This is a genomic window from Asticcacaulis sp. (assembly GCF_051954415.1).
Lineage (GTDB): Bacteria > Pseudomonadota > Alphaproteobacteria > Caulobacterales > Caulobacteraceae > Asticcacaulis.
Genome location: NZ_JBQCHT010000044.1, coordinates 1 through 92,460 on the forward strand (window position 1 = coordinate 1; position 92,460 = coordinate 92,460).

Sequence of the window (92,460 nt, forward strand, 5' to 3'; positions counted from 1 at the left end):
TGGTCGAACGCTTCTTCAATAAACTCAAGCAATTCAGAGGTATTGCCACTCGCTACGACAAAAACCCTCTGAATTTTCTGGCAGCCGTAAAGATCGTCGCCACCAGAATCTGGATCAAAGCGTTATGAGTCTACGGCCTAAACTGAGCTTCCGCGAGAGTGGTGGAAGCGGTATAAGGTACGGCGGCCAAGGTGAACCCACCCTTTGGCTTACGTCTTTCAACATGTGTTTTCAAATATTTATTTACAGACAATGCGGAAGCAAGTGTGTCATCCGTACCTGTCGATGCTGCTGACAAGGTGAGCTCTTGCCAAAATAAAGCCCCCTGATCATTCAGATAGCTACTGATATATAGTCCACCGTTACCAACGTCGAATTTGATTTCTTCAACCATTAAACGGCGAGTTTCAGCATCCAAATTTTCGTATAAAAGCCCCATTTGCGCCCCGCCTCATGTGAATGCGAATCATAGATTGCATACGACAATAACACACTTTTTGCGACTTGCGTCAGAGTTATGACTGCTTTTTAGATGCCAGTGAGGTCGACCACGATGCGCTTCGCTTCGAGGTCGACCTCCGGCACGTTTTCGTCGCTAAACAGCAGATAGAAGCTCGGCCCTTCCAGCGGCTTGATATCGAGCAGGTCACCGGCGCCGAAATTATCGACATTCATCACCCGGCCGACCTCATTGCCGCTGGCATCATAAGCCTTCATGCCGATCAGGTCGGTGATGTAATATTCGCCGTCTTCGGCTTCGGGCAGGTCGGCGCGATCGATATAGAGCTTCAGCCCCTTGATCTTGTCGGCGGCGGTACGATCAGGCACATCCTGGGCCTTTACCACCAGCGTGCCCTTATGCTCGCGCGCCTTGGTGATGACCAGGGCCGGTTCGCCCTTGTCGTTCAGAAGGGGACTGTATTCCAGCACGCTGAAGGGATCTTCCATAAAGCTCAGCAGCTTGAATTCGCCCTGCAGGCCGACAGCGGCGCTCACCTGCGCGACAAAGATCAGATCGGGTTTGGTCATAAGGCGTTCCTATACAGAAAAGGGCCGGGAGGCAAATCCCGGCCCTTTTCCAATTCCGGATAGCGGACGCTTATTCCGAAGCGGGGGCTTCTTCTTCAGCAGCCGGGGCGTCTTCGGCCGGAGCGGCGGCAGCGGCGGCCTTGGCTTCTTCAGCTTCGGCCTTGGCAGCGGCTTCGGCGTCCAGGCGGTCCTGTTCGCGCTGGGCGCGCTCGGCCAGACGCTCCTGCGCCTTCTTGCCCGGCTGGCCCTTGTTCGGGTTGTTGCCGTGTTCCCACTTCACCAGGCCCTCTTGCGACAGGAAGCGCGCGACACGATCGGTCGGCTGCGCGCCCTTCTTGAGCCACTCGGCGATGCGCTCGACCTTCAGGGTCACGCGCTGGGCGTCCTTCGGCAGCATCGGGTTGTAGGTGCCCACCTTTTCGATGAACTTACCGTCGCGCGGGGCGGCGGCGTCAGCGATGACGATGGTGTAGTAAGGGCGCTTCTTGGAGCCACCGCGGGACAGACGAATCTTCAGCATTTCAGTATCCTAACTTGTAAGGTGCTATTTCTTGGTTGGGTCGAATGGCTTTGCACCGGGGAGACCCGGCAGGCCGCCAAACAGGCCCGATGGTGGAGTGGCGCCGGGGAGTTTCCCGCCGCCCAAAGCTTTGAGTTTTTCGAGATCGAGCGCGGGATTGAGCCCTTCCAGTGGATTGCCGCCGGGGCCGGCCTGGGTATTGACGCCCATCTTCTTGGCGATATCGGCCATGTTGGGCTGGGCACCACCACCCATGCCGAACATCTTGGCCATCTGGCCCATGGCGCCGCGGCCATTGGAGCGCGACATCATCTTGAAGGTATCGGCCATCTGGCGGTGCTGCTTGAGCAGGCGGTTGATTTCGGCGACATCGACGCCGGCGCCGGCCGCGATGCGGCGCTTGCGCGAGGCATTAAGCAGGTCAGGCTTCTTGCGCTCCAGCTTGGTCATCGAGGAAATGATGGCCACCTGGCGGTCGAAGATCTTGTCCGAGAAGTTTGACTCTTCGATCTGCTTCTTGACCTTCTGCACGCCGGGCAACATGCCCATGATGCCGGTCATGCCGCCCATCTTCTTCATCTGCTGAAGCTGGGCGGAGAGATCGTCAAGGTCGAACTGGCCCTTGGCCATCTTACGCGCCATGGCCTCGGCCTTGGAGGCGTCCAGTTCCTGCGCCGCCTTTTCAACGAGGGCGACGATATCGCCCTGGCCAAGGATACGGCCGGCGATGCGGCGGGCATCGAAGACATCGAGCGCCTCGACCTTTTCGCCAGCGCCAAGATACTTGATCGGCAGGCCGGTGACGGCGCGCATGGAAAGCATGGCCCCGCCGCGGCCATCGCCGTCGGCGCGGGTCAGGATCAGGCCGGTCAGCGGCAGGCGCTCATGGAAGGCGGTGGCCGTGCGCACGGCATCCTGGCCGGTAAGGCTGTCGGCGACCAGGAAGGTTTCGGTCGGGTTCGAGATTTTGGCGATCTCGGCGGCCTCGGCCATCAGGGCTTCATCGAGCGTGGTGCGACCGGCGGTATCGAGGATCAGGACGTCATAGCCCTGGAGTCTGGCCGATTGCAGGGCGCGGCGCGTGATTTCAGCCGGGCTCTGGCCGGCCACGATCGGCAGCACGTCTACGCCGGTCTGTTCGCCCAGCAGCTTCAGTTGCTCCATGGCGGCCGGACGGCGTGTATCGAGCGACGCCATCATGACCTTCTTGCGGTCGAACTTGGTCAGGCGCAGGGCCAGCTTGGCCGAGGTGGTGGTCTTACCGGAGCCTTGCAGACCGGCCATCAGGATGACAACGGGCGGCACGGCGTTGAGGTTGACCGGCACCGGCTCCTCGCCACCCAGCATGTCGATCAGGCCGTCATAGACGATCTTGACCACCTGGTCGGCGGGCTTCACGGCCTTGATGATGGCTTCGCCAGTGGCCAGTTCCTTGGCGCGCGTCATGAACTGGCGCACGACCGGCAGGGCGACGTCGGCTTCCAGCAGAGCGACGCGCACCTCGCGCAGGGCTTCGTCGACGTCCTTTTCCGAAAGGACGCCGCGTCCGCTGAGGCGGTCAAACAAACCGGACAGACGGTCGTTCAAGCTGTCGAACATGGCCAAAAACCTTTAATCTGACGCCGCGTGTTTCCTGAACTTTACGCAAAAACAAAATCCCCGAGGGCGCAACGCGCTGTCGGGGCGCCTTCCCAATCCCCCGTTCGATCCGTGTCGAAGCTTGTATTGGCAAAGGGTTTTTGCATGAAGCGCAAGTCTTGCGCGGATGTGGCGGTGTCTTTGACGGATAAGTGGGCCAGAGTCAAGTCCGGCCTTTCGCCAGGCCACCGCCCTGCCTTAGATTGCCTGTCTCAAAACGTCCGGCTCAGTGATACAGCCAGGGAGACAGGCGTCCGTATCTCCCAGACCTCGCTGCCGTTCCACGCGCCGGTGCGGTTGGGCGTATACAGGTCGCGGTAATAGGTATTGCGAAGGCCGGAAAGCCCGTTGACCTCCACACGCAGCCGGGCCTGGAAAAAGCGGCTGGTTTCGAGGAAAAGACGCAGTTCGGCGGCATGGTCCTGCAGGCGCGTTTCATCGGCATACCACAGACGCGCCTGGTAACCGCCGATATAGTCTATGCCCCATGACAGCCTTACCCATGGCAGATCCTGGCGGAAAGACGCCGCGAATTCGTCCGGATGGGTAGCCGTAATGGCCCGCCGCACGCCGGTTAACGGATCTATGACCTCGGTATCAAGCCAGGCCCGGCGCAGTTTCAGCAATCCGCCGCGAATCCAGCGGTCCACCGGCAGTTCGAGACCGGCCGACAGGCTGCGGACGCGTGCGCTTTTCACATTGACGACGCTGATGCCGCCCGACGGCAGCACCGCGGCTTCCAGTACATTCTGCCGCCAATCAGAATAGGCATTGAGATTGAAAGCCCCACGTGTGCCGAAGCGCCGGTCATAATCGAAGGCGAGGGTCGTCCGGCTGTCGGGCCCCAGGTCAGTATTACCGGCGGAAACGGTGCCCTGGGCCAGGTCGGCGGAAGCGGCGAAATCACCAAAAGACAACTGCCCCACCGAGCGCCGGGCGGACAGGCGCAGGGTGCTGCGGGTATCAGGTGTCCAGGTAATCACCAGGTGCGGCTTTACAAAGGCGAAGCGATTGCTGGTAGCCGCGTCCACTTCGGCCTTGATCCTTGAAACCTCATAGGCTGCCCCGGCCACGACCGTCCATTTCGGCGCAGCCTGCCAGTTCAAGGTGCCAAAGGCTTCCATCCGTGCTTCGGAAACAAAGACACGACTTGCCGCGTGGCCGCTGAAAAGGGATCGGCTGTCCAGCGTGTTCCAGGCCATTTCCACGCCCGCTTCCGGCCGCCAGACCCCGTTCCCGCCCCTGATTACGGCGGCGCGCAAAATGCGTTCACCTGATGTTGACCGGCTTTCATATCGATCGATCGTTGAAAGGGCATCGCCTGTTTCACCGGCCTGGCTGAGGGATATCAGGTTCAGGTCGGTGCTTCTGGCCATACCCAGCAGTTTCAGGCTGTAGTCATTGCCGAGCCCACGCGTCCAGTCGAAACCGGCCTCGCCCCGCAATCGGTCGGTATGCTTGGGAAAGCCGTCGGTCAGGTCGTCAGTGTGGAAGGTGAAGGCTTCATCCAGGCGGGCGCGCGCCAGCATGAGGTTCATCGTCATCCGACCAGACGCCATCGGTCCGCTCAGTGTCAGCCGTTGCGACCATTCCGGATAGTTCGTCCGAAATGTCAGGCCGTCGTGGCGTGTCTGCATTCCGGTCGTATCGAACAGGTCACGGCGGCCGCGCGACTGTTCGCCCGTCGCCTCATAGGCGGTCGTCGACGCCAGATGAAAATCGCCCAGCGTCCGAATGACCGTCAGGCTGGCGCTGCCGTACAGGCCATCATCCATACGGCTAAGGCCGAGATTGCCGGACAGGGTCCGGGGCGCTTCGGCACGAACGATATTGGCCACCAGCGACTGGCCGGACTGGTCACCGGCGACGCCCCCGCCCCGGAAAATCTCGATACGCGCCACGGCCTTTGCCGGTATACCGGCAAGCGCCGCCGTCAGTCCACCGGTCTTGGTGGCCGAGCGCTTTCCATCGATCAGGACATTGCCGCCCGCCTCGCCATAGCCCCGCACGCCCTCATTACCCGGATCGAAGCTGAAGCCCGGCAGGCGCCCTACCATGTCGAGCGCGGTCTGCGGCGAGAAAGGCGCGAACCAGGCCGTCGGATAAGATTCAACGGCAGGTGCGGCGCCCTGAGCCGGCGTATCCTGAGCGGTTACGGACTTGCTTGAAAGACACACGCTCAGAAGGGCGGTAAACGCCGCCACACCCAGCCGCTTGCCGCGATCAGTGCGCTGTTGTAGAGAGAACATCGGTTTGAATCCTTTAGGGTTTTGGAATACCCCTGGATAACGGCCATCGAAATCCGCGCCAGCGGAGAGGGATATCTGGCGAGACGGCTGGGACGGATTGCCCGCCGTGGGGACGAAAGGTGGAAATCGCGTGACGAGTGACAGTGGCAGATTACGGCGTCTGGCCTTGCCCGCTGTCGTAGTGGGCCTGCTTGGCATCGCCATCATCGGAAACACGGCTGCCAGCCTCGATCAGGCGGCGCGTTCCGGCCATGCGGCCAATCTCCCGGCCATTCTCATCGATGAAATTTCCAGCGGCGCGATCTGGCTGATGCTCATGGCGGTCATAGTCCGGATATTCCGCTGGGCGTCGCCTCACCGCCTGCCCTGGGCGGCGATTCCCCTTGTCCATGCCATCGCCATTCCGGCTGTGTCCCTGATGCATTTCGTCCTGACGCGCGCCCTGAGGGTCGTCATCTATGCCACGATCGGCCAGAGCTATCTCTTCAGCTTCACCTGGCCGGATTTTTTCAGCGACCTGTACAAGGATGTGCTCAACTACCTGCTGTTCGGCCTGATCTGGCTGGGTCTGGAACGGCTGCTGGCCGGGCGTGAAAAGCGGGAGATTGCACGGCCTCCGGCGGCATCTGCGGTATTGGAGGTGCGCGATGGCGCCCACACCCGGTATGTGCCGATTGCGGAAATTCTGTGGGCCGAAGCGGCGGGAAACTATGTCGAACTGCACATGGCCTCGGGGCGCCCTCTTTTGATGCGCACGACCCTGGCGGCCCTGGCCGAACGGCTGGGCGCAGCGGGCTTCGTGCGTATCCACCGGTCGCGGCTCGTCAATCCAGCAGCTATCCAGGCTATTGAGAACCTGCCGGCGGGCGATGCGGTCCTGCGCCTGTCCAATGGCGCGGCGGTTTCGGTCAGCCGGACCTACCGGGCGGACATCGCCCGGGAACTGGCCGCCCGTGCGACAACCGCCTGACGCCGCTTGTCAGAGCCAGTTATTGAACGGCAGTTCGGCCAGTGCGTCATGCCGCCACGGCGCGTGGAGGTCGCGGATCGCCTGCACCCCGGCCGCGCCCAGGGCCTTGCGCAGGCCCGGCTGGTCGGTCAGTTGCCGGATATCAGTCACGGCCTCGAAGATATGTGGATCGGCCCAGACCTGCATCGGCTCGCGCTTCACCATGCTGTAGCCGCCCTCCGGATCGGAAACCGGAATGAGCGACGACTTGATCAGCCGCGAGTTTTGGGGTGTCATGAAGTCGATATTGCCCGACCAGTCCGTGGCGATCACCGCCACGCCGGCGGCCATGGCCTCGGCAAGCGTCAGGCCAAACCCTTCCGCACGATGCAGCGACACAAGGATATCAAACGCGCCGATATAGGCTTCCATATCGGCCTCGCTCAGGCGCTGATCCATTATGCGGATATCGCTGCGCCTGGCGGCAATGGCCAGCAGCCGGCGCTCGGTGGCGCGATCGTCGGAGAGGTCGCTGACCTTGACGGTCAGTCGTGCCACCGGATTTTCTTCCGGAAAGGCTTCCTGCCAGGCGACCAGCACGCCCCACGGATTCTTGCGCGCAGCCGACGATTTGGTATCGAACAGGCACAGCACCTCGCACAACTCATCGGACAGGCCGAAGCGGGTGCGGGACAAGGCGTGACGGGCCGGCGGCGGCAGGGGCACCGGATGCGGCATCAGGCGCAGGCGCGGGATCAGGTCGGCGCGCAGGGCATCATTGAAAGTGGCGACCAGGGCATCATAAACAAACCGGCTCGGCACCCATATTTCGTGCAGGTAATCGGCAACCAATATCCAGTCGCGCGGCGCCTTTGGGGTTTCCCACGCCCAGTAGGCGATGCGGTAGCGATCAGCCCACTGCGCCGGATCATGCGCCATCAGGGCCACCAGCCCCTCCGGGGCATTGGCGTGGATATACCAGACGCCGCCCTTGCCGGGCAGTTCGGCGCCTTCGCTGACATAGTGTTTGAAGCACGGACGGATATCATGGGCGATCAGGTCATAGCCCGCCGCCCGAAAGGCATTGGCGCTCAGGCGGCCGCCTTGCGCTACGCCGGTGCTTTCATTGAAAAAGGCGGAAACGACCAGCGGGCCTTTCGCCAGGCTATCCGTCGCGGCCTTGCTCCAGCCGCGCGCCTTCGCCCGGCCCAGCAGGTTGAGCGTGCCGTGGATCAGCGGCAGGCGATATTTCAGCGGAAGGTGTCGCAGGCCCAGCATGTCATAAACCGGCAGGAAAAGCCTGCCTATACAGGCTTAACCGATCAAAGGCCAAGCCATTTGCGGCGCTGAGACCAATAGGACTGGAATTGATCGGCCTGGTCCTTGTCCTCGAAGGTCACGACCTTGACCTGATGATCGCCGGCCGGATCGGAGCGCACGGAAATGGCATCGGCATCATTCACGGCAGCAGCTTCGACAAATTTGAAAAAAGCCCCAAAGAAGGCGTCGGCTTCAGAATCGGTATTCAGATCGAACTCTAAACTGACCACGCTGGCACCTCTGGCTTTGTCTCAACTGTAACAGCTAGGCTGTGACGCCTCCTGAACACCATGCGGAAACCGGGTGAAAATAATCAGGCTTCTGCAAAGACGGGTTCAAAAAACGGTGCCCAAACACTGTGCGCTGCACAATGAAGAGTGAAACCTATTCAAAGCGGCGAGTCAAAAAAATTAAGCAAAACTTAATGCACTCGCCTCCCGGCTGTGACCGTAAAGACGCTTAATGCAGGGATGACAGCCTTGTCACCCCTGCGATCAATTTATTTTGAGACAGTTTTGAAATTGTCCGTGCGCGGACAACGGGCAGAAAAAGTTATACTTTTTCTGCCGCCTTTACCGGCTTATCGTTCGGCAGAAGCAGCTTTTTCACGTTGCGGGCGGCTTGGCGGATGCGCGCCTCATTCTCGACCAGGCCGAGGCGGACATAACCTTCGCCATATTCGCCGAAGCCGAGACCGGGCGCCACGGCCACATGGGCCTCCTCGATCAGCATCTTGGCAAATTCCATCGAGCCCATATGCTCAAACTTCGGCGGTATCTTGGCCCAGGCGAACATAGAGGCCGGCGGAGCAGGAATATCCCAGCCGGCGCGCTTCATTGAGTCGATCAGCACGTCGCGGCGCGATTTGTAGGTGGCGCGGATCTCGGCGACATTGTCCTGAGGACCGTTGAGCGCGGCTGCGGCGGCCACCTGGATCGGGGCAAAGCCGCCGTAATCGAGATAGGATTTCACGCGGGCCAGGGCGGCGCAGATCTGCGCATTGCCGACCACCATGCCGACGCGCCAGCCGGCCATGGCATAGGTCTTGGACAGTGAATTGATCTCGACCGAGCGCTCGATGGCGCCTTCGACCTGAAGGATCGACGGCGGGGGGTTGTCCTCGAAATAGATTTCCGAATAGGCGATGTCCGACAGCACGATCAGGTCGTGCTTTTTGGCGATGCGGATGACTTCCTTGTAGAAATCGAGATCGACCCATTGCGCGGTTGGATTCGAAGGGTAGGACACAATCATCACCGACGGCGTCGGCACCGAGTGTTTGACCGCCTTTTCGATGCCGGAGAGATACTGCTCCGGCGATAAAGCCGGTACGTGACGGATCACCCCGCCGGCCATCAGGAAGCCGAAGGCATGGATCGGATAGGCCGGGTTGGGACAGATTACCGTATCGCCCGGCGCGGTGATCGCCATGGCCAGGTTGGCAAAGCCTTCCTTGGAGCCGAGCGTGGCAACGACTTCGGTATCTGGATTGAGCTTTACGCCGTAGCGTCGGTCATAATAGCCGGCCATCGCCTTGCGCAGACCCTGCACGCCCTTGGAGACCGAATAGCCGTGTGTCTTCGGCTTCTGGACCGTCTCGATCAGCTTGTCGACGATATGGGGAGCGGTCGCCATATCCGGATTGCCCATGCCGAAATCGATGACATCCGTACCGGCTGCGCGCAGACGTGCCTTCACCTTGTTGACTTCTTCGAAGACATAGGGAGGCAGGCGGCGGATACGGTAAAAGTCACGCATGACGGAAGAAGGATCCTTCTATGGGCTGAACGGGAGGGGTCATATGACGCATCCCGATTCGTTTGTCATCCCATCACGGCCATTTTTTTCGGAATATTTTGCACAAATGTCGGAAAATTTCCCAAAAAGAGCGCGTATTGCAAAACGAGCCCCATTCGGGCTCTCATGCCTCGACATGTCCGCGCAGGCGTTCCAGTGCGCCCTCCCATTGACGAGAGATAATGTCGAGGTAATGGCGGGCGTTATCGAATTTCGGTCGCTCCAGTTGCCAGACCGTCGTGCGACCGATGCGCAGGTGAGTTACCAGGCCGGCTTTTTCCAGCACATGAAGGTGTTTGGTGATGGCCTGGCGGCTCATATCCGCCTTGCCGGTCAGGGTGACGATAGAGGCCGGACCACTGCGCAGCTGCTCGACCAGGGCCAGCCGCGTCTCGTCGCCCAAGGCCGCAAAAACCGCGGCCTCAGAGGGCAAGATAAGCCTCGATCAGTCCGGCCTGTGCCGACCAGCCGCCGTCATTGGCGGTGAAGGCCTTGGCGCGGCGCTCCAGCGGAATGTTTTCAAAACCGGTTTCGGTAATGACCAGCCGCACCCCTTCCGGCACTTCGGCAAGCGAAAAGGTGCAAAGCGTCATCGGCTCCTGACTATAATCGTAGTCCTTCTCGACACCGTAGGGATGCCAGTAAAACGAAAAGCGCGTCTGCGGCGTAACCTCGCCGACCACAATCTCGAACGGCGTGCCCTCATAGGGTTTCTGCATGGCGGCGATCTCGTCATTAACGGTCGTCGGCACGATGACGCCCTTCAGCTTTTCACCCGCCTTGAAAGGCCCATCGAAACGCACCCCGAACCACTGGCCGAATTCCCTGGCATCGCTGATGGCCGCCCAGACCTTGCTGAGCGGCGCCTTAAGCGTAATCTCTTTGCGAATTTCATTCTGCATATGGCAACTCCCTGGCTGCCTTTTTACGCCCGACCACCCAAATAAGCAACCAAAAAGTTGCTATTCAATTTTAATGGGCGCAGGCTCCTGCTTGCGCAGGGAGAGCGAAATAACTGTGGCCAGGATGAGCGCCGTACCCAGCCAGTCATAAAGGCCAAAGCGTGTACCCAGCCAGATAATGCCGATCAGGGCCGCCGCCAGAGGTTCGGCGCAGGCCAGCAGGCTGGAGGTTTCCGGACCGACGATCCGCACCGCCGTCAGATAGGCGTAGAAGGGGATCAGGGTGCCGAAGACGATGACAAAGGCGAAGGCGCCAATAGCCGGCGCGTCCCAGGTGCCGGCCATCGCCCAGGGCGGATGAATGGCACTGAGCGCCAGCCCGCCGATCAGCATTCCCCAGCCGATGACGATGGGCGGCGAATAGCACGACATCAGCTTAAGCGGCTGGATGGAATAGAAGGCCAGTGCCACCGCCGAAGTCAGCCCCCAGACCAGCGCCATTTTCGAAATCGACAGGCTGTTGAGGCTGCCGTGCGTCACCATGAAGAAGGTGCCGGCCACGGCCATGGCGACGCACAGCAATTCAAACGGTGTCGGCCAGCGCTTTTTCTGCCAGGCGAACCAGCCGACGATCAGCACCGGTCCGGTATATTGCAGGACGGTCGCCGTAGCAGCATTCGAGGCATTGATGGCGGCAAAGTACGTATATTGCACGGCCAGCATACCAAACAGGCCAAAGACGGCCATGCGCAGGGCATCCGTCTTGTTGGTCCAGACAGTGAAAAGATCACGCGGCGCGCGCAGAGCCACAAAGCCAAGCATCAGCCCGCCCGCCATCAGCATCCGCACCGCCACCAGCCATTCGGTATTGATGCCGCGATGGGCAAAAAGGAACTGCCCAGCCGTGCCCGACACCCCCCAGAGCAGGGCCGCGCCAAATGCCAGTCCGCAGCCTTTGAGATAGTCGGGTTTCATGATTCACTTATTGTTTGATGAGCCACTCGGGCTTAAAATTTATTCCGGTGTATCTACCAGTTTGAGAGCCGCCCTATTCTCCCAATCGGATAAAAATCTCAATCCCATCCAATTGAATGCCTCAAAGCGTCCGTCATTCCATACACCGGCTGATACAAAATAAATAACAGACCATAATAAGACTATAAGCCCGCTTATTTTCAAAAGGGCGGTTGTTAAAAATGAAGACACAGGATGTCCGATTGCAAATCTGACAATCTGAAAGTGTTTTAACGGCAAACTGACTAGAGACCGACTGGTCGTGAGCAGGAGCATTCCCGCCAACGATAAGCCCAAAATCGAAATGACAAGATCAATTGGCAACTTTAGCCCCCCCCCTTAAAGGTCTGATGTCGAGAAGAGCTTACTCTACGGTTACCGACTTGGCCAGATTGCGCGGCTGGTCGACATCCGTGCCCTTGTGGACGGCGGTATGATAGGCCAGAAGCTGGATCGGCACCGAATAGACCAGGGCGGCGATGAACGGATCGCAATTCGGCGCCTGGATCACCTGCAGCGCCTTGGCCGCATCGCCGGAAAGTGTCGGCACCTTGTCTGGCGCATTGGTTATCATGATGACCCGGCCGCCGCGCGCCGCCACTTCCTGTACATTGGAGGCGGTTTTTTCGAACAGCTCATCATCCGGTGCGATGACCACCACCGGCGTGTTCTCGTCGATCAGGGCGATCGGGCCGTGCTTCAGTTCGCCGGCGGCATAGCCTTCGGCGTGAATATAGCTGATCTCCTTGAGCTTGAGCGCACCTTCCAGCGCCAGCGGATAGGTTTCGCCGCGCCCGAGATAGATGACATCACGCGCCTTCGACAGATCATGGGTGATGCGGACAATGTCGCCATCCATGCCGAGCGCTTCGGCGATCAGGCCGGGCGCGGCCAGCAGGGTCTGGACGAGGCGGGCCTCCTCGGCGGCATCGATCCGGCCGCGCTGGGCCGCAGCGGCCACGGCCAGCGACAGCAGGGCCGATAGCTGAGCCGTGAAAGCCTTGGTGGAGGCGACACCGATTTCCGGACCGGCATGGGTCGGCCACAGCAGGTCGGCTTCGCGCGCCATGGTCGAGGTATGGACATTGACCACAGCGGCGGTTTTCAGGCCCTGCTCCTTGCACCAGCGCAGGGCGGCCAGGGTGTCGGCCGTTTCTCCCGACTGCGAAACGGCGATGGCGACTGTGCCCGGCGTTACGGCGGGTGTACGATAACGGAATTCCGACGCCACCTCGACATCGACCGGCAAGCCGGCCAGTTTTTCAAAGGCATAGCGCGCGATCGAGCCGGCATAATAGGCGGTACCGCATGCGATGATTTGCAGGCGCGAAACGTTGGAGAAATCGACGCCGGCCTTGATATCGGCGCGCACCGCACCCGTCACCGGATCGATATAGGCGGCCAGGGTGCGTTGCGTGCTTTCCGGCTGCTCATGCACTTCCTTTTCCATGAAGTGACGATAGCTGCCCTTTTCGACCAGCGCCGCCGAGGCCGAAACGGTGACCGCCGGGCGATTGGCCAGATTCCCTGCGGCATCATGGACCTCGGCACTGTTCTGGCCGAGGATGACCCAGTCGCCTTCTTCCAGATAGCTGACGCGGTTGGTGAACGGACCAACGGCAAGGGCGTCGGAACCCAGATACATCTCATCGCCGCCCCAGCCGACCACGAGCGGTGAACCGCGGCGCGCGCCCAGTATGGTGCGGTCTTCGCCATCGATCAGAATGGCCAGGGCGTAGGCACCATGCAGCCGATCGAGCGTGGCCTTGAAAGCATCGCGCAGGGCCGCACCGGTGGCCAGTTCGGCATTTAGCAGATGGGCGATGACTTCGGTGTCGGTGTCGGAGTCGAATGCCTCGCCCTGGGCCATCAGGCCGGCCTTTAATTCGGCGAAGTTCTCGATGATGCCGTTATGCACAACAGTCACCTTGCCAAAACGGTGCGGGTGGGCGTTACGCACCGAGGGCGCGCCATGGGTGGCCCAGCGCGTATGGCCGATGCCGACCTCGCCCGTTAGGGGCTCGTCTTCGATAATGGCTTCCAGATTGCGAATTTTGCCCTCGGCGCGACGGCGCTGGGTGCCGGTTTCGGTCTGCACGGCGATACCGGCGGAATCGTAGCCGCGATATTCGAGCCTGCGCAGGGATTCAAGCAGACGCGGAGCGACAGGCGCGTTGCCGATAATACCGATAATTCCGCACATAGGCCGGGCTCCTTTTCGCCGATATCGCTAAAACGCGACGATCAAATAGCATATGAGAAATAAATTTGCTATAAATTCGTATTGCGAAAAATTGCTGCGCCCGGACTGTATTTTGCCGAAAACTGACCATTTATTCAACAAATTTGATGATTGCACGTAAATGTGTGCGATATTTACAATTCGTGACAAATCACACCGCTACTCAATGCAATAAATTAATTGCAAATTACCGCCACAGGCTTATCAAGCGAAGATATGGGCGCAAGGAGCCGGTCAAATGAGCGACAACAAGTGGGAAAAATTGCAAGGCGCCGTCAGCGCCTCCGGTATTTCCATCAAGGACGTGGCCGAAGCCGCCTCCATCGCCCAGAGCAGCATCTTCCGTGCCCTGAACGGTTCCACCAAGGCGCCGCGCCCGGAAACGGTCGACAAGCTCGAAGCCGCCTTTGTCTCGCTCCTGACTCAGAAAATGGCCGACTACCGTCAAGCGCTGTCAGTTTACGGCTACAATCCCATCCGCAACCGCAACGAAGAAATGGCCACCCATATGCCCGCCATGACCCAGACCCGCAAATATTTCGGCACCGACGGCATCCGCGGCCAGGCCAATACATTCCCTATGACGGCCGAGGTTGCCTATCGCGTCGGCATGGCCGCCGGCAAGATGTTCATGTCGGAAACGGATCGTCGTCACCTGGTCGTCATCGGCAAGGATACGCGCCTGTCGGGCTATATGATCGAGCCGGCCCTGGTGGCCGGCTTTACGAGCGTGGGCATGGATGTGCGCCTGTTCGGCCCCCTCCCCACCCCCGGCGTCGCCATGATGACCCGTTCGATGCGCGCCGATCTGGGCGTTATGATCTCCGCCTCGCACAATGCCTTCGCCGATAACGGCATCAAGCTCTTCGGCCCCGATGGCTACAAGCTTTCCGATGAGGTCGAACTGGCGATCGAAGCCCGCATGGATGGCAATATCCTCTTGGGCGTCGCTGATCCTGCCAAGCTCGGCCGCGTCGCCCGCGTCGATGACGCCCAGTGGCGCTATGTCGAAATCGCCAAGGCCACCTTCCCGCGCCACCTGACCCTGAACGGCCTGCGCATCGTGCTCGATTGCGCCAATGGCGCCGCCTATAAGGTGGCTCCGCTGGCACTTTATGAACTGGGCGCCGAGGTCTTCCCGCTCGGCGTAACGCCCGATGGCCTGAACATCAATGAAAAGTGCGGCTCCACCCAGCCGCAGGCCATGGCCCAGAAGGTCAAGGAACTGCGCGCCGATATCGGCATCGCGCTCGATGGCGACGCCGATCGCGTGGTGATCTGCGATGAACATGGCCAGATCGTCGATGGCGACCAGATCATGGCCATTGTCGCCGGCGCCCTGGCGCGCAAGGGGCTGCTTAAGGGCAATGGTCTGGTGGCCACGGTCATGTCGAACCTCGGCCTTGAGCGCCATATGCAGAAGCTCGGCCTGTCGCTGGAGCGCACCAAGGTCGGCGATCGCTACGTGATGGAGCGGATGCGCGAAGGTGGCTTCAATATCGGTGGTGAGCAGTCCGGCCATGTCATCCTGAGTGACTATGCCACCACCGGCGACGGCCTGATCGCCGCCCTTCAGGTGTTGGCCGAGCGCGTTGAATCCGGCAAGCCGATGAGCGAGCTTGGCCGCCAGTTCGAGACCGTGCCGCAACTGCTGAAGAACGTGAAATATACCGGCCAGAACCCGATGGAGCGCGAGACCGTCAAGCAGGCCATCCGCGAAGGCGAGGAAAAACTGAAGGGCACCGGCCGCGTACTGGTCCGTCCATCAGGCACCGAACCGCTGATCCGTGTCATGGCCGAAGGGGACGATGCGGAGCAGGTGAAAGCTGTGGTCAATTCGATTATCGAATCGATTAAAGGTTAAGTCGCAGGGGCACAGCCCCTGCACCCATAAGTTTTCAGAGATAGCTTAACCACCATTGGCGATGCTTTAGCCGGTAACGGGCAAAGGCGCGTGACACCGGATAGAGCAGACATAAAATCACCAGCCAGACGGCATAGACCTGCCACAAACTTATCCCCCAGCCATCCGGCGCCAGTTGGCCGGGATTGCCGAGGAAATTGGTGAAATGGCTCGCGGGAATCCCCTGTACCAGGCCGAGCAGCAGCGCCCCGCCATGCACAAGGTAGATGTGCAGCAGATAGGTCAGGAAGGGCGTCCGCCCGAAAGCCAGGAGCGGCGATTGCAAAACGCGCGGCAGGTGCGTCAATGTCAGGGCCAGACACATGGCCAGGCCCAACATCAACAATGTATAGTCTAGCGACGGCGGATATTTCGACACATTGAGGATATCCAGCACCATCAGGCCGGGATTGCTTTGCCATTCCCACGGGTTCTGGTCGCCATAGAGATTGGGCAGGCGCAAAATCAGAAACAGGGCGAGAAAGCCGGCCCCCAGCAGGGTGATGGCCCGCCGCCGCGACAAGTCTTCCAGTTGGAATATAAAACCCAGGCCGTACCCCAGACACATAATTCCCAACCATGGAATAATCGGATAAACGATCATACCTGGCAAGGTTCCCAGCCCCCCCGGCTCCATGGCCAGCCGCCAGATGACCTGATCCGTGCCCTGCAAGGTCTCCGCCCTGATGCCGCCCAGCAGGCCATGTCCGGCAACCAAGGCGATGCCGATGATCAAAACCGAACGGCCCGGCAGCCAGTGCAGCACCGCCATCAGGATCATGCCCATGCCGATGGCGAAGATGACCTGCAGGAAAAAGAACGGATAGCCGAAATTGAAGCCGAAGCTGATCAGCGTGACTTCAAACGCGATCAGCCACAGGCCCCGCCCGAGCAAATGGCCGGTGAGCCGCCACTCGGTCTTGCCGCGCGCCTGTTGCAGAAAGATCGAAACGCCTGACAGAAACACAAAGGTCGGGGCGCAGAGATGCGTGATCCAGCGGGTGAAGAAGAGGACCGGCGACGTCTTTGCGAGATCGAGCGGATCGAAGGCCAGGGCATCCTTGTGGAAATAATCGCGTGTGTGATCCAGCACCATCAGGATCAGCACCAGGCCGCGCAGCAGGTCGATGATCTCCAGCCGGCGCGGCGTGTCCGTCTGGATCGGCGGCGGATCGGACTCTGCCCCAGCTTCTGGCATCAACATTCCCCCAATTATGGATAACACTGTATCGCAAAGACCGGACTTGGCAAGCGGCTGCGGGCCTTGCTTGTGACATGCGCGCTCAGGTGGTATGGATTAACCAAAAAGAGGACGCGGCCCGATGAATATGCAAACGCTTACAGGACTTCTCACCGTGCTGTTCGTGGCCGGGACGGCATCGGCCCAAACGCCGCCGCCCGCAAATCCTGACGGCACAACGGTTATCGTCCAGGGGGAAAAGCCGGGCCGCCCGCATCCCTGGCTCAAGGCGGGGAGCCCCCATTTTACGGTCTACAGCGATACCAGCCGCGGCCATGTCCGCGAACTGCTCGAAAATCTGGAGCGCTTTCGCTACGTGCTGAATAACTTGTCCCATATCGATGAAGAACCGGCGGGCGCACCGAAATTTACCCTCTACTATCTCGCCGATGCCGAAGACCTCGCCATAATCAATCCGGAGAGACCCAATCGGGCAGCCGGTCTTTATGAAGCCTGCGAGGAAGGCGCCCAGGGCTTCGCGGTCGATCGACCGGGGCCGGCCTATGCGGAGCAAAATGCCGCCGAACAGCCCGAAAATGAAGGCCAGACCCTGATCTTCCAGGCCTATGCCCGCTATTTCTTCCGCAGCCATTTCCCGCAGCGCGCCCCGCTCTGGTACATCGAAGGCTATGCCCGCTACGTCTCGACCATGCGGTTCGAGGACAAGACGGCCATCCTGGGCCTGCCGCCCTATTCGACGGACGCCTATCTGCGCGGTCTCGACACGCGCTATCCCAGCCGCCTCGATTACAAGGATGTGCTGAACGACAATGACTGGTTCAGCAACCGGCGCGGCGAGACCGGCGCCCTGCAAAATGACGTGGCCGCCAAACGCAACCGGCAGCGCGTCACGGATCAGGGGCCGGCCGAGCTGGCGCGTTCGGAAAATGTGCGCCTGGCCGCTGAATTTACCTCCCGCTCATGGCTGCTGACCCACTGGATCCTCTCGTCACCGGAGCGGGCGCAAAAGCTGGCGGCGTATGATGCCGCGGTTCAGGCCGGGGAGCGCCGCGTCGATGCGTTCAGCCGTCTCTTTGGGAGCAGCGCGGTCAGCCTGGATGTGGTGTTGCGCAAATACCTGCTGAAAGAGCTGAAACCAGGCCGGATGGCCGTGCCTGGCCTGCCCTTGCCGGATGTAACTTTTGACGACCTGCCGGTGCCAGCGGATAATCTGATGCTGGAAAACGCCGCCTTGCAGGGGTGCCCGTCCGCGGCTTATGGCCGCCGTCTGCTGGGCGATGTCCGCAATGAGGCGGCCGGGCATCCGGATAATCCTGTCGCCCAAATGGTGCTCAGCCGCGCCGAAATTCTTTATGGCGATCCAGGCGCAGCCCTGCCCTGGCTGCAAAAAACGGCGCAGGCAAATCCTGCCGATTTTGAAGCCGGCTATCTACTGGGACGCGCCGAACTGAAACTGGCGGAAACAACGGACAATCCCGATGACTATGAGGCCGCCGAATCCGCCCTGACCCGCGCATCCGGACTGCAACCGAACTCGGCCACCAATGCCTTCTGGTACTATCGCGCCCGTGTATCCGGCAATGATCATATTGAGGCGGATGCCGCCGGCGCCGCCGTCATGGCCTGGCGGCTGGCGCCTGAGGTTGATGCCTATGTCTTCCATACCGCGCTTGTTGACGGGCAGGCCGGCGACACGGCAACAGCCACACGGCTTTTCAATCAGCTCGCCACTGATCCCCGACCCGGTCCGTGGGCGAAGCCGGCCAAGGCGTGGCTGGCGCGTCTGAAAGCGGGCGCGGGCAAGGCTGATTTCCTGGCGGCCATCGTCACCCCGGAGAAGCCCGATGCGGGCTGGCAGGGGCAGGTGGACTGGACCCTGAATACCACGGCCGTGCTCGGCGACGTGATCCGCCAGCAGGATGAGGATGACAAGCTGCGGATGCAGGCCAAGGCGTTCTGGTCACCGCCGGCTGACAATAGCACGCCACAGGGCGGGCAGACCCTGCCCAATGCCGCGCAAGAAAAAATCGGAGAGCAGGACGCTCTCCGATTTGATGCCTTGTAGCTCTGAGCCTTACAGGATCGACTGGCCGGTGCTCTTCCAGTCGGACAGGAAGGTTTCCAGGCCCTTGTCAGTCAGCGGATGCTTGAACATGTCGCGGAAGGTCTGCGGCGGCAGGGTGGCGCAATCGGCGCCGGCAATGGCCGCCTGGGCGACGTGGGTGTTGTTACGCAAGCTCGCCGCCAGGATTTCGGTATCGAAATCGTAATTGTCATAGACGGCGCGAATGTCGTGGATCAATTGCATCCCATCGGCGCCCTGGTCATCGAGACGGCCGACGAACGGCGAGATGTAGGTGGCGCCGGCCTTGGCGGCCAGCAGGGCCTGGGTGGCCGAGAAGCACAGGGTGACATTGGTCATCAGGCCTTGCGCAGAAAATTCCCGGGTAGCCTTCAGGCCATCGATGGTCAGCGGCACCTTGATGACCACATTGGTGGCGATCTTGGCCAGCTTCTCGCCTTCCAGGATCATGGTCCTGGCGTCAGTGGCAGCGACCTCGGCGGAGATCGGGCCCTCGCACATGTCGCAGATTTCCTTGATGACTTCGAGGATATTGCGGCCGGACTTGGCGATCAGGGTCGGGTTCGTGGTGACGCCGTCGATCAGGCCGGTTTCCAGCAGTTCGGCAAGAACCTTGGTGTCGGCGGTATCGGCAAAAAGCAGCATGAAGGGCTTCCTTGAAATGGGGGACTCGAATAGCCAGTTTCAGGAATGGCTTCCAACCGGCGCGATAATTCTGTATGGGGAGGCTTAATCCCTATTCCCTCCGAAAAAGCAAGTTTTATCTGTAATGAGTGATGCCGTTTTGAAATCGGATGCCCAGCCGAAAGTCGGTTTTGTCTCGCTCGGCTGCCCCAAGGCCCTGGTCGATTCCGAACGCATCCTGACGCGCCTGAAGGGCGAGGGCTACGACACCTCGGCCTCATATGCCGGCGCCGACGTCATTGTCGTCAATACCTGCGGCTTCCTCGATTCCGCCAAGGAAGAAAGCCTGAACGCCATCGGCGAAGCTCTGGCCGAAAACGGCAAGGTCATCGTGACCGGCTGCATGGGCGGTGAGGAAGACCTGATCCGCGCACGCTTCCCCAATGTTGCCGCCGTCACCGGCGCGCACCAGTATGACGCGGTGATGGACGCCGTGCATAATGTCGTGCCACCGAAACCCGATCCCTTCCGTCCGCTGGTGCCAGAAGACAGCCCCGGTGTGCGTCTGACACCGAAGCATTATTCCTACCTCAAGATTTCCGAAGGCTGCGACCACCGCTGCTCCTTCTGCATCATCCCATCCCTGCGTGGCGATCTCGCCTCGCGTCCGGTTGCTGAGGTGTTGCGCGAAGCTGAAATTCTGGCCAAATCCGGCGTCAAGGAACTGCTGGTCGTCAGCCAGGACACGTCGGCCTATGGGCTCGATATCAAGTACGCGCAAAGTGAGTGGCGCGGCCAGAACTGGGATGCCAGCTTTGAAGACCTGGCGCGTGGCTTAGGCGAACTCGGCATCTGGGTGCGTATGCACTATGTCTACCCCTATCCGCACGTCAACTCGGTCATTCCGTTGATGGCTGAGGGCAAGATCCTGCCCTATCTCGATATCCCGTTCCAGCACGCCAGCCCTAAGATTCTCAAGGCGATGAAGCGTCCCGGCAATCAGGAAAAGACGCTCGACCGCATCCTCTCCTGGCGCGAAATCTGCCCGGACCTGACCCTGCGCTCGACCTTCGTCGTCGGCTTTCCCGGCGAGACCGAAGCCGATTTCAACTTCCTGCTCGACTGGCTGGAAGCGGCGCAGATCGATCGTGTCGGCGCCTTCGCTTATGAAAACGTCGAAGGCGCGGCCGCCAAGCTGCTGCCTGACCATGTGCCGGAAGAGGTCAAGCAGGATCGCCTGGCGCGCTTCATGGCGGTCGCTTCGCGCATTTCGGCGCAAAAACTGGCCAGTAAGGTGGGTCGCATCGAGGAGTGTCTGGTCGATGACATCCGCAATGACGGCACCGCCATCGCCCGCACCCGCGGCGACGCGCCGGAAATCGACGGCCATATCTTCCTCAAGGGTTTCAACGGCCTGAAAGCCGGTGACCTGGTCAAGGCCAAGGTAACAAGAGCCGACGCCTATGACCTGTGGGGCGAACCCGAGGGCCTGATCAAGCTGAACCGGGTTCCTGGCGCCCGCCCAGCGGTCCGCCGACATACGCTGATTTCGCGGATTTAAGGTAGGTTAGCCACAGATGTCACAGATGGGCACAGATGGCGCTGCGCGCCTGTCTTGAAATATCTGTGCTCATCTGTGACATCTGTGGCTAAATCTTAGACTACTTTCAGTGCCACTATATCCGCACCTTCGATGGCGGCCAAATTGGCTTCGATCCTGTCAATCGGCCAGTCCCACCATTTAATTTCTAACAAATCAGAAATGACTTCATCGCTCAAGCGCTGGCGGATGACCTGCGCCGGATTGCCGCCGACAATGGTGTAGGGGGCGACATCCTTCGTCACCACGGCACCGGAGGCGATAATCGCGCCCGAACCGATGGTAACGCCCGGCATGATCGTGGCGTTATGGCCGATCCAGACATCGTTCCCTACCACCGTATCACGCGATGGCAGGTTGATATAGTCGATCATGGTTTCCGGCTTGAAGACGCGGAACGGATAGGTCGAAAACCCGCCCATCGGGTGATTGGCCGACGAGGTGATGAAAGTCGTGCCGTGGGCGAACTGGCAAAACATCCCGATCACCAGCTTTTCCTTGCTGATCGGGAAGAGATAGGGCGCCAGGGTCTGGGCCCAGTTGGTCTGCGGCGCAAAATTCGACGCATAGGAATAAGCGCCGACCGATATGCGCGGGTGGTCGATGACGTTTTGCAGGTAGACCGTGTTGGTGATCACCGTGCCATCGGGCGCGGTGATCGGATGGACGGCGTCCTTATTGAGAAGGGGCATTCAAAAGCCTTTATGATTGGAGTTAGATGTTTACGCCCCCTCTCCCTACGCAGTGGGGAGAGGACGACAAGCAAGGCGCAGCCGCAGATTGTCGGGTGAGGGGCTTTCTGTTGGATTTCGCCCCTCACCCGGTCGCCTTCGCTCCGCTCGTCTCCCGTCCTCTCCCCACTACGTAGGGAGAGGGGAAGAGGAAATCACCTTTTAAAATTTCGCGGTCAGGCGACGCGACAGGCGGGCCTTGATGCGCGCCAGAGCGGCTTCGGAGGCGGGGCGAATGAAGTCATAGCCGATATCGGCCCAGTCCGGATCATCCTTCTCGTAACCCAGGCGCGGCAAGATTTCGAGCGAGGTCACAAATGCCTGGATGCGGTAAGGCAACAGCACGCCGCCATTCGCCATCTGGTGTGCCTTGGCCTCCTCATAATTACGGAACCAGTGATTGATCGAATCTTTCAGGCCGGGGGCTGCGAAGATTTCGGAAAAATCGACCTCTTCGGCGGCGGATTTCAGGGCCGACCAGGTGGGGAAACCGGCTTCATGGGCGATCACGGTCAGGGCGTGCTTCAGTTGCAGGCCGGCCGGTGCATTTTCCAGACGGCTGAAACGCATACGCGCAGACGCGTCATCGGCGCGCACGGCTTTCAGCAGGTTCGCGGCGTCACGTTTATAGGCATCGATGGGTTTGAGATCATGCGCGGCGTTTTTGGCCATTTTGGGCATGGGAAGTCTCCTTTGTACAAAGGCTTTTCCCCATCCCGGAAAGCCACAAAAGAGCGGATTATATGTAGCAAATCTCTTGCAGCAGGAGGACGCAAACGTCTTTCGCGGGGCTGAGCCGTCCTGCCGGCTCAAGCGCTCAGATAACCGCAAAACCACTGAAAAGCAAGCGTGGGGGGAATGCGCTGTACTGTGTTTGCATTTTTTTCATGATTGGCGCGTGAAGTGATGTTAAGATTTTGCGACAGCGAACCCCAGGAAACCGGGCGGGCAGATTGATCAATCTCAAAGAGACGCTTCAGACCTTCAGTCACGGGCATGACGCCATGTCTCCGGTCTCCGGCGTGTTGAAGAAAGGTCCGCTCTATCACGATCGCTGGTGGCTGACCGAAGACGGTCTGCGTCTCTACGCCCGCGATTATCCCGCCGCCGCCGGACGGGTGCGCCTGCCGGTCATCTGCCTGCATGGTTTGACGCGCAATTCCAGCGATTTCGAAGAGGTGGCGCCCTATATCGCTGCGCTCGACCGCCGCGTCATCGTACCCGACCTGCGCGGCCGCGGCCTGTCGGAAAACGATCCCGATGTCGCCAACTATCATCTGTGGACCTATGCCAAGGACATTCTCGACCTGTGCGACGCCTTAGGTATAGGCCGGGCGGTATTTATCGGTAATTCCATGGGTGGCCTGGTGGCCATGGTGCTGTCGACCCTCAGGCCCAACCTGATCCAGGCGGCGGTGCTGAATGATATCGGCCCGACCCTGGCGCCAAAGGGGCAGGCGCGCATTTCGGCCCTGGCGGCCATGCAGCGACGCGCCATGCGCAACTGGCAGGACGCGAGCGCCTTTATCGCCGAACAATACCGGCTGGTCTTTCCCGATAATACAACAGCGGACTGGCTGAAATTCGCCCGGCGTGTGTTCAGGAAAGGCCGCGACGGTAATCTGCATCTGGCCTACGACCCGCGCATCACCGACGCCTTCAAGACCCTGACCATGGACTCACCGGCCTATGACCTGGCGCCCTGCTATGACAGTCTGGCGCATGGCCGCCGGATACTGCTGATCCGCGGCGCCTTGTCGGACGTGCTTGATGCCGCCGAGGCCAAAAAGATGATGGTCTCGAACGAGGTGTCGCGCGTCGATATCGACCGGGTCGGCCACGCGCCCCTGCTGACTGAACCGCAGGCGCGGCTGGCTATCACCGACTTCCTTGAATCGCAAGCCTAGAACGCCCATATCGCTACCATCAATGCGAGGGTGCTGATGACGCGGACCGTGATTTTTGACAGCCCGTTTTTGTTGGGTTTTGACGATATGCGGCTGCTGATCGACCGTGTCGGGCGCAGCCACGACAATTACCCGCCCTATAATGTCGAATCCTTAAGCCCGGACCATATCCGCATCAGCATTGCCGTGGCCGGCTTTACCGCTGATCAGTTACGTATAGAGGTACGCGGCGCCCACCTGACCGTTTCGGCGACACGTGATCGCGCGGGTGAAGCGCCTGAGCGCGACTATCTGCATCGCGGCATCGCCCTGCGTGGCTTCAATCGCGCCTTCGTGCTGAGCGACGGGCTCGAAATCACCGGGGCCAGCCTGGCCTATGGCCTGCTGCATATCGACCTTGCCCGGCCAAAGCCGAGCGATGAGGTCCGGATCATTCCGATAGAAGTCGTAGGATAGATTCCACGTTCCTCCCCTCTTGGAGGGGAGGTGTCGAGCAAGCGCAGCGCGTCGAGACGGAGGGGTAAAGCCGCACACGCTGTTGCCGGGTAATCGCCCCCCGCTGCATCCCCCCTTCGGGCAGTTAAACAGCGGATTAAGCCGCGTTGCTGTCGGCAATATCGGTCAGGATAGCGTAAATCGCGTCCGGATTTTCCATCTTGCGCAACTGCTCGCGCAGATCCTTCTGGCGAAGGAGACGCGACACCTTGGCCAGGGCGCGCAGATGCTCAGTGCCGGCATTTTCCGGCGCCAGCAGGGCGAAGATCAGGTCAACCGGTGTGTCGTCGATGGAATCGTAATCGACCGGCGCATCCAGGCGCACGAAGATCCCGTGCATTCGGTCGAGCCCCGGCAGGGCGGCGTGCGGTACAGCTACCCCCATGCCGACGCCTGTGGAGCCGAGCTTTTCACGTTCCAGCAGGGCCTGATGCACGTCGGCCGCTTCCAGACCCAACTGGCGCGCCGCCACGTCTGCCACCATCTGGAGGGCCTGACGCTTGGAATTGACACTGACATTGCCAAGAATGGCGTGCCGGTCCAGCAGGGTGGTCAAAAACATAGTGTATCCGTGGTCGACATAACTGGCTCCCCTCAGCCTGGGCCACTGCGGCCCGCATGGCGACGGGGCGCGCGATGCCCGCCTGCCATAGAGAAGAGACACCCGAAGGTCAACCCATCTCACCTGGCGGGCGCGCACCGGACACACGACCCCGTCCCCGATTTTCCCCGGATATATATACTTTACTGCGTGGTCACCTTCGCGCGGGTGCGCTCCGGATCGATCCAGCCGATATTACCATCCGGCCGTCGATATATGACGGACAAACCGCCATGAGCGGCATTGCGGAACATAATCGCCGGATAGTTGGAAAGTTCCATTTCCGCCACCGCCACCGAGACGGTCATGGTGCGCAGGGCGGTTTCCGTTTCGGCAATGATCATGGAATGCGGCGGCGATGAGTGATCCATGCCGTCATCCAGTTCGACCTCCGGCTCATCGTCGCCATCGAAGGCCCGCAGGACCGTCACATTGGCCGTCTCTTCCTTGACCGGCGTGCCGTTGTGATGCTGCTTCAATCGTCGCTTATAGCGCCGGACGCGTTTCTCCATATTGTCGAGCGTACCGTCAAAGGCCGAATGGGCATCGCCACCAAACGCGTGCGCTATAAGCGTCTGGCCCGATGCGAGCCTGACCCAGCAATCCGCCTTGAACAAATGACCCTGCTTCGAAATGGTCACTTCGGCGTCGCCGCCGCGTTCAAAATATTTGGCGATACCTGAGGTAAGCTCGGTTTCAATGCGCGCGCGCAAGGCGTCACCGACTTCGACCTGTTTTCCACTGACTTGGATTTGCATAGCGATATGTCGCTCCGTTCTTAAAACAAAAAGAACTTCGTCGCCGGCCAAGGACATAGCCTGGAGGGGCCGGCGGCAATGGGCACCCGGACGTATTTCACGAGTACAAGGACGACTGTACGCCGACTGGCGGGGATGCAAAATCAAGAATTTGTGTAGCGAATTAACCCGCATTCACCTTGATTATTATCAGCAAATTACAGGTCAGGGCGCATTATGCGGCTCGCCGATACACCTGTCGGGCGAAAGCGGATCAGCGAATTTGGCGCTTGCGTTCGACGCTCGACGGGATGCGCAGGGCCTCCCGATACTTGGCCACGGTGCGCCGGGCGATATCCACCCCGGCCTCTTTCAGAATTTCGACGATACGGTCATCGGACAGGATTTCGCCGGACGATTTTTCGCCATCGATCAGGGTCTTGATCTTGTGGCGTACCGCTTCGGCGGAGTGCGCCGAGGTGCCGTCATTCGAGGCGATCGAGGAGGTGAAGAAGAACTTCAGCTCGAAGACACCACGCGGCGTAGCGACGTACTTGTTGGAGGTAACGCGCGAAATGGTCGATTCGTGCATCCCCACCGCGTCGGCCACGGTTTTCAGGTTCAGCGGGCGCAGATATTCGACACCATAGACGAAGAAGGCATCTTGCTGGCGGACGATTTCGGCGGAAACCTTGAGGATGGTGCGCGCCCGCTGGTCCAGGCTCTTGATCAGCCAGTTGGCCTGGCTCAGGCAGTCATTCAGATAGGATTTTTCGGATTCGGAGCGGGCCGAGGTCGCCACCCTGGCATGATATTTCTGATCGACCAGCACGCGCGGCAGGGTGTCGGAATTGAGATCGATGCGCCAGCCACCATTGGTATCCGGCCGCACAAAGACATCCGGCACCACGGTCTGCGACGGTTCGGCGCCGTAGGCGGCCCCCGGACGCGGATTAAGCGATTTCAGCTCGGCGATCATCTCGCTGAGATCTTCCTCATCGACACCGCAGACCTTGCGCAGGGCCGAGAGATCACGGCGCGCCAGCAGTTCGAGATTATCAATCAGCGCCGCCATGGCCGGATCGAAACGATTGCGCTCGATCAGTTGCAGCTTCAGGCATTCCGGCACGCTGGTGGCCATGATGCCGGTCGGCTCGAAGCCCTGGCAGGCAGTCAGCACCTTTTCCACGAGGGCCAGTTCGCAGCCGAGGCGATCAGCGATTTCGGCCAGAGGCACCCGCATGTAGCCGGCATCATCTACGGCATCGATCAGGATCTGCGCAATGGCCATTTCCGGTGCGCTGAAATGGGCGATCAGTGCCTGGTCGGTCAGGTGTTCGGTGAGCGTTTTTTCGCGCGTCAGCGCCCGTTCCATGTCCTCGTCACCATCGAAGCCGCCCCCGCCCTTGCCAGCCTTGGACCAGTCGACCATCGGGCCTTCGCCGGTATCGGCCGTGGCCGATTCGCGCTCGCGCACCACCGGCTCATCGTCGCCATAGACATCGGAAGCCGAGGCATCGAGATCGGAATTGGCGGCGATCGTATCGCGGTCACCCAACTCCAGTTCGCGGGATTCGCCGCTGTCGGCCGCTGGCGCGGGGGCATCGGCGTCGTTGGCCTCACCCACTGGGTCGCTGTCATCACGCTGAAGCAGCGGATTGCGCTCCAGTTCGGTTTCGATCACCGCCTCAAGCTCAAGGTTCGACAATTGCAGCAGCTTGATCGCCTGCTGCAACTGAGGGGTGATGACCAGCCCCTGTCCCTGCTTGAGTTCTAATCTTTGACCGAGCGCCATTGATGACCTTTAGACCGTTTGCGTCATACTGACCGCAAATCGTCTATATTTCTTTAGCTTCGGCAATTTTTGCGGAAACCGGACGAAAACATGTCCGGCATTGTGCGTTAACAGTTACTGTCGAATGGTTAACGGATGGGGGCAATCGGCAGATTATGCCCAGCGAATCTAGGAATTGAAAGACTCGCCCAGATAGACACGCTTCACTTCCGGATCGTGGGTGATTTCATCCGCCGTGCCTTCAAAGAGCACCTCGCCCGAATGGATGATCGAGGCGCGATCGACCAGGTCGAGCGTTTCGCGGACATTGTGATCGGTGATCAGGATGCCGATCCCGCGGCTCTTGAGGTACATAACCACTTCGCGGATATCAGAAATGGCCAGCGGGTCGATGCCGGCGAAGGGCTCATCCAGCAGCATGAATGACGGCTTGCCGGCCAGCGCCCGGGCGATTTCGACGCGACGGCGCTCCCCGCCTGAAAGGGCGGTGGCCGGCGAATGGCGGATATGGGTAATGCGCAGCTCTTCGAGCAACCGGTTGACATCATCACGGACCTTGTTCGGATCCTTCTCGTTCAGTTCGAGCACGGCAAGGATATTCTGTTCCACAGACATGCCGCGGAAGATCGAGGCTTCCTGGGGCAGGTAACCCAGTCCCATGCGGGCGCGCTGGTACATGGGCTGGTAGGTGATGTCCTGGCCGTCGAGCCGGATCGTGCCGTAATCGGCCTCGATCAGCCCGGTGATCATGTAAAAGCAGGTGGTCTTGCCGGCACCGTTGGGGCCCAGCAGCCCCACGACCTCGCCGCGCCCCAGCCTGAGGCTGACGCTCTTGACGACAGCGCGCTCCTTGTAGGTCTTGCCGATTCCCTCGACGACGATACCTTCATTTGCAGTATCGACGCTGACGGCGGGATTGAGTTCTTCGACAGCCAGCATAAGACCTACTTCTTGTCCGGATAGATGATCGCCTTGACGCGGCCGGTGCCGGCATCGAAGGTGGTGGTCTTCTGTGTCAGGTTATAGACCAGCCGCGTACCGGTGGTGACGTTCTGGTTCTGCGTCAGGATGACATCGCCGGTCAGGACCATATCGTCGGTCGCCTTGGTATAGACGGCCTGATCGCCCTTCATGGTGCTGTCCGGCGTGACGTAATAGACATTGCCGGTGGCGACGATGGTGACCACCTCGCCGAAGCCCCGGCCATTGGCGCCGGGCTGGCGGGTGATGACCACCTTATCGGCGCGCAGGCGGGCATTGTCCTGAATGACCTCGACCCGGCCGACGAGCGTCTGGGTATGGGCCAGTTCATCCATGTGCATGGAATCGCCGCCGACCATGACGGGGCCGCCTTCACTCGACACCTGGGCCTGTGCACCGCTGGAGACTGCCAGGCCGCCCGCCGCCGCAATCATCCCGGCCGCGATCAGCGCCGTCACAACCGTTTGCTTTTTCATACCGTCTTTGTCCCTTTGAGAGCCGGTCCGTTTGAAGGGCTACTGTTCAGTTATCGTGGCCCAGGCCTTGGTGTCACCGCGTCCCTTGATGTCCAGTGAATGGCCATTGTCGGAAACCAGGAAGGATTCCCCCACTATATGCCCCGCCGAACCGTTTCCATCAACGTGTTTGTCGCCATAGACAATGGATTTATCCATATCCACCACGGCCTGTTCGGTCCTGAGCACAAAATCCGAACCGCCGGCCGCGATCACCACATGGCCGGTCAGGGTGAACTTGTTGGTGGTCTGGTCAAAGACACCATTGGCCGCCGAAACCCGGGTCGGGTTTTCGACATCGCTGCTCTTGAATTCCATGCTGGGCGCCTTCAGCGAAATCGTCGTGGCGTTCATGCCCTTGCGCACCGCTTCCAGACCGCTGATCGTATAGCGGTCGCCATTGCCGCCCTGGCCATAATAGCGCGGATTGGTGTAGCGGATTTCGTTCAGATTGCCGTTATAGACATTCATCGAATTAATGATGGTCTGCGCCACGATCCAGCCGACATTGAACAGGCCGAGCCCGATGATCAGCCCCGGCAGCAAGCGGCGCAGCAGATGGATCAGGCGCGAACGCCGGCGCACAGCCGCCACCTGCTGCGCCAGGCGGACCCGGCGATCGGCGGCTTCGGCCTCTGCATCTATCTGCACCGCCAGCCCCAGGGGCTGGAGCGGCTCATGAAGGTCCGTCAGGGTCATTAAAAACCTTGGTTCTTTGGCTGGTTACGCCCAGCTATGCGCGAAGATATCGCAATCTTCCCAGCCTGCCAAATCGAGTTTGACGCGGTGCGGTAAAAATTCCATTGCGGCCTTCGCCAACTGATCACGGCCTTCGCGCACCAGCATGGCGTCGAGCTTTTCCTTGAGCGCGTGCAGATGCAGCACATCGGAAGCCGCGTAGGCCAGTTGCTCGGCCGAAAGCGTGGCCTGGCCCCAATCGGAGCTTTGCTGCGCCTTGGAGAGATCAACCGCCAGCAGTTCGCGGGTCAGGTCTTTCAGGCCGTGGCGGTCGGTATAGGTGCGCGCCAGCTTCGAGGCGATCTTGGTACAGTAAACCGGCGCGGTGGTGACGCCGAGATGCAGTTCAAACATGCCGATATCGAAGCGGCCGAAATGAAACAGTTTGAGCACCTTCGGATCGGTCAGCAGACGCTTCAGGTTCGGGCAGTTGTAATCCGGGCGGCTCATACGCACGACATGGGCGTGGCCGTCGCCGGAAGACAATTGCACCACGCACAAAGGATCGCGGCGGAAACGCAGGCCCATGGTTTCGGAATCAATGGCGACGGACGATCCCAGATCGAGCCCGTCCGGCAAATCGCCTTCGTGGTAAAATACGGTCAAAATACACGCCTTCTCGATAGGGACGGTTAATGGCGCCCCTTTATGGGATTTGGCCTAATCCCAAAAAGCGCAAAGGTCAATTGCGGGCCGGTTTAAAGCTTGCCGCTTAAACCGCGCGCCAGTTTCGGGAGAAAGGCTTCTTGATGTTGCTCCAGCCGACAATCAAAAAGATTGAAGCTATGAGATAAAAGAGAGCCAAATGAGAATCTGCGATATAGACGCTGTTTCCAATCAAGGTCTGCTGAAATCCGAGGCAAGCTTTCAAAGCCAGCCATCCACCGATAAACCTCAAACCCGCTTCTTGCCAGTCTTCATAATCGGAAATTTGGATGAGGTCGGTTCCAGATGGCAGCATTTTTTTTGCCAGCCACTCAATGCGAACCCAGAGCACCAAAGACGCGACTACAATTATGCTGAGGAGTAGCAGCATCATCAAGACTATAGCGGCATCAGGCGAACCGAAATCAGGCCCTGTACCTTTCTGCCAAAAGGTAGTTGCCGATAATGCGCCCAAGGCAATTTTTGGCGGAAGATAAAGGCACAATATGCCGGTAATCAGCATACGCAATACAAGTTTGGTAAAACAAAAGGGCGTCACCGGTCACTCTCGCCAAAAGCCGGTTTGGCAAACCAGGTAATTAACGCCTTTAAACCCCCTGCAATCGAACGGGACCAGGCAATAAGCGAGACACCAGCAACAGCATACAATACGCCACTGATGAGCGTGAATGGTAAAATGCTGCTGAAATCTGGATCATGGCGAGCCATAAGATTGAGAGTCTGGCTGAAAAATTTTGCGGCCGTCAGAATGAATAGAGCACCAATAGCGGCCACGACGAGGCCCTTCCACTGATCGATATTTAGTCCCTCGCCATTGGTCTCCGGCGAAGCACTGACCATTCTGCCGGCGATCCAGCCAGCGCCAAACCAGAAAGCTGCCGCGATCAGCGCAGAAAAAATCGCTGCAAATGTCAATGAACCTGCATAGGCCATTGTATTCTTACCGACCTCAGTCTGATCAGCGATCAATGAAACAATAAGCACTAAGGCATAGTTCAGAACATAAACCAGCATCAGGTAGACAGCGAAAAGCCGGCTGGCGATAAAGGCTACAATACGCGCGTTCATTAAGATCCCCCCTTATTTCAGCTACAGCTTGGCGCGCAGGAACGCCATCATCCGTGTCCAGGCCTGTTCAGAGGCTTCGGCATCATAGACCTCCGGGCGGGTCTTGTTGAAGAAGGCGTGGTCGGCGTCGTAGCTGTAGATTTCCGGCGAATTGCCGGCCTTCGTCATGGAGGCCTCAATATCGGCCACCACGGCGGGCGTCACCCAGTCGTCCTTCCTGCCGAAATGGCCCTGGAAGGGGATTTTTATATCGGCCGGATCGGCAAAGGCTTTCGGTGGCACACCATAGAAGCAGACCGCCGCCTTGAAACCTTCCAGCCGCGCCGCAGCCCCTATGGTCAGTGCCCCACCCATGCAGAAGCCCATGACGGCAACCGAGGGATTGATGGTTTTCAGGTAATCGAGCGCCGCGGCGATATCCTGATGGACGGCACCGGGAAAATCGAGGCCATTCATCATATGGCTGGCCTCGTCGGCGTCTTTCGTGATGCGGCCATGATAAAGATCGGGCGCCAGGGCGTTGAAGCCCTCAAACTCGAAGCGATCTACGATCGATTTGATATGGTCGTTCAGGCCCCACCATTCCTGGATGACGATGACGCAGGGCCGTGATTTATCGATATCGGACAAATAAGCATCGAGATGGCCGCCATCGGCGCGATTGAGAGTGATCATGCGGCCCATCGGCGGCTCCTTTGCTGCTTGTCGGGTTCGTCTTACACCCGAAATACCGCCGTTGGAAAGCCAGGAGGTGCGGTGATCAGCGCAGGTTAAGCGGCTGGCGCGGGGTTTCGCTGTCGGCGCGATGACGCGGCGTCGCCATGGCCGAAACGAAGGCAGCGGCACATTGGGCCGGCGCACAGGCGCGGGCGGCGGAAATCCAGTTTACGGCGTCGATCTTCTGCATGATGCGTATCCTCAGGCGGCTCTGCGGCCGCCCTCAACTATGAACCTGTCTGTTGTTTATAGCGGATAATTGTCAAGATTCGATGATGAAGACCTGAATCGGGCGTTAACCCTGCCGGGCGCGGACAAGCCCCCCCCTGAAATATCTTAGAGCTGGACTCCGTTCGTCAAATATAACATAGGGGGGTATGTTATAGGAACTCAACATGCACACGGATAAAGAAAAGTCCAAGCTGCTTGCCCGTGTCCGCCGCATTAAAGGACAGGTCGAAGCACTGGAACGCGCCCTAGAAAGCGAGTCTGAAAGCGAGAAAATCATGCATCTGATCGCCGCGGCCAGGGGCAGTATTTCAGGGCTGATGGGCGAAGTGCTGGAGCACCATATCCGTCACCATCTGGCTGATGACCCAACCCGCCCCGGCGTGTTGAAGCCGGATGCTCAGCAAACGCTCATCGACATTATCCACTCGTATGTGAAGTAATCCAACATGAATGATTTCGCCTCTTTCTTACAGCAAGGCGCCGGTAATGCCTGGCTGTTTATTCCTTCGGCTATTCTTCTGGGCGCCCTCCACGGACTGGAGCCCGGCCATTCGAAGACAATGATGGCGGCCTTCATTGTGGCCGTGCGCGGAACAATCGGTCAGGCGATATTGCTTGGCTTATCGGCAACGGTTTCACATACCTTGATCGTGTGGCTGATCGCACTTGGCGGTCTTTACCTGGGGCAAAGCTGGGATAGCGAAGCCATTGAGCCTTATTTTCAGGTCGCTTCAGCCGTCATTATGCTGGGCGTGGCCCTTTGGATAATCTGGCGGACATGGTCTTATCAGCGCGGGGAGCATGGGCACGATCATCATCATCATCATCACGCCCATGACGAAACCAGACACATTGATACCGGCCATGGCAAGGTCCTCCTGGAAATTTTTGAACAAGGCCAGCCACCGCGCTTCCGACTATTTACGGAAAGGGGACAAGCGTGGGGCGCTGAAGATGTATTGGTGAAGACCATTCGTAAAGACGACAGCCAACAGGCTTTCACCTTTACACAGAAGAAAGGCTTTCTTGAATCGGCAGATGAAATTCCGGAACCGCACGAATTCAGGGCAAAATTGATTTTAGGACATGCCGGCCACAGCCACAGCTATTCGCTGACTTATGAAGAACATCACCAGGATCATAGCGACCATGCGGGCGTAGCGGCCGGATTTGCGGGGGCAGAGCCATATGCCGACGATCATGAACGGGAACATGCCGAAGAGATTGAGCGCCGTTTTGCCGGCCAAAAAGTGACCACACCGCAAATCATTATGTTCGGATTAACCGGCGGCCTCATTCCCTGCCCCGCTTCTATCACTGTCTTGCTTTTGTGCCTGCAATTGAAACGCATTGCACTGGGTGCCACTCTGGTCTTGTGTTTCAGTATCGGCCTCGCCCTGACTATGGTCGCGTCTGGCGTACTGGCTGCGTGGAGTGTGAAACACGTATCGAAGCGCTTTAAAGGATTCGGCAGGATTGCAAACCGTGCGCCCTATCTCTCAAGCGGCCTTATCGTTCTTGTGGCCCTGTATATTGGTTATGCGGGTATAAAAGCCCTGGTTCACTAGCGGGAAAATTTCATCCGGTTGGCTCTTTGCCGGTTTAAGCCCTCGCCGAACCGCGCGGTTCGACCCAATCCACCAATAAAAAACCCGCCGCACTGTAATTGTGGGGGCGGGTGTTTTATTGGTGGAGCATAGCGGAGTCGAACCGCTGACCTCTTGCATGCCATGCAAGCGCTCTACCAGCTGAGCTAATGCCCCATCTCTGAGATGGCCCCGGACCGGGTGGCCCCGTCCGAGGCGGCGACTTCTAGTTCAGGGTTTGCGGCGACGCAAGCCCTTTTGCGAACTTTTTTGAACTTTTTCACAGGTCTCGCGCGACACAAGAAAAAAGCCGCCGGAACATACCGGCGGCTTAATCTTAGCGGTCGTCTTCGTCTTCGCCCGGAAGGCCGTCGATCTCTTCGTCGAAATCGGCATCCTCGTCGTCTTCGAGGAAGGGCACATCGTCGCCATCGTCATCGCCCAGGTCGGCGTCTTCGATATCCATGTCGACGTTTTCACCGGGCGCGCCGACGCGGGCCGGATCGGCCGGATCGAGGTCTTCGTCCTCATCGATCAGCAGGGCGTCGTCGGTGACCACTTCGTCGATTTCCGGCGTAACGGTTTCCGGTTCTTCGTCTTCGTCGTCCTCGCCGCCGGTCTTGCCCTTGACCTGATCTTCGGATTCCTCATCGGTATCTTCATAATCAGGGGCCGTGGTGCGGACGCGCGACCGGCGCGTGCGGACGACTTCTTCCTGGTCGAATTCAGTGTCGCAGCGCGGGCAGTGCGCCGGATGTTTGTTCAGGTCGTAGAATTTTGCCGTGCAGTTGGGGCAAACTTGTTTGGTACCTAAGGCAGGATCAGCCACGAGACGTCCTTCTTTCAGTCTTTAGAAAATTTCGATTGCGTCGGCCCCCTTGCCACTAGATAAGCCTCCTGTCAAAGCCCCTTTTGCGGGCAGAGTTCATTTTTTCGTTTAAACCGAGACTTTCCCGTGTCCAGCCAGCCGAATGCCGTCAGACTTTTATCGCCGAAAGGCAGCTTGACCGGAAAGATCGCCCTGCCCGGCTCGAAATCGATCACCAACCGGGTGCTGCTGATCGCCGCCCTGGCAAAGGGCCGGAGCCATGTCAGCGGCGCGCTCAAGAGCGACGACACCAAATATATGGCGCAGGCCCTGCGTCAGCTTGGCGTGACGGTGGAAGAAACCGGCGACACCGATTTCGTCATCACCAGCACCGGCACATTGACCCCTTCGGCCGAGCCGCTATTCCTCGGCAATGCCGGCACGGCGGTGCGGTTTCTTACGGCCGCCGCGGCCAATATTGCCGGTACGACGGTGCTGACCGGTGACGAACACATGCAAAAGCGGCCCATCGCCCCGCTGGTCGAGGCCCTCAATGCCGCTGGCATCGCGGCCACGGCCCCGACTGGCTGCCCGCCGGTAACAGTGACCAGTGAGGGCGGTTTCGCCAATCGGTCTGTCGAGGTCGATGCCAGCCTGTCGAGCCAGTATGTCTCGGCCCTGATGATGGCCGGCACAAAAGGCGACGCGCCGTTCTCCTTGAAAGTTAAGGACGGCGATATCGGCGCGCGCGGCTATATCGATATCACGCTGGAGTGCATGAAGGCTTTCGGTGCCGAAATCACGCAATCCAGTTCTTTGGCCGGCCCCTTAGGCTGGGACATCGCCAACACGCCTTACGAAGCCCGCGACTACTGGGTGGAACCCGACGCCAGCGCCGCCACCTATATCTGGGGCATCAATGCGCTGCTGGGCGCGCAAATCGATATCGGCATCGCACCCGAAGCGATGATGCAGCCCGACGCCCGCGCCTATGACTATATAAGGCAGTTCCCCAATCTGCCGGCCGAAATCGACGGCAGCCAGATGCAGGACGCCATCCCGACCATCGCCGTGCTGGCCGCGCTCAATAATCATCCGGTGCGCTTTGTTAGCATCGCCAATCTGCGCGTCAAGGAATGCGACCGCATCAATGCCGTCGCCACCGAACTGAACCGCATCCAGCCCGGTCTGGCGGAGGAAATCGGCGACGACCTGCTGGTGACGCCGGACCGCAGCCTGATCGGCAAGCGGGTAGCAGCGGATATCCATACCTATGCCGACCACCGCATCGCCATGGCTTTCGCGCAAGCCGCTTTGGTGATCGACGGCCTGCGCATCCTCGACCCCGGCTGCACCGCCAAGACCTATCCCGGCTATTGGCGCGACCTGCAGAGCGTCGGGGTCGGGATGACGTTCGAGTAGCATTTAAAAAATGGGGGAAAGCGTATATGGTTTGGATTGTTGTTGATATAGAGTCAGACGGCCCCTGTCCGGGGCTTTATTCCATGGTCAGTTTTGCGGCCGTAGCTTTAACCCCTACACTCAGCCACACCTTCGAGGGGAAAGTCGCTCCAATATCTGAAAATTGGCAAGCTGAAGCTCTCGCCATAAGCGGAATTTCAAGGGCAGAACATGAGGCACATCCGTCTGCTTCGGAAACCATGAAGCAATTTTTGGCGTGGTTAGAGAGCATAAACCCAGGCGGAAAATTTACATTCGTGTCGGACAACCCGGCATTCGACTGGCAGTTCATAAACTACTATTTTTACAGCTTTGTCGGTCACAATCCGTTTGGCTTTTCGGCTCGGCGCATTGGCGATATATATTCCGGCTGGAAAGGAAATGTACAGTTGTCTGGTGAATGGCGGCAGTTCAGGAAAACGGCACACACGCATGACCCGCTTGACGATGCCAAAGGTAATGCTGAGGCTCTGCTGGCACTCAATGATCTGGGCCTCAAGATGCCAATCATAGCTTTATAAGCGACTGGTTTTTCTTGCCGAAATGGTATATTTGCCAAAATTCGAAGCAATTATTCTTAAGACGATTAAGCTTTAAGGTCAGGTCTTCGAGATTAGGGTTGTGTGACGAAATCTCTATCAAGAATTGCCACTGCTGCAGGTCGTCTTCGTCCGACTTCCAGATTGAAAACCGCAGACCATCCTTACTTCCACGGAAGTAAATTTCGTCGAGGCAGTTGGCGCTTTGTCTTTCTTCAAAATCGGTTCCGACCGTCTCAAAAAAAGCTTCTGAAAAGGATCGTAAATCCGTTGCATCGGAGCTTGCAAATAGGATCACGGTTTGCGCTTAAGGCTTCTCTTCATTCATAATTTCAATATTCTAACGAATATATCTGTCAATGACCAACCCTCTTCTGATCGCCTTTGACGGCCCGGCCGCGTCCGGCAAGGGCACGCTCGCCTCAGTGATTGCCGCCGATTACGGTCTGCCGTTTCTCGATACCGGCCTGCTGTATCGCGCCGCCGGTCACCTGGCGCATGTGCGTGATATCGACCCCGCCCTCGCCGCCCGCCTGATCGACACCGACACCCTGGCCGATGAGGCTCTGCGTGGCCGTGAAGCCGGCGAACGCGCCTCCCGCGTCGCGGCTATTCCGGAAGTGCGGGCGGCCCTCTTCAAATATCAGCAGGATTTCGCCAACCAGGCGTCCGGCGCCGTGCTCGATGGCCGCGATATTGGCACCGTCATTGCCCCGCACGCGCCGGTCAAGCTGTTCATTACCGCCCGTCCGGAAGTACGCGCTCATCGCCGCTGGCTGCAACTGGTGAAACTCGATCCCGCCCTCACCGAAGCCGAGGTTCTGGACGATATCCGCATCCGTGATGAACGCGATTCGTCGCGGTCAAGCGCGCCGTTGGAAATGGCTGAAGATGCGCTCTTGCTAGATACCTCCGACTTGGGTATAGACGCTGCCATCGCAACTGCGCGATCCCTTGTGAAAAGCCGTCTGTGACATTCTTTCGAGTGTTAAATCCACCAGCGGCTTTATAGAGGCAGCACATGGGACGTCTTCGGGGCTGAAAAGCCTGTGGTTCACACCTTGGGGCCCGCTTCGGCTGCCTCCCAAACCCAGCTTCACAAAATCCAAAGCCGCACCCCCGCGCCCTTTCACCGTCAGACGCCACGGCCTCACCGGCGTTTCCGGAACCTGAAAGACGGGACACGCGCCAACACACAAAAGAGACTCTATGAGCGATTACAATCCGTCGCGCGACGATTTCGCCGCCCTGCTTGACGAATCCATGCACGGCCGCGACATGCTTGAAGGCCAGGTCATTCACGGCCTCGTCGTCGGCGTCGAAAAAGAATATGTCATGGTCGATGTCGGTCTGAAGACCGAAGGCCGTATCTCCCTGAAGGAATTCGGCCTCACAGACGGCCAGTCCTTGAAGGTCGGCGACACCGTCGAAGTTTACCTGGAACGCGTTGAAAACGCCATGGGCGAAGCGGTCATCAGCCGCGAGAAGGCCCGCCGCGAAGAAGCCTGGACCCGCCTGGAAGTGATCTTCAACAAGGGCGAACCGGTCATGGGTACGATCGTCGGTCGCGTCAAGGGCGGCTTCACGGTCGATATGGACGGCGCATCGGGCTTCCTGCCCGGCTCCCAGGTCGATATCCGCCCCGTGCGCGATGTCGCCCCGCTGATGGGCAAGGAACAGCCCTTCGCCATTCTGAAGATGGACCGTCCGCGCGGCAATATCGTCGTGTCGCGTCGCGCCATCCTCGAAGAAGCCCGTGCCGAACAGCGCACCGAGCTGGTCGGCCAACTGGCCGAAGGCGAAATCCGTGACGGCGTCGTCAAAAACATCACCGATTACGGTGCGTTCGTTGACCTCGGCGGCATCGACGGCCTGCTGCACGTTACCGACATGTCGTGGAAGCGCGTTTCGCATCCGTCGCAGGTTCTCAACGTCGGCGATGCTGTCAAGGTTCAGATCATCAAGATCAACCCGGATACGCAGCGCATCAGCCTCGGCATGAAGCAACTGCAGTCCGATCCGTGGGATGGTGTCGACTCCAAGTATCCGGTCGGCGGCAAGTTTTCCGGCCGCATCACCAACATCACTGACTACGGCGCCTTCGTGGAGCTGGAATCGGGCGTTGAAGGCCTGGTTCACGTTTCGGAAATGTCGTGGACCAAGAAGAACGTCCATCCGGGCAAGATCGTTTCGACCTCTCAGGAAGTTGAAGTCGTCGTGCTCGAAGTCGATGCCTCCAAGCGCCGCGTTTCGCTTGGCCTGAAGCAGGCCCAGAATAACCCCTGGGATGACTTCCTGGCTCAGCATCCGGTCGGTTCGACGATCGAAGGCGAAGTCAAGAACGCCACCGAGTTCGGCCTGTTCATCGGCTTCGAAAACGACATCGACGGCATGGTCCACCTGTCGGATCTCGACTGGAACGTGGCCGGCGAAGAAGCCATCGCCAAGTACAAGAAGGGCGATGTCGTCAAGTCCAAGGTTCTGGACGTCGACGTCGAAAAGGAACGCATCAGCCTGGGCATCAAGCAGCTCGGCAGCGATCCGATGACCGGCGACACCTACCGCAAGGGCCAGAACATCACCGTCACCGTTACCGAAGTCACTTCGGGCGGTATCGAAGTGAAGTTCGGTGAAGACGACGCCCCGATGACGGCCTTCATCCGCAAGTCCGACCTGTCGCGCGATCGCAACGAGCAACGCGTTGAGCGTTTTGCCGTCGGCGACCGCATCGACGCCCAGGTGACCAATGTCGACAAGGCGGCCCGCAAGGTCTCCGTTTCGATCAAGGCCCTGGAAATGGCTTCGGAAAAGGAAGCCATCGAGCAATACGGTTCGCAGGATTCCGGCGCTTCGCTGGGCGATATCCTGGGTGCCGCCCTGCGCGACAAGGCCGGTTCGTAAGTACGGGCCTCTTAAATCGCTATGGTGCGAATGCGCCTGAGCGGTTTAGGCAAAGCTAAAAATCAGGCCGGAGCCTCTCACGGGGCTCCGGCTTTTTTTACGCCGCCAAACCGGGCGCATACCGCTTGGTACTCATAAGCCCCCGTGATGTAAGGTTTTTTTGTGAACCTTGTCATTGCGGGGGTTTTTAATATGATGAACGTCCGTCTTGCGCTTCCCAGGCAGGAAAATATCCTGATCCCGACGAAAAATCTTAATATGTTAGCGCTACCAGTACGTTAATCTATCAACAAGCCCTTGAACTCATTTTAATTTTCGGACATGCTTGCCTTCTCAGATTTACCGCGTGAGGGAGATCAATGCTCAAGTCTGAACTTATTGAACGTTTGGCTTCCGAATACCCGCATTTGACGCAGAAGGATGTCGAGCGCGCGGTAAACCTCATTCTGGAATCCATGATCAGCACGCTGGAAAAAGGCGGCCGCGTCGAGCTTCGCGGCTTTGGCGCCCTGTCGGTGCGTTCCCGCCCGGCCCGTGCCGGCCGCAATCCGCGCACCGGGGAATCGGTCAAGGTGCCCGCCAAGCATGTGCCGTTCTTCAAGAGCGGCAAGGAACTACGCGAACGCCTGAATCTTTCCGGCGACGACAACGCCTAACCAGGAGCGCCCGACATGAGCATTGCCTCCGAATTCAAGACCTTCCTGATGCGCGGCAATGTCATCGACCTGGCGGTCGGTGTCGTGATCGGCGGCGCCTTCGGCAAGATCGTCACCTCGCTCGTTGATAATATCATCATGCCGCCGATCGGCTATCTGACCGGCGGCGTCGATTTCTCCAATCTCAAGCTGATCTTGAAGCCGGCCGATATGGCCACCCAGACGGCCGAGGTCGCCATCTCCTATGGCGTCTTCATCAATACGGTCATCCAGTTCCTGATCATCGGCGCAGCCATCTTCCTGGTGGTCAAGGCGATCAACAGGCTGATGCCGCCACCGCCGGCGCCACCGCCGCCCGGCCCTTCGCAGGAAGAACTGCTGGCCGATATCCTGGCTGAGTTGAAGAAGAAATAAGCACTTTCCAAAAAGTGTAACGCACCTTTTTGGATTAAAAAGTGCGCAAAACAAAGCAAGAAGGCCGGGGTTCTGCTCCGGCCTTTTGGCTGTCCGGCGCAGAAAAAAGCCCCCGATGCATAAGCACCGGGGGCCGAGTTGGGTCAAAGGGGTTGAGACTAATCTTTGACCTTGTCTGAAAAGCGCGCATAGGTGGCCGGGTTGCGGTCCCACACCTGGCGGTCACGCACACTGCGCAGAAGCTTGACATATTCGGCGTGCGACCAGGCCAGGGGCGTGGCGCTGTCCGTGCCTTCGCCGACCGTATAGTCGTGTGCGGTCTTCGAACCGACGCCATCGAATACCTGTTCGGGGATCATCAGGCCCTCATTGGCGAACAGTTCCATGCCCTTCACATAGGTGCCGCGGATGGCCGCGATATCGCCGTCCGTCGCGCCACCGGGTTTCAGGCTGTCGAGCGCCAGTTCGTAATGACCGCGTTCACCGGTGAAGATTGGCCAGACGCGCCCGCGCTGGTCGGGCGACATCGGGCCGTAATTGCCGCCTTCCGTGCCTTCGCCATAACCGTCATTGCCGTAGCGACGGAAGCCGGGAACGGTCACATCCGTGCCGGGGAAGTGGAAATCGTAGCGCACGCGCAGATTTTCCGGCAGGGTCTGGTCATCGATCACAGCCAGCGAGGCGGTGATCTCCTTGTCATCGGCCGGGCGCACGCCATAGCGCACCAGTTCGAGGAAGCCGGCATCGACCATCAGGTCAGAGGACAAAGCCGGACGGCCATTGCGGCTGTCCTGGCTGCCCGGCGCATTGGCATCTTCCGAGCGCGAGATGCGCAGGAAGTAACTGGCGGGCTTGTCCTCGCCGCGCACCTTGCCCGACGTGGTGAAAAGTCTCTGTTCCAGTTTTTCGGAATAATCGCCAGCCTTTTCGGAGTAAAGCTTTGCGCTCTCCTTATCGCCCGCCTGGGTGGCAATATCGGCCGCCGCTGTCAGGCCCGCGATCACGGCCGCGGTGGTGGAGGGCGAGTGGCCTTCCTGCTCCTCCCAGCGTTCCTGCTGGCTATAGGGCGGGGTGATGGTGGCGTGGTTCCAGTCCAGCCCCACCGTGCCGCCTTCCTTAAGGAAATCGGCGGCGGGCTTCAGCATGGTCTGGTAGGAGGACAGCAGTTCGGCCTTCGAGATCAGGCCCAGTTGCTCCAGCCGTTCACCGAGCAGGATCGGCATGGCGGTCTGGTCGAGCTGGACCCCGACCCATTCCGGCGTCCCGTCGACATGGGCCTTCTGCATGAACCAGCCGGTGGCGCCGGTATTGCCGGGGGTTGTCGCCTTGACCTGGACGGTCGGCAGATAACGGAAGGCGGCGACCGGCGTTTCGCGGTCGCCCAGGGCGGCCAGCGCCATGGAGACCTGGTAGAAATCGCGCGGCCAAACCGCCTTGTAGCCGGTCGAGGACACATCCGTGGTCACTGTATCGCCCCACGGATTGGAAAGCGAGGCGATCATGGCGCCGGCGGAGGTATGGTCCTCCTGCACCTTCAGCGCCAGGGCCGAGGCATAGAGCAGCTTGCCGTTGTCTTCCGATACCGGGATCAGGCTTTTGAGTTCGGAGAGCGAGGCGAGGTAGTCTTCCCAGCCGACCTTGGCGCCTTCACCGTTATAATTGGCCAGCACCTTTGCATAGCCGGTTTTCAGCGTGGCGGCGGATTCGGCACTGGCCGCCTCGGTGGTGGCGCCGAAGCCGACCGCCAGATCGAAGGTGGCCGCTTTGCTGACCGTCGACAATTGCCCCACCAGCACGATATTGCCCTTCTGATCGGCGGAGCTGTGCAGTTCGCCCAAAGACTGGCTGGCGGTCAGTTCCTTGATGCCGTCGCTGACGCCGGTATAGCCGACCGTGGCCTTTTTAAACGGCACACTGGCCGAGAGATTGAGCGCCACGTTTCCCTGCCAGGCTTGCAGGTTCGTCACATTGGCATGGCCTTCGTCATCGCCCGATGTATTGGCCATGGATGGATCGAGAATAACGTAAGGCGTCACCGGACCTTTGAGCGCCTTGACCGTGACACGCACCATCAGGCTCTGGTGATCTGGATCGGTGAAGACATCCTTGATGATGACGAAACGGCCCTGCTTGTCGGTATTGGTCAGGCGATAGGCGGGCGAAAGCGGCCGGCCGGCAGCATCGGTATGGATATATTCGACATGGCTGGTCGTATCGGTGCGCTCGAAGGCGGTCCATCCGGCACCCGTGACAGCGATCTGCAATTCGCGGATCTGCGCCTCGTGGATGCGGCCATACATGGTTTCGGTCACCACGCCCTCGGCCAGCGAGAACCACACCTTCGAGACGGTGCCGGTCGCGGCCTTATCTGAGAACTGGTAGTCCTTATAGGCCTCAAAGGCGCTGCCGATACCCTGCTTGCCGGAATAGGCCCAGGGGGAAGCCTGCCCCGGACCATTGGTGGCCGGGGCCGCGGCAATAACGGTCGGGTTATGATTGGGGGCCTCTTCCTGCGCCAGGGCCGCGCTGCCCGCCAGAGCCAGCACGCTTGCGCAACCGGCCAGTACATATTTACGCATACGCAATTCCATTACCCTCTCCTGCCGCCGCGCGGCCATTCCCGGCGCGCGAACCTTATTGATTTTGACTGGCTAAATCGTTCCAGACCCGCCTTTTCATCACTATGGCAAAGAGAAGCGGCTTCGTCGCGCTGCATACGTATTCACGCTGGCAAAATCGGCATGAATACGAATGCGCGATCAAGTAGTGGTAGACATTATTTCCAAAATCGATGAATCATAATCGATTTTGGCAAGGGCGACTGCCCGCCGCGCACGTTTGCGCGTAGTCCGTCCGGCTTAAGGACAAAAAAAGCTCTTTGGCCTTTTGGCCAAAGAGCAGTTTATGTTGAGAAGATACCACTTACAAAGCAAGACCCTGTAATTGGCGTATTCCGGCCGCGTCACAACAGCCGAAATAGGAGCGCCGGTTTTCGGCCCAGGCGCCAGCGACGCTTACGGCAGATGACCGGAAACCAATGTGTAAACGTTTGCATGGCCGCAGTGCAATAGAAAAAGCGCAACAGGCGAAATTTTGCGTCAGTTTTGAAAGTCAGACGGTCACAGGCAAGGTTTACCGAAGTTGCTGTCAGCCTATGCGTGCTTTTTAAGGTGCGCAATCCTGAATACGTATTCAGTTATTTTCGAGGCCCCTGAATACGTATGCATGTCTTTTACCCGCAGATAAGGTCTTTTGCGCGCCGGCCATTTGGCATAAGCCTGGGATAGAAAACGATTACAGGAACAAGGAAACTCTCCATGCATACCGGGCCGAGCCTGCTGGCGCTTGCTTTTTCACTCCTGGCGGTAACAGTCGCCAGTCCTGCCCTGGCGCAAGACGCAACACCGGCCGCCGATGTCTCGCAATCTTCACAGGCGGCGCCGAAATACCAGACCGTCGCCAGCGCGGATTCGCCCGACAAGGTGTTGCACGTCGATGTCATGCTGAGCGGTGACGGCAACCTGTCCTACCAGGTGTCGCGCAACGGTCAGGTCATCGTCAATCCGTCGCGGCTCGGCCTGATCCTGGCCAATGCGCCGAAGTTCGACCGCTATTTCGCGCTCGACAAGACCGAGACGACCTCGCACGACGACACCTGGGAGCAGCCGTGGGGCGAGCGCCGCTATGTGCGCAACCACTATAACGAACTGCGGGTCGATGTGGTGCAGAAGACCTGGGATAATCGCAAGATGACCGTGGTTTTCCGCATCTATGATGACGGCCTGGGCTTCCGCTATGAGTTCCCCGACCAGCCGCAACTCCACAAGCTGGAGATCATGGATGAACTGACCGAGTTCGCCATCGCCGATCCGGCCACCGCCTGGTGGGATGTCGCCGGCGAATGGAACCGCGAGGAATATCTCTACAACAAGACGCCGCTGGATGAGGTCAGCGAAGCCCAGACGCCCATGACCATCAAGACGGACAAGGGGCTCTATATCTCGTTCCACGAAGCGGCCCTGGTCGATTACGCGGCCTATTGGCTGCGCCGGGTCGATGGCCAGCGCCTGAAGACCCGCCTGGCGCCTTCGGCCATGGGCGCGCCAGTCGTGCGTGATGCCCCCTTCCCGACACCGTGGCGGACCATGGAGATCACCGACAGCGCCGCCGGGCTTTATAATAGCTCCGACCTGATCCTGAACCTGAACGAGCCCAACAAGCTGGGTGATGTCTCCTGGGTCAAGCCGTATAAATATGTCGGCATCTGGTGGGGGATGCACCTCAACAAGTGGACCTGGGAAGCCGGTCCGCGCCACGGCGCCACCACCAAAAACACCGAGGACTATATCGACTTCGCGGCGAAGAATGGTTTCCGCGGCGTGCTGGTCGAGGGCTGGAACAAGGGCTGGGAAGACTGGTTCGGCAAGGGCTGGAACTTCTCCTTCACCGAAAGCTACCCGGATTTCGATCTCCCCGCGATCTCCGCCTACGGCCTGAAGAAGGGCGTACACCTGGTCGGCCACAACGAGACCTCCGGCAATGTCGCCAACTATGAGCCGCAGATGGCGGCCGGCTTCGCGCAATACGAAAAATACGGCGTCGATTCGGTCAAGACCGGCTATGTCGCCGATGCCGGCGGCGCGCGCGTCAAGGCGGCCGATGGCGAAATACGCTATACCTTCAACGACAGCCAGGAAATGGTCCGCCACTACCTGCTGAACGTGACGACCGCGGCCAAATACCATATCGCCATCGATACCCACGAGCCGATCAAGGATACCGGCCTGCGCCGCACCTATCCGAACTGGGTGTCGCGCGAAGGCCAGCGCGGCATGGAATATAACGCCTGGGGTGATCCGCAGAATCCGCCGGAGCACGAGGCCAATCTGGTCTTCACCCGTATGCTTTCCGGCCCGATGGATTTCACACCGGGCATCCTGTCGCTGCAGGGCCAGGGCAAGCCGATCCCCTCGACCCAGGCCAAACAACTGGCGCTCTATGTCGTGCTCTATTCGCCCATCCAGATGGCAGCCGACCTGCCGGAAAACTATGCCAAATACCCGAAGCCCTTCCAGTTCATCAAGGATGTGCCGGTGGACTGGGATCAGTCGATCGCGCTCAATGGCGAACCGGGTGATTTCGCCACCATCGTGCGCAAGGACCGCCATTCGGATAACTGGTATCTCGGTAGTGTGACCGATGAAAACGAACGCAGTCTCGATGTGCCGCTGACCTTCCTCGAACCCGGCCGTACCTATACGGCGCAGATCTACCGCGATGGGCCCAAGGCCGGCATGACCGGTGATGCGCGCTTCGATATCGTCATTGAGGAAAAGACGGTGACGGCTGGCGATACGCTCACCCTGCGAATGGCGCCGGGCGGCGGCGAGGCCATTCGCTTCGTGGCTCAGAAGAAGAAGTAAGATGTGGCGCGGGATACTGATCGGCCTGGCCGTTCTCTTCGCCCTTCCCTCATGGGCGGACGGGCGGCTGGATCGCTATCCCGCCTTCGCCTCAAAATTCGTCGCCCCGCGCCAGGTCACGGTCTGGCTGCCGGAAGGTTATGATCCGGTCAAGCCCCTGCCCGTGCTCTATATGCAGGACGGCCAGAATGTCTTCGAGGCCAGCCGGGCCTATGGCGGCCACACCTGGGGCATTATTGAAATGCTCAGCACACGGATCAAATCCGGCGACCTGCCGCCGGTGATCGTGGTGGCCATCGATAATGGCAGGAATTTGCGTGGCCGCGAATACCTGCCACAGAAAATCTACGACCATATGCCGCCGAAAGCGCGTACCCGTCTGGCGAAAAACTGGGGCGGTCCGCCGCTTTCCGATCAGTACCTGCACTTTCTCGTCACCGAACTGAAGCCCTTTATCGACAAGACCTATGCCACGCAAAACGACGCGGCCCATACCTTTATCATGGGGTCATCCATGGGCGGACTGATCTCGTTTTACGCGCAAGCCGAATATCCGCAGGTCTTCGGCGGTTCGGCCTCGCTTTCCATGCACTGGGTGCTCGACAATCCGTGGATCAGCACACCGGACGATGCCACAAATGCGCCGCTGGTGATCAAGGCGTTCGATGACTATCTCGCCATATCGCCCCTGAATCCCACAACCAGCCATGTCTATATGGACCAGGGCACGGAAACACTCGACACCCATTACCGGCCCTACAGCCTGGGGGTAGCGGCGGCGATGAAGGCCCGCGGCTGGCAGGACGGCCCGCATTTTTCCTCGCAGATATTTCCCGGCGCCGACCACAGCGAAACCGCCTGGGCGAAGCGTCTGGAGATCCCGCTGAATTTCCTTTTGAAGCAGAAGGTCGTCGCCAGCGGCACATTGATCACCCTGCCGCAGGTGACTTCGGCCTATGTCATCCCGCGCGATATCCATGTCTGGCTGCCGGATGATTACGACCCGGCGAAAACCTACAAGACCCTCTATATGATGGACGGCCAGAACCTGTTTTTACCCAGTGAGTACAGTGGCGCGGACTGGGGCGTGGCCGAGGTGCTGCCGAAACTGACCAGTGAAGGCAAGGTGCCGCCGGCGATCATTGTCGGCATCGACAACATCCCAGACCGGACGCGCGAATACATGCCGCAAAAGGTCTATGACCATATGCCGGCGGCGTATCAGGCCCGCATCCGCGCCTTCGAGGATGGAAAGGTGCCGAACGCTGACAATTTCCTGAAATTCGTCGTCACCGAACTAAAGCCGATGATCGACACAACCTATAATGCCGCGGCCGGTCCGGAAAATACCGCGATCATGGGCTCTTCGATGGGGGCGCATATCGCCCTTTATGCGCAAGGTGAATATCCGGAGGTTTTCGGCGCCTCGGCCTCCCTCTCAATGCCGTGGCTGATGGCCGACCCGGCCAAAGACGCCGCCGCGATCGAAGCCGACGCCGCAACCGTCGCCGCCGGCTGGCAGGCCTGGCTGAAGACAACGAAACTGGTTCCTGGCCGCAACCGCATCTACAGCGATCAGGGCACGGTGGGGCTCGATGGACTGTTCACGCCCTATGAGGAAAAGGCCGTGGCGGCTTTCCGCGCCAATGGCTGGAGCGGGACCGATTTCCACGCCCCCGTTTATGAAGGGGCCGAGCACAGCGAAAAGGATTGGCGCCGGCGCGTGGATATACCGCTTGTCTTCCTGCTGAACCGTTGAAAAGACAGCATCGTTTCGCGTAAATTCAGTTTCTGTTAGGGTTTGTTAACCGTGATCCGTCACACTCCGAACTATCGTATGCCAGTTCAGACGGACCCCGTTCGCCAAGCCCCATGTTTGCCAAGCCAAAGCCCTCGTCAGACCTGCCCGGCCGCCCGCGCTTCGATCCACCGCGCGGCGCGCGTCCGCGGTTAAGCGAACTGCCGAAGATCTGGGCCGGACGGATCGTCGAGACCTTCAAAAAGCCCTATGTTGCGCCGGTTTCGGCACTGGCTGTCTTCGCCATTGCTGCCTTCGCCTTCCTGAACCTGGCGGGTGACCCCGATGCGGCTTCGCCCTCGGTCCGCATCAACCTCGCCAAGGACAAGGCCCCGGCCGCCAGCGCGCACGCTGCCACAGGCGACAGCCAGGCCGGTATGCAGTCCTTCACGCTCGACAGCCTGGGCCTCTTCGGTGATGCCAGCGCCGATACCTTCACCGATCCAGATGCGCCGCCGGTCCAGGGCACGGCTGTGATCACCCTGCCGGGAGATGACGGCAACGGCGCCATGCCCGCCCCGAAATTCACCGTCTCTCCTCTGCCCCCGGCGCCGATCGGCGGACTGACCCAGACGACGGACAGCGGTCCGCTGCCGATCATCGCGCCCAATGGCCAGACCCCGGCCTCGGCCTATGCCCGTCCGTTCAAAGGCGATGGCCGGCCGATGGTGGCGCTCGTCGTCGGTGGGCTGGGCCTCAATCCGGCCACCACGAAGCAAGCCATCGAGCAACTGCCGCCTCAGGTCACCCTGTCCTTCGTGCCTTATGTTTCCGGGCTCCAGGGCTGGATCGATCAGGCGCGCGCCGCGGGCCATGAGGTCATGATCGAAGTGCCGATGCAACCGACCAACTATCCGGACAATGACCCTGGCCCGCAGACCCTGCTGGCCAATGCCCGTACAGATGATCTGATCGGCCACCTGAACTGGGCGCTGTCGCGCGCCACGGGCTATTTCGCCGTCTCCAATTATCAGGGTGGCGCCTTCTTCAAGGACAAGGCCGGCACCACGGTCTTTCTGCAAAACCTCAAGAACCGCGGCGTCAGCTTCATCGATGACGGGCAGGCGCGCGGCCTGGCTGGCGCCTGGGGTCGAGCCTCGGCCGACCGCATCATCGACAACCAGATCAATTCGACCGCCATTTTTGCCCAGTTGGGCGGGCTGGAAGCCACCGCCAAAAGCCGCGGTTCCGCGCTTGGCACCGGCTTCGCCTACCCGGTAACCCTGGCCGTGGTGCTCAAATGGACGCAAGGCCTGGACGCGAAGGGTATACAGCTCGCACCCGCCTCGGCAATGACCCACCAATGACCACTCTCGATAAAGGCCCGGAAGGGTATCGCCCCAATGTCGGGCTTGTCGTTTTCAATGCCGCCGGAAAGGTGTGGATCGGGCATCGCTTCGGCGTGAGCGGCGACCACGCCTGGCAATTCCCGCAGGGCGGGGTGGATGAGGGCGAGGAGCTGGAAGCCGCTTCTTTGCGCGAACTCTATGAGGAAACCGGCATTCGCTCCGTAGAGCTGATCGGCCGCACAAAGGACTGGATCGTCTATGATTTTCCGCCCGAAGTGCTGGCCAACAAGCGGATCGGTAAGAATTTCAAAGGCCAGAAGCAGATCTGGTTCGCTTATCGCTTCACCGGCCAGGACTCTGAAGTCAACCTGACGACCCACGGCGAGCAGGAGTTTTCGCGCTGGGAATGGTGTGATCTCGACGCCGTCATCGACCGTGTGGTCCATTTCAAGCGCGACAGCTACCGCAAGGTCATCGCCGAACTGCGCACCCTGGTCTGACATCACACCATCGTGTTGTCGCTGCTGCCTCTTCCTGACAAATGCGGGGTGATAGGATGGGCTCACAAGAGGAGCGCATCATGAGTGAAACCCCCTATATCGACGGCTTTGTCATACCCGTCCGCAAGGCCGATAAAGACGCCTATCTGGCCATGGCGAAGAAGGCCGCCGCGGTTTGGCGCGACCACGGCGCGCTGGAAGTGATCGAATGCTGGGGCGATGACGTGCCCGATGGCAAGGTCACCTCATTCCCGATGGCCGTGAAGCTGCAACCGGATGAAGTGGTCGTCTTCTCATGGGTCACCTGGCCTTCCAAAGCAGCCCGCGATGCCGGCAACGAAAAGGTCATGGCCGATCCGCGCATGAGTCCGGAAAAAATGGAGATGGTCTTCGACGGCAAGCGCCTGATCTTCGGCGGCTTTACGCTGCTTAACCGAGGCTGATCAGCGCGCAATCTCAATAATCACCGGATAATCAGGCACATCGACCGTCAGTGCGGATTCACCGCTGAACTGATAGATGGCATCTGATTGCTGCATGGGATCGTACAGCGCCCTGGCGTGGGCGCCGGACGGCAGGGTCAGCCTTACCGGCACCGGCGCATTCTGGATAGATTTTCCATGCTGGCGGTCCCAGAAAGCAATCTCATTCCACAGCAGTATCTGAGTTTCGCCCGACGCCTTCTGGATCGTCAGCATACGGAGCGTTTCTGGCTCACCCTGTAGCTGCATATCCAGCGGTTGAGGCGTAAAGGTCAGGGCCGCCGGATCCGGATCGCCGATGATCCGCAGCAGATTGCGCAGGGCCTTCGCCGCCGGCTTTGGTTTAATAGCGGTTGTGAACAGGCCAAAGTGCATCTCATTGGATTTGCTTTTGGGATCCGGTTTTTCGTCAAGCAATTCATAAAGATAGATGCGCGAAGCCCCATTTTGCACGGCGTCGAGGATACCGTTCAGCAATCCCTTCGCCTGCCCCGCTTCATCGACGCCGATCACCTGCCAGCCGCTCTGCGGATTGGTGGCGTAGCCGAATTCGGTAATGGCCCACGGCTTGCCATCCGCCCAATGACCATCCTGATCCATCCACTTGCCCGGTTGATGGCCGTTCTGCGCATAGACGTGCGTATTGTGGTAATCGCCCCGGTCTCCGAGCGCCTCCGGGACATCGTTACCCGTCAGGTCAAGGATGGGAATATGGCTTAAGGTCGGGTGTGCCCTCAGCAACCTGACGGTGTCTGATTGCGCCGTAAGGGCGGCTTCGAGGCTTGTCTTGCCCATATAGGTCACCGGCTCGTTATGAACCTCGTTGAACCCCTCGATAAGCTCTATCGCCCCCGGTCGGGCCGCTTCCAGCTTTTCAAGTCCTCCGATCGTATTGGGCGGATCATAGTCCCCGCCCCGAAGCATCAGGTTGAAACGCACATTGGCCTTGTTCAGCCAGATATATTCGGCCAGCGGCAGCGGACGGTCAGGACGGGCGCGCGGCGCGCTGTCGCGGATATGGCGGATATCGAGATAATCCAGCGCACTGATCACATCTTCCATGCGCCTGTAGGCGCCATCCTTATAGAGGATATGGGTGTTGATGCCAACGGACTGCCGCACGACCTCCGCCCGCAGAGGCACACAGGTTTCAGCCATGGCCATGCTGGCGGACATGACAGCCGCCCCGCACAGTGCCCCTATGATGATGTCCCGCCATTTGCCCATGCCCCACCATAACAAAAAAGCCCGCCGAGTAAACTCAGCGGGCTTCTTATCTCTCACCACTCAACTCAATCAGTGAATATTCTCACCATATTCGTTGGCGTGTTCGGCCAGGATGGTCATGCCGTCCTCGTTGACGTCGGCAAAGCCGCCGCGCACCTGGAAGACGCGCTTTGTCACGCCGTCGAGAATGGTGACATCCCCTTCGGCCAGCGTGGTCATGAAGGGCGCGTGGTGCGCCAGGACGCCGAATTCACCTTCGACACCCGGCGCCACGACCTGATCGACCTCGCCCGCGAACAGTTCGCGTTCGGGCGTCACCAGCGAAACATGCAGCTTGTCGCTCATGATTACTTACCTTCGCCGGCCAGCTTTTCAGCCTTGGCGATGGCTTCCTCGATGGTGCCGACCATGTAGAAGGCGGCTTCCGGCAGGTGATCGTAGTCACCGTTGCAGATGCCCTTGAAGCCCTTGATGGTGTCTTCGATCGACATCAGCACGCCCGGCGTACCGGTGAAGATTTCGGCGACGTGGAAGGGCTGCGACATGAAGCGCTGGATCTTGCGGGCGCGGGCGACGGTCGCCTTGTCTTCTTCCGACAGTTCGTCCATGCCGAGGATGGCGATGATGTCCTTCAGCGCCTTGTACTGCTGGAGGATTTCCTGAACGCGCGTGGCGGTTTCGTAGTGTTCCTGGCCAACGACGCGCGGATCGAGAATACGCGAGGTCGAGTCGAGCGGATCGACGGCCGGATAGATGCCCTGTTCGGCGATCGAGCGCGACAGAACGGTCGTGGCATCCAGGTGGGCGAACGAAGCGGCCGGGGCCGGGTCGGTCAGGTCGTCGGCGGGAACGTAAACCGCCTGAACAGACGTGATCGAGCCTTTGTTGGTCGAGGTGATGCGTTCCTGCAGACGGCCCATTTCGGTGGCCAGGGTCGGCTGATAACCAACGGCCGACGGAATACGGCCCAGCAGGGCGGACACTTCGGAACCGGCCTGGGTGAAGCGGAAGATGTTGTCGACGAAGAACAGCACGTCCTTGCCTTCGACGTCGCGGAAATATTCGGCCTGGGCCAGGCCGGTCAGGGCGACGCGGGCGCGGGCGCCGGGAGGTTCGTTCATCTGACCGTAGACCAGGGTGCAGCGCGAAGTGCCGCCACCGCCATGCTCGTTCACCTTCGACTCGATCATTTCGTGATAGAGGTCGTTGCCTTCGCGGGTACGCTCGCCGACGCCGGCGAACACCGAGTAGCCGCCGTAAGCCTTGGCGATGTTGTTGATCAGTTCCTGGATGGTGACGGTCTTGCCGACGCCGGCGCCGCCGAACAGGCCGATCTTGCCGCCCTTGGCGTACGGGCAGATCAGGTCGATGACCTTGATGCCGGTGACGAGCAGCTCCGCTGCGGTCGCCTGGTCGGCGAAGGCCGGGGCATCAGCGTGGATCGGGTTGAAGAACTTGGTCTCGATCGGACCGGCTTCGTCGATCGGCTCGCCGATGACGTTCATGATGCGGCCGAGCGTGGCGGGGCCGACCGGAACGGTGATCGGGGTGCCGAGGTCGGTAACGTCCTGGCCGCGGACCAGACCTTCGGTGGCGTCCATGGCGATGGTGCGGACGGTGTTTTCACCGAGGTGCTGGGCGACTTCCAGAACCAGACGCGCGCCGGTGGCGGTGTTGGTCGTTTCCAGGGCGTTCAGGATGGCGGGCATACCGCCGTCGAAGGCGACGTCAACAACGGCGCCGATGATCTGGGTGACACGGCCTTTGGCGGCAGTAATCTTTTGGGGTGCGGACATGGGTCTGTTCCTACAGGGCTTCGGCGCCGGCGATGATCTCGATCAGTTCGGTCGTGATCTGGGCCTGGCGTTTACGGTTATATTTCAGGGTCATGGCGTTGATCATTTCGCCGGCATTGCGCGTGGCGTTATCCATGGCGCTCATCTGCGAGGCGTAGAAGCCGGCATTATTCTCCAGCAGGCTGGCCAGAAGCTGCACCGACAGGTTACGCGGCAGGAGCGTTTCGAGAAGCTCTTCCTCGGACGGCTCGTATTCGTAAACCGCGCCATGTGTATCTTCCACGGCGGAGAGATCGACATCGGCCGGGATCAGGCGCTTGGCGGAAGGCACCTGGGCGATGACCGACTGGAAGCGCGAATAGAAGAGGGTCACGACATCGGCGCGGCCTTCGGAAAATTCACGGGCGATCAGATCGGCGATCGGGGCCACCACATCGATGGTCAGCACCTTGGTGCCCGACAGATCGAAGCTTTCGACGATCTTGTCACCGAACTGGCGCTTCAACTGGTCACGGCCCTTGCGGCCGATCGTGATGAGGCGGACCTTGTTGCCGGCGGCGGTTTGCTGGGAGATGAATTCGCGGGCGGCGCGGACGATGTTCGAGTTGAACCCGCCGGCCAGGCCACGGTCAGCGGTCGCCACGACGACCAGTTGATGGGTCGTCGAACCGTTGCCGACCAGCATCTGCGGGGCAGAATCGCCCGTAATGCCCTTGGCCAGATTGGCGATGACCGCAGCCATGCGCTTGGCGTAGGGACGGGCATTTTCAGCCGAATCCTGCGCGCGCTTGAGCTTGGCGGCCGCCACCATCTGCATCGCTTTCGTGATCTTCTGCGTCGCCTTGACGCTTCCGATCTGCGTGCGCATGTCCTTTAAGCTTGCCATTTTTTGTGACTAACTCTCTGGATCTTAAGCGAAGTTGGAAGTGAAGTCGGCGACAACCGTCTTCAGTTGCTCTTCGAGTTCCGGCGACAGGGCCTTCTTGTCGCGGATCGCGTTCAGCAGGTCGGCATGACGGGTGCGCAGGCTCGAAAGCAGGTCCTTTTCGTAACGGCCGACATCAGAGACGGCAACGTTATCGAGGTAACCCCGCGTACCGGCATAGATCACGGCGACTTGTTCTTCGACCTTCAGCGGCGAATATTGCGGCTGCTTCAGCAGTTCCGTCAGACGGGCGCCACGGGCCAGCAGGCGCTGGGTCGCGGCGTCAAGGTCGGAGCCGAACTTGGCGAAGGCGGCCATTTCACGATACTGGGCCAGGTCGCCCTTGATGGCGCCGGCAACCTGCTTCATCGCCTTGATCTGGGCCGACGAACCGACGCGCGACACCGACAGACCGACGTTCACGGCCGGACGGATGCCCTGGTAGAACAGGTCGGTTTCGAGGAAGATCTGGCCGTCGGTGATCGAGATCACGTTGGTCGGGATATAGGCCGAGACGTCATTGGCCTGCGTTTCGATAACCGGCAGGGCGGTCATGGAGCCGGCGCCGTTTTCTTCATTGAGCTTGGCGGCGCGTTCGAGCAGGCGGGAGTGCAGGTAGAAGACGTCGCCCGGATAGGCTTCGCGGCCGGGCGGGCGGCGCAGCAGCAGGGACATCTGGCGGTAGGCGACGGCCTGCTTCGACAGATCGTCATAGATGATCAGCGAGTGCATACCGTTGTCGCGGAAATATTCGCCCATGGCGCAACCGGCGAACGGGGCCAGGTATTGCAGCGGGGCCGGCTCCGAAGCCGAGGCGACGACGACAGTCGTGTATTCCAGGGCGCCGTTTTCTTCCAGGGCCTTGACGATCTGGGCGACGGTCGAGCGCTTCTGGCCGATGGCGACGTAGATGCAGTACAGCTTGGCCGACTCGTCGGTGCCGGCATTGACGGCCTTCTGGTTCAGGATGGCGTCGATGGCGACGGCGGTCTTGCCGGTCTGACGGTCACCGATGATCAGTTCGCGCTGGCCGCGACCGACCGGGATCAGGGTGTCGATAGCCTTGATGCCCGTCTGGACAGGCTCGTGGACCGACTTGCGCGGGATGATGCCCGGTGCCTTCAGGTCGGTACGGCGGCGCTCGGTGGCGACGATCGGGCCCTTGCCGTCGATCGGTTCACCCAGCGGGTTGACGACGCGACCCAGCAGGCCCTTGCCGACCGGCACGTCGACGATTTCGCCGAGGCGGCGGCACTCGTCGCCTTCAGCGATTTCACGGTCTTCGCCGAAGATAACGACGCCGACATTGTCCTTTTCCAGGTTCAGGGCCATGCCCTTGACGCCGGCCTTGGGGAACACGACCATTTCACCGGCCTGCACCTTGTCGAGGCCGTAGACGCGGGCGATACCATCGCCGACGCTGAGTACGGAACCTACGTCGGAGACGTCGGCTTCTTCACCGAAACCGGCGATTTGGGCTTTGAGGATGGCCGAGATTTCGGCTGCGCGAATGTCCATTTTTCGTCTCTTGGGGTCTTACGCTCTTTTAAGGGCGAATTTAAGGGAATCGAGTTTTGTCTTGAGGGAGGCGTCGAAGAGACGCGAGCCTACGCGGACCTTGAGCCCGCCCAGGAGCGCCGGATCAACACGGGTGCTGATTTCGGCAGATTGCCCCAGCGTCTTGGCCAGGGTCTTTTTGAGGTCTTCCAACTGCGCATCCGACAGAGGCACAGCCGAGGTCACTTCCGCGCTGACAATGCCCTTTTCGGCATCGTACAGCTTGTTGAAAGCGGTGATGAAGGGAAACAGGTGATCCATGCGGCCATTGGCGGCCAGGACGCCCAAAGCCTTTTGCGTCAGGGCATTGAGCTTGAGGCTTTTGGCGACGGCCAGCAGGCCGTTCAGCTTGACGTCCGACTTGTAGACCTGGCTGGCGACGAAAATACGCAGTTCGGCGCTGGAGAGCAGGAGCGTCTTCAGGTTCGCCAGATCGCCATGCACCTTGTCGAGAACCTTGCCATCCTGGGCGAGGTCAAAGGCGGCACGGGCATAGCGCTCGCCGGCTTCCGTTTCTCGGTATTGATCGTTTCCAATAGATTCAGGCACGCCGCATTCCCAAAGTGTGTCCAACAGAAAAGGTCCGCGAAGCCAAGGAAAACAAGGCTTCGACTTATGGGCATAAGCGCACGGGCGCTGATACACAGCACCATTACTGGCTATAGCCGCGGGCTCCTTAGCATAGGGTTTTTGCCATCGCAACCAAACAGGCAGAGATTCTTGAGCCTTAAGTCCACTTATGAGATCAAAGTTACGCGACCCACCGAATTGTTGACCCGCGCGCCTTGAGATTTGGCTTAATTCTTTTATTTATAATGGATATTACCGCCGCCTCCATTCCAAGAGACCAGATACCATGGCCGACCTGACCGCCCTTGCGACCAATCCTGCTGCCTGGGCAGCCCTCCTGACCCTGATCGTCATGGAGGTGGTGCTGGGGATCGACAACCTGATCTTCATTTCCATTCTGACCAACAAGCTGCCCGAATCGATGCGGGCGCGGGCGCGGGCCGTCGGCCTCTCCGGCGCACTGCTGATGCGGATCGCCCTGCTCTTCACCCTGTCGCATCTGGCCGGCATGAAGGAGCCCGTGATCTGGCCGTTCGGCCACGGCTTCTCATGGCGCGACATAATCCTGCTGGGCGGCGGCCTGTTCCTGGTTTACAAGGCGACCAGCGAGATCAATCACTCCACCGAGCACAAGGGCGAGGATGGCGACAAAAAGCCGCAGGGCAAGTCACTGGGTTTTGCCGCCGCCATCGCCCAGATCCTGATGCTCGATCTCGTCTTCTCCATCGATTCCATCCTGACCGCGGTCGGCATGACCGATCACCTGCCGATCATGATCATCTCAGTCCTGGTCGCCGTCTTCCTGATGTTCGTAGCCTCGGGTCCGATCTCGGCCTTTATCAACCGCCATCCGTCCATCGTCATGCTGGCGCTCGGCTTCCTGCTGATGATCGGTACGGTGCTCATCGCCGAAGGCTTCGGCTTCCATATCGAAAAAGGCTATATCTACGCCGCCATGGCCTTCGCCGCCTTTATCGAGGCCCTGCAGATGTTCGCGCGCGGCCGGGCCAAAAAGAGCGGCGATCACCACTAATTTTACTGCTCCGGTAGCTTTACGCGGGCGCTGAAATGGGCAAACAATCGGCCTGACGCGATTTTGGAGTCAGAATGACCGAGCCTACGCCCCGCGCCCTGTTGATGCGCCGTGACGTCCTGACGGGTATTGGCACCGGTTTGACTGGTGGCGCGCTCACCCTGTGGGCCGGCGCGACCCTGTTGCCGAAAGCGGCCGTTCATGCCCCCGACCTGTCGCCGCCCCATGCCGAACCGGTGGCGCCCCCACCGCCGCCGCCCTTGCTGAACTGGCCGTCGCTTGATACCCTGGCCGGGCAGATGATCGAACGCCACGTCACACCCGGCCTGTCCCTGAGCGTCATGAAGGCCGGCGTGATGCTCTATTCGGCCGGATTCGGCAATGCGCAACTGGCGCCGAAACATCCGGTCGATACCGGGACCGGCTTCCGCATTGCCTCGATCAGCAAACAATTCACCGCCGCGGCCATCCTGCTTTTGAGGGAGGCGGGAAAGCTCAGTCTGGGCGATCCGCTCGCGCGTTTCCTGCCCGATTTTCCGCGCGCCGATGTCATGACCCTGCGCGAACTGTTAAGCCATACGTCCGGCCTTGATGACTATCTCAGCGGCCGCCATGCCGAAATGCTGACGACAGCGCAAAGTCACGACTACACGCAACAAGGTTTGCTGGAAGCCATCAAGGGCGCCGATCCCCTGTTCCGCTGCCCGCCGGGGATGAAGTGGGTCTACAGTAATACCGGGTTTGCGCTTTTGGGTATCGTTGTCGAGCGCCTGAGCGGCCTGCCCCTGGCTGAATTCTGCCGCCAGCGCCTCTTTGGACCTGCCGGCATGACGCGCACAGCCATTGACCCGCTGACTACAGGCGATCCGGATATCTGCGAAGGCCACCGCGCCAACCGCCGCTTGCGCGATGGTTTCGGGCAGGTCTGGCCCGTCTCGGCCAGTTTTGCCGGCGGTTCGGGGGGCTTGCGTTCGACTTCAGCGGATCTCTGCCGCTGGCATTCCGCCCTGATGACCGGCAAGATTTTGAATACGGAAAGCCTGACCGAAATGTTGACCCCGGTGCGGCTGAAGGACGGCGCCTTCGCCCTGGATCGGGAAAATACCCGCTCGCCGGGCTATGGACTGGGGATGCGGTTGGGATTTATCGATGGCCAGCCCTTCTTTACGCATAGCGGCCGCATCAATGGCTTCACCGGCCAGTTGCTGAGCCTGCCGTTTGAACAACTGACCGTGGCGATGCTGTATAATTGCGACGGCGCCAATGACGGCGGTTTTTTCCCGTCTCACGCCGCCATGCGCGAAGAGGCGGTCAGGCTAGGGCGGAAAGCCTGATCACAGAAAACTATACGGGTCGATATCGACCACCAACCGGATGGCATTGGGCCGCTTGATTGCCGCCAGCCAGTGACTGACGAAAGCCTGCAAATCGCGGTTGCGGTCGGCCCGCACCAGGAATCGCTTGCGCCACTGCCCGCGCACAAGGGCCAGCGGCGCATCCGCCGGACCATAGACATCAACGCCTTCGGTATTCGGGATAAACAGCGCCAGCTCGCGCGAGAATTTATTGAGCAGAGTCTGATCCTTGGCGGTCAGGATCAACGCCGCCAGACGACCATAGGGCGGGAATTTCGCCACCTCGCGCGCCATCGATTCATAGGCGTAAAAGGCATCACGGTCCTGATGTTGCAGTGCCTGCATGACCGGATGCTCCGGCGTATAGGTTTGCAGCACGGCCTTGCCTGGCTTGAGCTTACGACCCGCCCGCCCGGTGGCCTGGGCCAATAGCTGGAAGGTGCGCTCCGCGGCGCGCAGGTCGCCGCCTTTCAGGCCGAGATCGGCATCGACAATCCCCACCAGGGTCAGGTTGGGGAAGTTGTGCCCCTTGGCCGCCGCTTGTGTGGCGATAACGATATCGACCTCGTTATCCTCAATCCGCTTGATCAGCGAGGCGGAAGACGCCGCATCAGGCGTGGTATCCGAAGAGAAGACCTCGGCCCGCGCATCGGGGAAGCGACTGTGGACCTCCTCCAGAATACGCTCCACGCCTGGCCCGACGGAAATCAGGCTATCCAGCGCCCCGCAATGCGGACAGGTCTTCGGCTTGCGCATGGAAAAACCGGTCAGGTGACAGACCAGCCGGCCTGAGGCGCGGTGCTCGACCAGCCAGGAATCGGTCTTGGGCGAGGTCATCTTCTCACCACACGCCTTGCACAGCACGAGCGGCGCATATCCCCGACGATTGAGAAACAGCAGGCTCTGTTCGCCCCGCTTCAATGTGGCCAGTATTTCACCAATCAGCGGATCACTCAGCCAGCGGGTTTCCCCATTCGGGCCTTTTTCTGGCGGATGCGCCTTCATGTCGATCAGCGAAATATCAGGCAGGACCGCCGTGCCGTGGCGCTGCTCCAGCCGGATCCAGGCATAGCGTCCCTTTTCGGCATTGGTCAGGCTTTCCAGCGACGGCGTGGCCGAGGCGAGGATAACCATGGCGCCATCAAGACGCGCCCGGAACACCGCCAGATCGCGGGCATGGTAACGCGCCCCCTCCTCCTGCTTGTAGGAGCCGTCATGTTCTTCATCAACCACGATCAGGCCCAGCCGCCGGTAGGGCAGAAACAGCGCCGACCGCGCCCCCACCACCAGCCGCACATGGCCCTTCGCCACGCCTTCCCATATGCGCCGGCGATTGCCGTTGGAAATATTGGCGTGCCATTGCGCCACCTCCACGCCGAACCGCGCTTCCAGCCGGCCGAGCACGGCCTGGGTCAGGGCAATTTCCGGCAGCAGGATCAGCACCTGGGCTTCCGGATCGGCGCGCAGGATATCGGCGACGGATTCGAGATAGACTTCGGTCTTGCCGGAACCGGTAACGCCATCGAGCAGGACCGGCGCGAAGGCGCCCTTGGCCTGCTCGATTTGCAGAAGCTGATGCGCGGCCGCCTGGTTGTCATTCAAACGGGCAGGCGCGAAGTCCGGATTTGGCTGCGGATACACCTCTTCCCGCGCCAAATCGACCTTTTGCAGCACACCTTCCTTTTCCAGCGCCGTCACCACGCCAGTGGAGACGCCCGCCGCCATGGCCAGGTCACCGAGCCCCATCGGCACCAGGGCGGTATCGAGCACCGCCTGCCGCGCCTTCGTCAGGCGACTGGGCTGCGCGCCGGTCAGTACATAGCCCTGTTTCGGCGCGGCGCGCGGGATTTTCAGCGCCCGGATGCAGCCATTGAGGAAAACGCCCGGCGGGGTCAGGGTCCAGCCGGCGGCCCAGAGCCAGAAATTGAGGCTGGCTTCCGGCACGATCGGATCGTCCAGCCTGGCCATCACCGCCTTGACGCGCGACAGATCTTCGTCCGCATCCGGCCTCTCGAAACCGATCACCAGGCCGCGCACCTTGGCATGACCCAGCGGCACAATGACATGTTCGCCAGCCTGCAAAACCAGGCCCGCCGGCACGGCATAATCCAGCGCCTCGGCCATCGGCGCGAGCACGACGACCTTGGCGATTAAGGTTACTTTTCCTGAGGATTCAAACAAATCGGAGGCGGCCGGACTCATGGTTTTAGCCTCTAACACGAAATCCCCCGCTTTGTCATAGCCGGAAGCGGAAACCGCTTCACAGACGCCCAAAGCCACACTATGGTGATGGCATGAGCACCGAAGGCGGCATAACCTTTCCTGATCTCGATAGCTGGCAGGCCATGCGCCGCTATCTGATCGAACACGCCGATGACATCAGGCGCGACACCGCCCTGCTGGAAACGCTGGGCCTGCAAAGCAAGACGAAACATCTGATCGATTTCGGCCCGGCCGCCTTGTCGCGCTTAGAGGCCCGCGCGCTCAAGGATTTTGACATCCGGCGCCAGCTTGAAATGACCGCCCGCGCCAATTTCGACGCCCAGAGCCAGACGCACGGCCTGGTCTTAAGCCTGATGGAAGCGCGCAATCATTCCGACCTGGCGCGCCGGCTGAATGAAGAGGTGCGGCATCGTTTCGGGCTGGTGGCCGCCACCATTGCGCTGGAAGATACCGCGCCGGTGCCGCTCGGCTGGAAAACCCTCGATTACGGCGGCGTTGACTACATCATCGGCGAAACGGGCCTGAGCCTGCTGGGGCCAGATGGCGTGTGCCGCGTGCTGTTTGACGACGACGTGAAGCGTGTCAAGTCGGCCGCCGTGTTGCGCATCGCCCTGTGGCGCGAAGGCCGGCCGGGCCTCGTGGCCTTCGGCTCCAATGATTTTGACGGCTTTTCGCCGGACATGGGCGCCGAACTGGTGGCCTTTGTCGCCCGCGTGGTGGAACGCGTCGCCGACCGCTGGCCGGTCCTCAGCTAGAGCGTTTTCCAATCTGATTGGTTCAGATCGGCGCTCTAATTTTATGTTTGAACGCACTTTTTAGCCCGAAAAGTGCGTCACACTTTTCGGAAAGTGCTCTAGGTTTTACCGTAATTTTTTCCAACCCGATCAAGCGGGTAAAGGATTCCTTACGGTTTGACCTTAAAATTGTCCACATGCCTTCCTATATTCAAAATTCAAGGATGCTCCCCTGCGTCTATGAGGCTTCCTTCCCCGACGCCCCCCTGAGGTTCGGCCAGGAGAAAGCCCTCTCACCACTCCTCACCATCCGTAAGGACGGGGAGGGAAGCCGCCCCGGCGCAGGGGAGTATTTCCTTTGACCCTTTTTGACGCCCAGATCGCATGGGTGAACTGGCTGAAAGACCAGAAACGGTGCTCGGCCCATACGCTGGAAGCCTATGGTCATGCCCTGCGCGGCTATCTCGACCATCTCGGCCAGTCCCTGCGCACCGATCTGACCCTGGAAGACGTAGTAGCGGTATCTTCCGGCGATATCCGGAGCTGGATGGCGCATCTGCGCGCAAAGGATAAGCCACTTTCGGCACGATCAATGGCCCAGCATCTTTCGGCCATAAAATCCTTTCACAGTTTCCTCGACCTGCACTTCGACCGGTCCAATGCCCAGGTGGCGCTGATGCGGGGCCCGCGCCTGAAAACCACCCTGCCGCGCCCACTCAATATCGACCAGATGCAGGGACTGCTCAACGAAACCCGGATGGATTCCGATCGGGACGATTGGGAAAATGCCCGCGACGAAGCCGTCTATATGCTGCTCTATGGTCTTGGCCTGCGGATTTCCGAAGCCCTGTCGCTGCGCGTAAAAGATACACCGCTCGGCGACAGCTTGCGCATCGTCGGCAAGGGCAACAAGATGCGCGCCCTGCCGGTCATCACGGCGGTACGCGAGGCGGTGGAGACCTATCGCCGCCAGCAGCCTTTTGCGCTCCAGCCGGAAGACAGGTTGTTCCGCGCCAAACGCGGCGGCGAGCTCTCACCGCGCCATGTCCAGGCCAGTATCCAGCACCTGCGTTCGCGCCTGGGCCTTTCCGACCGCGCCACGCCGCACGCCCTGCGCCATTCGTTCGCCACCCACCTGCTCGGATCCGGGGCCGACCTGCGCTCGATCCAGGAACTGCTCGGCCATGTGTCGCTGTCCACCACGCAGAAATATACCCAGGTCGATACCGAACGCCTGCTCTCCGCCTATGCCGCCGCGCATCCTAAAGGCTGATCTTGCGTGAACGCTAACATGGGGCTAAGCTCCCGATAAACCGGGGTTTTTACGTAATCATGTCAACCATCTACGATGTCGCCGAACTGGCCGGTGTTTCGGCGAAGACCGTGTCGCGCGTGGTCAATGAGGACAAGGCCGTCAAGGCCAGCACGCGTGAAAAGGTGCTGGCCGCCATGGCCCAGCTCGAATACCGCCCGAATGCCCAGGCGCGCAGCCTTCGCATGGGCGGCAAGACCTCCATCGGCCTGCTGCTTGAAGACCCGACCAGCGGCTATCAGGGCCGTTTTCACCAGGCCATGCTGGCCGCCTGCATGGAATCGCGCAAATACCTGGCCGTTGAGCTCTACGAGCAGGGAATGCCGGACTGGCAAGCCTATCTCGACCGCTTCATCACCGATGCGCAGATCAGGGACATGCTCCTGCTGCCAACCCTGTGCGATTTCGGTCCACTTAAAAGCTTCCTGAAAAGTCGAAATATCAATTGCGTGCTGATCTCGCCCTCCACGCCGGACAGCCATTACGCCTCCGTGGCCATGGATGACCGGCTGGCGGCACGCGATGTCGTCGAATACCTTTTCAGCCTGGGCCATACGAAGATCGCGCATATCGGCGGACATCCGGATCACGCCGCCTCTATCCTGCGCCGCAATGGTTTTTACGAAGCCTTCGATGCCGCCGGCATTCCGCGGCCACCGGCGGCCTATATGGAATCCGGATATTTTTCGTTCAAATCCGGCTTCGAGGCCGCCGAACGCCTGCTCGCCCTGCCCGACCGGCCCACCGCCATCTTCGCCTGCAATGACGAAATGGCGGCCGCCACCTGCTCGGTGGCGCACAAGGCCGGCCTGCGCATTCCCGATGACCTGGCCGTGGTCGGCTTCGACGATGCGCCGATCTCCTCGGCGGTCTGGCCTGCCCTGACAACAGTGCGTCAGCCCTATCTCGAAATGGCCCGCCGCTGCATCCAGATTCTCGATGATTCCCCGGACAAGGTCACAGCCAGCGATCGCCAGATCCGTCATATCATTCCGCATGAACTGATCGTGCGCGAAACCACGATCACATCTTGACCCCGCGCATACGGGGCGGTGGCGCCTGGCGCTCAACAAAGCCTTCCCTGTAGACGGCATCGACCAGATCGCGATGGCTGATCAGATCCTTTGAAGCCTGTTCGCCGAAGGCGGCGATCCGGGCGAAAAGCTGATCAGCCAGCTCGGTCTGATGCAGGGAAGGGCGGGCGGCCTCATAGTCGGTTTCGAAATTCATGCCGTACAGAATATACTGGTAGCTGAAGAAGGCGAAACTCTCATGATCCAGTACGAAATCAAAGCGTGACGGCGGACGAAATTTCCACAGGGCCAGCAGATCGCGCAGATGCGGCGGTATCGTCTCAGGCTTCGTATTGTCGACCCAGAAGGGCTCCGGGCGCTTGCTCAGACAGTAGTGCAGCTTGATGAAACCGATGATGGTCTCATAACGCCGCATCATGGACTCATTGAAAATCGTCGCCGACGCATCCGCCGGACCACTGAACGGGAAAAACTCGACGATCTTGTTGACGGCCGATTCGATCAGCACCATGCCCGTCGATTCCAGCGGCTCCAGGAAGCCGGCGGACAGGCCCACCGCGACGCAATTCTTCACCCACTGCTGCTCACGATACCCCGCGGCAAAGCTGATGTGTCGCGGAGAAATTTCGGCTTTGCTGGTCCGGCCGATATATTCGCGCAAAACTTCTTCGGCACGCTCGTCCGTCGTATAGTCAGACGCATAGACATAGCCTATCCCCCGGCGGTCGCTGAGGGCGATATCCCATGTCCAGCCGGCTTCATGGGCCGATGAGACCGTGTAACTTTCGAGCTGGCAATCCGAACAGTCATGCGGCACCTGGGCGGTGACCGCGCGGTCAGTAAACAGGATATCGCGGATCGGCCTGAAAGGGGCCTGGAGCGCCTTGCCGATCAGTTCGGCACGAAAGCCCGAGCAATCGACATAAAGCCCGGCTTTAAGGTCGCCATGCTCCGCCGTGGCCACATGGTCGATAGCGCCATCGGCCGCAAGGCCAACACCGGTCAGATTGCCGGAGAGATGATGAACGCCCAACCCCTTGGCAAATTTCGCCAGCACACCGGCAAACCGGTAGGCATCGAAATGGTAGGCGTAGTTCAAAGGCCCTTGATAGTGCCCCTGATGGATAGCCTTCGGCGCCAGGCCGGCATCGGCCACTTTTTTCTGGAAGGTGACCGCCTGGGCGAAGGGCGGGCGCTTGTCTCGGTCTTTCAGGAGCCAGTACGGCACCAGATTCAGTTCTTCGCGCGACCAGTAAGGCGCTTCGAAAGGATGAAAGTAATGGCTGTGTTTCAACTGGCCGTTGGGTTCGCGCTGCGGCGGCGTTTCCCAGTCATCAAAGCGGATACCCTGTTTGAAAGTGGCATGGCTTTCACGCATGAATTCCGCTTCATCTATACCAAGCGAACGCAGGATATTGCGGATCGTCGGAAACGTGCCCTCGCCTACCCCTATGATGCTGATGTCCGGCGATTCCAAGACGGTGATCCTTGGACCACCCATCCGGTCCGTACCGAGATTTTTAGCCAGATAAGCGGCCGTCATCCAGCCCGCCGCCCCGCCGCCGACGATCAGAACCTCGCGCGCTTTTCTTTCAGAGGCGGACGTATCAGTGTGGCTCATCTCGATTGTTTCGCTGTTTTGTTATTGGGCGCATCGGCACCATTCTCTTATATGATACGGTTTTGTATAAGTTTTCAAGCACGTTCAGGGCTTTCGACCGCTTCGTAACCGGAAGTAGTCCCATCGCATCAATCCGCTTGCGTGATCTGCGCGCGCGGGCTTAATCTGGCCGTAACAAAAGGGAGAAACCGCATGATCACCCTGACCGTCAACGGAAAACGTCGTGAGGTCGATGCGCCGGAGGAAATGCCGCTTCTGTGGGCCCTGCGCGATGAACTCGATCTCAAGGGCACCAAGTTCGGCTGCGGCGTGGCGCAGTGCGGCGCCTGCACCGTCCATATCGATGGCGAGGCGACCCGCGCCTGCGTGACAGCGATCGGTTCGCTCGACGGTGCAAAGATCACCACTATCGAAGGCATTGGCGACACCCGCGAAGGGCAGGCACTGCAAACGGCCTGGCTGGAACTGGATGTCATGCAGTGCGGCTATTGCCAGGCCGGCCAGATCATGACCGCCGCCGCCCTGCTGGCTAAAACGCCGAAACCGGATGACGCGGCGATCGATGAAGCCATGGAAGGTAATCTCTGCCGCTGCGCCACCTACAAGCGCATCCGCGCCGCCATCAAGTCGGCTTCGGGCCAGCCGGTTGATGACCTGAGGAGCGCCTGACATGAAAACAACGCGCAGACTGTTCCTCCAGGCGGGCGCCGGTATCGGCGGCGGGCTTATGCTGGGCTTTGGCCTTGCCAGGGCGGAAGGCGCACAGGCGCTCACCGACTATGTCAGCATCGCGCCGGACGGCCTGATCACCATCATGGCCAAGAATCCGGAAATCGGCCAGGGTGCGAAGACCCTGCTGCCCATCCTGATCGCCGAGGAACTGGACGCCGACTGGACGAAAGTCCGAATCGAGACCGCGCCTTCGGACGAAGCGCGTTACGGGGCGCAGTTCGCCGGCGGCAGCATGACCACGACGATGAACTGGGAACCGATGCGCCAGGTCGGGGCGGCCGCGCGCTGGCTGCTGATCGAGGCGGCGGCGCGGAAGCTGTCAGCCCCGCATGATGCCTTCACCACCGCCAAGGGCCAGGTGATCCATGAAAGCGGCAAGTTCTTCACCTATGGTGAACTGGCTGGCGATGCGGCAAAACTGACGCCCCCGGCGGTGGAAAACCTGAAGCTGAAAGACCCAAAGGATTTCAAGCTGATCGGCCAGTCGCAGAATGGCTATGACAGCCCGAAAATCGTCAGAGGCGAACCGATCTTCGGCATCGACATGACCCTGCCGGGAATGGTCTACGCCGTCTATGTCAAATCGCCAGTCTATGGCGCGCGGCTGCAAACCTGCGACCTGACGGCGGCGAAGGCCATGCCGGGCGTGACCGATGTCTTCATCCTGAAAGGCACGGACTGGCACGGCTTGCAGGATGGTATCGCCATCCTGGCCAAAAGCTGGTGGTATGCGCAAAATGCCCGTACCGCACTGGAACCGGTGTGGGACGACGCCATCGGCGCGCCCCACGACAGCGCCCTCTACCTCGAACAAGCGAAAACGCTGGTCAAGGGCAAGGGAGACATCAAGCAGCAAAGCGGTGATATCGATGCGGCATTGAAAAGCGCGGCGAAGACTGTCGACGCCTTTTACGACGTGCCCTTCCTGGCGCATGTGCCGATGGAACCGCAGAACTGCACGGCCCGCTTCACCGCCGCAGGCGTTGAAATCTGGGCGCCGACCCAGGTGCCAAACAGCGGCAAGGAACTGGTCGGCAAGACGCTCGGCGTGCCCCCCGATACCGTCACCGTCCACATGCGGCGCGCCGGCGGCGGTTTCGGCCGGCGGCTGGAAAACGACTACATGGCCGAGGTGGCCGCCATCGCCCAAAAGGCCGGCAAACCGGTCAAACTGGTCTGGTCACGCGAGGACGATGTCGCGCACGATTTCTTCCGGCCCGGCTGCTATCACAGCTTACGCGCCGGTGTGGATGCGGCGGGCAGGCTCACCGCCTATGCCTGCCACAGCGTTACCTTTAGCCGCGACGGCCAGGTGGCCCAAGGGGCCGGTATCGACGGCAACGCCTTCGCGCCGCTGGTGACGCCCAATTTCCGGCTGGAGCAATCGCTGATCGAGACCACCATCCCGACCGGCTACCTGCGCGCGCCGTCGTCCAATGCCCTGGCCTTCGTCCATGAAAGCTTCTGGGACGAGATCGCCCATGCGGCGGGCCAGGATCCGGTCGCCTTCCGGCTGGCGCAGCTCGACGCTCACCTGAACGACAAGGCCAATTACAATCCGGCGCGGATGCGGGCCGTGCTGCAAACCGTCGCCGAGCGCTCGAACTGGGGCAAGGCGTCACTTCCCAAGGGAGAAGGTTTGGGCATCGCTACCTATTTCAGCCATCGCGGCTATTTCGCCGAAGTGGCCCATGTCCGCGTGGCGGATGACGGCCAGTGGCGCGTGCTCAAGGTCTGGGCGGTCGGCGATGTCGGCTCGCACATCATCAATCCGACCGGCGCGTTCAATCAGGTCGAGGGTTCGGTCATGGACGGCATCGGCTCGATGGAGGCCGAAATCACCTTTGAAAAAGGCCGCGCCGTCCAGAGCAATTTCCACGATATTCCGATGATGCGGATGCCCAAGGCGCCGCAGGTCGATGTCCATTTCGTCACCAGCGACTTTCCACCGACCGGCCTGGGTGAACCCGCCCTGCCGCCGGTCATTCCCGCCGTCGCCAACGCTATTTTCGCCGCCACTGGCATCCGGATCCGCAAACTGCCGATCCTGCCGGAAACCCTGGCCATCAAGCAAACGGCCAGCGCTTGATCCTGCCGACGCCTGCCTATCGTGACTTCGTGCTGCCGGCGCTGAGGAACTGGCGCAAGGCCGGCCGAAAGACCGCCCTGCTCACCCTGATCAGCACCACCGGCCAGTCACCGCGCCCGGTCGGTAGCCAGTTGGCCGTCTGCGAGACTGGGGAGTCGTGCGGCCTGATCACAGGCGGCTGCGCCGAGGGCACCCTGGTGCTCGATGCGCTGGAGGCCATGCGCCTGGGTGAAAACCGGGTCGAACTTTATGGCGAAGGCTCGCGCTTCAAGGACATCACCCTGCCGTGCGGATCGGGCCTGAAGGTCTTTTTCGATGTTGGGGTCAGCGATGCTGAAATCGAACGCATCATCGCCGGCCGGGAAGCACGCCAGCCGGCTTCGATGACCATGTCCGCGCGCGGTGAACCTGGGTACGCGCGTCATTACCTGCCCGCCTGCCGGCTGGTCACCATCGGACAGGGACCGATTTTGGAGGCCCTGGCGCAGATGGCGCCGACTCTGGAAATCGAACTTGATATCTGGTCGCCCGATCAGGCGCTGGCGACGCGGCTGCATGGTCGTCACCTGACCGCGCCGGAGGACTTTGACGCCGCCCTTGATCGCTATTGCGGCGTGGTAACGGTTTTCCACGACCACAGCTACGAGCCGCCAGTTTTGCTGAAAGCCCTGCAAAGCGAGGTCTTTTTCATCGGCGCGCTCGGCAGCCGCAAGGCCCATAACCGGCGGCTGGAAATTCTGGAAGACATGGGCGCGGAACCCCACATGCTCAGGCGCATCCACGGCCCGGTCGGGCTCGATATCGCCGCCGCCTCACCGCCGGAAATTGCCCTGTCGATCCTGGCGCAGGTGGTCGAGCACTGGCGCCGGAGGGTGGCGGCATGAAGCGGTTTTCCGCGGTCGTGCTGGCGGCGGGCGCATCACGCCGTTTCGGACAGGATGACAAGCTGTGTGCCGAATTTGACGGCAAACCGATCCTCAGTCATGTGCTTGGCGGCCTTGCCACCCTCGGACTTGGCGAAGTGCTCGTGGTCGCCCGCGCACCGTTGGAGAACGTGCCTCATATCGTCAATCCGCACCCGGAAGCGGGCATGGGCCATTCGCTGGCCCTGGGCGTGGCGGCGCTGAAACCCTGTGACGCCGCCTTTATCGTGCTGGCCGACATGCCCCTGATCGTGCCTGATCTCTACTGCGACATGGCCGTCGCCCTGCCCGGTTATGATATCGTTGTCCCCGTCCATAACGGCCAAAACGGCCACCCTGTTCTTTTTTCATCCACCTGTTTCGATGACCTGCGTCGTCTTTCCGGAGACCATGGCGCCCGCGACCTGCTGCGATCAGGTCGTTATAATGTCCACCGCATCGAAGCCGGCGGCTTTATCCTCGCCGATATCGACGCACCCGAAGACCTCAACCGGCTAAAAACGTCTTGACTACCGAATGATAAAATTTCATTCCGCCCCGTTGACATCGATGTCAGTTTCAAGCACCTGTTGAGCAAATACGGACAAAAACACTGCGCTCACAGGAAACCCTCATGAATCGCCGCGAACTCCTGACCTCCGCCCTGGCCTTGGGTGCCGCCACCCTGGCCCCCGCCGCCCAAGCTAAGAAACCCGGAAAGTTCGTCGAAGGCACCTTCCCCGAAGGGTTCATCTGGGGCGCCGCCACAGCCGCCTATCAGGTGGAAGGGGCGTGGAATGAAGACGGCAAGGGCGAATCCATCTGGGACCGCTTCACCCTGGTGCCTGGCAAGATCCTGAACGGTGATACGGGCCGCGTGGCCTGCGACAGCTATCACAAATACCTGGAAGACGTGGCCCTGCTGAAGGCGATGAACCTGAAATCCTACCGCTTCTCCACCGCCTGGACGCGCATCCAGCCCGATGGTACCGGCCCGGCCAATCAGAAGGGCCTCGACTACTATTCCCGTCTGACCGATGCCCTGCTCGAAGCCGGCATCCGCCCCCTGCCGACCCTCTATCACTGGGACTTGCCGCAGGAACTGGAAGACCGTGGCGGCTGGCCCAACCGCGACACCGCCCAGCGCTTCGCCGACTATGCCGATATCATGGCGCGTGCGCTTGGCGATCGCATCGAAAACTGGTCGCTGTTCAACGAATCCAAGGCTTTCACCCAGATCGGTTACTGGCAGGGCGCCTGGGCACCTGGCCGCAAGGATCCGCTGGCCTTCTTCAAGGCCACACACACCGTCAACCTGGCGCACGGCATGGGCTTCAAGGCTATGAAGGCGGTCAATCCGGGCTTGAAAATCGGCTCGGTGTTCGATGTGTCGCCGCAGATTGCCTCGACCGAGTCAGACGCCGACAAGGCCGCCGCCGTCTTCATGGACAAGCTGTCGAACCTGTGGTTCGTCCAGTCCGTCCTGACCGGCGCCTATCCCGAAGGCGTCCTGCCGGCGGACAGGCAAAATGAACTGCTGGGCTTCCTGCCGGGCGACGACAAGCAGATGCAGGCGGACCTCGATTTCATCGGCATCAACTACTATTCGCGCACCCGAGTCTGGGATGCACAAAAGCCCTCCGGCGTGCCCGGCCTGCTGTTGCCCGATACCGAATGGGCCTTCGGCGACCACGAAAAGACTGATTTCGGCTGGGACATCTATCCGCAGGGCTTCTACGACATCCTCAAGCGGATGCAGGCCGTCACCGGCAGCCGTCCGATCGAGATCACCGAAAACGGCGCCGCCTATAATGTCGGGCCCGATGCCACCGGCGCGATCCACGACCCCAAACGCATCGCCTATTACAAGGGCCACCTCGATACCTTGTCGCGCGCCATCCATGACGGCGTGCCGGTACGCGGCTATCATGCCTGGAGCCTGATGGACAATTTCGAATGGGCGGCAGGTTACAGCCAGCGTTTCGGCTTGACCTATGTCGATTTCGCCAATGATCAGAAGCGGACAATCAAGGATTCCGGCAAGTGGTACGCCCAGGTCGCCACGGCCAACCGCACGATTTAAAATGCGCGCCACTTGCACATCGGCGCCGGATTAAATTTATGACATCGATGACAATAACGCTTGACGGCCGGCACGGACTACGGGAAAACTCCCCGCCATAGCCGCGAGGCTATGCTTGAAGGGTGCCGAATCTGCTGTTTCGCGCGGATGAGGCCCGTTCTTCCCCAACTGGCTGTTTCGGTCTCAACCCCCGAACACAATATTCCCGTGAAGCCCCTGGTCTTCACGGGCTTTTTTTTAAATCGCATCCAGTTGCACAGTCTCGATGACATAATGGATAGGCTTGAAAGCATAGTTGTTGGATTGCAGGGCCGAGCAGGCGGTCAGGGCGACGATCAGGTCCATATGGGCCTCAAAGAGGATGTGATCCCCGGCTTTGCTCTTAGGCGCGTCAACCGTGAATGAGCCATCTGGCGCGATATTGACGTTCATGAAAATATTGAACGCGGTTGGGATCTGGTCAGGGGTCACGCGATAGGGTTCAAGCGCATGAGCCAGATTGCCGTAGCAGCCCTGGTGCGGATGTTCATCGCCATAGATGATGCGGAACGTATCCTTCGAGCAGGGTGTCAGCAGGAAATCATGCCGCCCGACCGTATCCTCTATAATCTTCAGCATGATGTTGGAGCGGTTGGAATAGAGCGGATCGCCGGTCGTCAGGAACAGCTTCGAGGCATAGTCAAGCGAGCGACCGGACGAGATGACTTCGTTGATATCGTGGGCATTGAAAGCCAGCATGTCCGATACCTGCTCGCCCTGGGGGTCAATCACCCGCAGGCGCTGGCCGCGGTTCAGCCGGAAGGCGGTGCCGTGACGAGCGGGAATTTCAATACGACGGCCCTCGGTGGTCATATCATCAGCAATCATCATGCAACTCCTCATGATGCGGTTCGAAGGGGCACCGCCAGTTTTCGGAAACGGCGCGGCCGCTATATTGGCGCGCGGCGGATATATCGCCATGCACGGCCAGCATCGGATTGGGTGTGCCGGCCAAGGCGATATCGCGGCTGATAATCGCCTGACTCAAGGTTTCATAACGTCCCTGGGCGCGCAGGCGCTCGAACTGGTCGTGCGGATTGAAGACCAGGGCCGGCGTGATGAAGCGCCGCGCTGGCCGGCTGCTTTGCGGGTGCAGGCCAATGAGAAAGAAGGCTTCGCCGCCGAAGCTGAGCGAAAAATGCGGATCGCCGGCATCGGGGCTGACGCGCGGGTCGTAGGGTTGGTGCTTCGCTGCATCGATATCAGACAGAGCCTGCACCCTTCGCCACAGGGCCTGCTCGAACCCCTTTTCCGATAAATCTTCCGGGCCACGAAACAGCACCGCCAGACTTTGAAACGGTTGCGGATCAGCCTTGTAGCGCGCGGCGAACCCGGCCAGGGCGGCATGGATGCGGGCATCGTCCGCCGGGCAGCGGATATCCGCAGCCACGACAATATCGATATGATCGTGATTGAGCGCCGACTTGGCACCGACACAAGGGTATTTTGCTTCACGGATCATGGCACGGAACTGCGCGGTCAGGTCGTCAGCCTTGATATCAGTCATGAACATGGGAATACTCGCTATGCAATTAGTCTTTTCAGGGCCGCGGACAGGCGGTTCATGGAAATGATCTTGTCTCGCCACGACAGGGCGATCACCGGGCCGACATCGGTCTTGTTGACGTCGACGATATAGAGGCGGCCATCCCGGTCGCGCAGGATATCCAACCCGCCCCAATCAAGGCCCATGCGTGCGTTGAAGGCCGTAATCAGCGCCAGTTCCTCAGGTGAATAGACCTCGGCCGGATCGCGAAGAACAGCCTTGCGGTTATGGATGGCGAAGCGGCCACCTTGAGGTTTGAGCTTAACCCAAACCACCACAGGTCGCCCGCCGACGCAGGGCGTGCGCAGGTCGCGGCAATAGCCATCCGGCCCGGCCGTATCGATCAGGCGCTGATAGCACCAGCCGTCACGACGCTCTGTTGGCGCGGCAACAATACGCCCGTCATGGACGCCATTCCGTTCGGATTTGGCGACTATCGCGCCTTGGGCCGTTTCCGGGTCGACCAGCAGCGGGTAGCCGAAAACCTGTTCAAAAACCCTGGCAACATGACCCTTGCTGATATCAGTGCAGGCAAAATTCAGCCGGCGTGCATTCAGGCTGGCCGGCGGTTGACCCGTCGTAACATCATCAAAATACACCACCGCGTCGGCCTCGGATTGGCGCCCCCCGCATTCGATACCGGCCCATCGCGCCGCGCCGCCGAGCAGATACCACGGGCGCGGCCGATCCGGCACGAAGGCCAGGCGCTTCACGGTCCGGCGCTTCAACTGCGCCCAAGTGGCCACCGTCATCAGGATGGCCAGCCACACCACCCAACTGGCGATTTCGGCCACCAGATGGCGATCGATCTGCAACCGTATGGCGGTCTTGCGGATTTCCAGACATCCGTCACGCCAGGCAAAATCCCGGTACCATGGCGGGACGGGTGCAGGCGCGTGACTTACGGACGCGCCAGGCGGATGTCTTGCGTCTGACACAAGGCCCATTGAATCAGCTCCGGTTTCGCACGATGCGCGCCGTCAAAATCTGAAAATCTAGTTGGTTTTCTTTTCGAGGGCGTCGCCGGCTTTTTCGACCGGATTGCGGTCCTTGAGCTGATCGCCGGCCTTATCGACGCCCTGGGGCAGGGCTTCCACCGCGTCACCGACACGTTCGGGGCCGCTGCGCCTATCCGGCATGTTGAGCAGGAAGATGACGACGATGGCCAGGAGGGCTGCGCCACAGAGGATATAGATACCGTTCTTGCCCATCACAGTCGCCCCGTCAGGACGAGGATGATGACGATAACTGCCACCAGGCCGAGGCCACCGCTCGGCCCATATCCCCAGCTCCGGCTGTGATTCCACGACGGCAGGGCGCCGATCAAGAGCAGGATCAGGACGACAATCAGTATGGTGCCCAGCATGGCGCAAACTCCCTCAAATCTGTGTGTGAGGTCGAGCATACTGACGCGCACGTAAGGATTACATGCGCAGCCCCGCCGCGAATTGTAAGTGCGGGATGGCCGGCTATGGCTCGCCGACGCGCGCGATAACCGCCAGATCAAACGCGACTAAGCTCGGCCACCACGTCATAGGCGTCGCCGCGATACCAGCTCTGAGTAAATTCGGCGGCGCGGCCATCAGCGAGGAAGCCGCGACGTTCGATGAACAGGCCGGCATCTCCCGGGCGGATGCCGAGGATTTCCGCCTGGTCGGCGCTAAAGGATATGGCGCGCAGGCGTTGCAGGGCGCGTACCGGTCGGTTTCCGGCGGCATCCAGCGCGGCATAGAGCGAATCCTCGACCACACCGGGCGCCGGCAGGCAATAGCCGGGAATGGTCGAATTTTCGAGCGCCATGGTCTGGCCGTCGGCATAGCGCAGGCGCTGGAAACGATAGACGAGCGTACCGGGCGAGAGGCCCAGCGACAGCGATTCCTCAGGTGTCACGGCTCCGGCCGATTTAGACAGCCATTCCGAATGCGGCACGCGACCGCGCGAGATCATGTCCTCGGAAAAGGACGACAGCTTGGAAAAGCTTTTTTCCACCCGGCTGGCGACGAAAGTGCCGGCGCCCCGGCGGCGCGTGATCAGGCCCTCGCTGACCAGACCATCGACCGCCTTGCGTACGGTCAGGCGCGAGACGCCGAACTCCTCCGCCAGGTCGCGCTCCGGCGGAATGGCCGCCTCGGGGCTGAGCACACGCGACAGGATGGCATCCCGCAGCACCTTCTGAAGCTGCATGTACAAGGGTGCCGGATCGTCGCTGACCAGCCTGCCGACGGTTTCGATAAATGACATCTGTTCTTCCCAATTGTTTTAGGTCTGTTTTTGGTCGGCCATCCATCAAAAATCGTATGCGGATCACCACTCGAAAAACGCCGTTTTGAATGTGCAATCTATTGCACTGGTATTGTCGCGTCAATCCTTGGCAAGGCGAATTGACCTGATAGCCGGACTAAAACGACCAAGATAAACGACGGCAATACCGAAATTTCTCCCTTAAAAAACAGATATATATTAAAAGCAAATTTTGCGTTTAATTACCAGTTGCAGGATGGCACCTTTGGCGGAGGCGAAGGATTAAAAAATTGGTATTATCTGATCACCCCATCAAATTAAGCAATAAAATCAATTTGAAATAAGATCGCAATCCCCACATTGGTTCTATATTGGATATTCAAATACCCGATACCGGTCCTGTCAAAGAATTGACAAGCCGCAGGGAGTGCGCCAACCTGCCTCACGAAAAAAGAGATTGGGGAGAGGCATGGATATGCCGCACACATCATATAACCTTAAGGGGCTGCTTGCCGCCGCCCTGCTGTCTGCCACGGCCCTTATGCCGGTCGGGACCGCCGTCGCGGCGCCGGCTGCAGCCAGTTTCGCCGATCAGCTTGGCTACAAACTGACCGTCGTGCCCAATGGCACGCAGGACGGCTTCAATACCCGCCTCGACCTGACCCTGCCAAAAAGCGGCGCTCCCGTCGGCGACTGGGCGCTTTATTTCGGCTCGGTCAGTCCGGTGGAGCCCGTCGGCGGCAGCGTGTTCGACCTCACTCATATCAATGGCGACAATTACAAGCTGACACCCAAGGCCGGCATCACCTTCACGCCTGGCGAGACCTATTCGTTCACCTGGGCCGGCCACGCGCCTTCCGAATACCTGGCCATGCCCAATGCCTATATAGTAGTAGATGGCGCTCCCCCTGCCACCATCGCCGCCTCGCGCACCAAATTTGACCCGGCGACCGGGCTCGAATCCCTGCCTTTTGTGACGCCGATAACCGACGAGGCCACCACTCGCAAAGGCCCGAACGACGCCACACAATGGCTGACGCCGGAACGCGCCTTCGTGCAGAACGCCTCCCGCAAGGTAGCACAGGCCAAGCCCGACATCATCATCCTGCCGACTCCGGTTTCAGCGAAGCACCTGGGAGGCCAGGCCCTCAATCTGACCACTGGCATTGCGGTCAAGCTCAATGGCCTCGCCATTTCGGATATCAAGGCGGCCCTCGATGCCTCCCGCCTGAAATTGTCGTCGCATGGTGTGCCGGTCGAGATCAGCATCGCTGCCGGCCAGCCAGAGTCCTATCACCTGCTGGCGCAGAGCGGGAAAATAACCATCACCGCCGCCGATGCCGCCGGCGCCGCCTACGCTATCGAGAGCCTCAGCCAGCAGGCGGCTTTCGAGCATAACCGCCTGAAGCCGATCGAGATCAGCGATGCGCCGCGCTTCGGTTTCCGCGGCCTGCATATCGACCTGGCGCGCAACTTCCATTCCAAGGCTTTCATCCTCAACACCATCGACCAGATGGCCGAGTACAAACTCAACCGTCTGCACCTGCATCTTGGCGATGACGAAGGCTGGCGGCTGGCCATCGGTGCCCTTCCCGAACTGACCGAAATCGGCAGTCATCGCTGCCATGACCTGAAGGAAGACACCTGCCTGCTGCCGCAGTTAGGCGCCGGTCCGCAGGGCTCGAAGATCGTTGATGGCTACTTAAGCCGCGCCGACTATATCGAGATAGTCAAGGCCGCCGCTGCCCGTCATATCGAGGTCATTCCCTCGTTCGACATGCCGGGGCATTCGCGCGCCGCCGTGCGTTCGATGGAGGCGCGTTATCGCCGCCTGATGGCCGATGGCAAGCCGGACGCCGCCAATGAATTCCGCCTGCAGGATCCGGAAGACAAAACGGTCTACGACTCGATCCAGCACTATAACGACAACACGCTGAACGTCTGTATCCCCTCGACTTACCACTTCATTGAAACGGTGATCGACGATATCAAGGCGATGCACGACGAGGCCGGCGTGCCGCTGAAGATCTACCATATCGGCGCCGATGAAACCGCCGGTGCCTGGACCAACTCCCCTGCCTGTCAGGCCCTGGTGAAGGCAAAGGGCCTCGACCCGGCGCACATGACGCCCTATTTCATCACCCAGGTATCGCAGATGCTGGGCAAGAAAGGCATCGAGCCCGCCGGCTGGAGCGACGGCATGGGCCATGTGAAGCCCGATGAGATGCCGAAGCAGGTGCAATCCAATAGCTGGGGCGGCCTGTTCAGCGGCGGCGTGGCCGAAGCCTACGCCCAAGCCAATCGCGGCTGGGATATCGTGATGTCGACGCCCGAAGTCCTCTATCTCGACATGCCCTATGCGCCCGATCCAAAAGAGCGCGGCATGGACTGGGCCTCGCGCGGCACCGATCTCTTCAAGGTCTTCGCCTTCATGCCGGAAAACCTGGCGGCCAATGCCAGCGTGATGACCGACATCCAGGCCCACGGCCAGACCATCGCCGATACCGAACCGCTGGAGGCCGGCCGTAAGATCACCGGTATGCAGGGCCAATTGTGGAGCGAGGGCGTGCGCGCCGACAGCATCGCCGACTACATGTTCTATCCGCGCGTGCTGGCGCTCGCTGAGCGCGCCTGGCATACCGGCGCCTGGGAGCCCGCCTATGTCGCCGGCAAGTCCTACAGCTATGGCGATCGCCAGGTCGATGGGAAGGCGCTGCTGGCCGACTGGCAGACTTTCAATGACCGCCTGACGCCGCGCCTGGCCGAACTGGATCGGGAACAGGTCGCCTACCGTCTGCCGCCGCCCGGCGCCCGCATCACCGGAGGTATTTTCGAGGCCAACCTGGCCTATGGCGACCTCAAGATTCAGTATCGCCTCAAAGGCGGCAAATGGCGGACCTATCGTGACGCCGTGGCAGTGAAGGGGCCGGTCGAGGTACGGTCGGTGGCGCCGAATGGCCGGCGGTTCAGCCGGATCGTTAAAGTAAAATAGGGGGAAACACATGCACAGACAAAGGCTCATCGGTGCGGCCGCTTTTATAGTCCTGACCGCCAGCGCGCTTTCGGCCTGCGGCGGTGGCGGTGGTGGCGGGATCAGCACCGGCGGCGGCGGTTCATCTTCATCCTCGTCATCATCATCGTCTTCTTCGAGCAGTTCATCCTCATCGAGTTCGATCGGCGCGCCGGCAGGATACAGTCTCGTTTGGGAAGACGATTTCTCGACCGACGGCCTGCCGGATTCCACCGTCTGGTCATATGACACCCAGGCCAACGCCACCGGCTGGTACAATAATGAAAAGCAGTACTACGCCTCCGGACGTCTGGAAAATTCCAGCATCACCGGCGGCATTCTGTCAATCACCGCGCGCAAGGAAGACCTGACTTCGGCCGCCGATTATGGCGGTCAGCACTATACCTCGGCCCGCCTGATCACCCAGGGCACGAAGAGCTGGACCTATGGCTATTTCGAAGCCCGCGCCAAGCTGCCCTGCGGCCAGGGCACCTGGCCGGCCATCTGGATGCTGGGGGAAAATGGTTCCTGGCCCGGCGCCGGCGAAATCGACATCATGGAACAGGTCAATTCCGACACCACCATCTACGGCACGATCCATAACCAGCAGACGGTCAATACCGGCGTCACCGGCGGTACGCATATTTCCGTGCCCACCGCCTGCACAGATTTCCACATTTACCAGATGACCTGGACGGCGGAAAAGATCGAGATCGGCGTCGACGGCACGGTCTACCAGACCTATACCAACGCCCATACCGGCCATGACCAATGGCCCTTCGATGAGCCGCAATTCCTGCTGCTCAATCTGGCGATTGGCGGCGACTGGCCGGGCGCGGTCGATGACACCATCTTCCCGAAAACCTTCCAGATCGACTACGTCAAAGTTTATCAGAAGCCTTAGGTTCGCTGATCGCATCCTTATGCCCCGAAGCCTATGCTGAGCCTCTTTCTAAGGAGCTTTACATGGACACGCTGCATGGCGCCGAGGCGCGCGAAAAAATCTGGTCGTTGATCAAGGATATCCGCGTGGCGCAACTGGCCACGACCGATGACTCAGGCCGCATCTTCCACGCCCGGCCGATGATCGCCCAGAACCTGCAGGATTCGCAGGATGAGTTTGACGGCACACTGTGGTTTTTCACCTCCGACGACAGCCGCAAAGCCCACGAGATCGCGCACAATTCTCACGCTCTGCTGACCTATGCCGATAACGGCAAACAAGCCTATGTGTCGGTTTCCGGCCAGGCCTATCTGGAACGCGATCGCGCCGTCATCGATGAATACTGGAATGACGCCAACAAGGCGTGGTTCCCTGAAGGCAAGGACGATCCGCATCTGGTCCTGATACGCTTTGAAGCCGAGGATGCCGAATTCTGGCATGGCCCCGGCCCGGTCATTATGGGCCTGGCCTATTTGAAGACGCTGGTGACCGGGGACCAGCCGGATGTTGGCAAGTTCGGCAAGGCAAACCTCCAGCATTAAACTTATGGGGTTTGGGGCCTGCGGCCCCAAGTCTTCTATTTTCCAAGAAAAAACCCGGCCTTTTGGGGCCGGGTTTTTTCTTGGAACAACGCAAGGTTTGTGGGGCCGCAGACCCCACGCCCCATAAGCTATTACATCTGCATGGTCCAGTTTTCGACGCCCATGGCCGCCTGGCGCACCGCTTCCGACCGTGTCGGGTGCGGGTGGCAGGTGCGGGCCAGGTCTTCCGACGCGCCGCCAAAGGCCATCAATACGCAGGCTTCACCGATCATTTCACCGACCTGCGGCCCCATCATGTGAACCCCCAGCACCTTGTCGGTCTTGGCATCGGCGATGAACTTCACAAAGCCCTCGATCTCGTGGTTGATCTTGGCGCGGCTGTTGGCCATGAACGGGAACTTGCCGGTCTTGTAGGCCACGCCCGACGCCTTGACCTGCTCTTCGGTCTGACCGACCCAGGCCACTTCCGGCGAGGTATAGACGACCGAAGGCACCAGGTTGTAATCAACGTGACCGGCCTTGCCGGCGATCAGTTCGATACAGGCAACCGCGTCTTCTTCCGCCTTGTGCGCCAGCATTGGCCCAAGGATCACGTCTCCAATGGCCCAGACGCCCGGCGCAGAGGTCTTGAAGTGGTTGGTCGGGATAAAGCCGCGCTGATCCGGCGTAACGCCCACCGATTCCAGGCCGAGGCCCTTGGTGAACGGACGGCGGCCAATGGCGACCAGCACCACGTCGGCATTCAGCTTTTCCTGCGCGCCGCCGGCGGCGGGTTCGAGCGTCAGTTCCACGCCCTTCGCGCTGGTCTTCGCCGAGGTGACCTTGGTGCCGAGCTTGAAGGCGAAGCCCTGCTTGGTCAGCGTCTTCTGGAAGGCGGTGGCGGTTTCGGTATCCATGCCCGGCGTGATGCGATCGAGGAACTCGACCACGGTCACCTGCGCGCCGAGGCGGCGCCAGACCGAGCCCAGTTCGAGGCCGATAATGCCGGCGCCGACGACAACCAGCGACTTCGGCACGGCGGACAGCGACAGGGCGCCGGTGGAATCCACAATCTGCTTCTGGTCGACATCGACGCCCGGCAGCGGGGTCGGCTCGGAGCCGGTGGCGATGACGATGTTCTTCGTGGTCAGGTTCGAGGTGGTGCCGTCATTACCCGCGACCACGACCTTTCCAGGGCCGGTGATCTTACCGAAGCCGGCATAATAGGTGACCTTGTTCTTCTTCATCAGGAACTCGACGCCCTTGGTAAGCGCCGTGACGCTGTCCTGCTTGGCCTTCATCATCTGGACGAGGTTGAGCTTCGGCGCCGGCACCTCGATACCGATGGTGCTGAACTCATGACCGGCCGCCTCGAACAGTTCCGAAGCGTGCAGCAGGGCCTTCGAGGGCATACAGCCGACATTCAGGCAGGTGCCGCCCAGCACGCCGCGCGACTCAACGATCGCGGTTTTCAGGCCAAGCTGGCCGGCGCGCACCGCCGCATTATAGCCGCCGGGACCACCGCCGATGATCACTACGTCGAAATTGTCGTCAGCCATGCGAAAGCCCTCTCACATAAGGAAATCTGTTGAGCGTTAGCTAGGAGCCTCACCCCTTCGGGTCAAGTCAATTACGCAAGGCTTGAGGACTTTTTTGCGCCCTGGGTCAGGACAGCGCGGCGCGCCCGACCTTCGGTATCGGCCGGAACCGTGACATGTAGATGAAAAAGCCCAGAACCAGGGCTACCAGGGTCAGGGTATAGCGCGGATCCCAGCCGGACAGCACGTTGAAAAGCTTGTCGGCCAGGCCCAAGCTGCGGTCGCCATTGGTCAGGTAGGTCAGGATCAGGTCGGCGGCGAAACCCAGCATATAGATGAAGGCGGCGCGGAAATTGCCATTGGCATGAAGAAAGGCCGCCAGCAGGTACAGCGTAATAACCGCGCCCCACAGCCAGACCACAGGCTGGTTGTCGGTGACGATCGCCGTCACCGCCGTATCGCCCTGGATGGAATCAGTTATCGGCGCGGCCTGTTCGCCAGGCATAGGCGCATTGAAACCGCCGGAATAATCGGTGGAATCCATCGAGCGCGCCGTGATCGTCGGGCCGTTATCGACCGGCGGAAACAGGAAGGCTTTGACAACCGGGAAAGCGATCCAGGCGACATAGACAATCACCACCAGAACCAGGAAGCCCCTTACATACTTCATCCTGTCACCTGCCCATCAGTTATGGTTAAGACGAGCTTAACCCAAAGGACGGGCATTGGCCAGTCCCGCAACTGTAGCTTATTTATCGGTCCAGTTCTGCGGTGACAGGCCGATAGCGTAGCCTTTGTCAAAGACCTTGTTCATGCTCTCGGTATCGAAGGCCAGCATCCCGCCATCGATAAAGTCATCCGGCATGGCCGTGACCGACATGCTGAGATCATTGCGCTCAGCAAAGGCTTTCAGCGCCACCAGGGTAACGCGCGCCTGCGCCTTGGTGATGGTTTCCAGGCTGCGGGCGGCGATGGTGACGGCATTGTTCTTGGTCACCGCATAGGCCGGATTGATCTTGCCATTGACCAGTACATAGACATGGCCGCCATGGCGCAGGTCAGCCGGCACGGTCCAGTCGAGCATCGATTCCGGCAGGATGAAGAACGGCAGGGTGACGCTGCCGTCGACGTGCATTTCCTGCAGCGGATGTCCCTTCGGCCCCAAGGCGTCGGGATTCTGGTCGCCGACCGTATCGGTCTCGATCATCACCGGCGCGAAGGCCCCCGGCACGCTGGCCGAGGCGACCAGCACCTTGCAGAATAACTCGCGCGCCGCCACCCGCTTATAGGGATGGGTCTGCGCTTCCAGGGCGATGGCGCCCAGATCCCAGACCACGCCTTCCTGGCTGTCGAGATTGGTGGTGGCGACGAATAGCCGCCGGCCCTTCAGATGTTCGCGGGCAATGGCAGCCAGCAGGTCGTCATCGATATAGCGCGCCACCAGGTCACGCAGCTCCCCGGCCTGGAAAATGCCCGGCGTGAAGGCGGCGTAAAGCCCGCGCTTGTACGTCAGCCTGGCTGCGGCACCGCTGGTATAGGCATCGCGCAGCCGGGCGTCATACTCCGGGCCGAGAAAAGCAAACGGCGCGATCAGGGCGCCGGTCGAAACACCGGTGACGACATTAAATTGCGGCCGGTCACCGCGCTTGGTCCAGCCGATCAGCACCCCGGCGCCAAAAGCGCCATCTGCCCCGCCGCCGGAAAGTGCCAGTATCTGATAAGGGCCGGCGGCAGGCGTCCTGGCGGCCGTAGCGCGCATATCTGTTTCGAGCCGGCCGGCCAGGGTCGGGTCATCGGCGTTGAAGCGGGCATTGGGGAATTCCGGCACACTGGCCGCCGCGGCTTCATTCAATACGGTGGCATCGCGCGGGACGGTCAGGCAACCGGTGAGACAGCCGAACAGCAATACAACGAACAGACGCTTCATACGCATCATTCCATAACGAAAACCCGCCGTCACGGATTACCATGACGGCGGGCCAAACGCACTCAAAACTGTGACGACTAGACGTCGAGGATAAAGCGCTGCGGGTCTTCCAGACCTTCCTTGATGCGGACCAGGAAGGTGACCGCTTCCTTGCCATCGACGATACGGTGATCGTAGGAGAGCGCCAGGTACATCATCGGGCGGGCGACGATCTGGCCATTCACCACCATCGGACGCTGCACGATGTTGTGCATCCCCAGGATACCGACCTGCGGCATGTTGAGGATCGGGGTCGACATCAGCGAACCGTAGATACCGCCATTGGTGATGGTGAAGGTGCCGCCCTGCAACTGATCGATCGTCAGCGTGCCGTCACGGGCCTGCTTGCCGAGGGCGGCAATGCCCTTTTCGATGCCGGCCAGCGACAGGGTATCGACATCGCGCAGGACCGGCACGACCAGGCCCTTTTCGGTGCCGACGGCGATACCCAGGTCATAGTGGTTCTTGTAGATGATATCGGTGCCGTCGATCTCGGCATTGACCGCCGGGATGTCTTTCAGGGCGGCGACAACGGCCTTGGCGAAGAACGACATGAAGCCGAGCTTGACACCGTGACGCTTCTCAAAAGCGTCCTTGTAGGTGTTGCGCAGGGCCATGACCGTCGTCATGTCGACCTCGTTGAAGGTCGTCAACTGGGCGGCCGTATTCTGCGATTCCTTCAGACGGCGGGCGATGGTCTGGCGCAGGCGGGTCATCTTCACGCGCTCTTCACGCGGACCGGTGGCGCGCGGCGCGGCCGGGGCGGCAGCGACAGGCGCCGGAACCGGGGCCGTAGCGGCAGGTGCCGGAGTCGAGAGGGCAGCCAGCGCGTCACCCTTGGTGATGCGGCCATCCTTGCCGGTGCCCGAAACACTGTTCGGATCGAGGCCGGTTTCGGAAACAATGCGCTGAACGGCGGGCGACAGCGGCTTGTCAGTAGAAGCGGCAGCAGCCACCGGGACGGCGGGTGCAGCCGCGGCCGGGGCCGAGGCAACAACGGCGGCCTTGCCGTCGATGGAGATGCGGGCGATGGTCTGGCCCGGCGTCACCGTGGCACCATTGGCGGCAATGATCTCGACCAGAACGCCGTCGGCGGGGGCGGAGACTTCGACCGCGACCTTGTCGGTCTCGATCTCGACCAGGACTTCATCCTTCTTCACGGCGTCACCGGCCTTCTTCGACCAGGTGCTGATCGTGCCTTCGGCCACCGATTCCCCCATGACCGGGGTCTTGACCTCAATCAGAGCCGCACCGGAAGCAGCGGGTGCCGCAGCGACCGGAGCCGGGGCAGCAGCGAGAGCCGCGGCCGCTTTCGGGGCGGCAGCCGAAGCGCCAGCGCCACCGACCGTACCAAGCACGATGCCCGGCGTGACGGTTTCGCCTTCACCGACGAGGATTTGCAGGACGCCATCCGAAGGCGAGGCCACTTCGAGCGAAACCTTGTCGGTTTCCAGCTCGACGAGGATTTCGTCCTTCTTGACGGTGTCGCCGGACTTTTTCGTCCACTTGGCGATGGTGGCTTCGGTTACGGATTCTCCCAGGACGGGAACGAGGATGTCAGCCATAGGTCAGGCTCCAGTTTTGAATTTTTGTGTGCTGTTCAGCGAATGGAATGAGAAACGTGAAAGGAAACCTCCGCCCTTAGGCGAAGGCTTCATTCAAGAAGGTTTCGAGTTCTTTGAGGTGGCGGCTCATCGTGCCGGCGGCGGTCGAGGCCGAGGCCGGACGACCGACATAACGGGCGCGCTTGGCCTTGATGTTCAGGCGGTCGAGCGTCAGTTCCAGCCACGGCTCGACAAACGTCCAGCCGCCCATGTTCTTCGGCTCTTCCTGGCACCAGACCAGCTCGGCGTTCTTGAAGCGGCCCAGTTCGGTCATCAGCGACTTCATCGGCCACGGATAGAACTGCTCAAGGCGCATCAGGTAGACGTCCTTGATCTGCTTCTTTTCGCGGTCTTCGAGCAGGTCGTAATAGACCTTGCCGGAGCACAGCACCACGCGGCGAATCTTGTCGTCCGCGGCGATCTTGATGCCGGAAACCTCTGGCCTGCGCTCGGCGTCATCGTGCAGCACGCGGTGGAAGCTTGAACCCTCGGCGATTTCCGACAGCGACGATACGGCCTTCTTGTGACGCAGAAGCGACTTCGGCGTCATCAGGATCAGCGGCTTGCGGAACGGCCGGTGGATCTGGCGGCGCAGGATGTGGAAGTAGTTCGATGGCGTCGTGCAGTTGGCGACCTGCATATTGTCTTCGGCGCACATTTGCAGGAAGCGTTCCAGGCGGGCCGAGGAGTGTTCCGGCCCCTGGCCTTCGTAACCGTGTGGCAGCAGCATGACGAGACCCGACATACGCAGCCACTTGCGCTCACCCGAAGAGATGAACTGGTCGATGACGACCTGGGCGCCGTTGACGAAGTCGCCGAACTGGCCTTCCCACAGGGTCAGCGTATTCGGATCGGCCAGGGAATAGCCGTATTCGTAACCGAGCACCGCCTCTTCCGACAGGGCCGAATCGATGCCTTCATAGAGGGCCTGGCCGTCACGGATGTGGTTGAACGGGAAGTAGCGGTTTTCCGTGCGCTGGTCGACAAAGGCTGAATGGCGCTGCGAGAAGGTGCCGCGGATCGAATCCTGACCCGACAGACGGACCGGGAAGCCTTCATCCAGCAGAGAGGTGAAAGCCAGCGACTCGGCGGTGGCCCAGTCGAGGTTCTCGCCGGTCTCGATCATCTGGCGGCGCGCTTCCATGACGCGGCGCAGGGTCTTGTGAGCGTCGACATCGTTCGGGATCGTGGTGATCTTGGTGCCGAGTTCTACAAGCTTGGCGCGCGGTACGGAGGTAGAGCCCCGACGCTCGTCTTCTTCCGGCAGGCCGAGGCCCGACCACTTGCCATCCAGCCAGTCGGCCTTGGTGGCCTTGTAGGTCTTGCCGGCTTCGAATTCGGCATCGAGGAAGGCATCAAACTCGGCGATGAAGCCATCGACCTCACCTTGAGTCAGGACGCCCTCGGCGATCAGGCGCGACGAATAGAGTTCGCGCGTCGACGGATGGTCCTTGATCTTGGCGTACATCAGCGGCTGGGTGAATGTGGGGTCATCGCCTTCGTTATGGCCGAAGCGACGATAGCAGAACATGTCGATGACCACGTCCTTGGCGAACTTCTGGCGGAACTCTGTCGCCATCTTGGCGGCGAAGACCACGGCTTCCGGATCGTCACCATTACAGTGCAGGATCGGCGCCTGGGCCATCAGGGCCACGTCCGACGGATAGGGTGACGAGCGCGAATAGCGCGGCGCCGTGGTGAAACCGATCTGGTTGTTGATGACGAAGTGCAGGGTACCGCCGGTGCGGTAGCCCTTCAGGTCCATCAGGGCCAGACATTCCATGCCGACGCCCTGGCCGGCGAAGGCCGCGTCGCCGTGGATCAGCAGGCCCATGGCCATGCCGCGATCCGGACCCTTTTCAGAAGCCAGGGTGGCGGCATCGGTCTGGCCGCGCAGATGGAAGGCTTGTTTGGCGCGCGTCTTGCCGAGCACGACCGGATTGACGATTTCAAGGTGCGACGGGTTGGCCGTCAGCGACAGGTGGACAGTGTTGCCGTCAAAGGCGCGGTCCGAAGAGGCGCCCATGTGGTATTTCACGTCCGACGAACCTTCGATATCGGCCGGCAGGGAAGACCCGCCCTGGAATTCGTGGAACATGGCGCGATAGGACTTGCCCATGACCGCCGTCAGGGTGTTCAGGCGGCCGCGGTGGGCCATGCCGAAGATGATGTCCTTGACGCCGAGCGCGCCGCCGCGCTTGATGATCTGCTCCAGCGCCGGGATCATGGCCTCACCGCCATCGAGACCGAAGCGCTTGGTACCGGGGAAGCGGCGGTGACAGAAGCGCTCGAAGCCCTCGGCCTCGATCAGCTTCTTGAGGATGGCGATCTTGCCTTCCTTCGTGAAGGAGATTTCCTTGTCGCGGCCCTCGATGCGCTCCTGGACCCAGGCCTTTTCGGCCGGGTCGGCGATGTGCATGTACTGGACGCCGACATTGCCGCAATAGGTGCGGCGCACGATGGTGAGAATTTCCTTGAGGGTCGCCGATTCCAGCCCCAGCACGCCATCGATGAAGATGCTGCGGTCCATGTCGGCGGCGGTGAAGCCCCAGTATTCCGGCGTCAGTTCCGGATTCTGATGCACTGGCTCCAGGCCGAGCGGATCGAGGTTCGATTGCAGGTGACCGCGGATACGGAAGGCGCGGATCAGCATCAGGGCGCGGATCGAATCGCGCGAGGCGGCCTGCAGGTCAGCCGGCGAAACGCCCGGCGTCTTGGCGGCGATGGCCTTTTCGACCTTGGCCTGAACCGCCGGCCAGACGCCATCCATCGCTGACATCAGCTCGTCGCGCGGCGTGTTGACCGGGTTCGCCCAGCCGCCGACCGCGGCATTGGCGGCAACGTTTTCCGGCCGGTCCATGAGGGAATCGAAGAAGGCGCGCCATTCGGGAGAGACCGAATTGGGGTCCTGCGCCCAGCGTTCCTGCATCATCTCGATGAAGATCGCGTTTGTGCCGTAGAGAAACGAGGTCTCGGCAAAGACCTGATTGAGCCGACTGGAATCGTCCGCCATGTGTGCAACCATCGAGACGGCCAATTACGACACCGTCTCCCTTTCGCAATATGTAGTGTCCAACCACCCTTGGGGCTTGAGGACGATGTGGACCGTGGCCAATAACGACACCACGCTCCGGTTTTTTGGCCGGTTTTGGGCCGGTTCTTTATATGCTGCCTGGCGAGCCACGCAGCAATAACCCTATTACACGAAAATATGCCCCAGGGCCATAAGGCTCTGGGGCATAAATCAGACTATTTAAAGACCCTTTAAAACGCTCAAAAGCGTTTCACCGAGCGCTGCCGGAGACGGGGCCACCTTGATGCCCGCCGCTTCCATCGCCGCGATCTTGTCTTCCGCGCCGCCCTTGCCACCGGAGATGATGGCGCCGGCATGGCCCATGCGGCGGCCCGGAGGCGCCGTGCGGCCAGCGATGAAGCCGGCCATCGGTTTCTTGCGGCCGCGTTTGGCCTCGTCACGCAGGAACTGCGCGGCGTCTTCTTCGGCCGAGCCACCGATTTCGCCGATCATGATGATCGACTTGGTGGCTTCGTCGGCCAGGAACATTTCCAGGACGTCGATGAACTCGGTGCCCTTGACCGGGTCGCCGCCGATGCCGACAGCGGTGGTCTGGCCAAGGCCGGCATTCGTGGTCTGGAACACGGCTTCATAGGTCAGGGTGCCCGAGCGCGAGACTACGCCGACCGAACCGGCCGAGAAGATGTTGCCCGGCATGATGCCGATCTTGCACTGGTTTGGGGTCAGAACGCCGGGGCAGTTCGGCCCGATCAGGCGCGACTTGGAGCCTTGCAGCGCCTTCTTGACCTTGACCATGTCCAGCACCGGAATGCCTTCGGTGATACAGACGATCAGTTCCATCTCGGCTTCGATCGCTTCCAGGATCGAGTCGGCGGCGAAGGGGGGCGGCACGTAGATGGCGGTGGCGGTGGCGCCGGTGCGATCCTTTGCTTCGGCAACCGTGTCGAAGACCGGCAGACCGATGTGGGTCTGGCCGCCCTTGCCTGGCGTGACGCCGCCCATGACCTGGGTGCCATAGGCGATGGCCTGTTCGGAGTGGAAGGTGCCTTGCGCGCCGGTGAAGCCCTGCGTGATGACCTTGGTGTTTTTATCGATAAGAACGGACATTGTGACTTAACCCTTCACAGCCTTGACGATCTTGGCAGCCGCATCGGCCAGATCGTTGGCGGCGATGACATTGAGGCCGCTCTCGTTGATGATCTTTTTGCCGAGTTCGACATTGGTGCCTTCGAGACGAACCACGAGCGGCACCTTGAGGCCCACTTCCTTGACGGCGGCGATGACGCCCTGCGCGATGATATCGCACTTCATGATGCCGCCGAAGATGTTGACCAGGATGCCCTTCACCTTCGGATCGGAGGTGATGATCTTGAAGGCCGCGGTGACCTTCTCGGTGGTGGCGCCGCCGCCGACATCGAGGAAGTTGGCGGGCTCTGAACCATAGAGCTTGATGATGTCGAGCGTGGCCATGGCCAAACCGGCGCCATTGACCATGCAGCCGATTTCGCCGTCGAGGGCGATGTAGCTGAGGTCGAATTTCGAGGCTTCGATTTCCTTCTGGTCCTCTTCCGTTTCGTCGCGCAGGGCAACGATATCCGGATGGCGGAACAGGGCGTTGGAATCGAACGATACCTTGGCGTCAAGCACGATCAGCTTTTCATCACCCGTGATGATCAGCGGGTTGATTTCCAGCATGTCCATGTCCTTGGCATTGAACGCCGCGTACAGTTGCTGGAGAAGCTTGGCGCCCTGCTTGGCGACATCGCCCTTCAGGTTCAGCGCCTTGGCGAGCGCACGGGTGTGGGTCGGCCAGACGCCGGTGGCGGGATCGATGGTGAAGGTGTGGATCTTCTCGGGCGTCGAGTGCGCCACGTCTTCGATGTCCATGCCGCCTTCGGTCGAGGCCACGACCGAGACCTTGGAGGACACGCGATCGACCAGGAGCGACAGGTACAGTTCCTTGGCGATGTCGGCGCCTTCTTCGATATAGAGGCGGTTGACCTGCTTGCCGGCAGCGCCGGTCTGGTGGGTCACCAGCACGCGGCCGAGCATTTCGTCGGCATTGGCCTTGACGTCTTCCGGCGACTTGACGACGCGGACGCCGCCCTTGGCATCCGGGCCCAGGCCCTCGAAGCGGCCCTTGCCGCGCCCGCCGGCGTGAATTTGCGATTTGACGACGAAAACCTTGGAGCCGGCTTCCGAAGCCAGGGTCTTGGCGGCCTTCAGGGCCTCGTCGGGGGAGAAGGCGGCATATCCGCGCGGAACGGCAACGCCGAACTCTTTGAGGACGGCCTTGGCTTGATGCTCGTGAATGTTCATGGAACCGATCTTGGCAATTTGCAGAACTTAGGGAAGTGCCCGCCAGACCAACCGAAATTGGCGCGACCGGCCCTGATGAGAGGGCGAACTCCGTTGTCCGTCCTAAGTGATCGGGCCGCTTTATAGAGAGCCGCGCGTCTGTGTGCAACTGCTCACACACATAAAATTGATGATCAGCGTGATTTTGATTGCGTGATCTTTTGCTTGCCGCACAAACAATGGTAGCGCTACCGCAATGCCAGCTACAGCGACAGCGTTGTCAGGCCGCTATCACCGCATCGCTGAAAACGTATACGATTTAACCCTTAGCCAAAAACCATCTGCCACATCAGGCGCCCTGGCAGGAAGGTGAAGAGCCCGGCCACCAGCAGGGCGCCGACATAGAGGTTGATCGCCTGCTTGCGATGGGTGCGGATATCCTTTTTCCGCGCGGCATAGACCAGCAGCGGCACCACCACCAGGGTGATGCCCGACAGGATATGGATAAAGCTGAACTGGCCGTGATTGATGATCTTGATAAAGAGCGATGACACCGCCACCGTCATCATGAAGATCACCCACGTCCAGCCGAGGATGCGATGCAGGCCGGTGCCCTTGGGGCCGAATATCTGGATGGTGCCGATGACAAAGGCCGCCAGCGCCGCCAGAAGGTGGATCTGGATCACCGGCGGCACATGGCCGATCAGGGCCAGGTTCGGCAGGTGCGGATGGGCGTAGTGGTCAAGGAATGTCATGCGAGGTCCGTGAAAATGGGATGGTCTTTGAAAACCGGATGCCCCATAAGACAGCGTTCAGTTCTGGATGCCCGGCCCCATGCGTGAATCGCCCGACCTAATTCGTGAAATGCCGCCCCGCGCCGCTGGCGCTTCGTCAATGACACGCCTGATCATGACCGTCATCGGGCCGCACTGGCTGCGCACCTATGGCATCGCGCTCGGCATGGCCCTGCTGCTCACCTTCACCGCCGCCAACGGCACGGGCAGTGTGCCGCTGCTGATCCGCTTCCCCTACTGGCTGATCTTGATGGTTTTCGGCACGCTGATCGCGCAGGTGACCGGCCGGATGCTCGACCGCTTTGCCAGCCTGAACCTGTGGCAGACCATAGCGGCCATGATCGCCATCACCACGCCGCTGATCTGCGTCATGGTCTGGCTGGTGACAGCGGCCTTCAATAGCGATCATGCGCTCGATCCGGCACGCCTCGTGCGTCTGGTGGAGCCCGTCCTGGTGATCACGGTGGCCATGGCGGCCCTGCACGTCCTGGTCAACGGCACGCCCGCCCAGAGCCACGCCTTTGCGCCGGATGTGCAGACTGAACCTGGTGCGGTTTTCCGCGAACGCCTGCCGTTCAAATTCCGCCACGCGGAAATCCACGCCCTGGAGGCCGAGGACCATTACCTGCGCGTCCATACCTCCGCTGGCGACACCCTGATCCTGATGCGGCTTTATGATGCCATCCGCGAACTGGATGGCATCGAAGGCTCGCAGACGCATCGGTCCTGGTGGGTGGCCAAGGCTGCCGTCACCGATACGGTCCGCACCAGCGGGCGGATCAGCTTTACGCTTAAAGGTGGCTTCAATGCCCCGGTCAGCCGAGGCTTTGCCAAGGCCTTGAAAACCGACGGCTGGATATGATGTGTTTAGCTGGTTTCAGTGAGGCTCGCTGAAAAGCCTCTCACTATCCCGCCCTCTGAATAAATATAGACATCCCCGTCAACATCGTAGGTAATTGCATTTTTGATGCGCGTTGTTTGATAGCGATAAGCGATCATGTGTCCGCTCTGTTTTGATGGCATCCCAAACATCTGAATAACATCATCTTTGCGCATACCGACCGAAAGACCATTGTCCAACGTAACACGCCAGGAATAGAGATCGAGAACGGGGCAAGTTTCCGTGCCATATGACGGTGAACCGGCAAGGGTAAGTACGCTTAGACCCTCAACGTATTCGCCGCCACCAAGCTCAGTAGACGTCAACCATAAACGCACAGATTTGCCGGAACTATTCAGGGTGTAACACAAATAGCTGAAACTTTCTCCCCCATCGCCTTGATGGTGAACACTGCCCGAACCAACTGTACGAGCAACATCCGTAAGCTTAGTCTGCCCAAAAGCGATAGGCATAACGCCAAAATGAGCGCCGAGCGGCCCCATTTCATTCCGAACGGTCTCAATCTTACCTGTCGTTGTATGAAACCAGATGTCTGGTGGTGCAACCGTTCCCGCCGGCAGCATACGTGTTGCAATTGCCAAGCTAGGCCGTAGACTCATAACGCTTTGATCCAGATTCTGGTGGCGACGATCTTTACGGCTGCCAGAAAATTCAGAGGGTTTTTGTCGTAGCGAGTGGCAATACCTCTGAATTGCTTGAGTTTATTGAAGAAGCGTTCGACC

86 protein-coding genes, 1 tRNA gene and 2 pseudogenes are annotated in these 92,460 nt (G+C 60.2%); 34 read left to right on the top strand and 55 right to left on the bottom strand.

What is annotated here, in order from left to right; genetic code table 11:
* Window positions 1-128 (top strand): annotated as a pseudogene (locus ACTHND_RS16465) (IS5/IS1182 family transposase); the annotation flags it as partial.
* Window positions 129-130: 2 nt separating this feature from the next.
* Here the strand turns inward: ACTHND_RS16465 and ACTHND_RS16470 are convergent.
* The 5 genes from ACTHND_RS16470 to ACTHND_RS16490 form a co-directional block, all read right to left on the bottom strand.
* Window positions 131-439 (bottom strand): hypothetical protein, encoded by a 309-nt coding sequence (locus ACTHND_RS16470; RefSeq protein WP_440179057.1) that lies wholly within the window; start codon window positions 437-439, stop codon window positions 131-133.
* An 89-nt stretch (window positions 440-528) separates the two neighbouring features.
* Entirely contained in the window at window positions 529-1,029 is a 501-nt protein-coding gene (gene rimM, locus ACTHND_RS16475; RefSeq protein WP_440179058.1) for a ribosome maturation factor RimM, read from the bottom strand.
* A 70-nt stretch (window positions 1,030-1,099) separates the two neighbouring features.
* Entirely contained in the window at window positions 1,100-1,549 is a 450-nt protein-coding gene (gene rpsP / locus ACTHND_RS16480) for a 30S ribosomal protein S16 (RefSeq protein WP_440179059.1), read from the bottom strand.
* A 24-nt stretch (window positions 1,550-1,573) separates the two neighbouring features.
* Window positions 1,574-3,148, bottom strand: a complete 1,575-nt coding sequence (gene ffh, locus ACTHND_RS16485; protein ID WP_440179060.1) for a signal recognition particle protein — start codon at window positions 3,146-3,148, stop codon at window positions 1,574-1,576.
* A gap of 251 nt (window positions 3,149-3,399) precedes the next feature.
* Window positions 3,400-5,436: a TonB-dependent receptor plug domain-containing protein gene (locus ACTHND_RS16490; RefSeq protein ID WP_440179061.1), complete on the bottom strand. Its 2,037-nt coding sequence runs from the start codon at window positions 5,434-5,436 to the stop codon at window positions 3,400-3,402.
* 166 nt (window positions 5,437-5,602) lie between these two features.
* On the opposite strand from ACTHND_RS16490, the gene ACTHND_RS16495 reads away from it, so the two are divergent.
* A complete protein-coding gene (locus tag ACTHND_RS16495; RefSeq protein ID WP_440179062.1) occupies window positions 5,603-6,406 on the top strand; it encodes a LytTR family DNA-binding domain-containing protein in 804 nt (267 codons plus the stop codon).
* Window positions 6,407-6,415: 9 nt separating this feature from the next.
* Here the strand turns inward: ACTHND_RS16495 and ACTHND_RS16500 are convergent, their stop codons facing one another.
* The 7 genes from ACTHND_RS16500 to glmS form a co-directional block, all read right to left on the bottom strand.
* Window positions 6,416-7,663: a glycosyltransferase gene (locus ACTHND_RS16500; protein ID WP_440179063.1), complete on the bottom strand. Its 1,248-nt coding sequence runs from the start codon at window positions 7,661-7,663 to the stop codon at window positions 6,416-6,418.
* Between the two features lie 44 nt (window positions 7,664-7,707).
* Window positions 7,708-7,935, bottom strand: coding sequence for a hypothetical protein (locus tag ACTHND_RS16505; RefSeq protein ID WP_440179064.1), 228 nt, complete (start codon window positions 7,933-7,935; stop codon window positions 7,708-7,710).
* Window positions 7,936-8,257: 322 nt separating this feature from the next.
* Window positions 8,258-9,463 (bottom strand): LL-diaminopimelate aminotransferase, encoded by a 1,206-nt coding sequence (locus ACTHND_RS16510; RefSeq protein ID WP_303830700.1) that lies wholly within the window; start codon window positions 9,461-9,463, stop codon window positions 8,258-8,260.
* A gap of 163 nt (window positions 9,464-9,626) precedes the next feature.
* The gene (locus tag ACTHND_RS16515) at window positions 9,627-9,935 is read right to left on the bottom strand and encodes an ArsR/SmtB family transcription factor (RefSeq protein WP_440179065.1); all 309 of its coding nucleotides are present in this window, start codon (window positions 9,933-9,935) and stop codon (window positions 9,627-9,629) included.
* On the bottom strand, window positions 9,925-10,404 hold the full coding sequence (locus tag ACTHND_RS16520; RefSeq protein ID WP_440179066.1) for an SRPBCC family protein: 480 nt from the start codon (window positions 10,402-10,404) through the stop codon (window positions 9,925-9,927). Before ACTHND_RS16520 ends, ACTHND_RS16515 begins: the two co-directional genes overlap by 11 nt.
* A 60-nt stretch (window positions 10,405-10,464) precedes the next feature.
* Window positions 10,465-11,379 carry a DMT family transporter gene (locus tag ACTHND_RS16525; RefSeq protein ID WP_440179067.1) on the bottom strand — a complete coding sequence of 305 codons (915 nt, stop codon included), beginning with the start codon at window positions 11,377-11,379 and terminating at the stop codon, window positions 10,465-10,467.
* Window positions 11,380-11,782: 403 nt separating this feature from the next.
* The gene (gene glmS, locus ACTHND_RS16530) at window positions 11,783-13,621 is read right to left on the bottom strand and encodes a glutamine--fructose-6-phosphate transaminase (isomerizing) (RefSeq protein ID WP_440179068.1); all 1,839 of its coding nucleotides are present in this window, start codon (window positions 13,619-13,621) and stop codon (window positions 11,783-11,785) included.
* A gap of 277 nt (window positions 13,622-13,898) precedes the next feature.
* Between glmS and glmM the strand changes: the two genes are divergently transcribed.
* The gene (glmM, locus tag ACTHND_RS16535; RefSeq protein ID WP_440179069.1) at window positions 13,899-15,524 is read left to right on the top strand and encodes a phosphoglucosamine mutase; all 1,626 of its coding nucleotides are present in this window, start codon (window positions 13,899-13,901) and stop codon (window positions 15,522-15,524) included.
* A gap of 34 nt (window positions 15,525-15,558) precedes the next feature.
* On the opposite strand, the gene ACTHND_RS16540 is transcribed toward glmM, so the two are convergent.
* Window positions 15,559-16,761, bottom strand: a complete 1,203-nt coding sequence (locus tag ACTHND_RS16540; RefSeq protein WP_440179070.1) for a DUF1624 domain-containing protein — start codon at window positions 16,759-16,761, stop codon at window positions 15,559-15,561.
* Window positions 16,762-16,885: 124 nt separating this feature from the next.
* On the opposite strand from ACTHND_RS16540, the gene ACTHND_RS16545 reads away from it, so the two are divergent.
* A complete protein-coding gene (locus ACTHND_RS16545) occupies window positions 16,886-18,829 on the top strand; it encodes a hypothetical protein (RefSeq protein WP_440179071.1) in 1,944 nt (647 codons plus the stop codon).
* Between the two features lie 9 nt (window positions 18,830-18,838).
* On the opposite strand, the gene fsa is transcribed toward ACTHND_RS16545, so the two are convergent.
* Window positions 18,839-19,492: a fructose-6-phosphate aldolase gene (gene fsa, locus ACTHND_RS16550; protein WP_440179072.1), complete on the bottom strand. Its 654-nt coding sequence runs from the start codon at window positions 19,490-19,492 to the stop codon at window positions 18,839-18,841.
* Window positions 19,493-19,616: 124 nt separating this feature from the next.
* On the opposite strand from fsa, the gene rimO reads away from it, so the two are divergent.
* On the top strand, window positions 19,617-21,032 hold the full coding sequence (gene rimO / locus ACTHND_RS16555) for a 30S ribosomal protein S12 methylthiotransferase RimO (RefSeq protein ID WP_440179073.1): 1,416 nt from the start codon (window positions 19,617-19,619) through the stop codon (window positions 21,030-21,032).
* A 95-nt stretch (window positions 21,033-21,127) separates the two neighbouring features.
* On the opposite strand, the gene ACTHND_RS16560 is transcribed toward rimO, so the two are convergent.
* Both ACTHND_RS16560 and ACTHND_RS16565 read right to left on the bottom strand, forming a co-directional pair.
* Window positions 21,128-21,763: a CatB-related O-acetyltransferase gene (locus ACTHND_RS16560; protein ID WP_440179074.1), complete on the bottom strand. Its 636-nt coding sequence runs from the start codon at window positions 21,761-21,763 to the stop codon at window positions 21,128-21,130.
* 201 nt (window positions 21,764-21,964) lie between these two features.
* Window positions 21,965-22,483: a hypothetical protein gene (locus ACTHND_RS16565; RefSeq protein WP_440179075.1), complete on the bottom strand. Its 519-nt coding sequence runs from the start codon at window positions 22,481-22,483 to the stop codon at window positions 21,965-21,967.
* Between the two features lie 272 nt (window positions 22,484-22,755).
* On the opposite strand from ACTHND_RS16565, the gene ACTHND_RS16570 reads away from it, so the two are divergent.
* Both ACTHND_RS16570 and ACTHND_RS16575 read left to right on the top strand, forming a co-directional pair.
* Complete coding sequence (locus tag ACTHND_RS16570; protein ID WP_440179076.1) at window positions 22,756-23,709, top strand: alpha/beta fold hydrolase; 954 nt, start codon at window positions 22,756-22,758, stop codon at window positions 23,707-23,709.
* A 36-nt stretch (window positions 23,710-23,745) separates the two neighbouring features.
* The gene (locus ACTHND_RS16575; RefSeq protein WP_440179077.1) at window positions 23,746-24,165 is read left to right on the top strand and encodes an Hsp20 family protein; all 420 of its coding nucleotides are present in this window, start codon (window positions 23,746-23,748) and stop codon (window positions 24,163-24,165) included.
* Between the two features lie 136 nt (window positions 24,166-24,301).
* On the opposite strand, the gene ptsN is transcribed toward ACTHND_RS16575, so the two are convergent.
* The 11 genes from ptsN to ACTHND_RS16630 all read right to left on the bottom strand — a co-directional run bounded on the left by ptsN (window position 24,302) and on the right by ACTHND_RS16630 (window position 32,212).
* Window positions 24,302-24,766, bottom strand: a complete 465-nt coding sequence (ptsN, locus tag ACTHND_RS16580) for a PTS IIA-like nitrogen regulatory protein PtsN (protein ID WP_440179078.1) — start codon at window positions 24,764-24,766, stop codon at window positions 24,302-24,304.
* 182 nt (window positions 24,767-24,948) lie between these two features.
* On the bottom strand, window positions 24,949-25,563 hold the full coding sequence (gene hpf, locus ACTHND_RS16585) for a ribosome hibernation-promoting factor, HPF/YfiA family (protein WP_440179079.1): 615 nt from the start codon (window positions 25,561-25,563) through the stop codon (window positions 24,949-24,951).
* Window positions 25,564-25,816: 253 nt separating this feature from the next.
* Complete coding sequence (gene rpoN, locus ACTHND_RS16590; protein ID WP_440179080.1) at window positions 25,817-27,337, bottom strand: RNA polymerase factor sigma-54; 1,521 nt, start codon at window positions 27,335-27,337, stop codon at window positions 25,817-25,819.
* 168 nt (window positions 27,338-27,505) lie between these two features.
* On the bottom strand, window positions 27,506-28,276 hold the full coding sequence (gene lptB / locus ACTHND_RS16595) for an LPS export ABC transporter ATP-binding protein (RefSeq protein WP_440179081.1): 771 nt from the start codon (window positions 28,274-28,276) through the stop codon (window positions 27,506-27,508).
* A gap of 5 nt (window positions 28,277-28,281) precedes the next feature.
* The gene (lptA, locus tag ACTHND_RS16600; protein ID WP_440179082.1) at window positions 28,282-28,794 is read right to left on the bottom strand and encodes a lipopolysaccharide transport periplasmic protein LptA; all 513 of its coding nucleotides are present in this window, start codon (window positions 28,792-28,794) and stop codon (window positions 28,282-28,284) included.
* A gap of 39 nt (window positions 28,795-28,833) precedes the next feature.
* Window positions 28,834-29,532, bottom strand: a complete 699-nt coding sequence (gene lptC, locus ACTHND_RS16605) for an LPS export ABC transporter periplasmic protein LptC (RefSeq protein ID WP_440179083.1) — start codon at window positions 29,530-29,532, stop codon at window positions 28,834-28,836.
* 24 nt (window positions 29,533-29,556) lie between these two features.
* Window positions 29,557-30,177: a ribonuclease D gene (locus ACTHND_RS16610; protein WP_440179084.1), complete on the bottom strand. Its 621-nt coding sequence runs from the start codon at window positions 30,175-30,177 to the stop codon at window positions 29,557-29,559.
* A 106-nt stretch (window positions 30,178-30,283) separates the two neighbouring features.
* Window positions 30,284-30,739, bottom strand: a complete 456-nt coding sequence (locus ACTHND_RS16615; RefSeq protein ID WP_440179085.1) for a hypothetical protein — start codon at window positions 30,737-30,739, stop codon at window positions 30,284-30,286.
* Between the two features lie 32 nt (window positions 30,740-30,771).
* Window positions 30,772-31,305, bottom strand: coding sequence for a hypothetical protein (locus ACTHND_RS16620; RefSeq protein ID WP_440179086.1), 534 nt, complete (start codon window positions 31,303-31,305; stop codon window positions 30,772-30,774).
* Between the two features lie 21 nt (window positions 31,306-31,326).
* On the bottom strand, window positions 31,327-31,989 hold the full coding sequence (locus ACTHND_RS16625; RefSeq protein WP_440179087.1) for a dienelactone hydrolase family protein: 663 nt from the start codon (window positions 31,987-31,989) through the stop codon (window positions 31,327-31,329).
* Between the two features lie 76 nt (window positions 31,990-32,065).
* Complete coding sequence (locus ACTHND_RS16630; protein WP_170828266.1) at window positions 32,066-32,212, bottom strand: hypothetical protein; 147 nt, start codon at window positions 32,210-32,212, stop codon at window positions 32,066-32,068.
* A 205-nt stretch (window positions 32,213-32,417) separates the two neighbouring features.
* On the opposite strand from ACTHND_RS16630, the gene ACTHND_RS16635 reads away from it, so the two are divergent.
* Both ACTHND_RS16635 and ACTHND_RS16640 read left to right on the top strand, forming a co-directional pair.
* Entirely contained in the window at window positions 32,418-32,693 is a 276-nt protein-coding gene (locus tag ACTHND_RS16635; RefSeq protein ID WP_440179088.1) for a metal/formaldehyde-sensitive transcriptional repressor, read from the top strand.
* Between the two features lie 6 nt (window positions 32,694-32,699).
* The gene (locus ACTHND_RS16640; protein WP_440179089.1) at window positions 32,700-33,821 is read left to right on the top strand and encodes a nickel/cobalt efflux transporter; all 1,122 of its coding nucleotides are present in this window, start codon (window positions 32,700-32,702) and stop codon (window positions 33,819-33,821) included.
* A gap of 119 nt (window positions 33,822-33,940) precedes the next feature.
* On the opposite strand, the gene ACTHND_RS16645 is transcribed toward ACTHND_RS16640, so the two are convergent.
* Window positions 33,941-34,016 (bottom strand) — tRNA-Ala (locus tag ACTHND_RS16645).
* Window positions 34,017-34,176: 160 nt separating this feature from the next.
* Window positions 34,177-34,668 (bottom strand): TIGR02300 family protein, encoded by a 492-nt coding sequence (locus ACTHND_RS16650; protein ID WP_440179090.1) that lies wholly within the window; start codon window positions 34,666-34,668, stop codon window positions 34,177-34,179.
* A 174-nt stretch (window positions 34,669-34,842) separates the two neighbouring features.
* Here ACTHND_RS16650 and ACTHND_RS16655 point away from each other — a divergent pair, with 174 nt between their 5' ends.
* The gene (locus ACTHND_RS16655) at window positions 34,843-36,069 is read left to right on the top strand and encodes a 3-phosphoshikimate 1-carboxyvinyltransferase (protein WP_440179091.1); all 1,227 of its coding nucleotides are present in this window, start codon (window positions 34,843-34,845) and stop codon (window positions 36,067-36,069) included.
* A gap of 26 nt (window positions 36,070-36,095) precedes the next feature.
* On the top strand, window positions 36,096-36,629 hold the full coding sequence (locus tag ACTHND_RS16660) for a 3'-5' exonuclease (RefSeq protein ID WP_440179092.1): 534 nt from the start codon (window positions 36,096-36,098) through the stop codon (window positions 36,627-36,629).
* Here ACTHND_RS16660 and ACTHND_RS16665 read toward each other — a convergent pair.
* A complete protein-coding gene (locus ACTHND_RS16665; RefSeq protein ID WP_440179093.1) occupies window positions 36,616-36,945 on the bottom strand; it encodes a hypothetical protein in 330 nt (109 codons plus the stop codon). The two genes, ACTHND_RS16660 and ACTHND_RS16665, sit on opposite strands and share 14 nt — an antisense overlap.
* A 61-nt stretch (window positions 36,946-37,006) precedes the next feature.
* Here ACTHND_RS16665 and cmk point away from each other — a divergent pair, with 61 nt between their 5' ends.
* The 4 genes from cmk (at window position 37,007) to mscL (ending at window position 40,618) form a co-directional block, all read left to right on the top strand.
* Window positions 37,007-37,621 carry a (d)CMP kinase gene (cmk, locus tag ACTHND_RS16670; protein ID WP_440179094.1) on the top strand — a complete coding sequence of 205 codons (615 nt, stop codon included), beginning with the start codon at window positions 37,007-37,009 and terminating at the stop codon, window positions 37,619-37,621.
* A gap of 235 nt (window positions 37,622-37,856) precedes the next feature.
* Entirely contained in the window at window positions 37,857-39,548 is a 1,692-nt protein-coding gene (rpsA, locus tag ACTHND_RS16675; RefSeq protein WP_440179095.1) for a 30S ribosomal protein S1, read from the top strand.
* 359 nt (window positions 39,549-39,907) lie between these two features.
* A complete protein-coding gene (locus tag ACTHND_RS16680) occupies window positions 39,908-40,204 on the top strand; it encodes an integration host factor subunit beta (RefSeq protein ID WP_440179096.1) in 297 nt (98 codons plus the stop codon).
* A gap of 15 nt (window positions 40,205-40,219) precedes the next feature.
* Window positions 40,220-40,618: a large-conductance mechanosensitive channel protein MscL gene (gene mscL, locus ACTHND_RS16685; protein WP_440179097.1), complete on the top strand. Its 399-nt coding sequence runs from the start codon at window positions 40,220-40,222 to the stop codon at window positions 40,616-40,618.
* A gap of 158 nt (window positions 40,619-40,776) precedes the next feature.
* On the opposite strand, the gene ACTHND_RS16690 is transcribed toward mscL, so the two are convergent.
* Window positions 40,777-43,209: a glucan 1,4-alpha-glucosidase gene (locus ACTHND_RS16690; protein WP_440179098.1), complete on the bottom strand. Its 2,433-nt coding sequence runs from the start codon at window positions 43,207-43,209 to the stop codon at window positions 40,777-40,779.
* A gap of 726 nt (window positions 43,210-43,935) precedes the next feature.
* Here ACTHND_RS16690 and ACTHND_RS16695 point away from each other — a divergent pair.
* The 5 genes from ACTHND_RS16695 to ACTHND_RS16715 all read left to right on the top strand — a co-directional run bounded on the left by ACTHND_RS16695 (window position 43,936) and on the right by ACTHND_RS16715 (window position 50,071).
* The gene (locus ACTHND_RS16695; RefSeq protein WP_440179099.1) at window positions 43,936-46,041 is read left to right on the top strand and encodes a glycoside hydrolase family 97 protein; all 2,106 of its coding nucleotides are present in this window, start codon (window positions 43,936-43,938) and stop codon (window positions 46,039-46,041) included.
* A 1-nt stretch (window position 46,042) separates the two neighbouring features.
* Window positions 46,043-47,800, top strand: a complete 1,758-nt coding sequence (locus ACTHND_RS16700) for an alpha/beta hydrolase (RefSeq protein ID WP_440179100.1) — start codon at window positions 46,043-46,045, stop codon at window positions 47,798-47,800.
* Window positions 47,801-47,913: 113 nt separating this feature from the next.
* Window positions 47,914-49,146, top strand: coding sequence for a divergent polysaccharide deacetylase family protein (locus ACTHND_RS16705; RefSeq protein WP_440179101.1), 1,233 nt, complete (start codon window positions 47,914-47,916; stop codon window positions 49,144-49,146).
* Window positions 49,143-49,628 carry an RNA pyrophosphohydrolase gene (locus ACTHND_RS16710; protein WP_440179102.1) on the top strand — a complete coding sequence of 162 codons (486 nt, stop codon included), beginning with the start codon at window positions 49,143-49,145 and terminating at the stop codon, window positions 49,626-49,628. Before ACTHND_RS16705 ends, ACTHND_RS16710 begins: the two co-directional genes overlap by 4 nt.
* Window positions 49,629-49,708: 80 nt before the next feature.
* On the top strand, window positions 49,709-50,071 hold the full coding sequence (locus tag ACTHND_RS16715) for a DUF1428 domain-containing protein (RefSeq protein WP_440179103.1): 363 nt from the start codon (window positions 49,709-49,711) through the stop codon (window positions 50,069-50,071).
* On the opposite strand, the gene ACTHND_RS16720 is transcribed toward ACTHND_RS16715, so the two are convergent.
* The 6 genes from ACTHND_RS16720 to atpH all read right to left on the bottom strand — a co-directional run bounded on the left by ACTHND_RS16720 (window position 50,072) and on the right by atpH (window position 56,164).
* Window positions 50,072-51,286, bottom strand: a complete 1,215-nt coding sequence (locus ACTHND_RS16720) for a hypothetical protein (protein ID WP_440179104.1) — start codon at window positions 51,284-51,286, stop codon at window positions 50,072-50,074. It abuts the gene before it with no gap.
* A gap of 120 nt (window positions 51,287-51,406) precedes the next feature.
* Window positions 51,407-51,682, bottom strand: a complete 276-nt coding sequence (locus ACTHND_RS16725; RefSeq protein WP_440179105.1) for an ATP synthase F1 subunit epsilon — start codon at window positions 51,680-51,682, stop codon at window positions 51,407-51,409.
* Window positions 51,683-51,684: 2 nt separating this feature from the next.
* Window positions 51,685-53,133: a F0F1 ATP synthase subunit beta gene (gene atpD / locus ACTHND_RS16730; protein WP_440179106.1), complete on the bottom strand. Its 1,449-nt coding sequence runs from the start codon at window positions 53,131-53,133 to the stop codon at window positions 51,685-51,687.
* Between the two features lie 10 nt (window positions 53,134-53,143).
* Window positions 53,144-54,019: a F0F1 ATP synthase subunit gamma gene (locus ACTHND_RS16735; protein WP_440179107.1), complete on the bottom strand. Its 876-nt coding sequence runs from the start codon at window positions 54,017-54,019 to the stop codon at window positions 53,144-53,146.
* Between the two features lie 24 nt (window positions 54,020-54,043).
* Window positions 54,044-55,576, bottom strand: coding sequence for a F0F1 ATP synthase subunit alpha (atpA, locus tag ACTHND_RS16740; protein WP_440179108.1), 1,533 nt, complete (start codon window positions 55,574-55,576; stop codon window positions 54,044-54,046).
* Window positions 55,577-55,594: 18 nt separating this feature from the next.
* Window positions 55,595-56,164, bottom strand: a complete 570-nt coding sequence (gene atpH, locus ACTHND_RS16745) for an ATP synthase F1 subunit delta (RefSeq protein ID WP_440179109.1) — start codon at window positions 56,162-56,164, stop codon at window positions 55,595-55,597.
* 307 nt (window positions 56,165-56,471) lie between these two features.
* On the opposite strand from atpH, the gene ACTHND_RS16750 reads away from it, so the two are divergent.
* Together ACTHND_RS16750 and ACTHND_RS16755 are read left to right on the top strand one after the other, a co-directional pair.
* Complete coding sequence (locus ACTHND_RS16750) at window positions 56,472-57,218, top strand: TerC family protein (RefSeq protein ID WP_440179110.1); 747 nt, start codon at window positions 56,472-56,474, stop codon at window positions 57,216-57,218.
* 74 nt (window positions 57,219-57,292) lie between these two features.
* A complete protein-coding gene (locus ACTHND_RS16755; RefSeq protein WP_440179111.1) occupies window positions 57,293-58,552 on the top strand; it encodes a serine hydrolase domain-containing protein in 1,260 nt (419 codons plus the stop codon).
* On the opposite strand, the gene ACTHND_RS16760 is transcribed toward ACTHND_RS16755, so the two are convergent.
* Window positions 58,553-60,775: a primosomal protein N' gene (locus ACTHND_RS16760; protein WP_440179112.1), complete on the bottom strand. Its 2,223-nt coding sequence runs from the start codon at window positions 60,773-60,775 to the stop codon at window positions 58,553-58,555.
* A 92-nt stretch (window positions 60,776-60,867) separates the two neighbouring features.
* Here ACTHND_RS16760 and ACTHND_RS16765 point away from each other — a divergent pair, with 92 nt between their 5' ends.
* The 3 genes from ACTHND_RS16765 (at window position 60,868) to ACTHND_RS16775 (ending at window position 63,876) form a co-directional block, all read left to right on the top strand.
* Window positions 60,868-61,551 (top strand): DUF484 family protein, encoded by a 684-nt coding sequence (locus tag ACTHND_RS16765; protein WP_440179113.1) that lies wholly within the window; start codon window positions 60,868-60,870, stop codon window positions 61,549-61,551.
* Between the two features lie 337 nt (window positions 61,552-61,888).
* Window positions 61,889-62,803, top strand: a complete 915-nt coding sequence (locus ACTHND_RS16770; protein ID WP_440179114.1) for a tyrosine recombinase XerC — start codon at window positions 61,889-61,891, stop codon at window positions 62,801-62,803.
* Window positions 62,804-62,862: 59 nt separating this feature from the next.
* Entirely contained in the window at window positions 62,863-63,876 is a 1,014-nt protein-coding gene (locus ACTHND_RS16775) for a LacI family DNA-binding transcriptional regulator (RefSeq protein ID WP_440179115.1), read from the top strand.
* Here the strand turns inward: ACTHND_RS16775 and ACTHND_RS16780 are convergent.
* Window positions 63,866-65,497, bottom strand: a complete 1,632-nt coding sequence (locus ACTHND_RS16780; RefSeq protein WP_440179116.1) for a tryptophan halogenase family protein — start codon at window positions 65,495-65,497, stop codon at window positions 63,866-63,868. The two genes, ACTHND_RS16775 and ACTHND_RS16780, sit on opposite strands and share 11 nt — an antisense overlap.
* Window positions 65,498-65,689: 192 nt before the next feature.
* On the opposite strand from ACTHND_RS16780, the gene ACTHND_RS16785 reads away from it, so the two are divergent.
* The 5 genes from ACTHND_RS16785 (at window position 65,690) to ACTHND_RS16805 (ending at window position 71,303) form a co-directional block, all read left to right on the top strand.
* Window positions 65,690-66,166, top strand: coding sequence for a (2Fe-2S)-binding protein (locus tag ACTHND_RS16785; protein ID WP_440179117.1), 477 nt, complete (start codon window positions 65,690-65,692; stop codon window positions 66,164-66,166).
* A gap of 1 nt (window position 66,167) precedes the next feature.
* A complete protein-coding gene (locus ACTHND_RS16790) occupies window positions 66,168-68,318 on the top strand; it encodes a molybdopterin cofactor-binding domain-containing protein (protein ID WP_440179118.1) in 2,151 nt (716 codons plus the stop codon).
* Window positions 68,315-69,202, top strand: a complete 888-nt coding sequence (locus ACTHND_RS16795; protein WP_440179119.1) for an XdhC family protein — start codon at window positions 68,315-68,317, stop codon at window positions 69,200-69,202. The genes ACTHND_RS16790 and ACTHND_RS16795 overlap by 4 nt, the downstream gene beginning before the upstream one ends.
* Window positions 69,199-69,750 carry a nucleotidyltransferase family protein gene (locus tag ACTHND_RS16800; RefSeq protein WP_440179120.1) on the top strand — a complete coding sequence of 184 codons (552 nt, stop codon included), beginning with the start codon at window positions 69,199-69,201 and terminating at the stop codon, window positions 69,748-69,750. Before ACTHND_RS16795 ends, ACTHND_RS16800 begins: the two co-directional genes overlap by 4 nt.
* Before the next feature lie 104 nt (window positions 69,751-69,854).
* Entirely contained in the window at window positions 69,855-71,303 is a 1,449-nt protein-coding gene (locus tag ACTHND_RS16805) for a GH1 family beta-glucosidase (RefSeq protein ID WP_440179121.1), read from the top strand.
* A gap of 237 nt (window positions 71,304-71,540) precedes the next feature.
* Here ACTHND_RS16805 and ACTHND_RS16810 read toward each other — a convergent pair whose 3' ends face one another.
* The 6 genes from ACTHND_RS16810 to ACTHND_RS16835 all read right to left on the bottom strand — a co-directional run bounded on the left by ACTHND_RS16810 (window position 71,541) and on the right by ACTHND_RS16835 (window position 75,129).
* Window positions 71,541-72,173 carry a DUF1989 domain-containing protein gene (locus tag ACTHND_RS16810; RefSeq protein ID WP_440179122.1) on the bottom strand — a complete coding sequence of 211 codons (633 nt, stop codon included), beginning with the start codon at window positions 72,171-72,173 and terminating at the stop codon, window positions 71,541-71,543.
* Complete coding sequence (gene gntA, locus ACTHND_RS16815) at window positions 72,160-72,855, bottom strand: guanitoxin biosynthesis heme-dependent pre-guanitoxin N-hydroxylase GntA (RefSeq protein ID WP_440179123.1); 696 nt, start codon at window positions 72,853-72,855, stop codon at window positions 72,160-72,162. The genes ACTHND_RS16810 and gntA overlap by 14 nt, the downstream gene beginning before the upstream one ends.
* Window positions 72,856-72,866: 11 nt before the next feature.
* Window positions 72,867-73,835, bottom strand: a complete 969-nt coding sequence (locus ACTHND_RS16820) for a hypothetical protein (RefSeq protein ID WP_440179124.1) — start codon at window positions 73,833-73,835, stop codon at window positions 72,867-72,869.
* A 48-nt stretch (window positions 73,836-73,883) separates the two neighbouring features.
* Entirely contained in the window at window positions 73,884-74,099 is a 216-nt protein-coding gene (locus tag ACTHND_RS16825; protein ID WP_440179125.1) for a hypothetical protein, read from the bottom strand.
* Entirely contained in the window at window positions 74,099-74,254 is a 156-nt protein-coding gene (locus tag ACTHND_RS16830; protein WP_090647050.1) for a DUF3309 domain-containing protein, read from the bottom strand. Before ACTHND_RS16830 ends, ACTHND_RS16825 begins: the two co-directional genes overlap by 1 nt.
* Before the next feature lie 137 nt (window positions 74,255-74,391).
* The gene (locus ACTHND_RS16835; protein WP_440179126.1) at window positions 74,392-75,129 is read right to left on the bottom strand and encodes a GntR family transcriptional regulator; all 738 of its coding nucleotides are present in this window, start codon (window positions 75,127-75,129) and stop codon (window positions 74,392-74,394) included.
* A 469-nt stretch (window positions 75,130-75,598) separates the two neighbouring features.
* Between ACTHND_RS16835 and ACTHND_RS16840 the strand changes: the two genes are divergently transcribed.
* From ACTHND_RS16840 to ACTHND_RS16850, 3 genes are all read left to right on the top strand, one after another.
* Window positions 75,599-78,121 carry a family 20 glycosylhydrolase gene (locus tag ACTHND_RS16840; protein ID WP_440179127.1) on the top strand — a complete coding sequence of 841 codons (2,523 nt, stop codon included), beginning with the start codon at window positions 75,599-75,601 and terminating at the stop codon, window positions 78,119-78,121.
* 10 nt (window positions 78,122-78,131) lie between these two features.
* A complete protein-coding gene (locus tag ACTHND_RS16845) occupies window positions 78,132-79,043 on the top strand; it encodes a glycoside hydrolase family 16 protein (RefSeq protein ID WP_440179128.1) in 912 nt (303 codons plus the stop codon).
* Between the two features lie 62 nt (window positions 79,044-79,105).
* A complete protein-coding gene (locus tag ACTHND_RS16850; protein WP_440179129.1) occupies window positions 79,106-79,624 on the top strand; it encodes a pyridoxamine 5'-phosphate oxidase family protein in 519 nt (172 codons plus the stop codon).
* Between the two features lie 131 nt (window positions 79,625-79,755).
* Here ACTHND_RS16850 and lpdA read toward each other — a convergent pair whose 3' ends face one another.
* The 8 genes from lpdA to ACTHND_RS16890 all read right to left on the bottom strand — a co-directional run bounded on the left by lpdA (window position 79,756) and on the right by ACTHND_RS16890 (window position 90,798).
* Window positions 79,756-81,162: a dihydrolipoyl dehydrogenase gene (gene lpdA, locus ACTHND_RS16855; RefSeq protein WP_440179130.1), complete on the bottom strand. Its 1,407-nt coding sequence runs from the start codon at window positions 81,160-81,162 to the stop codon at window positions 79,756-79,758.
* Window positions 81,163-81,268: 106 nt separating this feature from the next.
* Window positions 81,269-81,811 carry a hypothetical protein gene (locus tag ACTHND_RS16860; protein WP_440179131.1) on the bottom strand — a complete coding sequence of 181 codons (543 nt, stop codon included), beginning with the start codon at window positions 81,809-81,811 and terminating at the stop codon, window positions 81,269-81,271.
* A 78-nt stretch (window positions 81,812-81,889) separates the two neighbouring features.
* On the bottom strand, window positions 81,890-83,068 hold the full coding sequence (locus ACTHND_RS16865) for a patatin-like phospholipase family protein (RefSeq protein ID WP_440179132.1): 1,179 nt from the start codon (window positions 83,066-83,068) through the stop codon (window positions 81,890-81,892).
* Window positions 83,069-83,145: 77 nt separating this feature from the next.
* Window positions 83,146-84,672 (bottom strand): 2-oxoglutarate dehydrogenase complex dihydrolipoyllysine-residue succinyltransferase, encoded by a 1,527-nt coding sequence (gene odhB, locus ACTHND_RS16870; RefSeq protein WP_440179133.1) that lies wholly within the window; start codon window positions 84,670-84,672, stop codon window positions 83,146-83,148.
* A 76-nt stretch (window positions 84,673-84,748) separates the two neighbouring features.
* A complete protein-coding gene (locus tag ACTHND_RS16875; RefSeq protein ID WP_440179134.1) occupies window positions 84,749-87,724 on the bottom strand; it encodes a 2-oxoglutarate dehydrogenase E1 component in 2,976 nt (991 codons plus the stop codon).
* Window positions 87,725-87,964: 240 nt separating this feature from the next.
* Window positions 87,965-88,852, bottom strand: coding sequence for a succinate--CoA ligase subunit alpha (gene sucD, locus ACTHND_RS16880; RefSeq protein WP_440179135.1), 888 nt, complete (start codon window positions 88,850-88,852; stop codon window positions 87,965-87,967).
* Window positions 88,853-88,858: 6 nt separating this feature from the next.
* Window positions 88,859-90,064 carry an ADP-forming succinate--CoA ligase subunit beta gene (gene sucC, locus ACTHND_RS16885; RefSeq protein WP_440179136.1) on the bottom strand — a complete coding sequence of 402 codons (1,206 nt, stop codon included), beginning with the start codon at window positions 90,062-90,064 and terminating at the stop codon, window positions 88,859-88,861.
* Between the two features lie 305 nt (window positions 90,065-90,369).
* Window positions 90,370-90,798, bottom strand: a complete 429-nt coding sequence (locus ACTHND_RS16890) for a DUF2306 domain-containing protein (RefSeq protein ID WP_440179137.1) — start codon at window positions 90,796-90,798, stop codon at window positions 90,370-90,372.
* A gap of 139 nt (window positions 90,799-90,937) precedes the next feature.
* On the opposite strand from ACTHND_RS16890, the gene ACTHND_RS16895 reads away from it, so the two are divergent.
* Entirely contained in the window at window positions 90,938-91,699 is a 762-nt protein-coding gene (locus ACTHND_RS16895) for a LytTR family DNA-binding domain-containing protein (protein ID WP_440179138.1), read from the top strand.
* A gap of 5 nt (window positions 91,700-91,704) precedes the next feature.
* Here the strand turns inward: ACTHND_RS16895 and ACTHND_RS16900 are convergent, their stop codons facing one another.
* Together ACTHND_RS16900 and ACTHND_RS16905 are read right to left on the bottom strand one after the other, a co-directional pair.
* Entirely contained in the window at window positions 91,705-92,319 is a 615-nt protein-coding gene (locus ACTHND_RS16900; RefSeq protein ID WP_440179139.1) for a hypothetical protein, read from the bottom strand.
* Between the two features lie 14 nt (window positions 92,320-92,333).
* A pseudogene (locus ACTHND_RS16905) lies at window positions 92,334-92,460 on the bottom strand (IS5/IS1182 family transposase); the annotation flags it as partial.

Excerpts from the sequence above, each read along its gene's own strand:
- ACTHND_RS16640 (WP_440179089.1), top strand. The coding sequence starts at position 32,700 with ATGAATGATTTCGCCTCTTTCTTACAGCAAGGCGCCGGTAATGCCTGG.
- ACTHND_RS16545 (WP_440179071.1), top strand. The coding sequence starts at position 16,886 with ATGAATATGCAAACGCTTACAGGACTTCTCACCGTGCTGTTCGTGGCC.
- gntA (WP_440179123.1), bottom strand. The coding sequence starts at position 72,855 with ATGTTCATGACTGATATCAAGGCTGACGACCTGACCGCGCAGTTCCGT.
- ACTHND_RS16635 (WP_440179088.1), top strand. The coding sequence starts at position 32,418 with ATGCACACGGATAAAGAAAAGTCCAAGCTGCTTGCCCGTGTCCGCCGC.
- glmS (WP_440179068.1), bottom strand. The coding sequence starts at position 13,621 with ATGTGCGGAATTATCGGTATTATCGGCAACGCGCCTGTCGCTCCGCGT.
- ACTHND_RS16825 (WP_440179125.1), bottom strand. The coding sequence starts at position 74,099 with ATGGGCAAGAACGGTATCTATATCCTCTGTGGCGCAGCCCTCCTGGCC.
- ACTHND_RS16620 (WP_440179086.1), bottom strand. The coding sequence starts at position 31,305 with ATGAACGCGCGTATTGTAGCCTTTATCGCCAGCCGGCTTTTCGCTGTC.
- ACTHND_RS16625 (WP_440179087.1), bottom strand. The coding sequence starts at position 31,989 with ATGGGCCGCATGATCACTCTCAATCGCGCCGATGGCGGCCATCTCGAT.
- ACTHND_RS16735 (WP_440179107.1), bottom strand. The coding sequence starts at position 54,019 with ATGGCAAGCTTAAAGGACATGCGCACGCAGATCGGAAGCGTCAAGGCG.
- rpsP (WP_440179059.1), bottom strand. The coding sequence starts at position 1,549 with ATGCTGAAGATTCGTCTGTCCCGCGGTGGCTCCAAGAAGCGCCCTTAC.
- ACTHND_RS16470 (WP_440179057.1), bottom strand. The coding sequence starts at position 439 with ATGGGGCTTTTATACGAAAATTTGGATGCTGAAACTCGCCGTTTAATG.
- ACTHND_RS16790 (WP_440179118.1), top strand. The coding sequence starts at position 66,168 with ATGAAAACAACGCGCAGACTGTTCCTCCAGGCGGGCGCCGGTATCGGC.
- glmM (WP_440179069.1), top strand. The coding sequence starts at position 13,899 with ATGAGCGACAACAAGTGGGAAAAATTGCAAGGCGCCGTCAGCGCCTCC.
- ACTHND_RS16755 (WP_440179111.1), top strand. The coding sequence starts at position 57,293 with ATGACCGAGCCTACGCCCCGCGCCCTGTTGATGCGCCGTGACGTCCTG.
- ACTHND_RS16810 (WP_440179122.1), bottom strand. The coding sequence starts at position 72,173 with ATGATGATTGCTGATGATATGACCACCGAGGGCCGTCGTATTGAAATT.
- ACTHND_RS16895 (WP_440179138.1), top strand. The coding sequence starts at position 90,938 with ATGACACGCCTGATCATGACCGTCATCGGGCCGCACTGGCTGCGCACC.
- sucD (WP_440179135.1), bottom strand. The coding sequence starts at position 88,852 with ATGTCCGTTCTTATCGATAAAAACACCAAGGTCATCACGCAGGGCTTC.
- ACTHND_RS16630 (WP_170828266.1), bottom strand. The coding sequence starts at position 32,212 with ATGCAGAAGATCGACGCCGTAAACTGGATTTCCGCCGCCCGCGCCTGT.
- ACTHND_RS16540 (WP_440179070.1), bottom strand. The coding sequence starts at position 16,761 with ATGCCAGAAGCTGGGGCAGAGTCCGATCCGCCGCCGATCCAGACGGAC.
- ACTHND_RS16860 (WP_440179131.1), bottom strand. The coding sequence starts at position 81,811 with ATGAAGTATGTAAGGGGCTTCCTGGTTCTGGTGGTGATTGTCTATGTC.
- ACTHND_RS16725 (WP_440179105.1), bottom strand. The coding sequence starts at position 51,682 with ATGAGCGACAAGCTGCATGTTTCGCTGGTGACGCCCGAACGCGAACTG.
- ACTHND_RS16720 (WP_440179104.1), bottom strand. The coding sequence starts at position 51,286 with ATGTCCGCCAGCATGGCCATGGCTGAAACCTGTGTGCCTCTGCGGGCG.
- ACTHND_RS16765 (WP_440179113.1), top strand. The coding sequence starts at position 60,868 with ATGAGCACCGAAGGCGGCATAACCTTTCCTGATCTCGATAGCTGGCAG.
- sucC (WP_440179136.1), bottom strand. The coding sequence starts at position 90,064 with ATGAACATTCACGAGCATCAAGCCAAGGCCGTCCTCAAAGAGTTCGGC.
- ACTHND_RS16875 (WP_440179134.1), bottom strand. The coding sequence starts at position 87,724 with ATGGCGGACGATTCCAGTCGGCTCAATCAGGTCTTTGCCGAGACCTCG.
- cmk (WP_440179094.1), top strand. The coding sequence starts at position 37,007 with ATGACCAACCCTCTTCTGATCGCCTTTGACGGCCCGGCCGCGTCCGGC.
- ACTHND_RS16565 (WP_440179075.1), bottom strand. The coding sequence starts at position 22,483 with ATGCCCAAAATGGCCAAAAACGCCGCGCATGATCTCAAACCCATCGAT.
- fsa (WP_440179072.1), bottom strand. The coding sequence starts at position 19,492 with ATGCTGCTTTTTGCCGATACCGCCGACACCAAGGTTCTTGCCGAACTG.
- rpsA (WP_440179095.1), top strand. The coding sequence starts at position 37,857 with ATGAGCGATTACAATCCGTCGCGCGACGATTTCGCCGCCCTGCTTGAC.
- rimO (WP_440179073.1), top strand. The coding sequence starts at position 19,617 with ATGAGTGATGCCGTTTTGAAATCGGATGCCCAGCCGAAAGTCGGTTTT.
- rimM (WP_440179058.1), bottom strand. The coding sequence starts at position 1,029 with ATGACCAAACCCGATCTGATCTTTGTCGCGCAGGTGAGCGCCGCTGTC.
- ptsN (WP_440179078.1), bottom strand. The coding sequence starts at position 24,766 with ATGTTTTTGACCACCCTGCTGGACCGGCACGCCATTCTTGGCAATGTC.
- ACTHND_RS16575 (WP_440179077.1), top strand. The coding sequence starts at position 23,746 with ATGACGCGGACCGTGATTTTTGACAGCCCGTTTTTGTTGGGTTTTGAC.
- ACTHND_RS16785 (WP_440179117.1), top strand. The coding sequence starts at position 65,690 with ATGATCACCCTGACCGTCAACGGAAAACGTCGTGAGGTCGATGCGCCG.
- ACTHND_RS16805 (WP_440179121.1), top strand. The coding sequence starts at position 69,855 with ATGAATCGCCGCGAACTCCTGACCTCCGCCCTGGCCTTGGGTGCCGCC.
- ACTHND_RS16845 (WP_440179128.1), top strand. The coding sequence starts at position 78,132 with ATGCACAGACAAAGGCTCATCGGTGCGGCCGCTTTTATAGTCCTGACC.
- lptB (WP_440179081.1), bottom strand. The coding sequence starts at position 28,276 with ATGCTGGCTGTCGAAGAACTCAATCCCGCCGTCAGCGTCGATACTGCA.
- ACTHND_RS16780 (WP_440179116.1), bottom strand. The coding sequence starts at position 65,497 with ATGAGCCACACTGATACGTCCGCCTCTGAAAGAAAAGCGCGCGAGGTT.
- atpD (WP_440179106.1), bottom strand. The coding sequence starts at position 53,133 with ATGTCCGCACCCCAAAAGATTACTGCCGCCAAAGGCCGTGTCACCCAG.
- ACTHND_RS16850 (WP_440179129.1), top strand. The coding sequence starts at position 79,106 with ATGGACACGCTGCATGGCGCCGAGGCGCGCGAAAAAATCTGGTCGTTG.
- ACTHND_RS16510 (WP_303830700.1), bottom strand. The coding sequence starts at position 9,463 with ATGCGTGACTTTTACCGTATCCGCCGCCTGCCTCCCTATGTCTTCGAA.
- ACTHND_RS16520 (WP_440179066.1), bottom strand. The coding sequence starts at position 10,404 with ATGCAGAATGAAATTCGCAAAGAGATTACGCTTAAGGCGCCGCTCAGC.
- ACTHND_RS16560 (WP_440179074.1), bottom strand. The coding sequence starts at position 21,763 with ATGCCCCTTCTCAATAAGGACGCCGTCCATCCGATCACCGCGCCCGAT.
- ACTHND_RS16525 (WP_440179067.1), bottom strand. The coding sequence starts at position 11,379 with ATGAAACCCGACTATCTCAAAGGCTGCGGACTGGCATTTGGCGCGGCC.
- lptA (WP_440179082.1), bottom strand. The coding sequence starts at position 28,794 with ATGAAAAAGCAAACGGTTGTGACGGCGCTGATCGCGGCCGGGATGATT.
- ACTHND_RS16615 (WP_440179085.1), bottom strand. The coding sequence starts at position 30,739 with ATGCTGATTACCGGCATATTGTGCCTTTATCTTCCGCCAAAAATTGCC.
- ACTHND_RS16500 (WP_440179063.1), bottom strand. The coding sequence starts at position 7,663 with ATGCTGGGCCTGCGACACCTTCCGCTGAAATATCGCCTGCCGCTGATC.
- ACTHND_RS16660 (WP_440179092.1), top strand. The coding sequence starts at position 36,096 with ATGGTTTGGATTGTTGTTGATATAGAGTCAGACGGCCCCTGTCCGGGG.
- lptC (WP_440179083.1), bottom strand. The coding sequence starts at position 29,532 with ATGACCCTGACGGACCTTCATGAGCCGCTCCAGCCCCTGGGGCTGGCG.
- ACTHND_RS16835 (WP_440179126.1), bottom strand. The coding sequence starts at position 75,129 with ATGTCATTTATCGAAACCGTCGGCAGGCTGGTCAGCGACGATCCGGCA.
- ACTHND_RS16700 (WP_440179100.1), top strand. The coding sequence starts at position 46,043 with ATGTGGCGCGGGATACTGATCGGCCTGGCCGTTCTCTTCGCCCTTCCC.
- ACTHND_RS16710 (WP_440179102.1), top strand. The coding sequence starts at position 49,143 with ATGACCACTCTCGATAAAGGCCCGGAAGGGTATCGCCCCAATGTCGGG.
- ACTHND_RS16840 (WP_440179127.1), top strand. The coding sequence starts at position 75,599 with ATGGATATGCCGCACACATCATATAACCTTAAGGGGCTGCTTGCCGCC.
- odhB (WP_440179133.1), bottom strand. The coding sequence starts at position 84,672 with ATGGCTGACATCCTCGTTCCCGTCCTGGGAGAATCCGTAACCGAAGCC.
- lpdA (WP_440179130.1), bottom strand. The coding sequence starts at position 81,162 with ATGGCTGACGACAATTTCGACGTAGTGATCATCGGCGGTGGTCCCGGC.
- ACTHND_RS16760 (WP_440179112.1), bottom strand. The coding sequence starts at position 60,775 with ATGAGTCCGGCCGCCTCCGATTTGTTTGAATCCTCAGGAAAAGTAACC.
- ACTHND_RS16830 (WP_090647050.1), bottom strand. The coding sequence starts at position 74,254 with ATGCTGGGCACCATACTGATTGTCGTCCTGATCCTGCTCTTGATCGGC.
- hpf (WP_440179079.1), bottom strand. The coding sequence starts at position 25,563 with ATGCAAATCCAAGTCAGTGGAAAACAGGTCGAAGTCGGTGACGCCTTG.
- rpoN (WP_440179080.1), bottom strand. The coding sequence starts at position 27,337 with ATGGCGCTCGGTCAAAGATTAGAACTCAAGCAGGGACAGGGGCTGGTC.
- ACTHND_RS16695 (WP_440179099.1), top strand. The coding sequence starts at position 43,936 with ATGCATACCGGGCCGAGCCTGCTGGCGCTTGCTTTTTCACTCCTGGCG.
- ACTHND_RS16490 (WP_440179061.1), bottom strand. The coding sequence starts at position 5,436 with ATGTTCTCTCTACAACAGCGCACTGATCGCGGCAAGCGGCTGGGTGTG.
- ACTHND_RS16800 (WP_440179120.1), top strand. The coding sequence starts at position 69,199 with ATGAAGCGGTTTTCCGCGGTCGTGCTGGCGGCGGGCGCATCACGCCGT.
- ACTHND_RS16715 (WP_440179103.1), top strand. The coding sequence starts at position 49,709 with ATGAGTGAAACCCCCTATATCGACGGCTTTGTCATACCCGTCCGCAAG.
- ACTHND_RS16820 (WP_440179124.1), bottom strand. The coding sequence starts at position 73,835 with ATGGGCCTTGTGTCAGACGCAAGACATCCGCCTGGCGCGTCCGTAAGT.
- ACTHND_RS16890 (WP_440179137.1), bottom strand. The coding sequence starts at position 90,798 with ATGACATTCCTTGACCACTACGCCCATCCGCACCTGCCGAACCTGGCC.
- ACTHND_RS16690 (WP_440179098.1), bottom strand. The coding sequence starts at position 43,209 with ATGGAATTGCGTATGCGTAAATATGTACTGGCCGGTTGCGCAAGCGTG.
- ffh (WP_440179060.1), bottom strand. The coding sequence starts at position 3,148 with ATGTTCGACAGCTTGAACGACCGTCTGTCCGGTTTGTTTGACCGCCTC.
- ACTHND_RS16865 (WP_440179132.1), bottom strand. The coding sequence starts at position 83,068 with ATGAAGCGTCTGTTCGTTGTATTGCTGTTCGGCTGTCTCACCGGTTGC.
- atpA (WP_440179108.1), bottom strand. The coding sequence starts at position 55,576 with ATGGACATTCGCGCAGCCGAAATCTCGGCCATCCTCAAAGCCCAAATC.
- ACTHND_RS16705 (WP_440179101.1), top strand. The coding sequence starts at position 47,914 with ATGTTTGCCAAGCCAAAGCCCTCGTCAGACCTGCCCGGCCGCCCGCGC.
- ACTHND_RS16680 (WP_440179096.1), top strand. The coding sequence starts at position 39,908 with ATGCTCAAGTCTGAACTTATTGAACGTTTGGCTTCCGAATACCCGCAT.
- ACTHND_RS16775 (WP_440179115.1), top strand. The coding sequence starts at position 62,863 with ATGTCAACCATCTACGATGTCGCCGAACTGGCCGGTGTTTCGGCGAAG.
- mscL (WP_440179097.1), top strand. The coding sequence starts at position 40,220 with ATGAGCATTGCCTCCGAATTCAAGACCTTCCTGATGCGCGGCAATGTC.
- ACTHND_RS16750 (WP_440179110.1), top strand. The coding sequence starts at position 56,472 with ATGGCCGACCTGACCGCCCTTGCGACCAATCCTGCTGCCTGGGCAGCC.